The following is a 115,343-nucleotide window of genomic DNA, read 5'->3' on the forward strand; positions in this document are numbered from 1 at the left end:
GTGCAAGTGCCCGTCCCACCACGCTTCTTCCTTGAATACGTTGGAAGTGGCCGGATACGCACAATTGGCAATCGGATTGATGACAATGGCGCGCGGACATGCCAGGGCGATGGCTTCGTACATGCCCAGAATCATCCGGGAGTTGTCGGCTATCACGCGGGCCGCCTGCTCAGTTACGTAGTTCAGGCTTCCGACGTGAGCCGCGCAGTTGATGATAAAATTGGGGCGGTGCAACCGCAAAAAGTCGGTTACTGCTTCGGTATCGCCAAGGTCCAGCCCCAAGCTCAGGGAGCTTTCGACCGGATTGACGCCCATTTCCCGCAGCACCTCCGCCACGTTGCGGCCTACGAAGCCCGTGGCTCCAAACAAAACTACTTTCATCTTACCAGCCCTGCTTAATGGTGGTCACCACGTACTCCAGTTCCTCTTCGGTCAGGGCATCGTGGATAGGAATATGAATTTGCGTCGCATTGAAACGCAATTGATTCGTCAATTCTTCGCGCGTCCCCCCGAACAGTGAGTTATGGTCAATGCCGTCGTGCACCACCGAAGCCGTGATGCCCTTCGCTTTGAGCGCCCGAATGAACGCCAACCGGTTTTCTACGTGCATACCGAACAGCCAGTAAGCACTTTCGCGGTCGGCGGCGTCTTGCAACAACGTAATGCCGGGCACGTTGACGAGTTCCTGGCGGTAGCGTTTTGCCAAGGCGCGGCGGCGCGCCATTCGGTCGTGAAAACCCGTCAGGTTGGCCAAACCCAGTGCGGCGGAATAGTCGTTCAAATGGTACTTGAACCCCACGGCCGAGATGTCGTATTCCCGTTCGCCCAACTCCGACATGGGAGAATTGGCGCGGTCGATGCCAAACCACCGCCGCTTCAGGGCTTCCTGCGCCATGGCGGGGTCGAGACAGCAGATGGCGCCTCCATCACCAGTCGTGAGGTGCTTAATTGCCTGAAAAGAGAAGCAGGTAATGGGCGAAATGGCGCCAATTGCCCGGCCTTTGTAAGTAGCCCCGGGCGCGTGCGCAGCGTCTTCAATAACCAACAGGTTGTGCTTACGAGCAATTGCCTGGATTTCGTCCATGTCGCACGGATACCCGCCCCAATGCACCGCCATGATGGCCTTTGTGCGCTCGGTGATTCGCTTTTCGATATCGGCGGGGTCAATGTTGCCCGTTTCGTATTGAATGTCGGCAAACACGGGCGTAGCGCCTTGCTGCGACACCACCAGGGCCGACGCAACGAACGTTTGCGGCGATAGGATGACCTCATCGCCGGGCCCAATCCCTGCCAGTATCATTGCCAGGTGCAAGGCACTGGTGCCGCTGTTGAGCGCCGCCGGGTTCACCATGCCCAGTTCGGATGACAACCCGGCCTCAAATTCTTTGACCAGTTTGCCTTCGCTCAGAAAAGTAGTGGCAAGCACTTCGCTCACGCGCTGTTGAGCACTGGGGTGAATGTAGGTATTAAAAATGGGGACTTGCATTACGAGGTTCTGTTTTGATGTCCTAAGTAGCCGATGATGGTAATGTGTTGGCTCAGAGATTGGGAAAGAAATGTTCGATGCCGTAACGAAGTCCTTTCAAAAAGCCAAGCGTAATTAGCATCATTCCAACGGTGCGCATAGCAATGCGGAAAACGGGCAGACGCAAGAAATGCATCACTTGCATGTCAATCAAAAAGGTAACCAGCAAGCTGCTAAGACCAAATAAAAGCATTGCCAAATTGGCGTCGTGATAATAGATGCCGATAGACAACGCCAACGCCCTGGCTCCCAATAGTGCCCCGCTGGTAATAAGCCCGTGGTTCTGCTTCCCCAGCACGTTATATATCATGCTAGTGGCATGAGAAGTTAGCTGGAAAATATAGTAGTAGCCCAGATAACCCGTGAAGACCCCGGACATTTCCCACTTCGGACCGAAAATGTATTTAAATATCCAGTCACCGAAAATGGTGATGAATCCTAGTGGGAGCAGCCCTAAGTACAGCAGCTTGTTGTAAATATTAAGGGTGATATCCTTCAGACGCTCGGGCTCGGTGTTCTGCACTTCGGCAGCCTTCTGATAAAACACCGGAGCAATGCCCGCGCCTATCAGGGCCAGTGGGATATCCAGTAGCGCTGCAGCAAAAGAATAGGACCCTGCTATTGTGGCGCCAAAGCTGCTTGACAGCAGCAAAACGGGCAGTTGAATGGACAACGTGCGCACGTAGCCGGCTGGCAGCACGTACAACGGAAACTCGCGGTACTTGTAGGCCGCCCGCCAAATGCGGCGCCAGGAAAACGTGCGCCACAAAGCCCCCAACTCCTGTTGAAAGCCGCTGCGCAGCAAGCCCACAAACAAAGTCACTTTGCCGAACGCGTCGCCGAGAATAAGCCCCGCGCTATAGCCACCGGACAACCAGCCATAACCCAGCGTGAATCCCCGGCCCACCACCGACATGGTTACGTCGGCGGTAGAGCGGGTGCGAAAGGACTTGGTCCGGATATACCAGCTGCTCATTGTCAGGCCAAAGTTGTAGAGCAACATCAGCACGGGAATCAGGTATATCCACGCCCCCAGCGACTGCAAATCGAGCCAGCGCACCAAGTGGGCCCCTAGCAACCCCAGCGCCACGATTACCACCCCGAACATGCCCAGCGTCAGCACCACGTTGAGCTGCACTACGGCCAAGGCATCGCGCTTGGCACGCGGCAGCGGGATGGCGCTGGTGTAAGCCAACGTAGCCAACACATTCAGGTTGTTCACCACCGAGTTGAACACGGCAAATTGGCCGTAGGCAGCGGGTGAATAAATGCGCGATAGTATTGGCGTAACCAGGAAGCCAAGGGCCGTGACGATGGCCGACCCCGACATTGACACTAAGAAATTCTGCGCAAACGAGCCCGGCTGCCGTAAAGCCGTCAAGTTTTGTCGAAGCGCAGTGGTCAGACGTTGATACAAAATAGGGGCAAATTCATCCGAACCCGACGCGTAACTGGTCGGCGGCATTCAACTAAATAAAACAGGCAAGGCGCCTATTCGGTCTGGCAACCCAAGCGCTGGTACTGTGCTTTAAAGCAGCCGGTCCAGCGTGTCCACTCAGAATAAGTCGTGCGAGGGTCGTGGGCCGCTTCCAAGAAAGTGCGCAGGTAATCTTCGGGCAAGTCGCGAGGGAAGCCACGCATTGCGTCCAATTCGCCCCGCAGCCACGCTTGGTTGAGGTGGTAGCTAAAGCGAAAAACGTCGAAGTCGACGCCTGCGAACATGTTGGTGGCGGAAGTAATAAACGAGGTCTTCGTCACTTCCCGCTGGCTTTTGGCGAACCGGGGCCGGTGTTGCCGCTGCCATTGCACTGCCCGCCGCAGCTGCTGCGCCTCATCAATGGACACCTGCGAGTCTTCCCACAGGTGCAACCAGTACGACTTATCGAAGAAAGCCGAAGCCACCGAATACAACGCATAGAGCGGGAGTTGATATTCCAGGTCGGGCTTAAAAAATCGCAGCAGCCCAAGCCGGAACAAGACCGAGCGCACTCGCAACTCGTTGAGAAACACCAGCCGGGTAGCGAGTGGAATTTCGGGCACCAGTTCTTCGAGATTTTCAGCCAACGGCAGCCGCCTGCCCGGCACCAGACGCGGGTTTCCCAACCAACTCAACTTTATGGTAGCCAGCCGATGTTGCCGCATCTGTTGGGCCATAAAATCCAGGTCCAGTGGCTCTATGAGCCATATATCGTCTTCAAGCAGCAGAAAAATATCTGTGCACTCCTCAATTTGAGCCTTCCAGAAGGAAATGGGAATAATCCGCTCGTCGAATTGGCCTTCGCCCGCTACGTGCCGGTGCAGGGCTGCTGCCTTCTGCTCATAGCGGGGCGAATGCGCAATTTTGACGTGCGGAAATAATTCCTGAATCCGACGCAGGTACTGGGCCGGAGTACCATCGTCGAGAATCCGGACGGTATACGTCCCCGTTACGTAACGCTCAATGCTACGCAGGCATCGCTCCAGATAAAAAGGGCGATTGAATGATTTGACGACGATGTCCATGCCAAGCCAGTGCGCAGCCAGCTACTACTCGTGGTAGTTGTACACTTTGTGGCCGCCTTTTAGCAGATAGGCGTCCCGACGGAACAATTCCACGTCGGCATGCATCATATCCTTTACCAATGCCTGCAGGTCGTACTCGGGCACCCAACCCAGCTTGCTCTTCGATTTGGTGGGGTCGCCAATGAGGAGTTCGACTTCCGTAGGGCGGAAGTATTTGGGGTCCACTTCGACCACTACCTGCCCCTCGGCTACCGTGAAATCGGGATTGGCGCAATGCACTACCCGGGCTTTTTCTTCGGCTCCTTCGCCTTCAAAGGCCAGTTCAACGCCTACCTCGGCAAATGCCATCCGCACGAAGTCGCGCACGGTGGTGGTCACGCCGGTAGCGATGACGTAATCTTCGGGCTCATCCTGCTGCAAGATGCGCCACATGGCTTCCACGTAGTCCTTGGCGTGGCCCCAGTCGCGCTGGGCATCCAGATTACCAAGGTATATTTTCTGCTGCAGGCCCATTGCAATGCGGGCAGTGCCGCGCGTGATTTTGCGGGTCACAAACGTTTCGCCCCGCAACGGGCTCTCATGGTTGAATAAAATGCCGTTGCAGGCATACATGCCATAAGCCTCGCGGTAGTTCACCGTAATCCAGTAGGCGTAGAGCTTGGCCACTGCGTAAGGCGAACGCGGGTAGAAGGGCGTCGTTTCGGATTGCGGCACGGCCTGCACCAGCCCGTAGAGCTCCGATGTGCTGGCTTGGTAGATGCGGGTTTTCTGCGTAAGACCGAGCAGGCGCACGGCTTCCAGGATGCGCAAGGTGCCAATGCCGTCGGCGTTAGCTGTGTACTCGGGCGTGTCGAACGACACCTTCACGTGCGACATCGCGCCGAGGTTGTAAATCTCGTCGGGCTGCACCTCCTGGATGATGCGAATCAGGTTTGTCGAATCCGACAAGTCACCGTAATGCAGCTTGAAGCGCACGTTGGACTCGTGCGGGTCCTGATAGAGGTGGTCAATCCGGTCGGTGTTGAATAGCGACGAACGGCGTTTGATGCCGTGTACTTCGTAGCCCTTACTCAGCAGCAATTCAGCCAAGTAGGCACCGTCTTGGCCGGTGATACCGGTCACTAACGCTTTTTTCATAAACTAGGTGTTATTACTAAATCAAATCGAATTATGCGAGCTGCGCTGATTGCACAAAATCGGCGTATACGCCCCGAATGCCTTCGGGCAGTTCAATGCGGTAACGCCAGCCCACCTGGGCTAGCTTGCTCACATCCAACAGCTTGCGCGGAGTACCATCCGGGTAGCTGGTATTGAAACGGATGCTGCCGGCGTAGCCCACAACATCGCGCACCAAATCGGCTAGCTCACTGATACTCAAATCAGTTCCAGTGCCCACGTTCACCAAGCCGGGCTCGTTGTAGTTTTCCAGCAGCCAGTAGCAGGCATCGGCCAAGTCGTCGACGTGCAAAAACTCGCGGCGCGGCATGCCCGTGCCCCAGACTTCCACCTCGGGTGCCCCGGCCAGCTTGGCTTCGTGAAATTTGCGCAGCAGCGCCGGCAGGACGTGCGAGTTATCTAAGTCGTAGTTGTCGTGCGGCCCGTACAAATTGGTCGGCATAGCCGAGATGAAGTTGCACCCGTATTGGCTACGGTAGGCGTCGCAGAGCTTGATGCCGGTAATTTTAGCCACTGCATACGGCTCGTTGGTATTTTCCAGCTTGCCCGTGAGCAGCGCATCTTCCTGCAGGGGTTGCGGAGCCATTTTGGGGTAGATGCAGGACGACCCCAGGAACAACAGCTTTTTCACCCCCTGCACGTAGCTCTGGTGAATGACGTTGGCCTCAATCATAAGATTTTCATACAGAAAATCTGCCCGGTAAGTATTATTGGCCTTGATACCGCCAACCTTGGCGGCAGCCAACACTACATACGCAGGTTTCTCCTCGGCAAAAAATCGAGCCACGGCGGCTTGGTCGCGCAAGTCAAGCTCAGCGGATGTTCGCGTCACTAAATTGGTGTAGCCGGCCTGTTGCAGCCGGCGCACCATAGCCGAACCCACCATTCCACGGTGGCCTGCTATGTAAATCTTTGCATCTTTTTCCATCACAGTTCTTATCAGGTCTTGCCGATGTTCGTCCGAGCATCGCCGCCTAACCACGCTAGTTTGCTATAAACAGGTTATTTTTCAGTTTCTTTCCACCAGTCCAGTTCCACAGGAGTCGTAGTAGCTATGCTTCCGGCCGCAGGCTGCCGGAATATAGCATTCGGCAAAAGCTTTTTGATAATCGGATTTACACTGGCCCCCAGAATCATGCGTTGGGTGCGAGGGCTATAGCTTAACAGGCCGGGTAGCTTGCGGAAAGCAATGGGCCGGGCGGCGCTCATGTCGCGCTTGCCAGTCCAGTTGATTTCCCAGTAGGTGTAGAGGTTGCGGCGCTCGTCGTCGCTGAGCCGAAACTTCTGGCCGTAGCGGGGCTCCTGCTCGCACAGCTCCACCATTTTCACCAGATTCGGGTACCACTTATCGCTGGTGGTGGTGCGCTGGTCGGGGTGCAGTTGGTACACGGCCAGCATGTCGGAGATGTAGCGGCCGGGCGCCAGGTGGGCTACCCGATACCACTGGTCGATGTCGGCACACATGTCCACCTCGCGGCGCATACCGCCGGTTTCCTCAAAGAACTTGCGCTTGACGAAAGTGGCGTGCTGCGGCGGAATGGATTGAAACAGAATGGAACGCGGCGTAATGTCCCCAGTAGGGCTGCTGCTGCTCACGATGTTGCCTTGCAAGTCGATGGCGTATTCGCCACCCGAAATAAAGCTGGCTTTGGGGTAATGCTGAAACGCCGCCGCCATGGCCCGAAACGCGCCGGGCAGGTAGTAATCGTCGGAGCTCTGAATGGCCAGAATCTCGCCGGTGGCGCGGGCCACGCCCTTGGTCACGGCGTCGACGAAGCCTTTGTCGCGCGCCGACCACCAGATGAGGCGGTCGCCATACTTCTTCAGTACGTCGACGGTTTCATCGGTCGAGCCGCCGTCCGACACGATGATTTCCACCGCACCGGGGTAATCTTGCTTCAGGATGCTGAGCAGCGTACGGTCGATGAACCGGCCTTGGTTCCAGGACGGGATGACGATGGAAAGGGAAGGAAACTCCTGCATCGGGAAAGCTTACTTGGTCAACGCGGCCACGTCGGCCAGCCACAAATCCAATAGTTCGATTTCCTGGGCCGTCACAATGTTTTCCTTGGCCAGCTCGGCGTAGGCGCGGCGCAGGTTTTCGCTCACGGTGTTGGCCGGGTCGATGGCGCGCTTCACGGCCGCAATCACGCGGTTGGGGTGCAGGTAGCAGGGAATTTCCGACTCAAAATCCTTCACGTAATCGTGCGGGTTGCGCTCCTGCAGCACCGTGGCTTCGGTGAAGCCCAGGCGGTAGCCGTGTGCCCACATGATGGGCTGGGCCACCAGACCGCGCAGAATGTCGGTGAAGCGGAACGTAACGTAGGCCGGCAGGTAGAGCAGCGGGAAAAGCTCCTGGCGCACGGCCGTGTTCTGCGAGTTGAAGGGGCAGAGCGTACCTTCGGGCAGGACGATGGGGGCACGCTTGTCGAAGAAAATCTCGGTGTTGTCGACCAAGCGGTAGATGGCATCCACGTCCGGGTCGGAATCGGCCAAGCCCTGCCAGAAACCGATTTTAGCCGTTTCGGCCGTCAGGTCGGCCTCTTTCAGGTTGTGGTCGTCGTTCAAAATCAGGTCCAGCGGATAGCCGCGGGGCCAGATGTGGTGGCTGGTGAAGTTCTTGTAGATGTTCACGAAGCCTTTATCGGCCGGCGCGGTGTCAAACTGGCCTTCAAAGGCCGGAAATACCCAGCCATCATAGGGAATGTTGTCGTCATCGGTGTCCACAATGACCGTGGCACCGGCCTGAATGGCGTGCAGGTAGCCCAACATCTTGCGGCCGTAGTGGTTGAACGGCAGCTTTTCGCTCATGCGGAACCCTTGGGCTTCCTGAGCAGCCACCGACAGGTATTTCACGCCGTCGGCCTGCCAGTCGGCGGGCGATTTTTTGTCGCCGGCCACCACGAGCTGGTATTCGGGCATGGCCGCAATCTTGGTAACTGCTTTAGTAGGAGCGAAAATAGAGGTGATGACTACGTAGGTCTTTGACATAAAGTGGGGCAACAAAAAGAATCCTGGTGAGCCATCCCTGTTCCGGTTGGCCGAGGCAAAGGTACGTCAGCTTAGCGCGTGTAACACGCTATGGCTTTACAAAGCCATGCGGTCGAGCAGGGCAGCGAAGCTGGCCGCGTAAGCGGGGCGGGTGTGGTGGGCCGCCGCAAAGGCTTGCACCGCCGCCGAGCGTCGGGCCAACTCGGCTTCGGGCCAGGCCAGCATTGTTTGCACGTGCTCGCGCATGGCGGCAATGATGGCGTCGGGCTCCTGGCTGGCAATTTCAAAGCCCAAGTGGGCGGCCCGCACCGTGGCGGTCTGCGTCACAAGGGGGATGAGGCCGAAATGCAGCAGCTGGGCCACCGCCCCTCCCCCGCCCTCCGAAGCACTAGGATACACGGCGCCGATGCAGTTGTTGGCGATTTTGGCGAAGGCCGGCTTGGCCACGTCGACCCAGCCCAGGTAGTGCAGGTTGGGGTGCGCGTCGAGCAGCGGCTTGAGCCACTGCCAGAGGCGCGGCTCCCGTTCGATGCCGCCCGCGATGTAGAGGTGAGCTTCCGGCAGTTCGCGAAATGCTTCCACGGCCAGGTCCAGCCCTTTGAGCACCGCGCCGCCGCTGCCTAGCCACAGAAAGTTGGTGCGGGCGGCGGGCACGTTTTTGGGCACGTGCGCCGGCACCTCGGCCACGGAAATATCGAGCTGATGTCGCTCGGGGCGCGCGTTGTAGAGCAGGCCCTGGAAGGGCGTGCCCAGCAGGGTGATGTAATCGGCGTACTCATCGGAGAAGCTGATGCGGGTCTGGCGCTCGGGCCGCACCCAAATGCCGGTGCGGTCCCGAAACGCTTTGATGCGCATCATCTCGGCCAGGTTCTGAAAGGCCCAGTGGTTTTCGGTGCAGTAGAAAACTTTTTTGACCGGCAGTTCGGGGGGGCATTCGGCTAGTCGGTCGCTCTGCACAAAAGCGGCGGCGTAGCGCGGCCAGTCGATGGGCTCGGGGCAGAACACGTCATAGAAATCGACCACGTAGCCGCGCTCGTTCAGCTGGCGCACCATCTCGGCAATCTCCCAGTACATGGAATGCTCGTTGAGCATGGGCGCGCTTTCGAGCTTGCCGGCCACGTAGTATGGCATGGCGTGCATCACATAAACCACCAGCGCGCGGGGCGCCGCCGGCCCCAGCTTGCCCAGCCCAATGTCGCGGATGGACCCACCGCCGAGAGGCGCGAATAGCCGGTCGGCCGTTTGGCGCAACGCTTGGGCCAAGCGGAAACGAATGCCGCGAATTGTAGGCATGATGTGCTTCTGGGAACTGCGTAAATAATTTAATGACCGGCCGCCACGTTCGTGCCGCCTTTGCCCGTCACCCGCTTGAGGGTTCCGAAAGCGCTAGCCACCGCGGTAGCGGGCACGCCCAGGTGGGCAGCCAGCAGCAAGGCCAGACCGCGTGCGTGCCGGTGCTGCTGCCAGCTCCGGCGCAGCCACTTCACGCTGTCGGGGCTACCCAGCAGGTAGAGCTGCTCCGAGAACTCGCGCAGGTGGCGGGCGATGATGGCATCGCCTTCCGGACTCACGCCCACGTGCTTTTGCAGCAGGCGGAGGTTGGTTTCGATAATCTGGGCGCGGCGCTTGTGCAGGGCCGAAGCGCCGTGAATGCGGTAGTGACAGGTGACTTCGGGCTGGTACAGAAAATCAAACTCGCGGGATATGCGCAGCCACATGTCCCAGTCCTCATAGGCCAAATTTTCATCGAAGGGTCCCACTTGGTCGAAGCACTCGCGGCGGATGAGCACGGTCATGGCGCCCAGGAAATTGGTTTTCAGCATTTCCAACCACACATTACCCGAGAAAGGCGTAATTTGGCCCGTCTCATATACCGACGGAACGATGACCTTGCCAGCCGGGTCAATTTTGCTTACGTCGCTGTACACCAATCCCACTTTGGCAGAGGCAGCTTCAAGCAGCGCCACCTGAGCGGTGAGTTTCTCGGGCAGGAAAAGGTCATCGGAACCGATAATGGAGATGTATTTTCCTTTGGCAGCGTTCAGAAACCGGTTGAAGGTATGGCACACGCCTCGGTTGGGGTTGTTCACCAACAATTGCCCTTTCACTTCGGAATGGGTTTTAAGCCAATCCGCAATCAATTCGGCGGAGTCGTCTTTAGAACCGTCATCGACCACCACCAATTCCCAATGCGGATACGTCTGATTCCGAATGCTTTCCAGCGTTTCGACGATATAAGCCGCGTTGTTATACGAAGCGACGCCGATGCTGACCAATGGCCCAGTTCCTAGCGCGGAAGCAGCAGGGCTCATATGGCTGCCACGGTGTTCGCCACGGGCTCCAGGCCGGCGGGCGTTTCGTGGTACCGGGCGCCGGTTGCGGCTGCGTGCCAGTGGCCAGGCTGATTGGGCACTGGCAGCAACTTATCGCCTTGTTCATCAACCCAGCCGTGCTGGCGAGCGGGGTTGCCGTACACCAGCGCGTAGGCGGGCACGTCGCGGGTGACCACGGCGCCGATGCCCGTCAGGGCGTACCGGCCAATGGTGATGCCAGCGAGAATAGTGGAGTTGGCCCCCAGCGACGCACCGTGCTGCACCACCGTGGGCAGCAAAGCATATGCGGCGTTTTTACTGCGTGGACGTACGTCGTTGGTGAACACCACATTAGGCCCCACGAAAACATTGTTTTCCAGCACGATGCCGTCCCAGAGATACACGCCACACTTCAGGGTTACGTCGTTGCCGATGGTGACCTTGTTTTCGACAAAGCAATGGTCGCAGATGTTGCAGCCGGTGCCTATTGTGGCGCCCGGCAACACGTGCGCAAAGGCCCATACCCGAGTGCCGGCGCCAATGGCCGTACTTTCCACCAGGGCCTGGGGGTGGCAGTAATAAGGGCGGTCGGTGGGTGTGGAATCAGGCATTGGTCGTAGCAGCCAGCGCTTTAAAATGGTTGTATTCGCGGATGTAGTCGTCTTCGCTGTACTCCATCGAAGCCAAGCACATGAGCACCGCGTTGTGTGAAAACTTGATGGTGCGCCAGTACAGCTTGGGAATGTAGAGGCCGAGGTTGGGAGAATCGAGCACGAAGGTTTCGGACTTGCCGTCCAGCCCTTCGAGCACGAACTCAATCCGGCCGCTGGTGGCAAAAATTAACTGTTCTAAATCGTGGTGGGCATGGTGTCCCCGAATCACGGAATCGGGGGTGAAGTACGTCCAGTACACCCGTTGCACGATGAATGGCAAGGTGCTGTTTTCGCCCACCGTGATATACCCCAGGGCGGGAGAGCCTATTTTGGAAAACTCAATCAGACGAGGAACCGACATGGGAGGAGTATAGCGTAAAAAAGCAGTCAACAGCTAGCGGCCGAAGAACTCGCGCACGGCAGCGGCCACGGCTACTACGTGTTCCTCCGTCATGCCGGGCCACATGGGCAGGCTCAGGCTGGTCGCGGCCAGTTCTTCAGCTATGGGGTAGGTGCCGGCCGGAATGTTGAGGTGGGCGTAGGCCTGCTGGCGGTGCGGCGGCACGGGGTAGTGAATGAGGGTGCCGATGCCGGCCTCGGTGAGGTGGGTTTGCAGAGCGTCGCGCTGGTTGGTGCGCACCACGTAGAGATGGTAGACGTGGGTGGCCCCGTCGGCCACGGCCGGCAGCTGCAGCCCTTCGATGCCGGCGAGGTGCTGGTCGTAGAGGGCGGCCACGCCTTGGCGCTGGGCAGTCCAGCTGGGCAACTGCGGCAGTTTCACGCGCAGCACGGCAGCTTGCAGCTCGTCGAGGCGGGAGTTGTGGCCGATGACTTCGTTGTAGTACTTCTGCTGCGAGCCGTAGTTGCGCAGCGTGCGGATTTTGGTGCCCAGGGCTTCGTCGTTGGTGGTCACGGCGCCGGCGTCGCCAAGGGCGCCCAGGTTCTTGCCGGGGTAAAAGCTGGTGCCGTTCACCTGGCCGAAGCTGCCGGTGAGGCCGCCCTGCCAGGTAGCGCCCTGCGATTGGGCGTTGTCTTCGACCACCCACAGGCCGTGGCGCCGGGCCACTTCCTGGATGGGGCCCATCTCGCAGGCCTGGCCGTAGAGGTGCACCGGCATGATGCCCTTGGTGCGCGGTGTGATGGCGGCTTCGAGGCGGGCGGGGTCGAGGTTGTAGGTGCGCGGGTTGGGCTCGACGGGTACCGGCACGCCGCCAACGAATGAGATGGCCAGCCAAGTGGCGATGTAAGTATTGCTGGGCACGATGACTTCGTCGCCGGGCTGCACCCCCAGGGCCTCCAGCGCCAGGTGCAGCGCGTCGAGGCCGTTGGCTACGCCGATGGTGTGAGCCACCTTATTGAACGTGCTGTATTCAGATTCGAAAGCCTTTACCTGCTCGCCCAGCACGTACCACTGCCTGTCGTAGACGTCGGCCATGGCGGCCAGCATTTCGGAGCGGATGGGGTCGTGCTGCGGGGCAAAAGAGAGAAATGGAATGGTCATGAACGAGGCCGGAGAAGCAGAATTATGGACTGCAAAGATAGCAGGGTCCTACCCGACCCGGCATCAGCGGCGGCATCTTCTTGTGGCTGGGCTGCTTTCGGTAGCGCTAAATAGGGTTACTCGCGCTTTTCGCCCGTTCGATTCCATTTTACAGATTATCGATTCTGAGCCGCGTTATTCATTTTTGGCCTGCCTCAATTAGCTCAGCAGTATTGGGTTGTTGCATGGTCGGCGGGGCCGCTGGCTTCAGCACGTACAGCACTTCGCCCGAGGTAGCGTCATGGTAGCTCGTGCGCACCAGCGGGCGCAGCGAAAGTGGCAGCACGGCCCGGCGCGAGGCGCAAATGAACGCCAGTCCGGCTCGCCGCACCATTGCCACCGGCAGGCTGTCGGGCGGCACTGGGCGGCCTGCCAGGCGCTCGAACTGCCCCAGCCGGTAGAGCGTGGTGTTGCGCTGGGCTTGCCGCGCTTCAATGGCGCTGCGCGCAAAGCGCGGGTCGGTGTCCAGGCTGTCGGGCACCAGCGCCGACAGCGACAGCAGCTGGTAGTCGTTTTTAAAATTGGACACGTAGGTGCCCGCCGTGTAGGAATCAGCCCACAGCATATAAGCGTTTTCGTAGTCGGCATCGGCCAACAGGTACCCGCCGCGGTTGGGCAGGCTGCGCAGCACTGGCCCCACCTGCCGCAAAAACTGGTCGGAAAAGCGGCCGTTGCCGGCGCTGTCGGTGCGGGCGTTGAGCAGGGCCAACCCGGCCAGGCCGGCCAGGGCCAGCAGGGGCCGCGTGGCGCCGGGGCCCCGCACCGCACGGCCCAGCAGCACGGCCAGCACGGCCGCCGAGAGGGGCAGAATGGGGTTGGAAAAAAACTGAAACCCGTCGAGGTAGTGGTGGCCGATGGCGCGCATCAGGGCCGCACCCAGCACGGTGGCCGCGGCCCAGGCCAGCAGCGGCCGGTGGGCGGGGTCCAGGGCGTGGGGGCCTTGCCGGTAGCCCAGCGCCGCCACCAGCCCGGCGTAGCCCGCGTAGTAAAGCGCGTACGTGAGCAACGCGCCGATGGCAATGTTGAGCACCAGCCGCGCTTCGCTGAGCGGCGGCACGATGGTGGCCAGCGCCACGGCCCGCTCCGCCCCCGGAAACTGAAACGGCTCGGGGCGTAGCAGGTAAAACAGTCCCAGCAAGAGCCCCGCCCCCGCCGTGGGCAGCACTAGCGCCGCTGCCTCGCGCCACGACGCCCGCCCGGTGGCCCGCAGGTACAGCGCCAGGCCCACCGCCCCGATGCCGATGGCCGCCGCTGTGGAAATGAACGCCAGCGTCACGGTGGCCAGGGCCAGTCCGGTTGCCCGGTAGCGCTGGCGCAGCAGCAGCAGCACGCTCAGCAGCTCAAATAAGTAAATGGAGCCCAGCTTCGGGTTCAGCACCAGCGGCAGGTGCGCCAGCAGAGAGCCGTGAACCACCGCCGGAAACCGCGTCAGGTACGGCCAGCAGGTGCCCGTGACGGTGAGCGTGGCCAGCCCCAGCACCGCCGCCCACCCGGGCCGCAGCCCACCGTGCGCGTAAATGGCCGCAAAGCCCACCGCACTCACCGTGAGCAGCACGCTGGCCACGCTCACGAAGCAGACCCAGACGGAGGGCAGTCCCGTGACGCGCACGGCCAGGGCATTGAGCCACAAGCCGAAATAATGGTAGGGCTGCGCGGTTTGAAACTGCGGGTACAGCACCTCCAGCGAATTGGTTTCGATGCCCAAATGGTTGAGCGGCAGCGTGAGGCGGCTGTAGTACACGTAGTCGTGAAACGGCGTTTGCAGAAACGCCGCGCCCGGCTCGTACACCAGCAAAAACTGCCCGGCAAACACCAGCAGCCCCATGCCCAGCCCCCAGCCCAGGTACCGCCGCCAAGGAAAAGCGAACGTGGAAACCGGCCCCGGGCCCGCTGTTTCGCGCAGGGCGTGCAGCACGCCCAGCACCAGCAGCAGCACCGGCAGCAAGGTGGTGGCGCCACGCGTCTGGAGAATGGCGTAGCCGCCCGCCAGCAGGGCCAGCCCGCTAAGCAACCGCAGGAAAATGGCAAAAAAAGCTTCGTCGGCCGCCGGGCGCAGCCACCGCACGAGCACTGCGCCCAGGCCGTAGCTCAGCCCCAGGCCGCCCGCCGCCGCCGCCAGCAGCTGCACACTTATCAACATCATCTTTTCACTCTCTTAAGGGACGGTCCCGAACTGGGTTGGCGGCTACTCATACACGTCGCGCACCACGTAGAGGGGGCGCTGCCGGGCCGCGTCCAGCCCGCGCCACACGTATTCACCTATCACGCCCAGGGCTATCATCTGAAAAGCCGACACCACCAGCAGCACCACCATGAGGGTGGTCCAGCCCGCGGGCTCGTTGGGATGCAGAATTTTGAGGGCAATGACGTACATCCCGTAAACCAGCGCGACGAGGCCCAGCCCCAGGCCCAGCCCCGAAATGGCGCGGATGGGCACAAAGGAGAAGGCCATCAGCGAATCGATGAACAGCTTGATTTTCTTGGAAAGTGTCCAGCGCGAGGTGCCAATCTGGCGCCTGCGCCGCGTGTACGGGATGTTGACGTAGGCAAACCCCAGCCACACCATCAGGTAGAACACGTTGGAGTTGCGCTCGTGCAGCTTGAGCACTTCGGTGGCCACCTGCCGGTCGAAAAACACAAAATCGAAGCCGCCGTCGGGGATGTTGCGCAGCGCCAGGTTCTTCATCAGCCAATGAAACAGCTTGGCCAGGGTATACGAGAAGCCGGTTTCTTCGCGGTCCTGCCGGTTGCCGATGACCAGCTTAAACCCTTGCTGCCAGTGCCCATACATGCGGGCCATCAGCTCGGGCGGGTCCTGCAGGTCGGCTGTGATGACGGCCTGGCAGTCGCCGGTGGCGTGGGCCATGCCGGCCACAATGGCGTTGTAAGAGCCCACGTTGCCGGCCAGGTCCACCACCCGGATGCGGCCGGGAAACTGCTCCTGCACGCGGCGCAGGGCCCCCAGCGTATCGTCGCCGGACCCGTCGTTGACGAAAATGTACTCAAACGTTACCTCCGGAGGGAAATTTGCCTCGTTGGCCATCAACTCCCGCGTCGTCACCGGAATATTCTCCTCGTTGTAATAGCAGGGAATGATGACGGAAAGCTTGGGCATAAAACGGGCGGCAAGGGGCCGGGCGGGGCGAAAACAATTCGCCGGCGGCAGCGCATTAGCGCGCCAAAGTTAAGGGCTGTCGCACGCCAACGCATGGCTGGTGGCCCCGAGCCGGAAACCCAGCTTCTCGGCCGTCCGAAACACGGCGTGGTTGGTGGCCTGGGTGGTCATCAGCACGGCGCCGTGGCCGTGCTTCCGGGCCCGGCGCAGCGTTTCGGCCACCAGCTTGAGGTGCCAGCCCCGGTTGGCCGGCCCCACGGCCGTCAGCAGCACCCGCGACAGCCGCGTGCCCAGCGCCGCCGCGTCGGCGCTCAGGTCGCTGATGGCCAGGAAAGAATCCACGGGCAGGGCGGGCTCGTTGGGCACCAGCACGGTGGCGGCCAGGCCCGCGCTCACCGTGTTTTCGGCGTAACGGGCCAGGTAGGCGTCGGCCCGGGCCGGCCCAAACCACGGGTCGGCATGAAACCGGTCGTAGGGGTTGCGGGCCGCCGCGGCAATCCGGCCAATGTGGGCGGCCTCCGCCGACGCCGCGGCCCGCACGGCGGAGGCCGGAAAGTCAAAATCGGCCAAATGGTCGCGGTAAAACGTGAGCCGGGTTTCCACCAGCCGCCACCCGGCCGCCGTGAGCGCCTGCAGCAGTTGCCCGTCTTCGGCCGGCACCAGGCCAAACGCATAGAAAGCGCCGTGCTGCTCCGCCAGGTGCGCGCGCAGGGCCACGGCGGCCCGCGTTAGCTCCTCAGGCGTCATGGCGGCCCCAAACAGGCCCGTGAACAGGCGCACCATCGGGGTGCCAAAGTGGGCAGAATCCCACGGCAGTTGCTGCCACAGCCAATGCACCGGGCCGCCCGCCGTGGGCGGGGCGTACGTTTCTTCGCCCTGGCGCGAGCCCCAGCGCGCGGCGGCCCCGGTGCCGAAAAGCTCCTGCTGCCGCTCCAGGGGCAGCTGCCGCAAAAAGTAATAAGGCGAATAAAACCCCAGCGCTGCTGCCCGCGCCGCCACCAGGCCGGCTACGCTTTGCGGCTCCATTGCTGCCGGAAAGTGTCGTAGTCGCGAATGTAGTCGTCCTCGCTGTAGGGCTGCGACGCCAGCGCCAGCTGCACCGCCGAGTGCGAATACTGAATAGTGTGCCACGCACAGGGCGGAATGTAGAGCCCCACGCAGGGGGTTTCAAGGCGGTAAATCTGGATGTCGCCGTCGGCCAGCTCCGTGGTGACGATGAGGCGGCCCGCCGCCGCAATCAGCACCTGCTCGGTGCGTTGGTGGGCGTGCCGGCCCCGCACAATGCTTTCCGGGGTGTAGTACGTCCAGAACACCCGCTGCACGGCAAAGGGCAAAGAACTGGCCATGTTTTCGCCCACCGAAATGTAGCCGATATCGGGCGCGCCCAGCTTCGGAAATTCAATAAGATGCGGCGCAGGATAATCAGCCATGCAAGCAAAAGTCGGGGATGAAAGGCCAAAAAAGCAATTGGCACGGCCGGTTTCGAAAACCAGTCGTGCCAATTGCTTTTTTGAGGCTGCGCGTCAATTACTTGACGTGCTCCTTGAAATACTCCAACGTGCGGCGCAGGCCTTCGGCGCGGTCTACCTTGGGCTCCCAGCCCAGGATTTCCTTGGCCTTGGTGATGTCCGGACGGCGCTTCATCGGGTCGTTCTCGGGCAGGGCCTGGTAGGTCGGCTTGAACTCGACACCGGTGAGGCGGGCAATTTCTTCGCCAAACTCCTTGATGGTGATTTCCGAGGGGTTGCCGATGTTCACGGGCAAGTGGTAGTCGCTGAGCAGCAGGCGGTAAATGCCTTCCACCAGGTCGTCCACGTAGCAGAACGAGCGGGTTTGCGAGCCGTCGCCGAACACAGTCAGGTTCTCGCCGCGCAGGGCCTGCGAGAGGAACGCCGGCAACACGCGGCCGTCGTCCAAGCGCATGCGCGGGCCGTAGGTATTGAAGATGCGGATGATGCGGGTTTCCAGGCCGTGGTGGTTGTGGTAGGCCATGGTGATGGCCTCCTGGAAACGCTTGGCTTCGTCGTAGCAGCCGCGGGGCCCCACGGGGTTCACGTTGCCGAAATACTCTTCCACCTGGGGGTGAATTTCCGGGTCGCCGTATACTTCGGAGGTGCTGGCAATCAGCATGCGGGCGCCTTTCACGCGGGCCAGGCCCAGCAGGTTGTGCGTGCCGAGCGAGCCCACTTTCAGGGTTTGAATCGGAATCTTGAGGTAGTCGATGGGCGAGGCCGGCGAGGCGAAGTGCAGGATGTAGTCCAGCTTGCCGGGCACGAACACGAACTTGCTCACGTCGGCCTGGTGGAACTCGAAGTCGGGCCGGCCAAACAGGTGCTCAATGTTCTGGAGCGAACCCGTAATCAGGTTGTCCATGGCCACCACGTGGTAGCCCTCTTTCAGGAACCGGTCGCACAGGTGGGAGCCCAGAAAACCAGCTCCGCCGGTAATCAGGACGCGTTTTTTTTCTTCTGACATATATGTTTTGTCATCCTGAGCGCAGCGAAGGACCTTATCACCTCCGCGACGCTCCAATAAAAAAGTAATCCTGAATGAATGCAGCCGTGATAAGGTCCTTCGCTGCGCTCAGGATGACAGACGTTAATCCAATTACGCCTTTACCGGCTCCTGGTGGTCGGTGCGCACGCCGATGCAGTGGTAGGCGAAGCCGAGGGCTTTTAGCTCGCTGGCTTCGTAGATGTTGCGGCCATCGAAAATGACTTTCTGCTTCATCAGGCGGGCCACCACGTCGAAGTTGGGCGAGCGGAAATCGGGCCATTCGGTCACCACCAGCAGGGCGTCGGCGTCGATGAGGGCCGCAAATTCGTCCTTGGCGTAGGTAATGCTGTCGCCAATCATGTGCTGCGCCTCGGGCATGGCCACGGGGTCGTAGGCCGTCACGGTGCAGCCGGCAGCCAGCAGCTTCTCGATGATAACCAGCGAGGGAGCCTCGCGCATGTCATCGGTTTTGGGCTTGAAGGACAGGCCCCACAGGGCAATTTTCAGGCCTTTGAGGTTGCCGCCGAAGTGGCGGCTTACTTTGTTGAAGAGCACCGATTTCTGGTCCTCGTTCACGCTTTCCACGGCCTTGAGCACCTGCATCTTGTAGCCGTTTTCCTCGGCCGTTTTGATGAGGGCTTTCACGTCTTTGGGGAAGCAGGAGCCGCCGTAGCCGATGCCGGGGTAAATGAACTTGGTGCCAATGCGGGCGTCGGAGCCGATGCCTTGGCGCACTTTGTTCACGTCGGCGCCCATGATTTCGCACAGGTTGGCCACGTCGTTCATGAAGCTGATTTTGGTGGCCAGCATCGAGTTGGCGGCGTATTTCGTCATCTCCGCCGACGGAATGTCCATGAAGATGATGGGGTGGCCGTTCAGCAGGAAGGGCTTGTAGAGGCGGCGCATCACCTCCTCGGCGCGCTCCGACGACACGCCCACCACAATGCGGTCGGGCTTGAGGAAGTCGTCGATGGCGGCGCCTTCTTTCAGGAACTCAGGGTTGGAAGCCACGTCGAACTCAATGGTTTCGCCGCGCTTTTCGAGGGCTTTTTCGATTTCGGCGCGCACTTTGGCGGCCGTGCCCACGGGCACCGTGCTCTTGGTCACGATGACGCCGTAGCTGTTCATGTTCTCGCCGATGCTGCGGGCCACGGCCAGCACGTACTTCAGGTCGGCCGAGCCGTCTTCGCCGGGAGGCGTGCCCACGGCGATGAAGGCCACGTCGCAATCCTTGATGGCTTCGCCGATGTTGGTAGAAAAATGCAAGCGCCCTTTTTCCACGTTGCGGCTGACCATTTCTTCGAGGCCCGGCTCGTAAATCGGCAAGATGCCTTGGTGCAGGTTATCGATTTTTTTCTGGTCGATGTCGATGCACGTTACGTCGATGCCCACTTCGGCAAAGCACGTGCCCGTCACCAGGCCCACGTAACCCGTGCCTACAATTGCGATTTTCATAAAGAATGTATTGGGAAGTATTTGATTTTAGCCACGCAAAGGTAAGGCCGCGGGCAAGTGGTTTGCTGCATCAAATGGCAATCAGCTGGCCATGTACTGCTTCCACCACGTTTGAAACACGATGAGGCCCCAGATGCGGGCGTGCACGTCGCCGGGGTTGCGCGAGAACAGCTGCACTTTCAGCGCCCGGATGGCGTCCACGTCGAACACGCCCTGCGCTTCAATGAACTCGTCGCGCAGCAGGTCGTTTTCGATGAGGCCGCGCAGCTCGCCGCGCATCCACTTCAGCAGCGGCACCTCGAAGCCGTGCTTGGGCCGGTCGTAAAGCTCGGCGGGCAGCTCGGAGCGGAAGGCGTCCTGCACGATTTTTTTCTTCATGGTGGCGTCTACCTTGCTGCTCACGGGCAGCGAGAAGGCGAAGTTGACCACCTTGTAGTCCAGGAACGGGGTGCGCACTTCCAGCGAGTTGGCCATGCTCATCAGGTCCACTTTCGTGAGCATGTCGTAGGGCAGCACCAACTGCATGTCGGTGAGCAGCACCTCGTTGAGGTCGCCGTCTGCGTGCAGGTTTTCCAAGATGTCCTTGCGGCGCTTGGTGGCGGCTTTTTTGCCCACCTTGCGGCGGCTGGCGGCACTGAGCAGGTTGCGGGCGTCGTCGGGCGAGGCAAAGCTGGCCCAGTCCCAGTACCGGTCTTTCACGCCGGCCGTCATGCCGCGCGCAAAGCGCTGGAGCTGGCGGACGCGGTTGCCCAGGAAGCTGTTGCGCGACTTGGGCAGGGCGTCCCACACGAAGCCGAGGGCCGTCACGGCTTCGGCCTTGGCGCCGCCCTGGCGCACCTTGAACTCGCCCATGTGCTTGTTGTAGCCCCCGAACATTTCGTCGGCGCCGTCGCCGCTCAGGGCCACGGTCACCTTCTGGCGGGTGCGCTGGCTGAGGATGTACACGGCCAGGGCCGAGGAGTCGGCGAAGGGCTCATCCAGATACGAGAGCATGTCGTGGATGTGCTCGTAGAGGTCGTCGTTGGTGAGCGAGAACACCGTGTGGTTGGTGTTGTGGCGGGCCGCGACGAGGTTGGCGTACTTGGTTTCGTCGAAGAAGGGCTCGTCTTTGAAGCCGATGCTGAACGTGCTCAGGTGCGGGGTGTGGCGGGCGGCCAGCGCGGCGATGACGGAGGAGTCGATGCCGCCGCTCAGGAAGCAGCCCAGGGGCACGTCGGCCACGAGGCGGCGCTGCACGGCGCCGTCCATCAGCTCGACCAGCTTCTTTTGCTGCTGCTCGTAGCTGAGCTTGTTTTTGGCGACCTTTTTGGGGTCGTAGGGAATTTTATACCAGGCTTTGCCCACCACTTTCCCATCCTTTATATACAGGTAGTGGCCGGGCAGCAGCTTCTTTACGCCCTTGAAAATGCTGGCCGGGCCGGGTATGTAGTTGAGCTGCAGGTACTGGCTCAGGGCCACGTAGTCGAGCTTGCGGGGCACGCCCAGCGCCATCATCGATTTCATTTCGGAGGCGAAAAACAGCTTGTCCTCGTCGCGGTAAATCAGCAGCGGCTTCACACCGAACCGGTCGCGGGCGATGAACAGGGAGTTTTCCTCTTTGTCGAAAATGGCCAGGCCGAAAAAGCCGTTGAGCTTCTTGATGAAGCTGCGGCCTTCGGTGATGTAAAGCTGAAGAATGACTTCCGTATCGGTCTGCGAGTGAAACACGCAGCCGCGCTTGATGAGCTTTTCGCGCAGCTCGCGGAAGTTGAAAATCTCGCCGTTGAACACGATGGTGTAGCGGTTGGCGGCGTCGGTCATCGGCTGGTTGCCGTCGGCCGAGAGGTCGAGGATGGCCAGGCGCCGAAAGCCCAGTCCGCACTGGTCGTACACAAAATGCCCCTCCGAATCGGGGCCGCGGCGAATGATGGCGTCGGTGGACGCCTGCAGGTTGGCCAACGACTGGCGACCCGTTTCGGTAAAGGCAAATACTCCGGTTATTCCGCACATAGTAGCGCGCAAAAGTACGACCCGGCAACCTAAAGGCGAACGCCGGGGTATTGTCTGAACCACGGATTCGGGCGGATTCTTCGGATTACCCGGATTTTGTGGACGGCGCCACCCTTCGGCAGCGGCGTGAAACCCCGCTTCTGGCCTTTTCCAAGCCGTTTTGCCCTTGCGGGTCATCTTCTTTTCACTTTTCTATTCGCTTTCCCATGAACCTTGACGAACAATTTCAAGCCGCGGCCCAACGAGTAAACAACCTGCCCGGCGACCAGGCCGCCGCGCACATGACCGAACTGTACGGCCTCTACAAGCAGGCCACCGAGGGCGACGTGAACATGCAGCCCGGCGAAGTAGACGCCAACGCCGCCGACCAGGCCAACGGCCCCGCCGGCCTCTCGCAGGCCCAGTGGGACTCGTGGAACCAGTTCAAGGGCGTGCCCGAGGAGGAAGCCAAGCGCCGCTACGTGGCCCGCGCCACGGAAATAGCCGGACTCGGCGCGGACTCGCCCACCAACGCAGTACCGACGGACGGCGCGACCGGCGCGCCCGTCGGGCGGCCCGAAGCCGACACCGAAAACACCACCATTTCGCGCCAGCCCGACCACGGCCCCGGCCAAAGCACGCAAGGCGGGCTGCGGGGCGACATCACCGGCGGCGCGCCGTATGGCGGCGAGGACAAGCTGAAAGGCGAGCAGGAGTAGCCTTCGGGGCGCTGCCTTGTATCTATAAATTGGGTAGGGTGCGGGGCTGGCTCCCGTCCGTCGTTGAAAAGCTTGCTAATGGCTCCTTCAACGACGGGCGGGGCTGGCCCTGCACCCTACCCGTTTTTACGCATATTATTGCTGTTCGGAGCAGCTTTGCTCCCCTCCTCTTCTACCTTGCTTTTGCCCGTATGAACCGCCGCCTTTTCCTGAATCAAAGCAGCCGCGTGGCCCTCACGGCGGCCCTGCTGCCCGCCGTGGCCTGCCAGTCGGCCACCGATAAAAAGATGACCGCCGAAGCCGCCGAAACGGCCGGCCCGCCTGCCGAAACGGAGCCCTTTGCCCTGCACGAAGCCACCGTGGCCGACTTGCAGGACCGCATGGCCAAAGGCACCGAAACCGCCCGCAGCCTGACGGAAAAATACCTGGCCCGCATCAAGGCCCTGAACGAGGCCGGGCCCATGCTGCGCGCCGTTATCGAAACCAACCCCGACGCCTTGGGCATTGCCGACGGGCTGGACCGGGAGCGCAAGGCCGGCAAGCTGCGCGGGCCGCTGCACGGCATTCCGGTGCTCATTAAGGACAACATTGACAGCGGCGACCAGATGATGACCACGGCCGGCGCCTCGGCGCTCATCGGGCATAAGGCCAGGCAGGATGCTTTTATCGTGCAGAAGCTGCGGGCGGCCGGCGCGGTGCTGCTGGGCAAAACCAACCTGAGCGAATGGGCCAATTTTCGCTCCTCGCACTCCATCAGCGGCTGGAGCAGCCGCGGGCAGCAGAGCCGCAACCCCTACGCGCTGGACCGCAGCACCAGCGGCAGCAGCTCCGGCTCGGGGGCGGCGGTGGCGGCTAATTTGTGCGCCCTGGCCATTGGTACCGAAACGGACGGCTCGGTGGTGTCGCCGTCGTCGTGCAACGGCGTGGTGGGGCTCAAGCCCACGGTGGGCTTGCTGAGCCGCGGCGGCATCATCCCGATTTCGAGCACGCAGGACACGGCCGGCCCCATGGCCCGCACCGTGCGCGACGCCGCCCTGCTGCTGGCCGCCCTGCAAGGCCCCGACCCGACGGACCCGGCCCGGCTGCCCATCCCGGCCGCCACGCCCAGCGATTATACCACATTTCTCAAGGCCGACGCCCTCCGGGGCCAGCGCCTGGGCGTGGAAAAAGCCCACCTCAACGGCCCGCCCGCCGTGGCCAAGCTCCTGAAAGAAGCCGTGGCCGCGTTGCAAGCCCAGGGCGCCACGGTGGTTGAAATCGAGCTCAACAAGCTGGCCAACCCGCTGGGTGAGGCCGAATTCGACGTGCTGCTCTACGAGTTCAAGGAAGGCGTGAACCGGTACCTGGCCAGCGCCAATGCCCCCGTGAAAACCCTGGCCGACGTCATCGCCTACAACCGCGCCCACGCCGCCGAGGCCATGCCCCTCTTCGGCCAGGAAACCCTCATTCGGGCCGAAGCCACCGACGGGCTGGGCACCGCTACCTATAAAGCCGCCGTGCAGAAAACCGTGACGGGCGCCCGTCAGGCCATTGATGGGTTGCTGAAAGCGAACCAGCTCACGGCCATCGTGGGCGTCACCACGGGCCCGGCCTGGTGCATCGACTGGGTGAACGGCGACTACTCCACGGGCGTCGATTTTTCCTCGCCGGCCGCCATGGCCGGCTACCCGCACCTCACAGTGCCCATGGGGCAGGTGCGCGGGCTGCCCGTGGGGCTGTCGTTTGTGGGCTCGGCGTACCAGGAAGGGCTTTTGCTGGGGCTGGGCTACGCCTTTGAGCAGGCCACCCGGCACCGCGCGGCGCCGAAGTTTCTGCCCACGGTAAAGTGAGGAACCCCAAACCGCGGGGCGGCATCTTTGGCGCCAAACCTTAGCTTCCAAACCGCGGGAAGCAGGTTTTAAGGCCAAAGATGTCACCCCGCGGTTTGGATGGCTGGATTTGGCGTTAAAGATGCCGTCCCGCGGTTTGGATGGCTGGATTTGGCGTTAAAGAGGCCATCCCGCGGTTTGGAAGCCGAGTTTTGGTCTTAAAGATGGCTTCCCGCAGTTTGGAAGGCGAGTTTTGGCGTTAAAGATGCCGCCCCGCGGTTTAAAAGGCGACTTTGGGTGTCAAACCTTGCCTTCCCGGCGTTTAGATGGACCGCTGGCTAGAAAATCTTGCCCGGGTTCAGGATGCCGTGCGGGTCAAATACCTGCTTGATGCCGCGCATGAGGTTTAGGTTGGCCTCTTGCAGGGCAATGCCGATGTAGCCTTTCTGCACCAGCCCGATGCCGTGCTCGCCCGAGATGGTGCCGCCCAGCTGCACGCAGAGTTCGAAAATTTCAGTGATGGGCTGGCGCAGGCCCACGTTCCACATCTCGTCGGAGAGCTCGCCGCGGATGATGTTGACGTGCAGGTTGCCGTCGCCGGCGTGGCCGTAGCACACGCTCCTGAACCCGTAGCGGGCCCCTATTTCCTTCACTCCTTTCAGCAAGGTGGGCAATGCGGCGCGGGGCACCACGGTGTCTTCCTCCTTATACACGGAGTTGTAGCGCACCGAATTGCCGATGTTGCGCCGAATCTTCCAGAGCTCGTCTTTCTGCGTGGCGTTGTCGGCCAGCAGGATTTCGCCCACGTCGTAGCGTTCCAGCACGCCATACACCTGCTCGGCTTCCTTGTAAAGCTGGTCCAAATCCTGCCCGTCCAGCTCAATCAGCAGGTGGGCTTTGATGTCTTCGGGCAGCGTGAGCGGGATTTTCAAATAATCAGAAGACCAGGCAATGGCCTCGCGCTCCATAAATTCCATGCCCGAGGGAATGATGCCAGCCCGAAACACGGCCGAAACGGCGTCGGCCGCTTCTTCCTCTTTGCGGAAGGGCACCAGCATGAGGATGTTGTGCTGCGGGAAGGGCAGCAGCCGGAACACCACTTTAGTGATGATGCCCAGCGTGCCCTCGGAGCCCACCAGGAGCTGGGTGAGGTTGTAGCCGGTAGAATTTTTGAGGGTGTTGGCGGCCGTCCAGATGACGTCGCCAGTGGGCAGCACCACTTGCAGGTTCAGCACGTAGTCTTTGGTGGTGCCGTATTTCACGGCCTTGGGGCCGCCGCTGCTGTGGGCCAGGTTGCCGCCGAGCGAGCAGCTGCCCTTGCTGGCCGGGTCGGGCGGGTAGAACAGCCCCACCTCCCGCACCGCGTTCTGAAACGCCTCGTTTATCACGCCGGGCTCCACGGTGGCCTGCAGGTTGCGCTCGTCAATTTCCAGGATTTTATTGAGCCGCTCGGTGCTCAGCACCACGCCGTGGTGAATGGGCAGGGCCCCGCCGCTCAGGCCGGTGCCGGCCCCGCGGGGCGTCACCGGCAGGCGGTTTTCGTGGCACAGGCGCATAATCTGGCCGATTTCCTCGGCCGAGCCGGGGCGCAGCACCACGTCGGGCGCAAAGTGGAAGTCTTCGGTGTGGTCGCGGCCGTAGTCGGCGTAGGCATCGGCGGTGGCGGCGGCTTCGGCGCGCTGGGCCGTGAGCACGTGCGCGGGCCCGACGATGGCCTCAAAGGCGACCAATAATTCGGGGGTAAGGGCGTTGAAGGGCATGGATGGGGAAGCTGAACAAACCGCACAAACTATCTTTGCGGCCAATGGGGAGGGTAACAACGAAGATACTACCGCTGCTGCTGCTGGCTTTGCTGGCCCTGGCCGGCTGCCACCGCAAGCTCAACTACCGCGACGGCCAGTACCGCTCGGCCCGCGAGATGGTCCGGCTGAAAAAAGGCGGGCGCGGGGCCCCCGCCCGGCCCGGCAGCAAAGTGAAAGTGGTGGGCGCCACGCCCAGCGGCGGCAAAAACAAGGTAGTGGTGAAGCGCCCGGCCCGCGTGGGCAGCGCCACCGGCACGCTGGCCTCGGTCATCGAAGCGGCCCGCTCCTACCAGGGCACGCCCTACCTCTACGGCGGCACCACGCGCCTGGGCCTCGACTGCTCGGGGCTGCTGCAATTGTCCTTCGGGGCGGCGGGCGTGAGCATCCCGCGCTCGTCCAACGAGCAGGCCGTGTGGGGCGAGCCCATCAAAAGCACCGACCTGCAGCCCGGCGACCTGGTTTTCTTCGGGGCCTCGCCCGGCAGCCGCACCATCACCCACGTCGGGCTGGTGACCGTGGCCGACGAAGAAGGCGTCGATTTCATCCACGCCTCCACCTCGCTGGGCGTGGTGGAAAATAGCCTGGAGTCCGATTACTACCTGAGCCGGTTTATTCGGGCCGTGCGGCCTCATTTGTAATATTCCGCCGCTACCTTTGTGGTGGTAATGGTCGACTATGTCCGGTTGGCTTAATGGTAAAACTGCGGTAATATTAGCTCTTTCGCAGTAACACTACCTTTGTATTGCAATTTATCCTCACCAGAATTTCACTACTCCCACTGTTTCACCAACTCTTTTTTGTATGAATAATTCAGGTTTACGCCATTTATTCCTCGTGGCGCTGATGCTGCTCACGGCCCACCTAGGCTGGAGCCAGGGCGCCACCACCGCGGCCATGAGCGGGGTGGTTTCCGACAAGGACGGCACGGGCCTGCCCGGCGCCACGGTGATTGCCGTGCACACCCCCACCAACACGCAGTACGTGGCCCCCACCAACGCCGACGGCCGCTTCAACATCCAGGGCATGCGCGTGGGTGGTCCCTACACGGTGAAAATTACCTTCGTGGGCTACCAAGACGTGACCCGCAACGACATTTTCCTGGCCCTGGGCCAGAACCTGCGCCTCGACGTGCCCCTGAGCACCTCTACTACTGAGCTGACGGAAGTGACCGTGAGCGGCCGCCGCGACCCGGTCATCAACGCCGGCCGCACCGGGGCCGAAACCAACATCAGCCGCGAGCAAATCAGCCAGCTGCCCACCCTGAGCCGCAACCTCAACGACTTCACCCGCCTCACCCCGCAGGCCGCGGGCGGCGGCAGCTCCTCGTTCGGCGGCGCCAACAACCGCTACAACAACATCACCATCGACGGCGCCGTGAACAACGACGTGTTCGGCCTGGCCGGTTCGGGCACGCCCGGCGGCCAAGCCAACACCAACCCCATTGCCCTCGACGCCATCGACCAGATTCAGGTGGTGCTGGCCCCCTACGACGTGACCCTCGGCAACTTCACGGGCGCCGGCGTGAACGCCATCACCCGCTCGGGCACCAACGACATTTCGGCTTCCATCTACGGCTTCGGCCGCAACCAGAACACGATTGGCAAAAGCGTGACCGAACCCCGCGTAAAAGCCGACAAGTTTTCGAACTACACGACCGGCTTCCGCGTGGGCGGCGCCGTGGTGAAAGACAAGGTATTTTTCTTCCTGAACGGCGAAATTGCCCGCGTGAACACGCCGCTGGGCTTCCTGCCCGGCGCCAGCGAGTCACGCGTGACCACCGCCGACCTGGACCGCATCCGCAACGCCTCGCTCAACGCCGTGTACACCACGGGCCCCCGCGCCGGCCAGCTCATCTACGGCGGCTACGACCCGGGCTCCTACGGCGACATCACGGCCCGCACCGAGAGCAACAAGATTTTTGCCCGCCTGGACTTCAACTTGTCGGAAAACAACACCCTGACGCTGCGCCACAACTTCGTGAAGGCGTTTGACGACAACATCACCCGCGCGGCCAACAACGTGCGCTTCAGCAACAACGCCTACAAGTTCAGCAACATCACCAACAGCACGGTGGCCGAACTGAACTCGCGCTTCTCGGGCGGCTTCTCCAACAAGCTCATCCTGACTTACACCGCCATCCGCGACTCGCGCGACGTGCTCGGCCAGCCCGGCCCGGCCTACCAAATCAGCGACAACGGCAACACCTACTCGCTGGGCCAGGAGCGCAGCTCGGTGGCCAACCAGCTCGACCAGGACATCGTGGAGGTAACCGACAACCTGACCAAGGCTTTCGGCAAGCACACCATCACCGTGGGCACGCACAACGAAGGCTTCAAGTTCCGCAACCTGTTCCTGAACAACGGCGCGGGCTATTACCTGTTCGGCGCCACGCCGGCTATTACCGCCGTGCCCGCCACTGCCACCACCAACGCGGTGGCCGCCGTGCCGGCCTACACCGGCATCCAGAACTTCGAATTGGGCCGCTCGACCCGCATTCAGGCCTCCTACCCCACCGCCGACAACGGCGAAGCCAAGTTCAAAGCCGCTCAGCTCGGCTTCTACGTGCAGGACGAATACACGCCCATCGAAAGCCTGCGCATCACCTACGGCCTGCGCCTCGACGTGCCCCTGTTCATTGACAAGCCCGGCGACAACACGGCCTTCAACACCTCGGTGGCGGCCAACCGCCCCGGCTTCAGCACCGACTACAAAACCACCAACACCCCCAACGGCCAGCTGCTGTGGTCGCCCCGCCTGGGCTTCAACTGGGACGTGAACAACGACGCCAAAGTGCAGCTGCGCGGCGGCACGGGCATCTTCTCGGGCCGCGTGCCCTTCGTGTGGATTTCCAACTCCTACACCAACAGCGGCGTGATTCAGGGCTCAGTGGACCAGACCGGTACGGCCGCCATTCCCTTCACTCCGGCGGCCAACGGCAACCCGGCCGTGCTGGGCACGGTGTCGTCGCCGGTGTTGCCCACCATCTACCTGTCGCCGAGCGACATCGCCAGCAAGTACAGCTCGGTGCAGACCAGCCAGATTAACCTGGTGCGCAACGACTTCAAGCTGCCGCAGGTGTGGCGCTCGAACCTAGCCGTAGACTTCCGCCTGCCCGGTGACATCGTGGCCACGCTGGAAGGCATCTACTCCAAGACCATCAACGACATCTACTACCAGGACATCAACCTGACGGCTCCCGTAGGCCGCCTGGCCGGCCCCGACCAGCGCCCGGTATACGGCGCCAGCACTGCCGACCGCCGCATCGACGCCCGCTACACCAACGTGTACCTGCTGGCCAACACCAGCAAGGGCTACCGCTACAACGGAACCTTCCAGCTGCAGAAGCGCTTCGTGAACGGCCTGAACACGACCGCCGCCTACACCTACGGCGAGTCGAAAGAAGTGAACAGCGGCTCGAGCAGCACGGCCTCGTCGAACTTTGGCTTTAACCAGATTCAGTACGACCCCAACAACCCCGAGCTGGGCTACTCGCGCAACGACCAGCGCCACCGCGTCATCGCCAGCGCCGGCTACACCTTCAAGTACGGCAACGACGCCTACGCCACCAGCATCACCATGTTCTACGAAGGCCGCTCGGGCCAGCCGCTGACCTACATCTACGGCCAGAACACGGACGTGAACCGCGACGGCAACACCGGCAACGACCTGCTCTACATCCCGACCAACGTGTACGACGAAAGCCAAATCAAGCTGGCTCCCGGCTCGGGCGATACCCGCACCAAGGAACAGATTCAGCAGCAGCTGGATGCCTTCATCGAAAACGACCCCTACCTGCGCACGCACCGCGGCCAGGTGGCCGAGCGCTTCGCCGCTCGTTTGCCCTGGACGCACCAGATTGACCTGCGCGTGGCCCAAGACTTCAACTTCCTGGCCGGTGGCAAGAAAAACACCATCCAGGTGACGTTTGACATCCAGAACCTGGGCAACCTGCTCAACAACGACTGGGGCCGTCAGTACACCGTGGCCAACAACGCCACCGAACTGCTCCAGGTGGTGGGCACCTCGGCCCCCGGCGTGCAGCCGACCTTCACCTTCCCGGCTTCGTTTGCCACCACCAACCGTCCCTACGACTTCGCGCCGTTCTTCTCGCGGTGGCAGGGCCAGTTGGGCGTGCGCTACAGCTTCAACTAGTAGCCAGCCGGACTAAAAATTGCCAGAAATGGGCAGAGAATGATTCCCTGCCCATTTTTTTTGGCCTGATTCCGCGGCACTTGCGAATAATGTTGGCGCTGGCTCTTGCCCATTCCAAAACGTCCCGTACTTTTGTCGAACCAAAACGCAATAGGCGCGGCGGTAAGGCACAAATTTGGGGGATTAGCTCAGCTGGCTAGAGCGCTTGCATGGCATGCAAGAGGTCATCGGTTCGACTCCGATATTCTCCACCAAAAATGTGAAGTGAATGAAAAAGGCCCGACCAAGTGATTGGTCGGGCCTTTTTCATTATGGCCGGTGTTGGGCTGGCCAGAAAGCATACCCCGAAGCTGCGCATCGGCCTAGCGGAGCAATTCGAGCTCACCCAAGCCGAAGCGCAGCTTTGGGGTGCGCACTACACGAACAACCCTTCCACCGACAGGTACCGCTCGCCGGTGTCGTAGCAGAAGGTGAGCACGCGGCTGCCCTGGGGCATGTCGGGCAGCTTTTTGGCGATGGCTGCCAGCGACGCGCCCGACGACACGCCCACGAACAAGCCTTCCTCGCGCGCCGCGCGCCGCGTCATCTCGTACGCTTCCTGCTGCGAAACCTGAATGGCCCCGTCGAGCACGTTCACGTGCAGGTTCTCCGGAATGAAGCCCGCGCCGATGCCCTGAATGGGGTGCGGCCCGGGCGCCCCGCCGCTGATGACGGGCGAGGCTTCGGGCTCCACGGCAAAGGTTTTCATGCCAGGGAAGTGGGGCTTGAGCACTTCGGTCACGGCCGAGATGTGGCCGCCGGTGCCCACGCCCGTGATGTGAAAGTCGAAGCCTTCGGGGGCGTCGCGCAGGATTTCCTGGGCCGTGGTTTCGGCGTGGATTTTTGGGTTGGCGGGGTTCGAGAACTGCATGGGCAGCCAGGCGCCGGGCGTGCTGGCCACAATTTCCTGGGCTTTTTCGATGGCGCCCTTCATGCCCTTCTCGCGGGGTGTGAGTTCCAGGTTGGCGCCGTAGGCGGCCATGAGGCGGCGGCGCTCGATGCTCATGCTCTCGGGCATCACCAGCGTGAGCTTGTAGCCTTTCACGGCGGCCACCAGGGCCAGGCCCACGCCGGTGTTGCCGGAGGTGGGCTCCACAATCAGGCTGTCTTTGGTGAGCAGGCCGTCGCGTTCGGCTTGCTCAATCATGCTCAGGGCAATGCGGTCCTTGATGGAGCCGCCAGGGTTGGCGCGCTCCAGCTTCACCCACACTTCCACGTCGGGGCGAACCTGGGCGAACAGGCGGTTGAGGCGCACCAGCGGCGTGTTGCCGATGGTTTCGAGAATGGTATTGGCTTTCATATGATAGGGTCTTGGGGTCTTAGGGTCTTGGGAACTTAGAAAAACGCCTGTCATCCTGAGCGCAGCGAAGGACCTTCCCACCGAGGAACGGCTTGCAGTAGTTACTTGCGCTGGCGTGAGAAGGTCCTTCGCTGCGCTCAGGATGACAGGCAGTTATGCATTATATCGAAAAAACCAGCTCCGCGGCGGGGTCTACGGAGCGCGAAATGTTGATGTGGGCGCGGTGGTACACGCGCGAGTGCGAGGGTACGCTCTCGGTCAGCCACACGTTGCCGCCGATGACGCTGTGCGCGCCCACCACCGTGCTGCCGCCCAGGATGGTGGCCCCGGCGTAAATCACCACGTGGTCTTCGATGGTGGGGTGGCGCTTCTGGCCCTGCAGGCCTTTGGTCACGCTCATGGCGCCCAGGGTCACGCCCTGGTATATCTGCACGTTGGCCCCAATAACGGCCGTTTCGCCGATGACGAGGCCCGTGCCGTGGTCGATGCAGAACGCCGGGCCGATGTGCGCGCCGGGGTGAATGTCGACGCCGGTGCACTGGTGGGCGTGCTCGCTGAGCAGGCGCGGCAGGCGCGGCAGCCCGCGCTGGTGCAGCGCGTGCGCAATGCGGTAGAGGGCCGTGGCGTAAAAACCCGGGTAAGAGCCAATGATTTCGGCCAGGCCCTGGGCGGCGGGGTCGCTGGCCAGGATGGCGGTGGCGTCGCGCAGCAGGGCCGCGCGCAACGCCGGCAGTTGGGCCGTAAACTCGTCGGCCAGGGCGGCGGCGGGGGCGGGCAGGCTGGGCACTTTGGCCAGCAACACAGCCAACTCGGAGCGGAAATGGTAGAGCTCGGCGGCCACCACGTCGGCGTTGGGCAGGGGCCGCTCGGCCCGGTACGGGAACAGCAAGCCCAGCAGGCCATCGGCGAGGGCACAAAAGGCCTTGCCGGGCAGCGCATCGGGCACGGAAGCGTGGGCCAGGGCCAGCTCGGCAGCGAAAGATTCGGGAAGCACGGGAACAGAAAAAGGTGAGGACAAAGCCGGGCAAACTAACCGCCCGGCCCAACGAAGGTTTTGGCGCGGCGCAGCAACAGCGCAGCCGGTTCGGCCGTTAGCCCCTAGCCGCCGGCCGTGCGCCGCCGGCCAAAAGATACTCCTCCCCTTTCTTAATCCAACACCTTATGGCTGACACCACCATCATCAAAGTCGATTCGGAATATTCGCCCAAGGGCGCTGACGGCGAAAAATACCTGGCCTCGGGCAAGCAAGTGGCCATGCGCATGTGGGAAAACGAGCAGCCCGGCAAGCCCAAAGAGGCCGTGGCGCGCCCCTACGAAACGGTGGGCTACGTGCTCAGCGGCCGCGCCGAATTCCACCTGGCCGGCCAGATGGTGCTGCTCGAGCCCGGCAACTCGTGGGTGGTGCCCAAAGACGCCGAGCACACCTACAAGATTCTGGAAAGCTTCACGGCCGTGGAAGCCACTTCGCCGCCGGCCCAGGTGCACGGCCGCGAGGAGAAGTAGACGCAGCTAGAAAGCAGAACGTCATGTCGAGCTTGTCGAGACATCTCGCGTGCAGTAGTAACTGATTACCACTGCACGCGAGATGTCTCGACAAGCTCGACATGACGTTTCGGTGTTTTCGACCTACTGCTCACGGCGTGTTTTTGGGCACCAGCGGCCCCAGCACCCAGTCGTATACCATTTTTACCAGCGAGGCTTCTTGGAAGGGCTTGGTGAGGTAGTCGTTCATGCCGGCGGCGAGGCATTTGGCGCGCTCGCCCTCCACGGCATTGGCGGTGAGGGCGATGATGGGCACGGTGAGGCCCAGCTCCTGCCGGGCGATGGCCGTGGCCTCGTAGCCGTTCATGACGGGCATTTGCACGTCCATCAGAATCAGGTCGTAGGCGTGCTCGCGCAGCAGGTCGACGGCCACCTGGCCGTTGCCGGCTTCGGTCACGGTCAGCTCGGCGTTGACGAGAAAGATGCTGGCCAGCATGCGGTTGAACACGTTGTCTTCGACCAATAGCACGCGCTTGCCCCGCAGGTCGTGCTGCAGGCCGCTCACGTCGGCGCCCTCCTTTTGGGGCACGTCGTGCTCGGTGCCCACCGGCAGGTGCAGGGTGAAGCGGCTGGTGGTGCCGTGGTTTTTCTGGCTTTCGATGTGCAGTTCGCCGCCCAGCAGCTCCACCAGCTTCTTGCTGATGCCCAGGCCCAGGCCGGTGCCCCCAAATTTGCGCGTCACCGACGAATCTTCCTGGCTGAAATCGTCGAACACCCGGGCCAGGTACTCGGCCTCGATGCCGATGCCGGTGTCCTGCACCGTGAATTCGACCACGGCCTCGCCCGCGGGCGTGGTGCCCAGCAGCGCGCACGAGAGGCGCACCGTGCCCCGCTCGGTGAACTTAACGGAGTTGCCGGCCAGGTTGAGGAGCACCTGGGTGATGCGGTAGGGGTCGCCGAGCAGCACGGCGGGCACGGCGGGGTCGCAGGTGGTCACGAAGCTCAGGCCTTTTTCCTCGGCTTTGTACAGCAGGGTTTTTTCGACCTGGGCGCACATCCCGCACACGCTGAACCCGATTTTTTCGACGGCCATGCGACCGGCTTCGATTTTTGACAGGTCCAGGATGTCGTTGATGATGACCAGCAGGTTCTCGGCCGAGGCCGTGATGGCGTGCAAATAGCTGGCCTGCGGGGCACTGAGTTCGGTTTTGGCCAGCAGCTGGCTCATGCCCAGGATGGCGTTCATGGGCGTGCGGATTTCGTGGCTCATGTTGGCCAGGAAGTCCTGCTTGGCGCGGGTGCTGATTTCGGCCAGCGCCTTGGCTTCGCGCAGGCTGGCTTCGAGGCGCTTCTGGGGCGTCACGTCGAGGTAAATGCCGATGGAGCCGACCAGCTGCTGGTCGTCGTCGTAGAGCGGGGCACCGCTCACCAGCAGCCATTTCACGTCGCCGCCCTTGGTGGTCACGGCAATTTCGTAGGAGTCGGCCACGCCGCGCTGGCGCGCTTCGAGCTTGCTTTCCACCAGCTCCAAATCGTCGCCGGTGAGCAGCAGCGGCGAGAGCTTGTGGCCGTGCAGCTCGTCGGTGCAAAAGCCGGTCATGTCGCAAAAGCTCTGGTTGGCGTAGAGCAGGTGGTCGTCCAAATCGGCCTCTACCAGGCCCAACGACATGTTTTCGATGATGCCGCGGTACTTTTCCTCGCGGCGCTTGAGGTCTTCCTCGGCGCGGGTGCGGGCCGTCACGTCCTCATACTTCCAGAGGTGGCCGATGTAGCGGTTCTGGTCGAAAATCGGGGCGAAGTCGCGCTGCAGAATGCGGCCGTCGCGCAGGCTCAGCACGTCGCCCACCACGGGCTGGCGGCGGCGCAGCAAGGCCGTGATGCGGGCCACGTACTGATTGGGGTAGTGCAGCGAGCCCCGCGAGCCTTCGGCCAGCCAGGCGCCGTCCTTGCCCACGAGTTGCTCCGGGGTGATGGGCACGTCCAGCAAGCGGCAAAACGCGTCGTTGGTGAGCACAATGCGCCGGCTTTCGTCTTCCAGCACCACGCCTTCGTGGAAGTTGGCGATGACGGTGGTGAGGCGGCGGTTTGCCGTGTCGAGGGCTTCTTTGGCCTGCTTAAGCTCGGAAATGTCGGTGTGGGTGCCGGTGAGGATGAGCGGCCGGCCGTCGGGCGCGCGCTTGGTGACCAGCCCCCGGCTCAGCACCCACTTGTAGGTGCCGTCTTTGCAGAGTACCCGAAATTCGGCCGTCATCACCGGCGAATCGCCCCGCAGGTAGGTGGCAATGCTGCGCAAGGCTTCTTCCAGGTCTTCGGCGTGTACGCGCGAGTGCCAGCTGCTGTAGTGGTTCGGAAACTCGTCTTCGGCGTAGCCCAGCATGGCCCGGTAGTCGGCCGAAAAGAAGGCAGTGTTATTGTCCAGGTCGAGCTCCCAGGTGCCATCGCCGAAGCCTTCCACGGCCAAACGCCAGCGCAGCTCGCTTTCGCGCAGGGCCGTTTGGGCCTGTTTCAGAGGCGTGATGTCTTGCAAAATGCCGCTGTAGGTGATGCCGTCGGCGTCGGCGGCGGTTACCACGGAGCTGCCGCGAAACCAGCGCACCGGCTGGCCTGGCACCACCAGCCGCCCTTCGTAAAACCACGGCATTTTGGTGCGGTTGGAGCGGGCCGTGGCTTCGCGCAAGGCGGCCAGGTCGTCGGGATGCACAAAATCCATTACCCGGCCGGCCTCCGAAGGCGAAATGCCGAATAGCTCGTACAGCTTGGGGCTGGCGTACAGGGGCCGGCTGGTTCCGCTGGCGCTTTCGTGCCACTCGTAGAGCACGCCGGGCACGTTTTCGGCCAGCGCTTGGAAGCGGTGCTCGCTCTCGGCCAGAGTCGACTGGGCGTTTTTCCACTCCGTGATGTCTTCCAGCAGGCCGGCCATCACCACTTCCCCGCGCTCGTTGTGAATGGGCTGCACCTTCACGCGAATCCAGCAGTTCGCGGCATCGGCGCGGGGGTTTTGCACGTCGTATTGAAACGGCACCTGGGCCCGCAGGCTGTCCTCGATGTACTGCCGGACGTTCTCATCGTTGAGGCCTGGCCGCAAAAAACTGCTGGGGTACTTGCCCAGCACGTCGTGCGTTTCCAGGCCGCAGAGCGTGGTGAAACCTTTGTTGACCCACGCCACGCGGCCGTCGGTACCGGTGAGCAGCACGGCGGTGTAAAGCTCCTGCATCAGTTGCAGCAGGTGCGCCTGCTGGGGCAAAACCGGGGCCACGGGTTGCGCCTGCGCCAGCGCCCGCCGCAGGGCGGCGTTTTCGGCTTGCTGCTGCGCCAGCGCATGTTCTAGCTCGGCTCGGGTCATGGCCAATGGCTTTGCTCGTTGCCGCTCGGCAGGGCAGGTGCCGCGGTGCCTGCTTGCACAGGGCCGGGTGCTGCTGCGCGCCAGGGCAAGGTTGCGCTTAAATAAAGTCCTACGCAGAATTAAAGTAACGAGATGCTCCGCCACCGCGGTGCTCGGTTTTGCCTCCTCGGGCCGGGGCCTACTCGGGCAGCGTGCGCACGTAGCTGTGCTGCACCGGCACCGGGCTGCCCACGCCCTGCCGGGCCAGGTCGCGCTGCAGCTGCTCGATGAGCCGGCCCTGGGCGCCGCCGTTGTGGCCGGCGGCGGTGTAGGCCCGGAAAGCCACGGTCATGCCGCCAGGCTTGAGGCCCGTGACGACCACCTGCGGCGCGGGCGCGGCCAGCACCTGCTCGTCGGCCTGCATCAGCGGAATGGCCCAGCCGCGCAGGTCGTCGAGGTTGGTGGCGTTGTCGACTTCGGCCACAATCTCCACCAGGGCCTTGTTCTGGGCCGTTTTGTTCACGATGACGTTGTTGGAAGTGGCGCCGTTGGGCAGGATGATGGTGTCGCCCTGCGAGGTGACAAGGATGGTGTTGAAAATCTGAATTTCCTTCACCTCGCCCGACTTGCCCTGCGACTCAATGGTGTCGCCCACCACGTAGGGCTTGAAAATGAGAATCAGCACGCCGCCCGCAAAGTTGGCCAGCGTGCCCTGCAGGGCCAGCCCCACCGCCAGGCCCGCCGCCCCCAGCACCGCCACAAACGACGTGGTTTCGAAGCCCACCATGCCCGCTACCGTGATGAGCAGCATCACCTTGAGTACGATGTTGACCAGGCTGCGCAGAAACGAGCTGAGCGACACGTCGAGCCGCGAGGTGGCCGTGCCAATCAGCCGGCTCACCCGCCCAATAATCCACCAGCCCACCACCAGCGCCACCCCAGCCATGAGCACGCGGGGCAGATAGAGGATAACTAAGGTTTGAAGCTGCTGGGCGTAGGTAGCGACTTGGTTCATGGCGGGGAGAGGAGGAAAGAAGTAGCGGAAATGGCCGAAACGCTAGCTGCTAGTCGTGCGCCTGGTGGGCGTCGATTTCGCGGATAATCTGGCGGGTGTGCTGCAGCACCCGGTGGTAGCGCGCCACGATGCCTTCGACGGCAGGCTGCTTGTTCAGGTAGTTGTACATCTGGTCGGCCTGCATCACCTCGATGAAATTGTCTTCGGAACGGTGCAGGTGCTCGTCGAGGTACCGAGTGATGGTGCCCATTTTGTAGGCGCTGAACTCCTGCGTCTGGTGCACCAGGCCGGGCACCTGCTCCTGGTAATAGTCCAGAATGTCGCTTAGCAGCTCGTCGTTTTCGATGATGCCCAGCTTGCCGGCCGACTTAAACCCCTCGAACCGCGACGAGTTGGGCAGCAGGGTGGTGGCGTTGCCCAGTACCCACTGGTAGCGGTGCATGCTGTCCACGTTGTTGGTGCGGGCGTTCAGGGTCCGGAAATACCGGTAGCCCTGCAGCACCTGCGTGTAGGTCAGCGAGTCGTTGCGCAGCTCGGCCAGGTCGCTGGTGAGGTCGGCGCGCAGGCCGGTGAGGAACTGGCGCTCCTCGGCCCGCTCCACCGAGTGCTCGTGCCAGGCGTGCAGCTGGATGGAGAGCGTAATGGCAAACACGATGATGCCGATTTCGAGCAGGATTTCGGGCAGCCGGTGCCGCCAGCCTTTCGGCGCCGCGTGGTTTTCTTCGATGCCCAAGGCCTTTTTTCCGTGTTTGGTAACAAGGTCGACTTCAATCATGGCAATTGCTGCTTCTGGGGCGCCCTTTGCCGCGCCCGCGGGCGCTGTCCACCCGCCGTAAAAGTAAAAGCCAATTGGGTTGGCGCCGCGCCTATTTCACCGTCACCAGCTCCACGCCCAGAATCCGGTCGCCGATGTCGAGCTTGTGCACCACGTCCATGCCGCCCACCACCTGGGCGAAAATGGGGTATCGCCCGTCCAGGTGCGGCGTGGGCGTGTGGGTGATGAAAAACTGGCAGCTCTCGGTGTCTTTGCCGGCCGAGGCCAGGCCCAAGCTGCCTTCTTGGTAGCGCAGGTCGCCGAATTCGGAGCGCAGGTTGTAGGGAGCACTGCCGTTGCCGTCGCCGCGCGGGTCGCCGCCCTGGGCCACAAAATTGGGCACCACGCGGTGGAAATACAGGCTATCATAAAAGTGCTGGCCAATGAGCGTGACAAAGCTGGCCACCGCGCCGGGCGCTTCGTTGGGCTTCAATTCAAGCAAAATGATGCCCTTGCTGGTGCGCAGCCGCACCTGCTGGCCCAGCGGCACGCCCTGCAACACCACCCAATCTATGGGGTGCTGCTGGGCCGTGGCAATGGGCGATGGCGTCGGTTTGGCCTTCTTTTCCAGCTTGTCCAACGCCTGCTGCAAGCTCTGCCAAGCCTCAATTTCGCGCGGCAATTGCAGCTTGGCCTGGGCTTGGCGCAGCGCCGTGAGGTCGGCCGCCTGGGGTTCGGGGTAGAGCTTGGCATCGGCCAGGGCTTCGGCGGCCACGCCGAGCTGGGCCACGTCGCCGCCGGCCAGGGCCTGGCGCATGGCGGCGGCAAAATCGGCCTGCTTGGCCGCCGGGAAATCGACGTTGCGGCGCATGGCCAGCAAAGCCGTCAGCGCATAGCCCGCCACCACGGGCGACTGGCCGGCCGCAAACGCTTCGGTCCGCACGAAATCGAACGCGGCGGGGTCTTCGCCCAATGCTTGCAGCAGGAATCCCTTCTCGTACACCGTAGGCGCCGTCGGGTAGCGTTTCTCAATAGTCTCAACCAAGCTGGGACGGGCCGCCGGGCTGGCGTGATGCACGGCAGCTTGCAGCAAGGCCGCCCGCACCCGTGGCGAAGCCTGCTTGTTGCCATCGGCCAGCGCCGCCAACGCGGCGCCCGACTCGCCTTTGGCGTGGGCCAGCAGCCACTCGGCGGCCGTGAGGGCCACAGCCGGCTGGTCGTTGGCTAACACGTAAAACAAGGCTTTGCGGCTGGCGGCGTAATCCTCCTGACCAAACGGCAAGGCGCGAATGGCGCTCAGCCGCACGCGGTAGTCACGGTCTTTGGTGGCAAGCCGCGCCAGCGTGGTGGCGGGGCGGGGCGCGGTTGAATGGCCATCGTAGAAGGTTACTTCGCCTGTCTTGGCTGCTTCTGCTGACTTGGCCGGGTTGTTCGCTATTTTGCCCAACGCAGAGGCCGCAGCCGCACGCACGGCATACGACCGGTCTTTTTGAGCCACCCGCACCAGCGTGGTTTCCGCCAGCCGTTTCAAATCAGCATCGAGCCCGCGGGTGCGGGACAGGCCCACGGCGGCCTGCACCCGCGCCCGGACCGGCAGCTTGGGCGAATTGAGCAGTAGCACCGTGCGCCGGATGGTTTCCGGCGAAACCAGCCCGCGTAGCGCGGCGCGGCTCAGGCCCAAAGCCAAGGCGGCGTTGCGGGCGGTGTCGTTCAGGGTTTCCACGCGCCAGAGCTCGGGCAGGTTGCGGCGCGTGACGGTGCGGCCCAGCGCCTCGTGCACGTAGCGGCGCACCTGGTCGTCGTTTTCTTTCAGGACGCGCACGCGCAGGCTGTCCACGGCCGTGCTATCGCCGATTTGCCCCAGGGCATAGGCGGCGGCGCGTCGCACATCGGGGGCTGCATCGCGCAGCAGTGGCAGCAGGCCGGGCACGGCGGCCGGCGCCTGCACCGAGGCGAAGGCCAGTGCAGCCTCGCGGCGGTAGGTGGGGTTGGCGTTGCTCAGGAAAGGCAGCAGCGCAGCGGTGTTGCGCTCGTCCTGCGCCGCGCCGATTTGCCGGATGGTGGCGTCGTGGTACTTATTGGCGAGGCCGGTGCTGGGCCGGGGCGTGCGGGCGCAGGCAGCCGCCAGCAACAGCAGCGGCCAGAAGCGAAGGGAACGGTGGGGCATGGGATAAATGTAGCAGGGAGAGCTTTGCTCTTAGTTAAGAGTTAAAAGTTAGGAGTTAAGAGTTGATTCAACAGATACGGCTGTTCCAACTCTTAACTCCTAATTTTCAACTCTTAACTCACACCTATTCCCCGCCCCACGAGGCCTCTTGCGGTGCGGGCTCGGCCGGCAGGTGGCGGCTGCCGATTTCCTTCAGCTCCTCATCGAGCCGGGCAAACAGCACCTCGTTTCCCTCCTGCTGGTAGCCGGACAGGGCTTTTTCAAAATTGGCTAGGCCGTAGAGGAAGGCCCGCATGTTGTCGGCCGTGATGGCCTCGAAGTGGCGGCCATAGCCCATTTTCTCCACTTCGGCCGCGTTCAGCCACTGCTCAAACTGCGCCGGAATGGGAATGGCGCAAATGGGCTTGTGCAGAAACACGGCCTCCGAAATCAATGAAAAGCCGCCGTTGGTGACGATGGCGCGGGCGCTGGCCAGGTCGGCAATGAAGCCGGCTTCGGAGAAAGCGCAGAGCTGCACGTTGCCGTGGCTTTCCTGCTTGTTAAAGCCGTAGAGGCGGAATTCCTGGTCGGGCAGCTGCTGGAGCAGCGCCACCAGGTTTTGCTGCGTAGTGGCCGACTGGTACACCAGCACGTGCTGGCCCTGGCTGGGCTGGGCGGCCAGGATTTCGGGCCGGATGATGGGCGGCACCAGCGTGGTGCGCTCCTTTTGCAGGGGCAGGTCGAAGAAGGTGGTGACGAAGTAGTGGCGGCTGTGCGGCAGCTTGGCCCGCACGATGCTTTTGGCCAGGCTGTAGTTGCCGCGCTCGGCTTTGGGCACCGCCACGTTCAGCTTGGCCCGGCTGATAATCTGCATGTTGTCGATGCTGACCACGGGCAACCGGTGCAGCTTGGCGAAAAGGTAGGTGAAGGACTCGAAATCCGACACCACCACCTCGGGCTCAAAATCGCAGAGCAGCTCGCGGTACTTGGCGAAGTTGATGCGCAGGTCCTCGGGCGCGGTGCGCAGCGTGAGGGCCGCCGTGCGCAGCTTGCTCACCGCCAGGCCATTGTAGGCCAGGTGAAAGCCCCGGATTTCGTGCACCCGCCCCGGGAAGGCGGCGGCCAGCATTTTGTAGGCGCGGCTGCTGCTCACCACGCACACCTGGTGCCCGCGGGCCAGCAGGTGGCCGATGACGACTTTGCTGCGGGTGGCGTGGCCCAGGCCCTCGCCGGGCACTCCGTATAAGATGTTCATTAGTTGAATTTATAGAAAATTGTCTGTCATTGCGAGGCCGCAGGCCGTGGCAATCCGTCCTGTCAACTCCAGACACTTCCATGAAACGAAAAGCCCCGGCAATGCACAATGCCGAGGCTTATTACAATATTAGGTGAGTCGCTGAGAACAGGACGGATTGCCACGGCCTGCGGCCTCGCAATGACAGGTTTTACTTCACCACCAGCTTCTCGTTGCGGCTGCCTTCGTTCGATTCCAGTTTCACGAAATAGATGCCGGCGGCCACGCCGTCGAGCGGCAGCGGGAGCTGCTGCGGGCCGGCAGGAAAGGCCTTTTCGCGCGCCAGCGTGCGCACCACGCGGCCGGTGGCATCGAGCAGCGTCACGCTGACGGGGCCCGGCTTGCCCAGTTGAAAGCTGACGGCGGCGCTGCCGCTGCTGGGGTTCGGGAACACGGCCATTTGCACGGTGCCGGGGGTGGTGGCCACGCCGGGCAGGGTGCTGAGCACAATGTTTTCGTCGCCGGCCTGGTAGGGCAAAAGCTCGAAGTAGGTGAGCAGCATTTCGGCGGTGGTGCTTTCGCCCCACTGCACGTTTTGCGGCGGGTTGTTGGGGTTGCGCGGGTTGTTAGCGGTGTTGTCGTAGGTGGCCTCGGCCATCAGGCGCGAGCCGAAAGGGATGCGCTGCAAGCCGGTGAAGCGGTAGGTGCCCTGCCAGCGGAAGTCCCAGTCGTTGATTTTCACCAGCCGGATGGTGTCGCCATTCGGCTTCACGGCCCACACTTTCCAGCTTTTGCTGAGCAAATGGGCGTGGGGCGACACGCTGAGCACGGTGGCCTCAGCGGGCACCACGAGCTGGGCGCGGAAGGTTTTGGTTTGGTTGGCCGGAATCACGAACGGCCCGTTGGTGAGGACCTGGGGCGAGATGGCCGGCAGCGTCTGGACGAAGCGGGTGACGGGCTGGCGGGCAAAAAAGATGTTGACCACCGACGAGTCGGTTTGCGTCACGAAGTTGGGGCCGTAGTGAATCTGGAGCAGCAGCGAGGCGCGGCGGTATAGCTTTTTGCCCATGCCCGTGGGGTAAAAGCGGGCCTGCATGCCCGGCACCCAGGCCCCAAACACCTCCTCCAGCGGGCTGAAGCCGAAGCCGCCGAAGCGGGTGTAGCCGTAGCCGGGGTCGGCTGCGTCGAGGGCCTGGGCCTGCTGGGTGGTGTCCATGCCGATGATGACGTGGTGCACGATGCGCTTGTTGCCGGCCCGGAATTCGATGGCGGCAATGTCGCGGTCGGCGGGCAGGTTCACGGGCAGCACAAAAATGCGGTACATGTCCTGGCCGTTGCCCTGGTGGGTGAAGGCCTGGCGCATGGGCACCACCAAATCGGGCGTGCCCAGCTGCGAGCCGCTGGGGAACGTGGGCGTCGGCGGCGTCTGGGCCGGGTTGCCCTGCGGCATGCCATTATCGACCCAATCCCGGATTTGCTGGATTTCGGTGGTGCTGAGCGTGTTTTCGTCGAGGTAGTGGCGGTAGTTGGCGTCGGGCTTCCACGGCGGCATGTACTTGGTGCCCGTCACGTATTTAATGGTGGTGCCGTGGCTGGCCACCTCGGTGTAGTTGGTGAGCGGAAACGGCGCCACTTCGCCCGTGCGGTGGCAGGGCGTGCAGTGCTGGTACACCAGCGGCGCAATGTGCTGGCTGAAGGTGACCTGGGCGCCGGTTTGGGCCTGGGCGCGGGGGGCGGCCAGCAAAGCGGCCAGCAGGAAACTGAGGGAGAAGAATTGTTTCATGTTATTCACGAATCGTAGGCGGTCATGTTATCAGCCCGTCATGTCGAGCGAAGCCGAGACATCTCGCGTGCTTCAACTAATTAGTTTATCGAGCGAGATGTCTCGGCTTCGCTCGACATGACGGGCTTTCTTGCATCAACTTCAAATTTACTCAATAAAACAACCCACCGGCTCGGTGCGCGGCACGGCCACGGGCCGGCCCGCCACCACATCGGCCAGGGCATCGGCTAGCTCGTGGTGGCGCGTGGTGGGGCGGTGCTGGCCCAGGCCGGCGTAGGCGTCGTTGAGCCGGCCGCGGTAGAGGGCGGTGCGGCCGTCGGGCCCCAGCACCACCACTTCGGGCGTCACGCGGGCCTGCAGCTGTTTGGTGAGCCGGTGGCCGGGGTCGGCTTGCAGTGGGAAAGGCACTTGGTAGGTTTTGGCAAAGGCGGCCAGGGCGGCCGGCGTGGCATCGGCGGCCGGAAATACGCCCACGAACCGCACGCCTTGGGCCGCGTATTGCCCGTGCAGCTCGCGCAGCGGCAGCGTTGCCGCCTGGCTGATGGGGCAGGTATCGGCCAGAAAAACGTAGACCGTGGCCTGCGGCGCCGGCCCCGAAACCAACAACGTTAAATAACTGAGCAGTAAGTACAGCAGCGGCATACGCGAAGATACAACGGCCCGCGTTGGGCCCGAGGTGCTGAACAGACACGCCCGGCCGGCGCCGGGTTCCGGCGTTTTCGGCTTGATTTTCGTTTTTACCCCGTTTTTGCTAACTACGACTTCTATGAAAATCTCCTCTTCCCTCTTCGCTTTCGGGCGCCCGGCCGGCTTAGTGGCCGCCGCGGCCCTGTTGCTGGCCACGTCCTGCACCGCGCCGCGCGCCATTGTAGCCACCGGCAAAGTCACGCCGCAGGGCGAGTTCCGGGTGGGCTACAACCAGGGTTTCAACGTGGCCACGGCCTCGCTCAGCAAGGTGGGCAGCGCCGTGAAAGAAGCTGCCGCCCAGGCCCTGACCCAGCAAAAAGTGGACTACACCGACGCCACCACCGAGCTGCAGGCCGCCGCCCTGGCCTACGTGCTGGACCCCGTGCAGCCCACCGCCGACCTGAATTTCCGCTACGGCATCGTGCCGCGCCTCGACGCCGGCTATAAATACGCCTTCGGTTCGCACGTTTTCGATGCGCAGTACCAGTTGCTGGGCCCCACCGGCACGCCCGAAGACCCCGGCGCCGGCGCCGCCACGGGCACCACCTACGCCAGCCTGGGCCTGCAGTTTGCCACCCAGCGCGCCAAGCTGCCGGGCCTGTCGTTTCTGTCGGACATCAACTCGCTGCTGAACTTCCGGGCCACGCGCAACGACCTGCTCATCCCGCTCACGTTCAGCAACTCGTTTGGGCAGGAAGAAGAGTTTGGCGCCATCAGCTACGGCGTGGTGTACGCCCACAGCTGGGTGAGCTACGGCTTCGCGCCCACCAAAATTTTCAACGGCTCGGCGCAGGTGCCCGAGCTGCCGCTGCAGAAACGCGACTTTTCCTCGTTCGGCGGCTTCGCCAACCTCAAGCTGGGTTACCGCTACTTCTACGTCATCCCCGCCGTGTCGCTGTTCTACCAGAATTATGGCGACTATGCCCTGCTGAATGGCAAAAGCACTTCCCTGAGCGGCCTGACGGTGGTGCCCTCGCTCGGCGTCCAGCTGCGCCTGCCCAACCTGTTCAAGTAGCGGATTGGTGGGGTAGTGGCTTGGTGGCATGGTGCGGTGGCCTACGCAAGTGGCAGCCAGTCGCGTTATTTGTTGCCCACTTGCGGAAACCTTTCCCTGAAATCCGCAAATCCACCACTCCGCCAACCCACCCATCCGCTCTATGGAAGCTCCCAACCCCGAATTCATGCGCGAAGCCATTCGCCTGTCCATCGAAAAAATGCAGGCCGGGCACGGCGGCCCCTTCGGCGCGGTGGTGGTGAAGGACGGAAAAATCATTGCCCGCGGCTTCAACCAGGTCACCACTACCCACGACCCCACCTGCCACGCCGAGGTCGATGCCATCCGCAAAGCCTGTAAGGAGCTCGGCACCTTTCAGCTCGACGGCTGCGACCTCTACACCAGCTGCGAGCCCTGCCCCATGTGCCTGGGCGCCATCTACTGGGCCCGCCCCGCCCGCGTGTTCTTCGGCAACACCAAGGCCGACGCCGCCGCCATCGGCTTCGACGACCAGTTCATTTACGAAGAGCTGGACCGCCCCATGGATGCCCGCCGCCTGCCCATGACGCAGCTGCTGCGCGAGGAAGCCCTGGCCGGTTTTCAGGCCTGGGAACGGAAGGAGGGCAAAACGGAGTATTAGGAAAATGGAAGGAAGCCTGTCATCCTGAGCGCAGCGAAGGACCTTATCATGTTACAACAGTTTGCAGTAGTTAACGCAGGCGTCATAAGGTCCTTCGCTGCGCTCAGGATGACAGACGTATTCAATATCAACCAGATGATAGATTTTTACCTCAACGACCAGCCCATTCGCACCGACGAGCCGCAGGCCAGCGCCCTGCTCGATTTCGTGCGCTACCACGAGCACCTGAAGGGCACCAAAATCGGCTGCCGCGAGGGCGACTGCGGCGCCTGCACCGTGCTGGTGGGCGAGCTGGCCCCCGACGGCCAGACCGTGAATTACCAAAGCATGACCAGCTGCCTCACGCCGCTGGGCAACGTGCAGGGCAAGCACGTGGTGACGGTGGAAGGCATCAACCAAGCCAGCGGGCAGCTCACGCCCGTGCAGCAGGCCATCGTGGACGAAGGCGGCTCGCAGTGCGGCTTCTGCACGGTGGGCTTTGTGATGTCGCTCACCGGCCACAGCCTGGGCGACAAGCCGGCCACCGAAAAAAGCACCGTCGCCGCCATCGACGGCAACATTTGCCGCTGCACGGGCTACAAGTCGCTGGAGCGCGCCGCGGCCAAGCTCACGGCTGAGTTGGAGCAGCGACCCGCGGAAAACGCCCTGGCCTGGCTCAGTGAGAAGCAGTACGTGCCCGGCTACTTCGCCGGAATCCCGGCCAGGCTCGGCAAGCTGCGCCCCGCCGAAACCAACGCCACCGAAGCTTCATCAGCGGCAACAGCAGCTTCCGCCACGGCTCATGCCAACGGCGGCGCGGTTTCGACCTCGCCCAGCGGCCACGCCCAAAGCCAGAACGGCCATAGTCACTCGCCCAGTCACGCCTTCGCTCACCCGCTCCTCGGCGGCGGCACCGATTTGCTGGTGCAGCGCCTTGAGGAGTTGCGGGAGCAGCCCGTGCGCCTGATATTTGACCAGGCCGGCCGGCGCGGCATCCGGCAGGAAGCGGCGGGCCGCGTGGTGCTGGGCGCCGCCACCACGGCCAGCCATTTGCTGGAATCGGACCTCATGCGCGGCCTGATTCCGCAGTTGCCGCAGTACCTGAAACTGGTATCGAGCACGCCCATCCGCAACATGGGCACGGTGGCCGGCAACTTCATCAACGGCTCCCCGATTGGCGATTTAACCATTATGTTCCTGGCGCTCGGGGCCTACATCACCCTGGCCGACCCGGCCGGCACCACGCGCGAACTGGCGTTGCCCGACCTCTACCTCGGCTACAAGAAGCTGGCGAAAGCGCCCGAGGAGCAAGTCACCGAAATCAGCTTCCCCGCTCCCCTGTCTGGCGATTTCTTCCATTTTGAGAAGGTTTCCAAACGCACTCACCTGGACATTGCCAGCGTGAATTCGGCGGTCTGGCTGCGGGTGAACGACGGTATTATCACCGGCGCCCGGGTATCGGCCGGCGGCGTGGGGCCAGTGCCGCTGTACCTGGCGCGTACCAGTGCATTTCTGGAAGGCCGCGAACTATCAGGCGAAACGCTGGCAGCGGCCAATGAGGTGATGCAATCGGAAATCAGCCCGATTTCGGACGTGCGCGGCACCAGCGACTACAAGCGGCTGTTGATGCGGCAGTTGCTGTGGGCGCATTTCCTGAAGTTTGCGCCGGAGCTGGAATTTGTCAATTAACAGTTGGTCATCAACTTTTACGGCAGATTTTTTAATGTCCAACAAGCAGCATTTTTTCGATATTTTCAAGGAAATAGAGCATTCTTCTTTATTTCTGACCGATAGAGCCGACCAGCTTAAGGAGGAAATACAGGCAAACTGTATTCAGCTTTCTGTTCCCGCTGGGCTACAAATTGAATCCGACGAACTCATTGATTTTTTAAAAAGGGTTAGGTCCAACCGGCAGGCACAACTACAAAACAGCGACCTTAAAACCGACCTTATTTATTACCTCTGGCACGATGAGCAAGCTGGGCAGCTTCGCTTCAACTTTATAAATTCCTCGCATCTGAAATTGCCTTTCGGTGCTGCAGTTTCTTTGGTTGGAAATGAAGCCGAAATTGTTGACCATTTTCTAATTTCAAATTATTCACAAGGAGTTGCTTGGGAAGATTTCAATGCTATTTCCGAAGCAGTTGAAGAATTGACGGTAACTTTTACGCTTAAGGTTTACCAGGAAATCATTTTCCAATCTGCCACCCATCATCCTCAGCCACTTCGTTAGTCGCTGCAGCGAGCACCCAATCCATGAATCATCTCGACCCCAACCGCCACGTGCGCGGCGAATCGCAGTACCTCGACGACGTGCCCGTGCAGCAGGGCACGCTGTTCGCGGCCGTATTTGAAAGCCCGCTGGCCCACGGCGTGCTCAAAAGTCTGGATTTGAGCGCCGCGCTGGCCGCGCCGGGCGTGGTGCGCATCCTCACGGCCGACGACATTCCGGGCGACAACCAAATCGGCGGCATCGTGCCCGACGAGCCGCTGCTGGCCGAGGGGCACGTGCACTTCCGGGGGCAACCAGTGGCGCTGGTGCTGGCCCGCCACGAGCACCAGGCCCACGCCGCGCTCAAGCTGATTAAAGCCGAGATTGAGCCGCTGCCCATCATCACCGACCCGCGCGTGGCCGCGGCGCAGGGCGAGTTCATTGTGCCGCCGCGCACCTTCAAAATCGGGGATTCTCAAGCCGCCTGGGCGAGCTGTGCCCACGTGTTTGAGGGCGTGGCCGAGAGCGGCGGGCAGGAGCATTTGTACATCGAAACGCAGGGCGCCTACGCTTTCCCGACCGAGATGGGCGGCGTGCGCATCATCTCCTCCACGCAGGGCCCCACGGCCGTGCAGCGCCACACGGCGCACGTGCTGGGCCTGGGCATGCACCAGGTAGAAGTGGACGTGACGCGCCTGGGCGGCGGTTTTGGCGGCAAGGAAGACCAGGCCACGCCCTGGGGCGCCCTGGCCGCGCTGGGCGCCTACTGCGCCAAGAAGCCAGTGAAGCTGGTGCTCGACCGCATGGCCGACATGCGCATGACCGGCAAGCGCCACCCCTACTCGTCGGACTTCAAAATCGGCTTCGACGCGGACCTGAAAATCGTGGCTTACGAGGTAGAATTCTACCAAAACGCCGGCGCCGCCGCCGACCTTTCGCCGGCCGTGATGGAGCGCACGCTCTTCCACGCCACCAACGCCTATTTCGTGCCCAACGTGACGGCCACCGCCTACAGCTGCCGCACCAATTTGCCCCCGAACACCGCTTTCCGGGGCTTTGGCGGGCCGCAGGGCATGTTCGTGATTGAGTCGGCCCTGGCCAAAGCGGCCGAAGAGCTTGGGGTGCCCACCTGCGAGTTGCAGCGCCGCAACCTGCTGCGCGAAGGCGACCTGTTCTCCTACCGCCAGCCGGCCGAAATGTGCCACGCCGAACAGGCCTGGGACACGGCCGCCAAAGAATTCGATTTGGCGGGCATCCGGGCCGAAGTTGAGCGGTTCAACCAAACGAACAAGCTGCAGAAAAAGGGCTTTGCGGTGATGCCCATCTGCTTCGGCATCAGCTTCACCAAAACGCCCATGAACCAGACGCGGGCGCTGGTGCACATCTACTCCGACGGCTCAGTGGGCATCAGCACGGGCGCGGTGGAAATGGGCCAGGGCGTGAACACCAAAATTGCCCAGGTGGCGGCCCGCACGCTGGGCATTTCGATTAATCGCATCAAAATCGAAACCACCAACACCACCCGCGTGGCCAACACCTCCCCCAGCGCCGCCAGCGCCACCGCCGACCTCAACGGCAAGGCCACCGAAATGGCCTGCGCCGCCCTGCGCGAGCGCCTGCTGCGCCACGCCGAAGTGGAATACACGCTCAATTACGAAGGCATCGAAATCCGCAACGAAGAGGTGCTGGCCGCCGGCATGCCCACCGAAACCACCTGGGACAAGCTGGTGTCGTCGGCCTTCTGGAAGCGCGTGGCCCTCACCGAAAACGCCCACTACGCCACGCCCGACCTGCATTTCGACCCCGCCACCAACACGGGCCACCCCTTCGCCTACCACGTCTACGGCACGGCCCTGACCACCGTCACCGTCGACTGCCTGCGCGGCACCTACACCGTGGACGCCCTGCGCATTGCCCACGACTTCGGCCAGAGCTTCAACGAAGTCATCGACCGTGGCCAGATTGAGGGCGGCGCGGTGCAGGGCATCGGCTGGATGACCATGGAGGAAGTGGCCTACAACGACGAAGGCCGCCTGCTCAGCAACTCGCTCAACAGCTACAAAATCCCCGACATCTACGCCGCGCCCAAGGTGCTCGACGTGCACTTCCTCGACACGCCGGGCCACCCCAAGGCCATCCTGCGCTCCAAAGCCGTGGGCGAGCCGCCGCTGATGTACGGCATCGGCACCTACTTCGCCCTGCGCGACGCGGTGCGGGCTTTCCAGCCGCACACGGCCCTCCCCTTCTCGGCCCCGATGACGCCGGAAAAGACGCTGGTGAGCTTGTATCCGGAGTTCTCGGCAACTAATTCTACTTTCAATTTGTCCAAAGTGTTATTTCGATAATGCAAAAAATTAAGTTGTTTACAGCCAAACAATTACTAAAATAATTGGTTTGACATGAAAATAAAATTAGCAATATTCAGAAATAACTGACGTATTTACCGCCGGAATCAGGCTTGCTGTTCCTTCAGCTATCTACCCGGCACCCATGCGCTTACACCTCTACCTGGAATCCCCTGAGCGGGTTCCTTTCGATTACCTGCCCACGCTGGTGGGCGCCTTCAATCGCTGGGCCGGCCACGACGCCCGCCGGCACGACGGCCTTTCCCTCTATTCCCTGGCCTGGCTGCGCGGCGGGCAGGCCGGGCGCGGCGGCATTCATTTCCGGGAAGGCGCCAGTTGGTTTATCTCGGCCCCAGACTCCGACCTGATTCACCAGCTCGTGAGCGGCGTGGTGCGCGAGCCCGACCTCGGCCTGGGCCTGCGGGTGCGCGACGTGCGGATGCAGCGCGCCCCCGAATTCACGGCCGGCGAGCAGCCTTTCCGCGTGGCCAGCCCGGTCTTTATCAAGCACCTCCCGCCCGGGGCCCAGCTCGGCGCCCCCGCCGACCACCTCCTCCCCGGTCACCCCCTGGCCGACGAGCTGCTCACCGCCACCCTGCGGCGCAAGCTCCGCCAGGCCGGCCTCGACGACACCGCCGCCGCCGTGCGCTTCGACCCCGCCCACCTCGCCACCGCCAAAACCAAGCTGTTCCGCTACAAGCAGGTGCAGTGCCGCGGCAGCATCTGCCCGGTGCTGGTGAGCGGGAGCGCCGAGCAGATTCAGTTCGCTTGGGAAGTGGGCGTGGGTGATTCTACGGGGATTGGCTGCGGGGCGCTGGTGTAGGTTTTCTGTATTCTTTACTGAGTTTATATAATGCTTTACGTAGTAGAGTACACCGGCCCATTTGGTTACCTCAAGCCTTGGACGGCCGTTCGAGACGGGGAAACATATTCCCAGCAGTTTCTCACGCCTTCCGTTATTGAGGGAATGCGGCAGAAGCTGGAGGTTTCGCAGATTCTGCGGCACAAGCTTGCTTATGCCGGGCTGAGCATGCAGCAGGAGCAAACGCACCCGCGCGGCTGGATACACGAGAAGAAAAAGCAGCAACTGACGCGCCCCCGCGCCATTCTGGTGCGGGGGGTAATGCTGTCCCCGACGCTGCATCTGGCTTTTGCCAGCGCGGATGACGCCAAGCTGGCGGCAACCCAGCACCTGTGCCTGTGCCGCAACGAAGATATTTTGTTGCCTGCTGAGCCACAGATGATAAGCGAAGCAGCGTTTGCGGCACTGCCGGGCTTCGAATTGCGCTTTACCGAGGGGCCGAGTGATGGCGCTTTTTTGGTGGGTTACAACCGCTTTGCGGACGGCGCGGCCATGTACGGCCGATTGGAGATTACCGGCAACCCCACCGCCAAACCCGTGCTGGAACGATGAAAACAACCCGCCCGATTCTCGCCAAGAGCGCCCAGCGCGGCAATTCCCCGCTCACGTTGCTCAACCACACGCAGCAGGTAAAAGCAGCAGCAGAAGCCATTGCGGCTCAGTTGGGCTACGACGTGCGGCTAGCGGGGCTGGGCGCGGCCTTGCACGATTTGGGCAAGGCGCACCCCCATTTTCAGGCCAAGATTTACGGTGAAGAACTGCCCTTGCACGAGCAGTTTCCGCACCGGCACGAGCTGTCGTCGCTGGGGTTTCTGCCGCTGTTCGACCGGGCCGACTGGCCGGCGCTGGTCGACATGGTGGTGGCGCACCATAAATCCATCAGGCAGGACGCGCGGGAGCGGGGCATCCTGGATTTGCAACGGCAGGGCGGCCCGTGGATAGCCAACCACTTGCTGAACTGGGAAGACTGGTCGGGCGACGGGCTGGCCGTGCTGGCCGCTTTGCAAGTACCCGTAACGCTGCGAAAGGTGACGCTGCAAGAGGCAGAAGCCGCCCTGCGCTATGCCGTGGAGCACTGCCGGGCGCAGCTGCGCAGCCCCGAGTGGTCGGCCTGGCGCGGCGTGCTGATGGCGGCCGACCATTTTGCTTCGGCTTTGCAGCACGACACGGACAAGCAGTTGGCGGGGTTGTTTGACAAGCCAAATCTGGCGTTTTTTCAAAACCGCGCCGGCGATGCGCTCTACCCGCTTTCGCAGACGAGCGCCGCCGATGAGCGGCCCCACACACTGGTGGTGGCTCCGACGGGCGCGGGCAAAACGGACTACCTGTTTCGGCGCTGCCGGGGGCGGGTGTTTTACACGTTGCCGTTTCAAGCTTCCATCAACGCCATGTTTGAGCGCGTGCGCCAGGCCGACACGGGCGGCCACGTGCGGCTGCGCCACGCCATGTCGAAACTGGTAGAGGGCCGCACGGGGCGCGATGTGGCCGAGAAGCTCTTGCAGGACAAAGTGGGCGCGTCGGTCAAAATCCTGACGCCGCACCAGCTGGCGGCCGTGGCTTTCGGGCTACCCGGCTACGAGGCGGTGCTGCTCGACGTGCGCGGCTGCGATGTCATTCTGGATGAGATTCATACTTATTCCGATAAGGCGCAGGCCATGGTGCTGGCCATTGTGGACGTGCTGGTGCTGGCCAACTGCCGGCTGCACGTGGGTACGGCCACCATGCCCACGGCTCTCTACGACGAGGTGCGCCGCCGGCTGGGCGGCCCCGAGGCCGTGTATGAAGTGCGCCTGTCCGACGAGGTGCTGGACGAGTTCAACCGCCACGAGGTGCACAAAATAGCCCGCGACCAGAAGCGCCCCGAAGCGTTGGCGACGACAGTAGACGCGCTGCTGCGCCAAGCCTTTACAGACAACGAAAAGGTTCTGATTATCTGCAACACCGTTGTGGGGGCGCAGGCCGAGTTTGAGCGGTTAACGCAGTCTTTTCCGGCCGTGAAAGCTATGCTGTTGCACAGCCGGTTTCGGCGCCTGGACCGGGCGGATTTAGAGAAAAAGCTGACCGCAGAATTTGACGGGCAGCCGGGCCCTTGCTTCGTGGTATCGACGCAGGTGGTGGAAGTGAGCCTGGATATCAGCTTCGACCGGATGATAACCGAGGCCGCCCCGCTCGATGCGCTGGTGCAGCGGTTTGGCCGGGTAAACCGGCGGCGCAGCCCGGAAACCATTGGCCAGCTAAAGCCCGTCCACGTCATCGAGCCGGACCGGAAAACGCTGCCTTACAACCGCGAAGTAGTGCTGCGCAGCTACGCCCAGCTGCCCGACGCGGCTCTGCTGCCGGAGCGCGACCTGCAACGCTGCCTCGATGCCGTGTACCCCGACTTGGCGCTGGCCAACATCAACACGCACCTGATATGGGACAACGGCGAGCTGATAGAAGGCGCGCTGACCAACCGCTGCCGCTCGGTGCTGGTGGAGGCGCTGGAAATCGAAACGGCAGCCTGCATTCTGGCCGACGACCGCGCTGAATATGTAGCCGAAAAGACGTTCTGGGAGCGCCGCATCGAGTTGGAAATCCCCATCAGTTGGCGCACGATTCAATTCAATAAGAACCGACAGCATTACGAGCGGCTGGACTTTGGCGCGGCCCCGTTTGTGGTGCCGCAACCGTTGGCCGACTACCGCCGGCTGGGCCTGCAGTTGCTGGAGCCCGATTCCTTTCTCTAACCTCACCTGATATGTACACCAGCTACATCGGCCGCCGCTTTCTGACGCTGTGGAACGCGCGCACCGGCCGCGACTTGGCGGCCCGGCAGTTTTTTGACGAGGAAATCTTTCCTCTGTTCTATAATTCTAGCAAATACCTGCAATGGGTACCCAGTTCACCATTTGCGCAGGATTTGAATAAAGATGAGAAAGCCCGCGTAGCACTTGGAGCAAACCCCTACGAAATAAAACTCAGTAAGCTACACGAGAAAATCAATGGCACTCTTGGTCCCGATGCCAGCTTCGTCATCGGCTTTCCAGCAGCTGGAGTAGAGGGCACCACTTCGGGGCAAGTGTCAGGGGTAGGGCCGAAAGTGGATGTAGACGACATCTATTGCTCCTGGATTGGCGGGGCGCTGGGCGTAGGTGTGAGCGGCGGCCTCACCCTTCTCATTGACCAGGACGAGGTGCTATGGACGCTCTACGAAGGCTGGGCCCGGTACCGCACCATGCTCAGCCAGCGTGACGGCCTGAAAGGCAACCAGATTGATACCTGGAACGGCCGCTGGCTCACGCACGCCTTCGACCCGGATTTCAATCCACGCCAGCCGCTGGCAGGCTTCAATTTTGACAAGGTCCTGGACACCAAAGACGGCAGCAGCGCCCTGCGCACGCAAGCCTGGGTGAAGGTGCTTTTCGCGTTGGCCACTGCTTATAAGCAGCGCATTACGGCCTACGTGTACAGCCTGGCTCAAACCAACCGCACCATCGGCTTCGTGCCGCTGGAGTTGGGCGCGGTCGAGGATATGCACCAGCTTTCGCAGCAGCTTTTCCAATTGTCGCCCGACATCCGCGACTGGCAGAAGGTGACGAGCCTCTACGAAACGCACCTGGGCTTTGCGCGCGCCTGCCAGTTGGGCAGCATCGGCCTGGCGGCCATTGAGCCGGCGAAGCTCCAGGATTATTTGCCCGGCAATGACAAGAAAATCAATCTCAACACCGACGCCGACCGCTTTCAATTTGACATTTATCAACTCTGGATTCTCGCCATGCTCAACAACCAGGAACTCTACAACGCCGCCGACCGACTGGCGGCCACGCTCCACGATTTTGCCCGCCGCGACGACCACCGCGACAGCGGCCGGGGAAAGAAAAACCTGGACCGCCAGGTAGAACAGGTGTTTGAGAAAAAAAGCCGGCCAGCTTTCATCGAACGGCTGGCCGATATGCTGGCCGAGGCCGGCAGTAACGCCGCCGCTTTTCGGGATGCCTTTGACGAAGCCGTGCGGCAAGTGATGCTGATGCCGGTCGACAACTTCCCGTTGTTCATCATTCTGGTGCGCTTCCGCTACATCGCCCGGCAGAGCGACGCCTCTATTGCTCCGGCTTCATCCACGCAACAACCCACTCTTTTCAACGCATAGCATGAAATCTCCTTACATCTATTTGCGGGGCCTGCGCCACGCCGAGCACACCGTTTTCTCGGTTCAGGACGGCCAGAAATACTACCGCGACCCGCAGTTTGGCACCAACCAGGCGTATTCGAGCGGGCAGCAGGTGAAGCGCAGCATCATGGATGCGCTGACCACCGGCCTGAACGTGCCGCCCGCGCCCATCACCTTCAACTGGCAGGTGAAAAAGGGCAAGAAGGCCGAAGAGGTGCAGTTTGAGCAGAAGGAGCCGTGGTCGCCCTGCGACCCCACGCACGTCGACCAGCTGCTGGGCGGCTACATGCGGGCCGAAACCGGCGAGTTTACCATCAAGCGCCGCTCGCCGCTGTCGATTTCAGCCATGCGCCCGCTGCATCCGCTGCTGGGCGGCTTGGAGCAACAACGGGAAAACCTGACGTTTGACCGCACGTCGCATCCCTCGCACCACCCCGTGCGGGTGCGCGATGAGAGCGGCAAAGAACTGTCCAAAGACGAGGTAGACGCTTTGCTGCTCAGCACCAAGCGCAACCTGCCCAACCGCATCTGGATACCCGACCACAGCCGCGCCTCCGGCCTGTTTGTGTACGACGTGGCCGTGGATTTACGGACGCTATTTTGCGTATCCGTCAACACCCTGGAGCCGGAATTGCATCCGAGCAAAGTCGCTGACCTAAAAGTCCAGGGCTGGACCGAAAGCCGCAACGCATTTGGTCCGTGTCTGCTGGCCCCGCGTGAGCAGCGGGAAAAGTACATGCCGGCCCTGGCGCACGCCTTGGTCAACTGGCGCATTACCAGCAACCAGGCCCGCACCTTTAGCCTGATGGAGACGCTGGCCGTGGCCATCAGCGACAATGCGAACCACTTGGCGGGCGCCATTCGCGGGCAGCTGCGCGAAGACACCGAGCGCCCCACGGCCAAGCCCGTGCTGGACGAAACCGCCGGGGCAAAGCTTTACACGGCATTGTCGGCCGGCGGATACATTGCCGGGGCTTATGGGGCGGCCGACGCCCTCGACCAAGCCGAGCAGGAAGTGCTGACCCGCTTGCGGGCCTTCGACTACGAAAACCAGGACGTGCCCGCTTAGCCAAGGCCTCAAAACGGGCTGTTTCCTGGCGAAGCAGCCCGTTTTGCTTTGGTGCCCTCTCCCATTCGCCATGCGCATCACCGGCAAGCACGTCAATTACTACCACATCTGCCGCCGCAAGCTGTGGCTGTTTCACAGCGGCATCAGCTTCCAGCAGACGCACGAGAACGTGGCCGATGGCACGCTGCTGCACGAAACGGCCTACCCGCAACGGGCCAAGCGCTACCGCGAGATTCAGATTGAGGGCATCAAGATTGATTTTTATGACCCGCACGACCGGGTGGTGCACGAAATCAAGCGCAGCAACAAGATGGAGCAGGCCAGCATTGCCCAGCTGCAATACTACCTGCTGGTGCTGGAGCGCCACGGCGTGGAAAACCCCACCGGCCTGCTGGAATACCCCAAGATTCGCCGCACCGAAACCGTGGTGCTCACCGAGGCCGACCGCGCCGCCATCGCGCAGTGGGAAGCGGCCATCGAGCAACTGGTGGAGCAGCCCACCTGCCCGCCCACCATCAACAAGCCCTTCTGCAAAAATTGCAGCTACTACGACTTCTGCTACGTGAGTGAAGCCGGCGTGGAGCTGGACTTGCCCCCGCTTTCCCGCGACCACCTGTAACCTCGGCCTTCGCGATGAAGAAAACCTACTACCTCTTCAACCCCGGCCGCCTGAGCCGCGACAACAACACCCTCAAATACACCGCTTACACCGAGGACGGCGGCGAAGGCCAGACCCGCTTCCTGCCCGTGGAAGACGTGGCCGACTTCTACGTTTTCGGCTCGCTCGACGCCAACAGCGCCCTGTACAATTTCCTGGGCAAGAAGGGCATCTCGGTGCATTTCTTCGATTATTACGAGCACTACACCGGCTCCTTTCTGGCCAAGGAGTACCTGCTGGCCGGTAAGCTGCAGGTAGCCCAGACCAGTCATTACACCTCCGGCAAAAAGCGGCAGGCCCTGGCCCGCAAGTTCGTGGAAGGCTCGGCCTTCAACTTGCTCAAAAACCTGCGCTACTACCAGAGCCGAGGCCGCGAGGTAGCCGCCGAAATCGCGCAGATTGAGCTTTATGTGGCCGCGCTGCCCCACGCCACCAGCATCCAGGAGCTGATGGGCTACGAGGGCAACATCCGCCAGACCTACTACCGCTGCTTCGAGCGGCTGGTGAGCGTGCCGGGCTTCACCTTCGGCCAGCGCAGCACCCAGCCGCCCCAAAACGAGCTCAATGCCCTGCTGAGCTTCGGCAACATGCTGTGCTACGCCGCCTGCCTGTCGCAGATTTACCACACCCAGCTCAACCCCACCATCAGCTTCCTGCACGAGCCCGGCCACCGCCGCTTCTCTCTGGCCCTCGACCTGGCCGAAATCTTTAAGCCGCTGCTCGTGGACCGCACCATCTTCCGCGTCCTCAACAAGAAGGAAATTCAGCCCCAGCACTTCGTGCGCGAACTCGACGGCTGCCTGCTCAAGGAATCGGGCCGCAAAATCTTCGTCGAAGTCTTCGCCCAGCGCCTCAAAGAAACCTTCCGTCACCGCCGCCTCGACCGCATCATCACCTACCAGCACCTCATCAAGCTCGAATGCTACAAGCTAACCAAGCATCTGATGGGCATCGAAGAATATCAACCCTTTAAGTCCTGGTGGTAAGCGTATGTACGTTCTGCTGGTATATGACATCCGCGAAAAGCGCGTGGGCAAGATGCTGAAGCTTTGCCGGCGCTACCTGAACTGGATTCAAAACTCCGTGTTTGAAGGTGAAATTTCCGAGGTGAAACTGAAGGAACTGCTGCTGAAGGCAGAGTCGTTTTTGGATTTGAATGAGGACAGCGTCCTCGTTTTCAAAAGCCGCAGCCAGCAATGGCTGGAAAAGGAAGTTCTCGGCCAGGAACGCAGCCGATTAGGCGATTTTTTATAAGCCCAACTAGTCGTCGCCCGCTGCTTTGCTGGAAAACCGTTTGGCCCTACCAGGGTTACGCTTAAGTTAAACCACTCATTACCTGAGTCGTCGCTCCCCTACCCTTTTCCCGCTACCGCTGACCGACGACTTTTCTACTCTTTTTTGGGCCCTGCGACCTGTGTTTTTAAAGCGCTAAGGGCTATTTTTGTCCGTATAGGCATCGGACTTCAATCGGACTGTGTGGAATTGAAATGGGTAGCTCAAGTGGATAGAGCCCTGTCCCCGAAGAAACTTCAATCGGACTGTGTGGAATTGAAATACTCGTAGCCGATGTGGAAGGCCCCCTTCGAGCCTTACTTCAATCGGACTGTGTGGAATTGAAATAGGGCCGCCCAGTGGCTGGAACGACTCGGCGCGTCCACTTCAATCGGACTGTGTGGAATTGAAATCGTTCACCGACCGCACCCTGGCGAACCGCGCCGAGAACTTCAATCGGACTGTGTGGAATTGAAATTGGGTAACGGCAAAAGGAAAGGTCCAGGACCTGGACACTTCAATCGGACTGTGTGGAATTGAAATGGGTCATGAAGCGGACTTCTTTGTGCAAGTCGGGGCACTTCAATCGGACTGTGTGGAATTGAAATGCTTCCAGGCGCGGGCCTCCGTTGACCCGCACCGCCACTTCAATCGGACTGTGTGGAATTGAAATAACTGAATTCGCTGCCGAAATGAAGGCTATTTTTAGACTTCAATCGGACTGTGTGGAATTGAAATTGTCGACCTACCTGGGCAACTCGGCAAACTTCAAACACTTCAATCGGACTGTGTGGAATTGAAATTTGTAAGTCAGGGCAAAGTTGGCGGGCGTCTGCAAGGCGAAACTTCAATCGGACTGTGTGGAATTGAAATGCTACCTACGGGCTTAAAAAACGACCCGTATTTTCACTTCAATCGGACTGTGTGGAATTGAAATGACAGTAAAAGCCTTAGTCGCCGCGGGCGCGCTCTTACTTCAATCGGACTGTGTGGAATTGAAATACGGCGTAGGGTTTTCGGCATTCCTGAACGGCGGGCACTTCAATCGGACTGTGTGGAATTGAAATAGCGCCAGGCAGATGCGCGAAAACAGCCCGACCGACTTCAATCGGACTGTGTGGAATTGAAATACCGTAAAGTATCACTATTACGACCAGGGCGTCAGCACTTCAATCGGACTGTGTGGAATTGAAATGCGGAACGGGCTTGCTCCTGTTCGTACTTCGTCGTCACTTCAATCGGACTGTGTGGAATTGAAATAGGGCTTCGGCCTTCATTTCGCGCAGGTCCGACTGACTTCAATCGGACTGTGTGGAATTGAAATAGGTATAGTCGGTTTGCATATCGGCGAAGCCCAGCGACTTCAATCGGACTGTGTGGAATTGAAATGTTTACCTGGGCGGCCTGAAATTCACGGCGGACGTCACTTCAATCGGACTGTGTGGAATTGAAATAGGGCCTGGCAACCCTGGACGCGGCTATCGCTCAGAACTTCAATCGGACTGTGTGGAATTGAAATTGCTGACCAAAGCGGGCCTGAACCCCAACGACGACGACTTCAATCGGACTGTGTGGAATTGAAATGAGAAGAAGCCCCAGCACCACGCGCCGCTCGGATGACTTCAATCGGACTGTGTGGAATTGAAATGGTATCCACGTCGCCACGCCGTTGTTCCAAAACCACAACTTCAATCGGACTGTGTGGAATTGAAATGACGACAAAACCGGGAAAATGGACGACTTGCTGGGGACTTCAATCGGACTGTGTGGAATTGAAATAGCGAAGAAACCGCCTAACCCCCACGACCCATGTCCACTTCAATCGGACTGTGTGGAATTGAAATGGCATTGCCGCCCTGCAACAGCAGCAGAACGCCGCCACTTCAATCGGACTGTGTGGAATTGAAATGCGTGAAGCGCAGATATTTCGCTCTGTGCTGGCAATGACTTCAATCGGACTGTGTGGAATTGAAATGCTGCCCGCCGCCCCCACTCCCCAAGAAGCCCCCGCACTTCAATCGGACTGTGTGGAATTGAAATACGGCATGGCGTCCTTCCAGCAGGCAGGCGGCTAGCACTTCAATCGGACTGTGTGGAATTGAAATTGATTACGGACATGCCCTACCTCACCACTAACCTGACTTCAATCGGACTGTGTGGAATTGAAATATCAGCATTGAGCGCACCGACGCAGCTACGGCGGTGACTTCAATCGGACTGTGTGGAATTGAAATGTCAGCTTTCGGCAGAATCCTGAACTTGACCTTGAACTTCAATCGGACTGTGTGGAATTGAAATAACGGCATCTTCCACCGCTACCACGACGAAGCCGAGACTTCAATCGGACTGTGTGGAATTGAAATCATCCTACTGCGCCCGGTGCCGGGAGGGCCGGATGGACTTCAATCGGACTGTGTGGAATTGAAATTTCGGGGGCTTCGTATTTGGTGCCGGTGCGGGTGTGACTTCAATCGGACTGTGTGGAATTGAAATTCGAAACCGAAGAAAAGCTAGCCGATTTCAGCATCTAACTTCAATCGGACTGTGTGGAATTGAAATTGGCTGATGAAATACCTGAGCAACCCGCCCAGCGGCAAGCCCAACTTCAATCGGACTGTGTGGAATTGAAATATCAATCCAAAGAACGGACCGACCGTTATGCTGGCCACTTCAATCGGACTGTGTGGAATTGAAATGGAGCTTCGCGGCGGCCGTTTGGATGCTGTCGCCGGCACTTCAATCGGACTGTGTGGAATTGAAATCACCACCCTGGACCTGAAGCTGCTCACCGACGAGCTACTTCAATCGGACTGTGTGGAATTGAAATTGAAAAAGACTGTCAGAAAACAGGCCAAAGAGCTGGAACTTCAATCGGACTGTGTGGAATTGAAATGATGAGAGAAGGCAGAAAGTACACGAACAGGCAGAAACTTCAATCGGACTGTGTGGAATTGAAATCGGTGGAGGTGGTGCCGCCGTTGCGCCGGGGGGGCAACTTCAATCGGACTGTGTGGAATTGAAATTAGGTCCAGGGTAACGGTGACACGGCCGCCGTTCGGACTTCAATCGGACTGTGTGGAATTGAAATGAGGTGGTTCCGCTTCCGAAGCATCGGATTCGGCGCACTTCAATCGGACTGTGTGGAATTGAAATAGCAACTGGGTGTTCTTTTTTGGGTCGGGCTGGGCAACTTCAATCGGACTGTGTGGAATTGAAATTGAACACCGGTGGCGGGGCCGCGGCCACCGGTGCCGGACTTCAATCGGACTGTGTGGAATTGAAATGACGCCACCGCTTCGCTCTCGCCGGACGCCGCCACCCGCACTTCAATCGGACTGTGTGGAATTGAAATCGGGACGGCCACGCGATAACAAAGCCAAAAAACGGGACTTCAATCGGACTGTGTGGAATTGAAATAAAGTTGCCCGCGCGCGGGGCTGGCCTGGCTATGCACTTCAATCGGACTGTGTGGAATTGAAATGGACAGGCCCAATTCCCGGGAGATGCGCTTCATCTGACTTCAATCGGACTGTGTGGAATTGAAATTAAGGAACACCGGCCTCGTTGTGTTGAGAGAGGTAAACTTCAATCGGACTGTGTGGAATTGAAATTTAGGTCCAGGGTGGAGCCGGCGGCGCGGGCGGTTTACTTCAATCGGACTGTGTGGAATTGAAATGGGAGGCGGGCCGGTACGTGCTGCGCTACACTGACACTTCAATCGGACTGTGTGGAATTGAAATGCCGCTGCCCTGGTAGCTGCTCCTACGGTAGCCGCACTTCAATCGGACTGTGTGGAATTGAAATGCGTGAGCGGGGTGTAGGTGCCTTCCGGCGGGTTGACTTCAATCGGACTGTGTGGAATTGAAATTTGCTGACCTTGAAGCGGTAGCGCGTGCCCGTCACAACTTCAATCGGACTGTGTGGAATTGAAATTATCGGCTCAAACCCATCTGCGTGCCCAAACCCACACTTCAATCGGACTGTGTGGAATTGAAATATTGGCAAAGCCGCGACTTTGACGACCCATTCACCCCACTTCAATCGGACTGTGTGGAATTGAAATGCCCTAGCTGTTGGGCAAAAAGGCCAGTAAGGCGGCCACTTCAATCGGACTGTGTGGAATTGAAATACGAAGTGCGCCGGCTGGCCGATGCCAACCGCGAGCACTTCAATCGGACTGTGTGGAATTGAAATAAGCCTACGCAGCCCTGCGCCAGATGCCGGCACCGGACTTCAATCGGACTGTGTGGAATTGAAATTTTCTTGGCCGCTAGTTCTTTTTGCCGGTTGCGCAGGACTTCAATCGGACTGTGTGGAATTGAAATTTGAGTGAGGAAAAACCTTGCGCGATGGAGACGTCGGACTTCAATCGGACTGTGTGGAATTGAAATATGAGGCGCCGCGCGTGAAAGTGCCGTTCGGCCCACACTTCAATCGGACTGTGTGGAATTGAAATTGTGGAAGGCGCTGGGCATCGGCCCGGTCCGTCAAACTTCAATCGGACTGTGTGGAATTGAAATTCGACGGTGAACGACTTGTGGCCGCGGGCAGCCAGCAACTTCAATCGGACTGTGTGGAATTGAAATTGAAGGCGCCCACCAACAAGCCAGCCGCCGCGATGACTTCAATCGGACTGTGTGGAATTGAAATATAACAAGGACTTGGATGCCCTGCTGGAAAAGCAGGACTTCAATCGGACTGTGTGGAATTGAAATATCTACGGGCAAGCTGAAATTGCCTATAAGCGCATGACTTCAATCGGACTGTGTGGAATTGAAATACGGAAAAGGCCAAGCCTGAGAAGGCCGACGCCCAGACTTCAATCGGACTGTGTGGAATTGAAATTTCATTTATCGCCGCCGCCCGCAACTTCTGCACTCCACTTCAATCGGACTGTGTGGAATTGAAATTGGTGTTGGGCTGGCAGGTAAAGCAGGGGTGCGTGAACTTCAATCGGACTGTGTGGAATTGAAATAAATGCGCCAGAAACCGCTCCGCCGCCTCAAGCACTTCAATCGGACTGTGTGGAATTGAAATCCTTTGGCGCCGGCCAGAGCGCGGGCTTCGGCTTTGGACTTCAATCGGACTGTGTGGAATTGAAATCCGGGAGCTCGTCCGGCAACTGCCGCGGCGCGGTTACTTCAATCGGACTGTGTGGAATTGAAATTGATGGTGGGGGTGGCGGGCGTTGCCGGCGGTTGTGGACTTCAATCGGACTGTGTGGAATTGAAATGAGAAACGCGTGTCCTGTGTTGCGCAGGCCGCTGTACTTCAATCGGACTGTGTGGAATTGAAATTAGCCGTTGCCGGTTGGGTCCATTTGGGCCCGGAATACTTCAATCGGACTGTGTGGAATTGAAATAACACTTAACCGCCCACTAACCCCGGGCCTCGCCCCACTTCAATCGGACTGTGTGGAATTGAAATGATAGAATTGAAAGGCGGGCAATTTCATTGAAATAGGACTTCAATCGGACTGTGTGGAATTGAAATTGCTCGACGACGTGTACCAGGCCGCGCGCGATAGGGACTTCAATCGGACTGTGTGGAATTGAAATTCGACTATCGCGGGGGCTGGCACGTCGGACGCACGGACTTCAATCGGACTGTGTGGAATTGAAATGGGGGTGTAGTGCAAGTGCCGGCGGGTGACGCCTTCACTTCAATCGGACTGTGTGGAATTGAAATAACTCGCGGTGGGCGGGGCCGCCTCGCGGTCGTTGCGGACTTCAATCGGACTGTGTGGAATTGAAATATGGTATGTAAGCAGCGAGCGCGGCCGCGTACACCCACTTCAATCGGACTGTGTGGAATTGAAATTGAACGCGGCGTTTAAGGCCGGCAAGATTACGGCCGAACTTCAATCGGACTGTGTAGAATTGAAATGATTGTGGAGGAATTGATGGAAACCCGCACCCAGACACTTCAATCGGACTGTGTGGAATTGAAATAAAGTTGCCCGCGCGCGGGCCTGGCCTCGCTATGCCACTTCAATCGGACTGTGTGGAATTGAAATAGTTAAAAGCGCAGCTCTCGCAAGAACGCTTCAACGACTTCAATCGGACTGTGTGGAATTGAAATTGCGGTTGGCTTTAGCCTGTACGTGGAACAGTACGAACTTCAATCGGACTGTGTGGAATTGAAATATCCTACAATGCCGGCGCCGCTCCTTCAGCAGCCGCACTTCAATCGGACTGTGTGGAATTGAAATATCTACGGGCAAGCTGAAATTGCCTATAAGCGCATGACTTCAATCGGACTGTGTGGAATTGAAATATCGTACTGCGCCCGGTGCCGGGAGGGCCGGATGGGACTTCAATCGGACTGTGTGGAATTGAAATAAAGGGGCCGTTTCCAAGGTCACGGCCGACGTGCGCGACTTCAATCGGACTGTGTGGAATTGAAATACCACGACTCAAACAACCGTCACCGGCGACAACTACACTTCAATCGGACTGTGTGGAATTGAAATGACATGTCCAACGGATACAAGAGCCCACAGACATAGCACTTCAATCGGACTGTGTGGAATTGAAATTATTGTCTGATTAAGCATAACAATTAGCTTTTGCACACAAAACTTCAACTGCCTCCAACAGCATTGTTGAGCGCAACGATATCTTCCGTTGTTGTCGGTTACCTCCTCCAAAAGAAATTCTAAAACTACTTCGGCTTAGTTGGGCTGGCAGCGGGGACTTTTTTAGGCACCTGCCCCAGGGCCGCGCCGCTTTTTGCTTCGTACACGACTTGGCCGCCCACCATGGTCAGCTCGCTCACGGTGCCGGGCAGGGCGGGCAGCGGCGCTGTGAAAATGTCCTGCGACAGCACCGCCAAATCGGCCAGCTTGCCGGGCGCGAGCGTGCCTTTTTCCTGCTCCTGAAACTCGGCATAGGCCGAGCCGGCCGTGTAGGCGCGCACGGCCTGCTCGCGCGTCAGGGCCTCTTTGGGGTCGGCCAGGGTCACGGCAAGCAGGATGTTCAGGTAAGGATTGGACGGGCCGTCGGAGCCGAGCGCGAAGGGCACGCCGCTTTCCAGCAGCGAGCGGAATGAGCCGTGCAACTCCGGCGGCGCACCGTGCTGCTTGTCCAGGGCCGCGTTGGTGAAGTGCGACGGGTTTTGCACCACCACAATGCCCAGCGCCCGGGCCCGGGGCTGCAAATCGGCGGTCAGGCCGTCGCCGTGCTCGAAACGCACGCGCTTGCGGCGCCAGGTGGCGTCGTCGCCCAGCTGGCTCATGAGGCGGAGCACCAGGCTGGCCGTGCTGTCGCCGGAAATGTGCAGCATCAGCGGCTCCGGGCCGGCGAGGGCGGTGCGCAGCAGCTGGCGCACCGTGTCGACGGGAAAATTCAACTTGCCGTACCAGCCCGGCTGGCCGGGATAGGGCCGGCGCATGAGGGCGCCGCCTTCCAGCGGCGTGGCGTCGAGGATGTACTTCACGCCGTCGACGCGGGCGAGCGGCGCGGGGTGGCGCTCCACGCCGGCCCATTCGCGGCGATTGATGCCCCATTTGGAAGTCATCGGAAACGGGATGATGCGCAGCCGCAGGGGCAGTTGGGCGGCTTTCACCACCCGCAGGGTCTGGTCGGGCGGCAGGGCGTCGGCCATGTTCTGCGCGCTGGTGATGCCGAAGCGCAGGGCTTCGGCGCCGTAGGCTTTCAGGGGGCGCACCCAGGCCGAATCGGCGATTTTGCCGCTAAAGGCGCGGCGCGGGGCCCAGTCGCCGTACTCGCTCAGCAGGCCGTTGAGCTGGCCCACGTCGGGCAGCCGGCCGTAGGTGCCGCCCAGCGGGGCCACGTCGGAATCTTCAATTTCGAGCAGGCGCAGGGCGGCCGTGTTCACGATGCTGCCGTGGCCCCAGGGCGTGCGCAGCAGCACGGGGTGCCGGGGCGCCACCAGGTCGAGGTCGGCGCGGCGCAACTGCGGGTCCACCAACGCATCGCGCCCGATTTCGCCTATCAGCCACGTGCCGGCCGGCTCCCGGCCGGCCAGGGCGGCCACGGTGTCCAGCACCTGGGCGGTGCGGGGGCCGGGTATCATGTCGGCCTGGGGAAAGTCGAAAAAATGCCCCGGCAGGTGGCCCGGCGGCAGGTGCGTGTGGGCGTCGTTGAAGCCGGGCACCACGGTGCGGCCGCGCAGGTCGATGCGGCGCGTGGCGGGCCCGGCCAATCGGGTTATCTGGGCCGTAGTGCCCACGGCTACAACCCGTTCGCCGCGCACGGCCAAGGCCTGGGCGTAGGGCTGGGTAAGTTCGGCCGTGAATATTTTGCCGCCGGTGAGGATGATATCCGGCGGGGCGCTGCTTTGCGCCCGGACCGAACCGGCCAGCCCGACGATGGCGGCAGCTGCTAACAAAACCCTCATAGCAAACTTCTAAAGAAAAACCTTTTATACTTTGTTGGGCAGCAAAACCGTGCTTAGCCCAACGAAATATAAAAGGTTTTTCTTAGATAATTATAAAATTCTATGCTTTTATAAGGAAGTCAAACCTACACGGTCTGTTTGCGGCGGCCTTCCAGAATGCGGTAGAACGAGCGGGTGTTGATTTCGTCGCGCGTGAGGCCGGTGGCTTCGATTTCTTCTTCGGAGATGGCGCCGCAGTTCAGCGCTTTCAGGAAGAAGTTGAGCAGGCCCTGACCGGTGGCGGCGTCGTCGAAAATGTCGCCGGTGAGGGTGGAAATGGCGGCGCGCTCCACGAAGGTTTTCAGGCGGTGCACGGCGTCGTCGTAGCTGCTCAGGAAGAAGTTGTAGGTGGCGGCGTAGCGCATAGGCAGTTGCGCGGGGTTCAAATCCCAGCCCTGGTACAGGCCGTTGATGAGCGAGTGGGTGGTGTGGTGGTAGGCCTGGCGCCAGGCGTTGTGCACCGATTCCTGGTTTTCGCGCAGCTGGGCGTAGCTCAGGTTGTCGCCGCGGTGCGGGCCAATGGGCATCACGTTGGTGGCGCCGTCGGAGAGGAAAATGCCGGTACCGCCGAGCGCCACTTTGGTCATGTGGTGGGCGAAATCGCACACGGGGTGCGCCATGGTCTGGTACTTGGCCGTGATGCCGCAGCTGGCGGTGTAGTCGTAGGTGCCAAAGTGCGCGGCCACGCAGCGCCCCTCGCTGGCCCGGATGATGCGCATGAGCGGGTTGCGGCCCTCCTCGTCTATCACAATCTGGGTGGCTTCCACCATGGTTTCCATCCGCAGGGTGCCGGGGGCCAGGTGGTTGGCCTGCTCCAACAGCTCAAACAGGCGCACCATCGTCGCCATCTGCTCCGGAATGGTCACTTTGGGCAGCATCACCACAAAATTGTCGGGCAGCTTGCCGCCGGTTTCGGCCAACAGCGTGGTCAGGAAAATATCGAGCGTGCGCACGCCGCGGGCCTTCAAATCTTCGGTGAAGGGCTTGATGCGGATGCCGATAAACGGCGAGAGCGTGCCCTGCTGCATTCCTTTGGCTACTTCATGGGCGGCGCGCACGGCGGTTTCGTCCTCCTCGGCATCGGGCCGGTTGCCGAAGCCGTCTTCAAAGTCCACGCGGAAATCCTCCACGGCTTCGCGTTGGAGCTTCTGCACAATTTTGTTGTAGACGGAGTAGGCCAGCCAGGCCGGCTCCTGCTTGCGCTCCTGGGGCGTCATGGCGTCGAGGCGGGCGGTGAGGTCGGCGATGTCGCGCGCCAGCGTGGGCAGGTGCTCGTGGTTTTTGAGTTGTAGCACGCGGGCCAGCTCCACGAAGTTGGGCGCGTAGGTCTGCAGGTTGTTGAGGGCGATGTCGCCCATGCGCTTGCAGGTGTCGGCTTTGAAGAGGTTGGCACCGCCGTACACGGTGTGCACGGGCTGGCGGTCGGGCTTGTCGCCGGGGTACACCTGCTGGAAATGGCGGTTGGCCACGCCCAGCTCGTCGAGCAGGGCAGTTTTGGCGGAATCTGGTAAGCTGAGTTTCATGGTGGGAATTTAATTGCGATGTAGAGACGCAATACTTTGCGTCTCGTCGTTGGACGTTCAGTCGGTATGCAGACGGCGCTGACGCTAAGACGCAAAATATTGCATCTCTACCTCATTCACGAACCTCTGTAAGTAGCATATCCAAAGGGATTCAGCAGCAGCGGCACGTGGTAATGCTCAGTGGTAGCCACCTCAAAAATGATTTCCACAAACGGATAAAAATTTGCCGTGCCGTCCTGCGTGAAATATTCCTGCGTGAAAAATTTCATTTTGTAAACGCCGAATTCCATTTGCGTTTCCTTAAGTAATAAATCCGCAATTCGGCCGTCGGAATTCGTCACGCCGCGGGCTATTTCTCGCCAATTATCACCCACTTGCTGCAGCAGCGCAATGGTGACATTTGCGGCCGGCTTGCCCTTGGTGGTGTCGAGAATGTGCGTGGTTATCTGGCTCATGCGGCTAATAGTTTTTCGAGGCGAATGCGGGTGATTTTATCCTGCTCATCCGCAGCAACTTTTATTTCATCTTCGGACTTATTCGGCATTCGTGCTTGCAGCAAGGCCAGCATCTCCTCCGCCGTTTTCCCCGTGGCGCAGACGATGAAGATGTAGCCGAATTTGCGCTCGTATTCCGTATTGCCCGCCGCCAAAGCTTCTAAAGTAGCCTGGGAAGCTTGTTTTACGGATGCTTGTTCGCCTTCGGCCCAGATGCTGGTGCTGGCAAATTTCTCGCGTAGCGCGGCCACGTCGCCGCCGATTTTGGGGTGGTGCGTGAAGGCTTCGCGCCAGTCGGCTTCGGTCAGCTTGTTCCACTGAGCAGTGGCCTGATGCATTAGCGTTTCGGCATTGGCTACCGGGAATTGCGCCACCATATTTTCGACCCAGGCCGTGGCGCCACAGCATTTCTGCAGGGCTTCGGCAAGGATGGGCTTGGGAAGGTTGTTGAGTTCAGAGAGGGTCATCTGGAAATTGTATCGAACGTTATGTCGAGCGCAGCCGAGACATCTCGCTCGCGTCGTTGCAATAGCGTTGAATTACTACCACACGCGAGATGTCTCGGCTGCGCTCGACATGACGTTCTAGGTTTTTTGCAGCCTTGCGCTACACCACCGTCGGAAACCGGTTCACGTTCTTGTAATAAATGTACACCGACGGTTCCTGGCCCATGGCCGTGGCCCACTGCTGGCAATACGGCGCCATCCAGATGGAATCGCCTTTTTTCACCGGGTACCAGCACTGGTCGAGCATGTAAATGGCCTGGCCTTCGAGGTACATCAGGCCGTGCTCCATGATGTGGGTTTCCACCATCGGCAGGTTGCCGCCGAGGCCGTAGGTGAAGATGTTCACGGCCATGTCGAAGCCCGGCTCGTTCGGCAGCAGTTCCTGAATGCGCAGGGCCTCGTCGTTCATGTAAACCGGCGCCTTGCTGTAGTCCCGCTCGCCGAAAAACACGCCCGGCGTGGCGTGGCCGGCCAGCGGCTCATACACCTTGTGGAAGGTGAGCAGCTGCGTACCGGCTTCCGGCTGGCTGAACTCATAGCCCTGGCCCACCGGGATGTACACGTACTGGCCCACTTTCAGCGTGCGGGTTTCGCCGCCCACGGCTGCCTGCACCTGGCCCTGCACCACGTAGAAGAAAATTTGCGAGGCCTGCGTCTCCCCCACCAGCCGGCCGGCGTCGGTGAGAGTGATGAGCGTTTGGCAGAGGCGGGCGCCCATCTGCTCGTTGATGATGACGTTGACGGTGCAGCCGGTCCAGCCGGGTACGTTGCTGTTGATGTAGCCGTCGGGAGCGATGATGGCGTGGTTGCGCTTCACGACCGAGCGGGTCAGGGCAGACATTTCCATGGTTAGCGGGTGGGATTTTGGGTGTGGAGGAGATGAATAAACCGGTCGGCCACGGCCACGGCCGCTGCCAAATCGCTCAGCTCCACGTTCTCCAACGGGTTGTGGCTGATGCCCTTGTAACAGCGGACAAACATCATCGTAGCCGGCGCTACGAAGGAGATGGGCACGGCGTCGTGACCGGCACCGCTCACCAGCGGGATGGTTTCGTAGCCCGATTCGGCAATGGCTTGGGCCAGCAGTTCGTTCAGCGGCTGGCTGCACGCCACGGGCGCCGTGTACTGAACCAGCTGCCAGTCCAGGGTCACGTTGCGGTGGCCCGCCACGGCCTCGGCGTGGCTGCGCAGGTAGTCGTAGGCTTGGGCGAGCGGCTGCTCGTCGGGGCTGCGCAGGTCGAGGCTGCACGTTACTTCGCCGGGGATGACGTTGCTGGCCGCGTGGCTCACGGCCAGCTTGCCCACCGTGGCCACCAGCCCGCGGCCGTGCACCTGGGCAAACTGCTCGGCCGTGAGCACAAACTCGGCGGCGGCGCACAGCGCGTCCTGGCGCATGGCCATGGGCACGGTGCCGGCGTGGCCGGCCATGCCCCGAAAAGTCAGCTCCACGCGCTGCTGGCCGGCAATGGCCGTCACCAGCGCCACCGGCACGTTGCGCTCCCAGAGCACCGGGCCCTGCTCGATGTGCATTTCGAAATAGCCCAGCCAGTCGGCGGCCGGAATGGCATCCGCGGCAATCTGCGCGGCGTCGGCGCCCATGGTTTCCAGGGCCTGGGCCAGGGTCACGCCGGCGGCGTCGGGCCGCGCGAGCAGGGCCTGGTCGAAGGAGCCGGCCACCACTTTGCTGCCCAGATACGTGGTGTGAAAGCGCACGCCTTCCTCGTCGCTGAAGGCAATGAGCTCGAAGTGAAACGGCAGTTCGGCCTTCTGTACCAGCAGGTTTTCCAGCAAATCCAGCCCCATGAGCACGCCCAGCGGGCCGTCGAACTTGCCGGCGTTCACCACCGTGTCGATGTGCGAGGCCAGCACGAAGGTTTTGGCGGCGGGGTTGGCGGACTGCAGCCGGGCGCGCAGGTTGCCGATGCCGTCGGTGCGGGTGGGCAGGCCGGCGGCTGCCAGCCAGCGTTGCACCAGCGCGCGGCCAGCCAGAAAGGCGGGCGTGCCAAAGGTGCGCGTCACGCCGTCGGCGTCCTCGCTGATGGCCGCGAGCTGCTGAATGCGCTGCATGATGCGCTCGGCGCGCGCTAGGTACTCTTGCTGCATCCAGCTACCGGGTTAAAAGTTGGCCTTGGCCGAGGCGGGTGAAATCCGGGCGCTGGTAAACCTGTTCGCCGCCCAGAAACGTTAATTCCACCACGCCCGCCAATTCCTGGCAAATGTAAGGCGACACTTTGTGTTTGTGCTGAATCAGGCTTTCGGTGACTTCAAAGGTCTTTTCGGGGTCCAGCACCAGCAAATCGGCGTCGAAGCCCACGGCGATTTGGCCCTTGCGCTGGCTTTGGCCGGCCAGCTTGGCGGGGTTTTCACTCAGCCAGCGCACCAGGTCAGGCAGGGTGGCGCCGCGGCGGCGCGCGGCCGTCCAAAGCACCGGCAGGGCCAGCTGCAGCGAGGCAATGCCGCCCCAGGCCGTGGTGAAGTCGCCGCTGGCCAGCTGCTTGAGGTCGGGCGGCGCGGGCGAGTGGTCGGTGGCCACAAAGTCGATGATGCCGGCCTGCAAAGCGGCCCAGAGCTGGTCGTTGTTGGCCTTTTCGCGGATGGGCGGCGCGCACTTGAACTGCGTCTGGCCGTCGGCAATGTCCTCGGCGTTGAAGTAGAGGTAGTGCTGGCCGGTTTCCACGGTCAGGGGCAGGCCTTTGGCTTTGGCGGCGGCGATGGGCGCGATGGAATTGGCCGACGACAGATGCACGATGTGCACCCAACAATTGAATTCCTCGCACAGCCGAATCATCAGGGCCACAGCCTCATCTTCCCACGCTTTGGGCCGCGAAGCCAGGTAGTTGACATACGAGCGGTGGTCATTCTGCTTCCAGGCGTCGCTGTCTTCGGATAATTCGCAGTGCACCAGCAGCGGCAAGTTGTGGCGGGCCAGCACGGGCATCACCCGCCGCAAGTCTTCCTCCGTCGCGTTCGGAAAATCATCAATCCCCGAGTGCGTTAAGAAAGCCTTGAAGCCCAGCACGCCGGCCGCAATCAGCGGCTCTATTTCGGCCGCGTTGCCGGGCACCACGCCGCCCCAGAAGCCCACGTTGCAGTGCAGCTGGCCCCGGGTGGCGGCGCGCTTGATTTCCAGATTGGTTACCGAGGTGGTGACGGGCGCCGAGTTCAGCGGCATGTCGACCAGCGTGGTGAGGCCGCCGGCCAGGGCGGCGCGGGTGGCCGTGTCGAAGCCTTCCCAGTCGGTGCGGCCGGGCTCGTTGATGTGCACGTGCGGGTCAATCACGCCGGGCAGCACGGCGTGGTTGCCCACGTCGAGGAGGCGAGCACCGGCCACGTCGGCATCGGGCGGCAGCAGGGCGCTGATGCGGCCGTTTTCGAGGAGAAGGGTGGCGGCGCGCACGCCGTCGGGCGCCACAACGCGCTGGCTGCGCAAGGCAAGAGTTGACATGGGTAGGGAATTTGGCGCTAAATTGGGGGCTTTTTCCCGGTTTAATTAATTGGCAGGCTGAAAATCAGAACTTCGGTTCTGTCCCGCTGAACGGTCATGCCGACCGCAGCGAAGCATCTTGCCCGCCGCAAGTAATTTCCTCTCTGCAACGAAGCGGTAAAGATGCTTCGCTGCGCTCGGCATGACGGCCACGGCTCACTCCCGACTACGCCCCTTCCTGCTTCCCACCCGCTTTCCCACATGCTCCAATACGTTACCCTCCTTGCCCTGATACTGGCGTTTCTGCTGCTGCTGGGCGTCATTTTCGCCTTGCAGCGCGTGGCCAAAACGCGGCCCAACGGTGGCGTGGTGGGCGAGAGCGGCTTCACGCTCGAAGGCTATTCCTACACGCTGATTCTGCTGGCCGTCATCGCGGCGGTGGGCATTGGCTACGTGCTGGCGCGCGACTCGCCCTGGTCGGGCCACATCATGGAATGGCTCAACATCGTGGTGCGCCTCATGCACATCACCTTCGGCATTGCCTGGATTGGGGCCTCGTTCTACTTCGTGTTCCTCGAAAACGCCCTCAACCGCACCGACAACGTGCGCGAGGAGCTGGCCGGCAACCTCTGGGCCGTGCACGGCGGCGGCTTTTACTACCTGGAGAAGTATAAAACGGCGCCGAAGCAGATTCCCAAAAGCCTGCACTGGTTTAAGTACGAGGCGTATTTCACCTGGCTTTCGGGGTTCAGCCTGCTGTTCGTGGTGTATTATTTCAACGCTAGCTCTATGCTGATTGACCCGCGCGTGCTGGATATTTCGCCGCTGGCGGGCGTGGGCATCGGGGTGGGCTCGTTCGTGGCGGCTTGGCTGGTGTATGACGGGCTGTGCCGCACCGAGTTTGTGCGCAGCCCCTGGTTTAAGGTGGTGGGCTTCATTATCGCTACGGGCTTTGCGTTTTTCTACGCGCAGGTGTTCAGCGCCCGGGCGGCCTATATCCACTTCGGGGCCATGCTGGGCACGCTGATGGTGGGCAACGTTTTCTTCACCATCATCCCGGCCCAAAAGGCCATGGTGAAGGCCGCCACCGAAGGCACGCCGCTGGACCCCACGCTGGGCAAAAACGCGCTGGCCCGCTCGCTGCACAACAACTACTTCACCTTGCCGGTGCTGTTTGTGATGGTCAGCAACCACTTCCCCAGCACCTTCGGGCACTCCTATCCGTGGGCCATTCTGGCGGCCATCACGCTGGGCACGGCCGGCGTGAAGCACTGGCTGAACCTGCGCGAAAAGCACCAGACCGACACGGCCGTGTGGGTGCTGCCCGCCGCCGTGGGCGTGCTGCTGGCCGTGGTGTTCGTGACCGCGCCGCCGGCCCAGTCGGGCGGCAGCGCCACGGCGGGCGCCGCCAACGCCTGCGCCCAGGAAATTCCCATGAGCCAGGTGAATATGATTGTGCAGAAGCGCTGCATTCAGTGCCACTCCTCCCACCCCACCGACGACGTGTTTAAGTCGCCACCGAATGGCGTGGTATATGACACACCCGAAGACATCATTCGTCTGAGAGATAAAATCATGCAGCGCGTGGTGGTGACCAAAACGATGCCGCAGAACAACAAAACCCAGATTACCCAGGAGGAGCGCGACCTCATTGCCTGCTGGATTAATCAGGGCGCTAAAAATAAGTAGAACATGGCAGCCACGCCCCGCGACCTGCCCGTTTGGGCCCTGGCGGCGGCCAGCCTGCGGGCCGGCACGCCCGTGGCGCTGCTGTGCGTGGTGCGCAGCGAAGGCAGCAGCCCCGGCCGCCAGGGCTTCAAAATGGCCGTAACGCCGGAGGTGGTGGCCGGCTCCATCGGCGGGGGCATCATGGAGCACAAGTGGGTGGAACTGGCCCGCCAGCGCCTGCACGGCCCCGAGGCCACGCCTCTGCTGCGACCCCAGATTCATCGGCGCGAGGCCCCGGCCGACCGCTCCGGCATGATGTGCTCGGGCGAGCAGGACGTGCTGCTGTGGCCCCTGGCGGCGGCTGACTTGGCGGCGGTAGAAGCCATTGCCAACCGCCTGCAAGGCGGCGCGGGCGGCTTTTTAAGCTTGAGCCCGACGCGGGGCCTGCAAATTCTTCCGGCGGAAACACCGGCAGCTGAATCAGCGAAGGAAACGGCAGAAGCGCCGTTTTACGAATACCAGCCGGGCCCCGAATGGCAGTACCGCGAGCGGCTGGGCTTCCGCGACCAGCTCACCATTGTGGGCGGCGGCCACGTCAGCCTGGCACTTTCGCGCGTGTTGGCCACGCTCGATTTTGAGCTGACCGTGCTCGACGACCGCACCGACTTGCCCACGCTGGATGCCAACAACGCGGCCCATCAGCGCCGCGTTGTTGATTACGAGCAGGTGGCCGCCGAAATCCCCGGCGGCGCGCACCGCTACGTGGTGGTGATGACCGTGGGCTACCGCACCGACGCCGTGGTGCTGCGCCAGTTGCTGGGCCGCCCCTTCCGCTACCTCGGTGTGATGGGCAGCGTGGCCAAGGTGGCCGAGCTGCGGCGCGGGCTGCGGGAAGAAGGCTTTTCGGCCGCAGAAATTGCGCGCCTGCGCGGCCCCATCGGCCTGCCCATTCACAGCCAGACGCCGGAGGAAATTGCCATCAGCATCGCGGCGGAGTTGGTTCGGGTGCGGCGGGAGGCAGCGCTGGGCGAAGAATGAGGCACTGTCATTGCGAGCACAGCGAAGCAATCCGTCCTGTGAAAACCAGATACGTCCTTTTACCACAAAGCTCCGGTACCACTACAGTGCCGGGGCTTCTATTTGAGCTTTATCACAACTTAGAGCTTGTCGCTGAACCAGGACGGATTGCTTCGCTACGCTCGCAATGACAATCCCTCCGGCCGCATCAAGCGTCTTTACCGTTCCGTGTCGCTGTCGGCAGAGGGGGTGTTACCCTTGGCAAATTCTTCGGTGAAAACGCGGTAACGGTCCAGAATGGAGCGCACGGAACGTTTGAGCACGATTTCGCCCATGGGGCCTTCGGGCACGGTCACGCCGGAAGCGTAGCCGTTCCAGACGGCGCGGTTGGTTTTCACGTCGATGAGGGTGACGAGCAGGGTGCCTTCGGCCAGCAGCAGGCGCACGGGCTGGTAGCCCTGGCGCTCTTCCTTGGGGGTGTCGTCGTTTTCCTCGATGTTGCGCTTAATCCACTGGCTGAGGTCTTCCTGCTGGAAGCCGTGGAAGTTCATGTCGCCCTCGTACACCCGGAAATTCACCAGCATGTCGGGGCGGCGGCGGGCCAGCTTGTAGCCCTGGGCCATGAAGCGTTGCTGAATGGCCTCGCGCAGCGACTGGCCCAGGCGGCTGCTGTCGGAGGTGAGACCGGTGCCGGTCACGAAATCGTAGGTGCGGTAGTGACGGAAGTTGCCCCGGTAGCTGTAGTCGGAATCAACCCGGGCTTCGCGGGTGGTCATGCAGCCCGCCAGGGCCAGCACGGTTAGCAGCAGTAGCGTAATCGTAGGTTTCATGCGTGGAATGGGAATCTGGTTAGGGATTACCAATGTACGAAACCTAAGGCACTTAGCGTTCGGGGTGGGGCTACAAAATTGTGAACTTTGTAATTTAAAGGCTCTATTCTCGGCCCTAGCGCTAGCCGGCAGCTTGAAACGTAATTAATTCGGCACAGCGCCCGCGGCAAGCCCGCAGGTCCTCGGGGACGGTCATGCAGAGCGTAGCGAAGCATCTTTACCTCAATAGTAAATCTGATTGCTGGTGGCGGTAAAGATGCTTCGCTGCGCTCTGCATGACGTTCAATGAGGCATAGCCGGGCCCGCCCCTACCGGTACCCAGCCGCCTGCAGCTGAAACAGCTCGGCGTAGCGCCCGCCGCGGGCCAGCAGCTCCTCGTGGCTGCCGATTTCCACGAATTGGCCGTTTTCGATGACGAGGATGCGGTCGGCCATGCGGACGGTGCTGAAGCGGTGGCTGATGAGGACGGCGGTTTTGCCCTGGGTGAGCTCCTTGAAGCGCTGGAAGACTTCGTACTCGGCGCGGGCGTCGAGGGCGGCGGTAGGCTCGTCGAGGATGAGGAGCTGGGCGTCGCGCATGTAGGCGCGGCCGAGGGCGATTTTCTGCCACTCGCCGCCGCTCAGGTCCACGCCGCCGTTGAAGCGGCGGCCAATCATCTGGTCGTAGCCGTGGGGGAGCTTGGCGATGACGGTGTCGGCGAGGCTTTGCTGGGCGGCGGTTTCGATGCGGGGTTGGTTGTGGCGCTCGTCGATGCGGCCGACGGCGAGGTTCTGGCCGGCGGGGAGCTGGAAGCGCACAAAATCCTGGAAGATGACGCCGATTTCCTGGCGCAGCTCGGCGGGGTCGTATTCGCGCAGGTCGTGGCCGTCGAGCAGGATGCGGCCTTCGGTGGGGTCGTAGAGGCGGGCCAGGAGCTTGACGAGGGTGGTTTTGCCGGCACCGTTTTCGCCCACGAGGGCCAGCTTTTCGCCCGACTTTAGAGTAAAGCTCAGGTTGCGAATGGCCCATTTTGTACCATTCTTGTACTGGAAACCGACGTTTTCAAACTGAAAACCCTGCTGAATGGGCCGGGGGAAAGGAATGGGCCGCTCGCCGTAGAGCGGCTGAGTGACGATGCGCGGCCGCAGCGCAAAGAAGTCGAAGAAATCCTGGAGATACAAGGCGCCGTCGGCCACGGAGCTGAAGCGGCTGAGGATGCCTTCGAGCAGGGCGCGCAGGCGGGCGAAGGAGCCGGCCAGGAAGGTGAGCTGGCCGAGCGAGATGCTGCCGGCCACGGTGCGGGCGATGATGTAGACGTAGGCGCCGTAGTAGCCGGCGGCGCCGATGGCGGCGAAGAGCGTGCCCCAGCCGGCGCGGCGCAGCACGAGGGATTTGTTTTGGCGGTAGAAGTCGTCGGAGAGGGTGCGGAAGCGGCCGATGAGGAAATCGGAGAGGCCGAAAATCTTGACTTCCTTGGCGGTTTCGTCGGAGGCGCCGGTTTGGCGGAGGTAATCGAGCTCGCGGCGCTCGGGCGTCCAGGAGTGCGAGAGGGAGTAGCTGCGCTCGTTGAAGTGCGACTCGCCGAGGAAGGCGGGCACCACGGCCAGCAGCAGCAGCCCCAGCAGCCAGGGCTGGAAGGCGACGAGGCCGCCGGCGAGGAGCACGAGGGTGATGACATCCTGGCCCTGGCTGAGCACTTGGCTCATGAGCACGGTGCGGGAGAGGGTTTGGCGGCGGGCGCGCTCGAGCTTGTCGTAGAAGGTGCTGTCTTCGAACTGGTCGAGGTCGAGGCGGGCGGCGTGCTCCATGAGGCGGATGGAGGACTGGTTGGCGAAGAGGTCGCCGAGCAGCGAATCGAGCAGGGCCACGCCGCGGCCCAGGGCATCGGCGAGCAGCACGAGGCCGAACTCGAGGCCCACGAGGGTGAGCACGGGCGTGAGCTGGCGGGCGGCGGCGGGCAGCTTGGTGAGGGCCACCACGTCGTCGATAATCAGGCGGCCGACGTAGAGCGTGGCCAGCGGCAGAAACGCGCGCAGCAGGCGCAGCACGAGGTTGGCGGAGGCCAGCGCGGGGCTGGTGGCCCAGATGAGTTTCAGGAAGGCGGGCAGGTGGCGCAGGGCCGATACCCGCTCGCGCACGCTCACGGCGGGCTTTTCGGGGCCGCGCCCGGCGTTGGGGTTCTTGGCGGAGATGGATTTCAGGAAGTCAAACATTGCCGGGGCGTGGGCAAGGTTGGGGCCGGGTTTGGGGGGCGGCCGTTTTGGCAGGGGGCGTGGGGTGGATTATTAGGGTATCTTGATGGCCGCTTGGTTTTGAGGCCCTGCTAGTAGTTTACCCAAAGGAGGGTATTTTTGATTTACCACTGCTATGGACACTAACACCAACATACAAGTCTTCTGCCTCAATCTGCGCGCGCCGAAGGACTGTCGGAAATACCTTTCCAAGACCCTGCGCTCCCCTGCCGGTGAGCCCCTGTTTGATGTCGAAGCCGCGCAACGACTCTTGTTAAAGAAATTTCCTCTTCAGCAGCATTGGCAACCGGCCACTTATTCTATCAGCCCAGAAGAACAAGCGAACCTAGAGGCATCGCCGCAGCAGATGAACTTACTGCTGCCTTTTCAAGCGAACCTTCCGTATGAGGTGTTGATGGAAGACGCGACGGCCCTGCTGTTCCAGGCCGATTCACGCTTAAAAATGCTGACCTTGGAATTGAAAAAAGACGAGTGGTTGCGAAACCTCTACCTTTTTCTACTGGAGAATGCCGCCTTGCCCTGCTTCTTGCGGGTCGCAAAAGCCTACTTTACCAGTAGAGCAGAGCCCCTCCCTTCCTTATCCAGTGACTTTGTAACAGTGACGAGAAGTTTACTCTAACGTTAGGCTTTTGAAAGGTGAAGACGCTCAAATTACTCCCTGAGAAAAGGCTCCCCGCAACCGCACGTCTGCGAGGCGTCCTCACTCATCCAACAAAGTAGCTTAAGAAGCCCCAGCCCCGCCAGCGGCTGGGGCTGCTGGCGGGGCCGGCCGGCGGGACTCAGTGCCTTGCTGGCGACCTTCGCCAGCCGCTGTATCTTTGTTTGAGCCCCGCAAAACCCTTCAACCGCACTTCGCTATGGCCCCCATCACCTCCCTTTCGCAGCTCGACCCCAACGGCGTGTATACCTACGCCGATTACCTGACGTGGCGGTTTGATGAGTTTGTGGAGCTGATAAAGGGCAAGGTGCGGCGGCCGATGTCGGCCCCGGTGCCCATGCACCAGCAGGTTTCCGTCAACCTGACCACGGAAATCCGGCAGTTTCTGAAACGCAAGCCCTGCCGGGTGTACGCCGCGCCGTTCGACGTGCGCCTCACACGCAGCACGGGCAGCGACGATGCCCAGATTCAGACCGTGGTGCAGCCGGATATTTGCGTGGTCTGCGACCTGACGAAGATTGATAAGCGCGGCTGCGTGGGGGCCCCGGACTGGATTATCGAAATCGTGTCGCCCGGCAACCTCAAACACGACACCAAAACCAAGTTCGACCTCTACGAGGAAAACGGGGTGCGCGAGTACTGGGTGGTGTTCCCTGGGGAGCAGACGGTGCTGGCCTACGTGCTGGACGCGCACGGCCGCTACGAGGTGGCCGGCGAGTACGCCGCCCCCGGCCCCATGCCCGTCACGGTGCTGCCCGGGCTGGCCGTGGAATGGAGCGAAGTGTTCGACGCGGCGGGGTAAAGACTTCGGCCAGCTGGCAAAGTTGGAGCCGAGGCAATTGGCTAAACTCAACCAAGTAAATACTATTGCCCGGCAGCCCCAGCCACACCAGCGGCTGGGGCTTCTGCATGTCACAGCCCACCGGAAGCCACGGCCGGGCCGTGCTACGAGTGGTACGGCTCACGCCCGCTCCGCTACCAGCCGGTACAGGTCTTGGGCATTTTCAAACGCGGCGCCCATGGTGTTGTTGAAGTAGGCATACACGTCTTTGCCCTCCTGGAGGTAGTCGTGTATCTGCTCGGCCGTGTCGTGCAGAAAGTCGCGCTCGTAGGATTCGCGGTAGTTGCCTTTAGGGCCGTGGAAGCGCATATACACAAAGTCAGCCCCCTCGTTGAGTTGGGCATTTCGGGCGGGGCCTTTGTCGTGCAGCACGAGGCTGGCGCCGTGGTCGTCCAGCATGTCAAACGCATCATCGGTATACCAGCTGGGGTGGCGAAACTCCACCGCTTTGCGCCACTCGTGGGCGGAGTCTGCCGCCACAAGTGCAATTAAGAGGGTATTGACCGCCTTTAGCTGACGAATGGTGTTGCTGGGCGGAAACTGAATGAGCAGGCAGCCCTTTTTGGGGCCCAATTCCCGGGCGGCATCCAGAAAGCGGGCAAGGCCGGAGAGGTCCTCGGCCAGCGTCTTGGTGTGCGTGATATCGCGCCACAGCTTGATGGTAAAGTCAAACGCCGGGCCGGTTTCCGCGGCCCAGGCCGCAAATGTTTTGGGCTGAGGGATGCGGTAGAAGGTGCTGTTAATCTCCACCGAGTTGAACAGCGTGGCATAGTAGGTGAGGCGGCTCGTGGCCTGGTAGGCCTCCGGAAAGGTGGCCTTGGGGCCGGGCACGACGATGCCGCTGGTGCCAGTGCGCAGGGTGCCAAGGTGGGCCGGCATGGGAAAGGGTTATGCGGGAGTTTCGGGGTATAACGGGCCACGCGGCTTCGGCGTTTTACCCCGGCGCCTCTTCGCTGGGTTCCAATATACCGCCTGCTGCCGCGGCCGGGGCAGGCGTTTGGTCCGGTTAAAGCGCTGCCGGCAAATAGGGCCACGTGAAATAGAGCAGCGCCCCTTGCAGCAGCGTTAGCGCCAGCGTAACGCTCCAGAAAGCGGCTTTGCGGTTTTTGTGGTGCAGCAGCAAAATGGCGGCCCACGCGCCAGGGGCAGCGCCGGGTAGCGTAGCGAGGTGCAGCGTTTTTTCGGCAATGCGCCGCTGGCCCCGTTGGGCTTTGCGCTTGTCCAGGGCGAAGAGCAGGAAACACAGCAGGTTGAAGGCTAACAGGCAGCTAAGGAGGGGTGTCATAGGACGGCGGGCCTTGCGGCTTAACTAGGCGGGGTTTCGGCCGGGGTGGTCGAGGCCCAGGTCTGAGTTGGTGGGGTGGGTTTGTTACCAAAAGGAGCATTCAGGCAAACCTGAACTCTCGCAATCGGCGGCAAGCGGTCTGGCCCGCACCGGTTGGCCATTCATGCACGGCAAGCGCTACCTGGGCGCCGGCCGTTGCACCGTTGCGGGCACCTCGGCCACACCAATGAGCAGCACTTCGGGGCGCAGTTGTTGGTCAATCAACTGCTGGTCGCTCACCAGGGTGGGGTCGGTGGCCAGTTCGGGCCGCGGGATAGCGGCCAAATCCTGCAGCCAGCGCGCCCGTTGCGGCGCCAGTTCCTCGACCAGGGCGGCCAGAAAGCGGGCGTGCTTCGCCGCGAGCGGGGCCAGCCGGGCCATTGCCTGCCGGTGTTCGGCGCCGAGTTGGGCCAAGGCTTGACGGCCGCTGTCCGTCAAGGGCACCGGGCGGCCGGCGGGCACGGCGTCCTGTAAGGGGGCCGCCCGGCGGCGAATGTCCCGCATCTGGGCCTGGACCGAGTCCACCAATTCGCGGTCCTGGGCCGAGAGCACGGCCGCCACTTGCTGGCGCAGCCGCTGGAAGGCGGGCGCCACGTGGGCCCGGTGATAGGCCGCCCGCCGGGCCTGGGCGGAGGAGGGCGCCGGCGCAGCGGGTGCCGTGGGCAGGACGGGGGGCGTGAACGTGGACGCCCGGCGGTGGGGAGCCGACGCGCGCGGTGTTTGGGCCCCGGCGTGCCCCGTGGTGAGCAGGGCCGCGAAGCCCAGGCCCAGGCAGTTGAGGGAGAGAAAAAACGGGCGACGGTTCACGACAGAGCGAAGGCAGGGCGGCCAGGCCCTTCTGGATAGGTGAGGAATGACGGGAAGACACGGGCGACCGAATGTACTGGATGTTCAGCCAAAGGGCGGTTTTCTGAAAGGCAAAGCCGTTCAAAGCACTTACCAACGAAGGCCCCCGCTGGGGCATTTGCGATGCGATGCCGATGGGGTCATCATTCATTCAGCGGAGTATCTTTCAGCCGCCCCGGCCCCACCAGCGGCTGGGGCGGCTGGCTGTCACGGCCCGGCGGAAACCTGGGCCGCGGCGGCGTCCATATTTCCGGCCCATGAGCCGCCCGCCCGGCCACCGAAAAGCCCCGACTCGGCTTGAGTCGGGGCTTTTTAGTTTCCATCCTGGCACCAGTCGGGGGCTACGGCTGGCGCACCCCGCGGCAGCCGTAGCCTTTGGCATTAGCCCGGGTGGTGGGGTAGTTGGGGTCTTGCAACGCCGAAGTAATGGCGGCCGTGTAGTCTTCCACGAAGCTCCCGCCCTTCATGCCAATGCCGACGGTGTAGTCTTTGAGCACTTCGCCGGCAGCGTTGGCCGTGTTTTCGGTGTTTTTCACCCCCGGCCAGCTGTTCTGGTTGGCGCGGCCTTCGGTGACGGACAAGATGCCGTCGCCCACGTTGCCTTTGAAGCTGCGGCCGGCGGCGTTGGCGGTGGTCACGCAGGGCTCCCAGAGGTTGCCGCTCAGGTCCATTACGCCGTAGTAGCTGCCGCCGGAGAGCTTGCGGTCGGAAGTGGCATCGGCGGCGTAGCCGCTGCGCAGCGGCGCGTCGATGGTGCCGTCGGAGGTGTTGATGTAGTTGGTAGAGAGTGAAGTGCGGACCTGTTTTTCGGCGCTGGTGTTGGCGTTGGCAAGGCCGCCGGTGGGCGGGATGATGTAGGTGCCGGTGGCAAAGCGCGGGTACGGCTGGGGCTCGGGCCCGTTGGCGGCTTTCTCGTACTCCAGCTCGGTCATCGGGCGCAGGCAGGCCCAGTCCAGGAACGCGGCGGCGTCGCTCCAGAGCAGGGAGCCGCAGGCCGTCCATTCGCCGTCGGCGGCTTCGTTGTAGGTGCCGTTGTTGTTGGCATCGGCGCCCACGTAGCCGGTGGTCATGCTGCTGCTGCGCACTTCCAGGTTGTTGCGCACGCCGGTGAGGAAGAGCTTGGTGCCCGCGGTGGCGTGGTTGGCCGTGGTGAGGTCGGAGCGCTCGGGCAGGAAGTCGGAGTTGTTGTAGCTGATGGAGTTCAGAAAATCGCGGTAGCCGGCCTGCGACAGTTCGTACTTCATCATATAGTAAGCGTTGTAGCCAGTGGGAAAGCTGGAATTGATAGTGCCGGTGCCGCGGGGGTCCCAGAGCTGGCCCGCGCCGTTGCCCATGGTGGGCGGGAAGGCGCTGGTGATTTGCAGAGGCGCCAGGCTGCTGCCGTCACCGTAGTTATCGGCCCCGACTACGTTGTTGTAGCCGGCCCAGAAGGGCCCCTGCGGAATATAAACCATTTCCAGGGCAAACACTTTCACGTCAAAAGAGCCCGCCTTCTGGTCGACGCCGATGCTGAGGGCCGTGCCGTCGTTGTCGACCGTGCGCAGGCGGTAGTACACGTAGGCGCTGCCCGCGGGCAGCAGCTGGGCCACGTTGGCGTCGGGGTATTCGTAGCTGCGGGGGCTGCTGCTGTGGCCGGCCGCGGCAATGCGCTGAATCTTGGCGAAGGTGCGGCTGTCGAAGCTGCGTTCCAGTTCGAAGTGCAAGGCGTTGGTTTCGGTGGCGGTTTTCCAAAACAGCAGGGCGGCGCGCTGCTGCCAGCGCCCGCCGAATTCGGTGAGCGTGACGGGCAGCGGCGTGGTGGGCTCGCCTTTCCGGGCCATGGCCCAGCCGTCGTCGTCGCCGCCCAGGAAGATGTTGCGGCCGAAGGGCCGGTTGCTGGCCTGGCCCACGTGGGTGCCGTCGTCGATGCCGCCTTTGAACTGGGCCCTGGCGGCCAGCGGGGCCAGGAGCATCAGGCAGCCGGCCACCGTTATTCTGAGCATACTGAATGAAATCATAGCCCGGGGAGACGTTTAGGAAAGAAGCCAATTGCAAGATGCCGCCAATGCACAACCTATTTCGTTTCAATAGCTTGCGTCGCAACACTCGCTCGGCTAGCCCCGGCTCCACTGGAAGTCCCGAGGCTACAGCCCGCATAACCAAAGTTAAAGACGAATATTTAACTTTCACTATTTATTACTAAAAAGGCACGTGCCGGGCAAGCAGCCCGGGGGGCTGGGCCCGGAGGAGCCTCTTCAATGGCCGGCACACGGTGCCTTAAGTTGCCGGGCAGTTTCTCCTGCATCGGCCGGGGCCCTGGTGCTGAAAAGCCCCGGCTGCGGGCGCAGTCGGGGCTTTTCGGGCGGGTTGGCAGGGTTGCGGGGGCGCTCCGGTTAGCGGTTGCGGGTCCACTTCACGTTCAGGATTTTGAATTCCTGGTTGGTTTTCGCGTCGAGGCGGTAGATTTCCAGCAGCTCGGTGTTCTCGTCGACGAAGGTGTAGACTTCCTTCATGTCGGTATACTGGCCCGCGCCGTTGCGCTGCTGGTAGCGCATGGTCGTCGATTTGGTGGCCGGGTCGTAGGGGCCTTCCATGGCCACGCCGTTGCCGCCGTCCTGAATCATGGCGCGGGTGAATATCTTCTTTTTGGCGTCGTAGCCCGTCACCCGCACCCCGCGGATTTGCTGGCCGTTGATGTTGTACACGACTTCGGAGAGCTGAAAGAGGTCGCCCATCACCATGCGGTTGGTGAGCGACGACGTGCTGGTGAGGGGCGAGGCGGTGGGCGAAAACGTCATGGTGGCCTGCCCCGTCCAGGTACCGCTGGCCCGCGCCAGCAGCTGGTGAAACTCGTCGGCGGCGGGGGCGGGCGCCTTGGCCGCCGGGGCCGCCACCGGGGGGCTGGGCAGCGCGGCCAGCGTTTGGGCCAGGCCCGCGTGAGAAATTGCCCAGCTGCTGAGCACGGCGAGAAGAATCGTTTTCATGGAGCGAAGCTAAAACTGGTGGAACAGTGGAAAAGAAGAAAACGTGGCCGCGGCACAAGCCGCACCCACCGCCCCAAATATAAGCCTCCTGCTATATCCAGTCATGACTTTCCGGGGCCTGACGTTTTCATTGCGCCGCCCAGAGGCAGCGAAAACACCGCGCTAAAAAAAGTGACGTTTTGGGAACGAAAAATATATTTTCCGCAACCCCGGCCGTGAGCGGCATCTTGGTATAGTTATGACAATAGGGCCGGCAACCCGCCTCCCAAGGCACTTCTTTCCACGCTTTTTTCCCGCTTTTATGCCATGTGCCCTCCCCTCTCGTGCTGCCACCAGCGGCTAACCCAGCCGCTGCCCACGCAAGTTTATTATTTGGTGCGCCTGCTGCTCACCCACAACTGCGACGAGCTGCTGGCCGACCAGCAGGAGCCCGTGCAACAGCGCCTGGAGCAACTCTGGGACCGGGTGCAGCACTCGGTGCAGTGCCGCTGCCGGGTGTCGCTGGCCCGGGCCATTGAGCTCACCGAATGCCTCGTGGCGTGCCTGCTGCGCGAAGACTGCTGCCGCCGCTCGCTGCGCCGGGCCGTGTCGTTGCGCGAGGCGCTGGGGCCGGTGCTGGATTAGGAACAACTAGTACGGGTCATTATTGAGCCACGCTTACTTACGCATTCCGGCCCCGGCGGCCGGCGGGGGCGCGAGCTGTAGCGGCGGGGCAGCAGCGCCTATTTATCTTTCGGGATTGAATGGGCGCCTTGTCCACCGCCTCCACTTTTTCTGCCTCCCGCCTTGCGCCCGCCCGCCGACCCTGCCCGCATCAACGTCCAGTCTTCCATCGACGTGAACTACTGGTGCCAAACCCTGAACTGCACCGAAACCCGGCTGCGCAACGCCGTGCTGGCCGTGGGCCCGCTCGTGGCCGATGTGCGGGCCTACCTCAACCGCTGAGAAAACCCGGGCACCGGCTGCCGGCGCGAGGCCATCATCGACCCTCTTCCCTTCTTTCTATGTTTCGACGGTTTACTTCTACGCTGGTATTCGCGGGTGGCCTGTTGCTGTGCGCCCCGGTGGTCCGCGCCCAGCACTCGCTCGCCATTGGCCCGCGCCTGGGGCTGAACCTGGCCACCTACCACTACCCGGAAAAGACGCCGGTAGGCACGCCGGGCTACCGCGCGGGCCTGGAGGCGGGGGTGGCCGGCGCCTGGGGCCGGGGCCACTTCGCGGTGCAGGCGGCCGCGCTTTATTCCCAAAAAGGCTTTGCGCAGCACTACACCGTCGAACTCCGCACGGCCCCAAATCTTCCGGGCATTCCCGCCGAGGTGGAAACCAGCAACCGGCTCGATTACCTGACCGTGCCCTTGTCCGTGGCCTTCACCCAAGGCAATGATGGCCAGGGGGCGCAGGTGTTTGCCGGGCCTTACGTGGGCCTGCTGCTGGGCGGGCGCTACGAAACCAAAGCCGTGCCCCAGAGTGGGGCCCCGACTTCCGACAGCGGCTCCATTACGCCCACCGGCAACGAGGTCCCTGACCTGGACCGCGGCTACACCCGGCGCTTCGATGCCGGGCTGCAGGCGGGCGTGGGCTACCGCTACCGCGCCTGGATGCTCCAGCTGGCCTACAGCGTGGGCCTGCGCAACCTGTCGCCCAGCTACCACTACAACGGCGTTCCCGTCAGCACGCCGGCCTATTACAACCGGGCCTTTCAAGGCTCCCTCACCTACTTGTTTGGCCCGGCGCAATAGCCTGGTTCAAGCATCAGCGCCGGGCTAGGCGGGAGTGGCTTCTGGGCCAGCCGGCTGCTCATCTTCCCCTCCTACCCACCCGATGGAGCCCGACAAAGAAGAATTCCCCGGAGAGCACCGCCTGGTAAGAAGAGTCTTGATAGCCGTGGCTATTCTGCTGCCCGGCCTGATATTTTTTCGGATGTTCGGGCTTTTTGGAGCCTTCATTTTGGCAGAATTTATTCTCAGCCATGCCGTGGCGCTGGGCGCCGGCATTTTGGGTCTGGTTCTGCTCTATGTGCTTGTCCGAAATGCGCTAGACAAAAGAAAGGGGTAAGCATATAGACGTGAAAGCCGGCCTCAAAAAAGCAAGCCGGAAAATGCAGCGATGCTACCGCAGGTTGGCAGCGCCAGCCATTCCCCCCGACCTTTGCGGCTTCTTATGGCCGCTTCCTCTTCCCGCACCTACACGCTCGGCTTCTGGCTGATGTGTTTGTCGTCCTTCCTGTTTTTTGCCAGCTTCAACCTGCTGCTGCCCGAGCTGCCCGAGCACCTCTCGCGGCTGGGCGGGGCCGAGTACAAGGGCTTCATCATTTCGCTGTTTACGCTCACGGCGGCCATTTCACGGCCGTTTTCGGGCAAGCTGGCCGACACCGTGGGGCGCATCCCCGTGATGGTGTTTGGCTCGCTGGTGTGCTTTGTGTGCGGGTTTTTCTACCCCTGGGCCCTCACCGTGTCGGGGTTTCTCACGCTGCGGCTGCTGCACGGGTTTAGCACCGGCTTTAAGCCCACGGGCACGGCCGCCTACGTGGCCGACATCGTGCCCGTGGCCCGGCGCGGCGAGGCCATGGGCCTGCTGGGCGTGACTGGCGCGCTGGGCATGGCCTTCGGGCCGGCCTTCGGCTCGTGGGTGGCCACGCACCACTCGCTCAACGCCATGTTTTACTGCTCCAGCGGGGCGGCCCTGCTCTCGGTGCTGGTGCAGGGCACCCTGACGGAAACCCTGCCGCAGGCCCAACGGCGGCGCTTCAGCCCGGCCTTGCTGAAGTTGAACTGGCGCACCGAAGTGCTGGAGCCGCGCGTGCTGGCCCCGGCGCTGGTCACGGCGCTGTGTTTGTTTCCCTACGGCGCGGTGCTGACGGTGATACCCGACCAAAGCCGGCTGCTGGGGCTGGTGGGCTCCACCAAGGGGCTGTTCTACATCTGCTACACGGCCGCCTCGCTGGCGGTGCGGCTGGTGGCGGGCAAGTCGTCGGACACTTACGGTCGGGTGCCGGTGCTGCGCTGGTCGGCGGGCCTGCTGGCGGCGGGGCTGGGGCTGCTGGTGTGGTCGCCGTCGGTGCCCGTGTTTCTGGCCGGGGCGGTGGTGTTTGGGCTGGGCACGGGCCTGAACTCGCCCACGCTCTACGCCTGGACCATCGACCTGAGCCACCCCGAGCACCGCGGCCGGGGCGTGGCCACCATGTACATCGCCCTCGAAATCGGCATCGGGCTGGGCGCGCTGCTGGCGGGCTGGATATTTGCCAACCAGCCCGGCCGCCTGCCCTACGTGCACGGCCTGAGCCTGCTGTGCGTGCTGGCGGCCGTGGCTTACCTGCTGCGCATCCAGGACACCGGGCCGGTGGCGACGCCGGGCTACTCGGAACCCAGCCCCGAGCCATCGCCCGAAGAAGTAGTGTAAGGGGCGGAAAAAGAAAGATGAACAGCCGATGAAAACCCGATAGATTCAACTATTTTTAGGTTTTCAAATACTGTTTACTCCTTTCCTTTTTATTGATGCCGGCTTCTGTACTGCGGCGCTGCCTGCGGGCCCTAATGCCCCTGCTGCTGGGCGGCTGGCTGCTGGCCGGCGCGGTCCAGGCCCAGCCCGAACCCATCAAGTTCGGCCAAATCGACCAGAAAGACCTCACGGCCGAGCCCTTTGCGCAGGACAGCGCGGCCGCGGCCGTGGTGCTCTGCGACTTCGGCAGCACCAGCGTGCCCAACGGCGGCGAGCTGCGCTTCGACCGGGTGACGCGCATCAAGATTCTGAAGCCGGCGGGGCTGGAATGGGCCAACGTAGCCGTGCTGCTCCACCACGACCGCCCCGGCTACGCCGAGCGCCTGACCAACCTGCAGGGCTTCACTTACAACCTGGTGAATGGCCAGGCCGAACAAAGCGCGCTGGCCCCGGCCACCAGCCTGTTGCTGAAGAAAAACGAGCAGTGTTCGCTGCAGAAATTTGCCCTGCCCAACGTGCGGGTGGGCTCCGTCATCGAGTTTCGCTACACGCTCTATTCCAACTACCTGTCCGGCTTCCGGGGCTGGGAATTTCAGCACAGCGTGCCCGTGCGCTGGAGCGAGTACTGGGCCAGCATTCCGCACCAGTTCAACTACAAGATGCGGCTGCAAACCAAGCAGCCCCTGGCCGTGGACGAGCCGGCCAGCCCCACGGCGCTGCTGACGACCTACCGCTGGGCCATGCGCGACGTGCCCGCCCTGCGCCCGGAGCCCTTCATGACCACCGCGGCCGACTACGTGGACAAGATTTCGTTCGAGCTGGCCAACTATGGCAGCCAGGACATCAGCCGCTCCTGGGAAAAGATTGACCAGTTCCTGCTGCACGAGTGGGAGCTGGGCCAGCAGCTCGACCACTTCAACTTTCTGAAGGCGGACCTGGCCCAACTGCCCGCGCCCACCCCCGACAATGCCCTGCTGCGCCTGGCCGCCGTGCGGGCCCTGGTGCTGAAGGCCGTGCGCTGCACCGGCGAGTTCAGCATGCACACCCGGGTGCCGCTGCGCAAAATTTACCTGGAAACGCACCAGGGCAACACAGCCGAGGTCAATTTCCTGCTCATCGCGGCCTTGCGCGGCGCCGGCTTCGCGGCCAGCCCCGTGCTGCTGAGCACCCGCGCCCACGGCCGGGTGCGGGCCACCATGCCCGAAACCAGCCAGTTCAACTACGTGGCGGCGCACGTGGCGCTGGCCGACGGCCAGGAGCTGGTGCTCGACGCCACCGACCCGCTGCTGCCCTACGACATGCTGCCCGAGCGCTGCCTCAACCAGCAGGGCCGGGTGGTGGGCAGCTCGGCCGGCACGTCCCGCTGGGTTGAGCTCAAGCCCCGCTACCGCCGCACGCACCTGCAGCAGGTGCAGCTGTGCCTGGCCCCCGACGGCGCCCTGAGCGGGCAGGTGCACGAGGAGTTTGGCGGCTACGCCGGCGCCGAATACCGCGACAACCTGCAGCACGACGGCGACAAGAAATTTGCGGCCAGCGTGGGCCAAGCCCTGCCCGGCTGGTCCGTGTCGGCCTTTGCCGTGGCCAACCGCGACAGCGTGCTGAAGCCCTTGGTGCTGGACTACGCCGTAGCGCAGCCCACTCCCGCGCCCGAAGGCGTCCCGGTCGGCACGTTCTACCTGGCGCCGCTGCACTATTTCGGCCCCGAGCGCAACCCCTTCCGCGCCGAAACCCGGCAGTTTCCGGTTGATTTTGGCTACCTGCGCGAAGAAACCATCACCGTGAGCCTGACGCTGCCCGCGGGCTACGCGCTGGCCGAAACGCCCAAATCGAAAGCCCTCGACCTGCCCGACAACGGCGGCCGCTTTGCGTGCAGCACCACGGCCAACGGCACGGCTGTGCAGCTCACCAGCCGGCTGCTCCTGCGCAAGCCCATTTACACCGCCGCCGAGTATGCCGGCCTGCGCGAGCTGTTTCGCCAGATGCTGGAGAAGCAGGCCGAGCGACTGGTTATCAGGAAAGTGGGGTGAGTGCCCCGGCCCCGGGCTTCCATTTTTCTTTTGCTTCTACACTAAACTCCGGCTCTTATTCGATTTAAGCTTTACATGATTATTTCCCTGTTTTTCGGGCGCGGGCGCTGGCTGGCGGCCGCATTCTGCCTGCTGCTGAGCTGGCCGGCCCTGGCCCAGCCCGAACCCATTAAGTTTGGCCAGGTCGACAAGAAAGACCTCACGGCCGAGCCCTTCGCGCAGGACAGCGCCGCCGCGGCCGTGGTGCTCTGCGATTTCGGCCGTTCGCGCATGGAAGGCAAAGGCGCCGGCCTGCAAGTGGTGTTTGAGCGGGTGACGCGCGTCAAAATCCTCCGAAAAGCTGGCTTTGACTACGCCACCGTGGAAATCCCGCTTTACCACCGCGACGACGACCAGGAAAAAGTGTCGGGCTTGCGCGGCTTCACCTACAACCTGGTGAACGGCGTGGTGGAAAAAACCAAGCTCGAAGCCAGCGGCGCGTTTATCGAAAAGCGCACCCCGACCACCAACATCCAGAAGTTCACGCTGCCCAACGTGCGCGAAGGCGCCGTGATTGAGTACGCCTACACGCTGCGCTCGGACTTCCTGTTCAACTTCCAGGACTGGACGTTTCAGCAGGACATTCCCGTGCGCTGGAGCGAGTACCGCGTCAGCCTGCCGGTGTTTTACAAGTACAAGATTATTTACCAGGGCAGCCGGCCCTTCGACGTGAACGAGTCTCACGCCGGCACCGTGGGACTCGTCCTCGACGACCGCATCCCGGCCGGCGCGGGCCTTTCGGCGGGTACCTCCACGGGCACATTGGGCATCACGGCTCCCACCGAAGAGCACCAGTGGGTGCTGAAAAATGTGCCCGCCTTTCGCGAGGAGCCCTACATGACCACGGCCCGCGATTACCTGGCGCGCCTCGACTTTGAGCTCACCGCCGAGCAGTGGTCGGCCACCGACTTCCGCGACCTGACCGGCACCTGGGGCAAAATCAACAGCACCCTGCTGGCCGACGAGGACTTTGGCGGGCGCCTGGGCCGCTCGGGCCCGCTGAAGGAACCGGCGCAGGCCCTGGCCGTGCTGCACCCCACCGTAACGGCCCGCGCCGCTGCCGTGCGCCAGCTGGTGATGGCCGCCGTGCGCTACGACGGCAAGGACCACTGCTTTGCCCAAGAACCGCTACGCAAAGCCTACGACGCCCACCGCGGCAGTTCGGCCGACGTGAACCTGTTGCTCATCGCCGCCCTACGCGACGCCGGTATCGACGCCCAGCCCCTGATACTGAGCACCCGCGACCACGGCCACGTCAACAAGGAGTTTCCGCTGCTGGACCGGTTCAACTACGTGGTGGCGCTGGTGGCGCTGGCTGGCGGCCAGGACCTGCTGGTGGACGCCACCGAGCCGCTGCTGCCCTGCGGCGTGCTGCCCGAGCGCTGCCTCAACCGCGTGGCCCGGCTGGTGACAAAACAGGAGGCCGACGGCCGCTGGGTCGACCTCACGCCGGCCCAGCGCCAGGTGCGCTTCCAGCAGGTGGCCCTGACCCTGGACGCCCAGGGCGGCCTCAGCGGCAAGGTGCACGACGAGCGCGGCGGCTACGCGGCCGCCCACGCCCGGGCCGAGCTGGCCGACCAGGGCGAGAAGAAATACCTGGCCGGGCTGCTGCGGCGCCACGAAGGCTGGGCCGTGCCCAAGCTGACCGTGGGCGCCGCCGAAACCGTGGACAAGCCCTTGAGCCTGGACTACGAGTTTACGCAGCCGGCCGGCGACAACGCCGCGGCCGGCACCCTCTACCTGAGCCCGCTGAGCGAGTTCGGCGCCGGCCAGAACCCGTTTCGGCACGAAGACCGGGCTTTTGCCGTCGACTTCGGCATGATGCAGGAAGAAACCCTGCTGGTGACCCTGACGCTGCCCGCCGGCTACGAACTGGCCAGCGTGCCCAAGCCCGCCGTGGTGGACCTGCCCGACAACGGCGGCCGCTTCCTCTACAACGTGGCCAGCACCGCCCCCGGCGTGGTGCAGCTCACCAGCCGCCTCACCCTGCGCAAGCCCGTGTACGCGGCCGAAGAATACGCCAGCCTGCGCGAGCTCTACGGCCAGCTGCTGGCGCACCAGGGCGAGAAGCTCGTCATCCAGAAAAAAGCCGGCGGCTAGGTCGTGTGGGCCGGCTTTTGGTCCTTAATTCCAAGTGTTTTCCTCGTATCTTTTGGCAATTTAACCGTCCGTATTTTAATTCATTTCCTGCATGAAACATTCTCTACTGCTAACTGCGGCGGTAGGCGTTGCCTTGTTCGGCGCCGTAGCGGCGCAGGCCCAGACGGCACCTATCAAATTTGGCAAGCCCGACCCGGCCGATTTCCTCGCCGCTTCTTTTGTGAAGGACAGCGCCGCCACGGCCGTGGTGCTCTGCGACTTTGGCACCACCAGCTTCGTGTACACCAACAACGACTTCCAACTGGTGTCGGAGCGGGTGACGCGTATCAAAATCCTGAAAAAGGCCGGCTTCGACGCGGCCACGGTGGAAGTACCGCTCTATCACCACGACTCGCGCACCGAGAAAATATCGGGCCTGCGCGGCACCACCTACAACATGGTGAGCAACAAGCTGGTGCCCAGCAAGCTCGACGCGGCCAACGCCTTCACGGAGGAGCGCACGCCCAACGTGCGCATCCGGAAGTTTACCCTGCCTGATGTGCGCGAGGGCTCCGTGATTGAGTACAGCTACTCGGTGACGTCGGACTTCTTTTTCAACTTTCAGGACTGGACGTTTCAGCGCGAAATCCCGGTGCGCTGGAGCGAGTTTCGGGCGGCGATACCGGAGTATTTTCACTATAAGATGCTGATGCAGGGCTACCACGCCCTGGCCGTGCAAACCCAAACCGAGGGCTCGGCCCAGTTCACCACGCAAACCGGCGGCAGCTTTTCGGGCAACGGTCCCACCCGCGAAGGCCCCAGCTCCAGCGTGACGACGAGCCGCCTCACCAGCTACCGCTGGGCCATGAAGGACGTGCCGGCTTTCCGCGACGAGCCGTACATGACCACGTCGGAAGACTACGTGGACCGCATCAATTTTCAGCTGGCCGGCCTGCAGTTCCCGGGCCAGGGCTACCAGAACGTGGCCGGCACCTGGAACAAGATTGACATGGAGCTGCTGGCCGATGAAAACTTCGGCCAGCAGCTCGACCGCGGCAACTTCCTGAAGGACCAGATGAAAGCGCTGGCCTTGCTGCACCCCGACCTGAGCGCCCGCGCCGCTGCCGTGCGCCAGGTGGTGATGGGCGCCGTGCGTTACGACGGCACCAACCGCTATTCCACTTCGGGCTCGCTGCGCAAGGCCTTCGATGCCCACCTGGGCAGCTCGGCCGACGTAAACCTGCTGCTCATTGCCGCCCTGCGCGACGCCGGCCTTGAGGCCCACCCCGTGCTGCTGAGCACCCGCAGCCACGGCCGCGTGAACGAGGCACAGCCCCTGCTGGACCGGTTCAACTACGTGGTGGCGCTGGTGCCGCTGGCCGGCAGCCAAGACCTGCTGGTGGACGCCACCGACCCCTTGCTGCCCTGCGGCGTGCTGCCCGAACGCTGCCTCAACCAAAGCGGCCGCCTGATTATGCCCAAAGCGGGCGAGGGCCGCTGGGTGAACCTGGCCCCCAGCCAACGCTACGTGCACTACCAGCAGGTGGCCCTGACCCTGGACACCCAGGGCGGCCTCAGCGGCAAAGTGCACGAGGAACACGCCGGCTACGCCGGGGCGCAGGCCCGCAAAGAGCTGGTGAGCCTGGGCGAGAAAAAGTACCTGACCGAGCTGGCCCGCCCCCACAGCGGCTGGACGGTGCCCAAATTTGCCGTGGCCGAGCGCGAAAACGTGAGCAAGCCCCTGGCCCTGGACTACGAGTTTACCCAGCCGGCCGACGACAACAGCACGCCCGGCACCCTGTACCTGAGCCCCTTGCGCGAGTTCAACAGCGACCAGAACCCCTTCCGGCACGACGACCGGCTGTTTCCGGTGGACTTTGGCGCGCCCCGCGACGAAACCCAGACCATCACCCTGACGCTGCCCGCCGGCTACGAAGTGGCCGAGCTGCCCAAGCCCGCCGTGGTGGACCTGCCCGACAACGGCGGCCGCTTCCTCTACAACGTGGCCAGCACCGCCCCCGGCGTGGTGCAGCTCACCAGCCGCCTCACCCTGCGCAAGCCCGTGTACGCGGCCGAAGAATACGCACAGCTGCGCGAGTTCTACCGCCTCATGCTGGAAAAGCAGGGCGAGAAGCTCGTCATCAAAAAGAAAGTTTAACGGCCCATTACGTCCTTTTTTCGGCCTTTTCCTTGCTCTCTGTGAAAGCATTACTCTCCCTGTTGGCGGCGCTGCCGCTGAGCGGCTTTTTGCTGCGCCCGGCCGCGCCGGCGCCCAAGTACGCGGTGGCCGACATTCCGGCCGCGCTGCGCGAAGGCGCCCACGCCGTGCTGCGCGCCGACAACGAGGTGGTGACCGTGAAAAGCGCCGGCCGCCTGGTGCACACCGTGCACCGCGTCATCACGGTGCTCGACGCGGCCGGCGACGACTTTGGCCGCCACACGGTGAGCTACGACGCCCTCAACTCGCTGGCTTACCTGCGCGGCGCCGTGTACGACGAAAACGGCCGCCTGCTGCACCAGCTGCGGCCGGCCGAAATCCACGACCAGGGGGTGGGCGACGCCGGCGGCAGCTTCATGACCGACGTGCGCGTGCGCTACGCCGACCTGCGCCAGCCCCAGGTGCCCTACACGGTGGAGTTCGACTACGAAGTGGTGTCGGACAACGCCCTGTTTTACCCCGGCTGGCAGCCCCAGGAAGAAGAAGGCCTGGCCGTGCAAGACGCCACGTTTAAGGTGACCACGCCCACCGAGCTGCCCCTGCGCTACCAGGAGCGGCAGTGGCCCAAAGGCGCCGCCGTGGCGCACACCGCCGACGGCGGCCGCGAAACCTACGAGTGGCAGCTGAGCGCGCTGCCGGCGGTGGAAGAAGAAACGGCCGCCCCGCCCCTGGCCTACACCACGCCGGCCGTGGTGCTGGCCCCCGGCGACTTTGAGGTGCAGGGCCACAAGGGCACGGCGGCGTCGTGGAAAGGCCTGGGGCAGTGGAGCTACGCCCTGAACGCCGGCCGCGACCAGCTGCCGCCCGCCACCGTGGCCAAGGTGCAGGCTTTGGTGAAAGACGCCCCCGACGCCCGCACCAAAGCGCAGCGCATCTACGAAATGCTGCAGGGCAGCACGCGCTACATTTCGGTGCAGCTGGGCCTGGGCGGCTGGCAAACCTTCCCGGCCAGCTCGGTGGCCAGCAACGGCTACGGCGACTGCAAAGCCCTGAGCAACTACACCATGGCCCTGCTGGCCGCCGCCGGCGTGCCCGCCTACGTGGCCCTGGTGGGCGCCGGCGACGACCGGCCCGACCTGCGCGCCGACTTCCCCAGCTCGCAGTTCAACCACGCCATTGTGTGCGTGCCGATGGCCCCGGCCGGCCGCCCCGACACGCTGTGGCTGGAGTGCACCAGCCAGACCGAGGCCTTCGGCTACATGGGCAGCTTCACGGGCAACCGCCACGCGCTGCTCGTGACGCCCGAGGGCGGCAAGCTGGTGGCCACGCCCCGCTACGGCGCCGCCGAAAACCGCCAGACCCGCCGCATCGACCTGACCCTGGACGCGGTGGGCGGCGCCACGGCCACGGCCCGCACCCTGCGCACTGGCCAGGAACAGGACCTGTACGCCCAGCTGCTGCACCAGCTCGGGCCCGTGGAGCAGCGCAAATACGTGACCGACCGCCTCAAGCTGCCTACCTTCACCCTCACCAAGTTCACCCTGGCCGCCGCACCCGCCAAGGCCGCGCCCGCCATCGTGGAAACGCTGGGGCTGGCCCTGCCGGGCTTTGCCATGCCCAGCGGCAAGCGCGTGTTCGTCAACGCCAACCTGCTGAGCCGCCTGCCCGCGCTGCCGGCCCAGGTGGGCGAGCGCCACACCCCCGTGTGGCTTTCCGACGCCTACCTGCACGCCGACACCGTGCGCCTGCACCTGCCCGCCGGCTTCCGGCCCGAAACCCTGCCCGCCCCGGTGCAGCTCAGCACGGCCTACGGCAGCTACTCCAGCCAGTACCAGAACCTACCCGACGGCAGCGTGCAGTACATCCGCCGCCTGGAGCTGAAACGCGGGCAGCTGCCGGCTTCGGCTTACACCGGCTACCTCGATTTCCGTCGCAAAATCAGCGTAGCGGATAAAGCGCAGGTGGTTTTGCTGAAAACGGAGAGTTAAAATAAGGGTATTGGGTATTGGGTATTGGGTATTGGGTATTGGGTATTGGGTATTGGGTATTGGGTATAATAATTTCTGTGCAACATGCATCAACCAATAGAAGAATTGGTGGTCTTTGCCCGCTTTGAGGAAGCGACAGGCCGCATTTGGAACATGGTGCAGAAGTGGCGGCCATTAGCGCAGGACACGATTGGCAAACAAGTCATTCGCTCTGCCGACAGCGTTGGGGCCAATTTAGTGGAAGGAGATGGCCGGTATAGCAAAGCCGACGCCCTACACTTTTTTATCATTGCGCGTGGGTCTGCCCGAGAAACCTGCCTATGGGTGAAACGCGCTCAGAAGCGGCACCTGCTATCTGAGCAGGAAGCCAATGAGCTTCTTCAATTATTAGCCGATGGCATGCGGATGCTCAATAACCTGATAACCTACCGCCGTACTACCTCCCTAAAACCCAACGCCTAAAACCGAAGACCTAACCCCTAAAACTTCACCCGCAGCTGGGCCTTCACCTCGTTGCGCAGCGAGCCCTGGATGCTTTCCAGGCCGCTGCCGATGACGTTCTGGTGGCGGTAGCGGGTTTCAGCGTAGCGCAGCCACAAGGTCATGGCGCGGTTGAGGCGGATTTCGGCGATGCCGTACATGCGCGTGCCCTGGCCGTAGAGCGCGGGCACCGACACGGCCAGCAGCACGTCCTGCTCATACACGTACTGGCGGGTGTCATAGTCGTCGGCGTCGAAGAGCGAGTAGCGGGCCGTGAGCTTGAGGTAGCGGTTGAGCTGGTAGCTCGCGTCCTGGGCCAGGGCGTAGCCGCTGCGCCAAGCCAGGTTGGTGTCGTCGCGCAGGCGCGAGGTTTGCAGGCGGGTGCGCAGGCTCAGCGCCGTGCTGATGTCGGTGTTGTAGTACACCAGCAGGCTTTGGCGCAGCTGCTCGCCGGGCAGCGGCAGCACGCGGCTCGGGTCCAGGTTGAGGAGGTCGGCGGTGGCCAGGTCGCGGGGCTTGAGGCGCTGGCGGGCCTGCACGTAGAGCAGGCTGGTTTTGGTGGGCGAGTAGGCCACGCGCACCAGGGCGTCGTGGCCGTCGGTGGGGGCGCTGGCCCGGTAGCGCAGCCACGGGAAGCGGTACTGGTCGTAGTAGGCCGAGATTTCCCACTGGGCAATGGGCCGCACTTTCAGGCCGATGTAGACGCCGGTTTCGTTGATGTTGCGGGTGTTTTCGCTGAAGGCGTTGCCGTAGAGGGTGTGAAAATTCGGGTCGTAGTGCCGCACCAGCAGGGCCGCGTCCACGCTGGAGCCGAGGCTGGCCAGCAGGCCGTTCACGGTGCCCAGGCCGCCGCCGGTGCTGCGCGCCGTTTCGCCAAACAGCAGGAAGTTGCGGTACACGTAGCTGTAGTTGACGCTCAGGGCCAGGTTTTCCTTGCCGCTGAACTCGAAGCGGTTGTACACTTCGGGGCGCTTGAGGATGGCCGTGCCGTAGTGCGTGAACACGCCCGTGGCCCCGATGGCCAGGTTGCCGTTGCGGCTGGTGTAGCCCACGTTGCCGCCGCCCACGGTTTCCTGCAGCTGGTGCCGGTTGGCCAGTTCCGAAGCCGTGCGGTGGAAGCCCGTGTAGAGCAGCCCCGAGGTAAACTCGTCGTACTGCGCCAGCGAATCGAGGCTCTGCTGCAGGTTGGCGTCCACGTTCTTGTGCGACACAAACGCCGTGGCCTGCACCGTGGGCGCCACCTGCACGGTGGCCGCCCCGCCCCGGAAAAACGTGTTTTCGAGCAGCGACGAGTACGCCCGCACGCCCAGCGACGAGCGCCGCAGCGTGGTAATCGTCTCGGCACCCTTGCCCACGCCTAGCCCCGACGACAGCAGCAACCCCTGCCCGAACTGCAGCTGGTAGTCGCCCAGCGCCAGGGTTTTCAGCCGGCCGCGTTCCTGAATCACGAAGTGCGCCGACACGTAATCGGCCCCAAACTGCCCGTTCTTCGGGTTCCACACCAGCTGCTCGCCGGCGTCCTTTTCCATCGAAAAGCCCAGGCTGAAGTCCTTGGTGTGGCTCACGCGGTAGCGAATGAGCATCTTATCGGGCGAGCCGAGGTAGCGCGTCGTTTCCTTGCCCTGGTAGAGCGTGGGCGGGGTGTAGCCCTGGCGCTGCTGCAGCACCCGCTCGTAGCGCAGGTAGAGGGCGTTGTTGTCTTCCTTGGCGATGCGCTGCCACAGCGTGCCGCGGCTGGAATTGGCGTTGCTGCTGAGCACGCTCACGAAGGGCAGGATGCGGCCGATGGTGCGCAGGTCGTAGCCCTCAATGCTTTGCAGCTCATACACGCTTATCAAGTCACCATTCACCTCGCGGTGGCGCAGCAGCGTGGTTATCTGGTTTTCGTTGAGCAGCAGCAGGCCGCGCAGGTCTTCGCGGGTGGCCGTGTTGAGGTTGATGGGCGTCTGGTAGTATTGCAGCAGCGTTTCGTAGAGGTCCTCGTACGGCACCTCGTCCGACTGAATTTCGGCAAACAGCTCCTGCGTGAGCCGGTCCAAATCGGGCGGGCGGCGCACGTAATCCTGCGCGTGCGCGGAGTGCGCCAGCAGCAAGGCGCTGCCAACCACCAGGCCGGCCAGCCCGTTTCGCATTTTTCCCGAAGCGGTGAAGCGTAGATGTTTTCTCATTGCCTTCCGCCCCACGATTTGCTCACGCTCAGGTGCTGGCTGAAACCCAGCGCCTGCTGAAATGCCGCCGCGTAGTCAATCTGAAACGCCCCGGCCGCCACGCCGATGCCCGCGCTGGCCTGCTCGGTGAGGGTGGCCAGGCCCAGGCGGGCCGCCAGCACCGGCACCGGCCGGTACTCCAGGCCGGCCTTGAAATTGGCGTCGCGCTCCACGTCTTTCTCGGTTTCCACCAGCAGCGTCACCTGGGCGTTGGGGCGGTAGGCCAGGCCGGCTTTGAGCACGGTGGGCACCCGCTCGTCCTGGTAGCTGGCCAGCTTGGTTTGGCTGAGGTTATAGAGCGAAGCCCCGAACGTGAGGCGGTTGGGCAGAATCTCAATCTGGCCGCCCAGCGTGCCCAGCGCCACCCGCCGGCTGCCCAGCCCCTCGATGCTCACCTGCAGCATGTCGACGCGGGCGCCCAGGCTGATTTGGCCGAAGCGGTAGCCGTAGCCCACGCCCGCGCGGGTTTCGTTGTAGAGCGTGCCGCCGAAGCGCTGCGCCTCAAACGCCACCACGCCGTGCCGGGCCCAGGTGCGCGCGGCCGGGGCCACCACCTGGGGCGCGGCCGTGCCGTCGGCGGGCGGGGCGGCGCTGGGCTGCCGGCCTAGCGGCAGGGCCACCGTGAGCGCGCCCACGTTCAGGGCCGCGCTGAAATAGCGGTTTTCGGCGTAAAAGCCCACCGTGGGCTGCTGGATTTCGCTGATGCCGGCCACGTTGTTGCCCATGCTCCACACCTCGCCCGACAGGGCCACCGAGGCGTTGCTGAGGCCGGCCGCGCGGGCCCCGCGCACGCCGGGCCCGTTGCCCTGCGCCGCCGCGGAGTGCCCGGCCAAAGACAGCGAAAAGAACCCAATAATTGAAAGATAACGGGGTAAACAGTGTTGCATGACGGGAAGGTAGCACCTTGCCGCCAATTGGCGGGGCTAGCTTTCGAAATTATTTTCGGCCCCTAACCGGTTATGCAATCCGGCGCCCTGCCGAACTTGCCGCCTTATGCCCCGCCCCTTCTCTGCCGCGCCGCGCCGCGAAACGCTTCTTTACCGCAACCACCCCCTCCACTACACCCTGGTTTTTCGCTCCCGGCGCACCATAGGCTTCGCCGTGCGGCCCGACGGCAGCGTGCACATCAGCGCGCCCGCCGGTACTTCGCCCGAGTGGGTGGCCCAGCAGGTGCTCAAAAAAGCCGACTGGATTCTCAAGCACCAGGAGGCGTTTGCCAGCCGCCCGGCGCCCGTGCCCAGCCGCCGCTACGAGGCCGGCAGCTCGCATTTTTACCAGGGCCGGCCCTACGCCTTGCGCTTCGCGGAAGCAGCCAAGCCCCGCATCACGCTGCAAGCCGACGAGCTGCTTATCGCCGCGCCTGCCCCGCTAACCGCCGCCCAAACCGAAGCCTTGCTGCACGCCTGGTACGCCCGCCAGGCCGGGCCGCTCTTCGCCGAGTCGCTGGCCCGGGTATGGCCGCGCTTTGCCGAGTTCAACCTCACCCGCCCCACCCTTGCGGTGCGCCAGATGCGCACGCGCTGGGGCAGCTGCACGCCGCGCACGGCCCGCATTCGCCTCTCGCCGGAGCTGGTGCGGGCCCGCCCCGAGTGCCTCGACTACGTGCTGCTGCACGAGTGCTGCCACCTGCTGGTGGGCGACCATTCCAAGGCCTTCTACGACCTGCAAACCCGCCTGCTGCCCGACTGGGAGCACTGGAAAGCCGAGCTGAATGCGCTACCGAAGTAGGGCGACTGACTAATTCAGGTAATCAGCAAGCGGCTTGTCTGCGGCATCGCGCCAGGCCTGCTTGCCATTCACCGAATACCCGCAGACGACTTCGGCAGCTTGCTTGATGCTTCCGAATAAATAGTCCTGCTGAAATTCCAACCGGTCGACGTGCCGCACCAGAATCTGCTGTTGCAACAGCCTTTTGCGCAGTGCGGCGCTGGCCAAGCCTATGCTTCCACGGTCTTCCGGCATGGCCGTAGAGCCGGCCCGCACCCGCAGCTGCCGGGTGGCGGGGTCCCAGTCGGCCGTGGCCCGGATGCCCAGCCGGTTCAGCACCAGCACAAATTCTACCGAAGCCGCCGCGGCCCGCAGCGCCGGGGCCGCAGCCGCAGCCGGCGGAACCTGATTTGGCGAGGAGGCCAGTTTGGCTACGGCAACCGGTTTGGCTGTTGTCTTCGCTGGCCCGCCCGCCGGCAATTCGGGGCCCGCGCCAGTTCCGGGCATCATCGTACCACCCATCAAAAACGCCTGCGCCTCGGCCGGGGTGATGGTTAGAACTTTGGCGGCCAGCAGCTGCACCATGGCCTGAGGCAACGACGGAAACGGCGGCAGCGACACCAGCTTCTGGGCATCGGGCAGCACGTCCTGCATGGCCCGCTCCTTCTTGCCCAGCATCAAATACGCTTCGGCCTTGTGGCGGGCCGTGTGGTTCAGGATGTTGTCGCGGTGCAGGAACGTTTCCAGATAGCCCGCTACCTCTTCCAGCCCGTCCTGCTGCACATCGAACTTGCAAAACAGCTTGTCCTTGAACTCGCCGCTGGTGAAGGAGAAGTAGAACCGCCAGTGCCGCCCGTCGGTGATGACTGTGAACAGGGCGGTGTGGTCGCGGTTGTAGTCGCGCAGCTGCTTTTCCACCGCTGCCAAATCAGCGGCGAAAGCCCCCACGGCTTTGCATTCGATGAAAACGGCCGTGCCTTCAAAATCGTGGGTGAACAAGGCCACGTCCACGCGGGTGTTGTCCTCCTTTTTGGTGGCTTTGAATTCGGTGTAGACTTCCGTGGGGTTCCAGATGTCCCAGCCCAGCGCCTGCACCACCCGCGCCACCAGCGACAGCCGCACGTGCTCCTCGTTGTGGTATTCCTTGTTGGCCAGGCGCTGGCGGATGTCGGCTAGTAGTTCGTGCATTATGCGGTAGTTCGGCGGTTATTTCCGGGTAAAGAAAACGCACCGCTGCGCTTTTGCACCATGCCGGTGGCGGCGGGCTGCCTGTTGCGCCCGGGCGGCCCCGTTCCCGCCCGTACCTTTGCCTCATGCTGTCCCGGCTTTTCCGCGCGCTTTTCCTGGGTTTGGTATGGTTTTACCGCCACTTCATTTCGCCGCTCACGCCCGCGAGCTGCCGCTACACGCCCACCTGCTCGGCCTACGCGGCCGAGGCCATCACGAAGTACGGGCCCTGGCGGGGCGGGCGCCTGGCCCTGCGGCGCATTGCCAGCTGCCACCCCTGGGGCGGCTACGGCTACGACCCCGTACCCTAGCCCCGGGCCTGCGTATAGGAGGAGTTCACCGTTTGAATTCCATTTGATGCGTTTTGCTTCCCTCCTGCTGGCCCCGCTGGCCCTTCTGCTTACCGCTTCGTGCTCACAGGCCCAATCTGAAAAAGCTGGCAAAACCAAAGCCGAAACCGGTCTGCCCAAAGGCGGCGACCGCCGCAAAGACAAAAACGCGGCCTCCGAAGTCCCCGGCCTGCGCAAAATTGGCTCGCTGAAAGGCGTGGTGCCCGAAAGCTCGGGGCTGGCCCCGGCCCCCACCGCCGGCAATTACTACAGCTTCGGCGACGACGGCAACCGCCCCATTCTCTACGAAATCACGGGGACCGGCGAGCTGGTGCGCCGCCTCGACGTGCCCGCCGACAACAACGACTGGGAAAGCCTGAGCCGCGACGGCCAGGGCAACTACTACATCGGCAACTGCGGCAACAACGAGAGCACGCGCCGCGACCTGAGCATCTACAAGTTCCGGCCCGACGCGCCGGCGCAGGCGGGCACCATTGCCTTCCGCTACCCCGACCAGAACGAGTTTCCGCCCAAGAAAAAGCAACGCAACTTCGACTGCGAAGCCAGCCTCTGGCACGACGGCCAGGTGTGGCTTTTCACCAAAGACCGGGGCCAGTCCAGCACCAGCAACGTCTACACCGTGCCCGACCAGCCCGGCGACTACACGGCCAAAAAGGTCACCTCCCTGGCCATCCCCGGCCAGGTGACCGACGCCGCCCTGCGCGCCGACGGCCGCCGGCTGGTGCTGCTGGCCCGCGGCGAGCTGTTTATTCTCGACGGCAACTCCTGGGCCGACATCCTCAAGGCCCCGCCCCGCCAGGTGGCCCTCACCGGCGCCGGCCAAACCGAAGGCGCCGTGTTCAAAGACGACAACACTTTGCTCATCAGCACCGAGCAAGGCGGGCTGTTTGAGTTTACGTTGCCGTAGGCGCGTCCATTTTTAGAAAGCAAAAGCGGGGGCGCAAGGTTGCTATTGAATCAAACCTTGCGCCCCCGCTTTTGCTTTGAATGCCCTTGTGCGAAGCAAAGCCGGGCCGTTTTACGGGCGTGACGAAGCAGCGCTGGCGTCGGGCAGCGGCTGCGGGTCGCCTTCCTTGCCCAGGTCGCGCGGGGCGTAGCCGTAGGGGTTCTTCGGGTCTTTGCCGGCCCGCCACAGCACCCAGATGCCAATGAGGATGAGCGGAATGCTGAGCTTCTGTCCCTGGTTCAGCAAATTGCCGTTTTCGAAGGCCACCTGGTTTTCTTTCAGAAATTCGCCCAAAAACCGCTGGATAAACAGCAGCACCACAAACAGGCCGAACAGTTGCCCACGCGGCGTGCGGTCCTTGGTGCGGTTCCACATGGAGTAGAGCAGCACGAGTAGAAAAATGCAGAACAGCGCCTCGTAAATCTGGGTGGGGTGGCGCGGCACGGCGGTGCCCGCAATGAGGTGCTCGGTGTCGCGCGGGAAAATGAACGCCCACGGCACGTCCGTGGGCCGGCCCACGATTTCCGAGTTCATCAAGTTGCCGGTCCGAATGCAGGCGCCGCCCAGCGCCACCACAATCACAATGCGGTCGAGCACCCACAGGTAATCGAACTTATTTTTGCGCGCAAACAGCCAGCAGGCCAGCAAGATGCCGATGGTAGCGCCGTGACTGGCCAGCCCGCCGTGCCATACCTTGAACAGCTCCAAAAACCCCTGCTCCTTGAGAATTTCGGGCTCATAAAACAAGACGTGCCCCAGCCGCGCGCCCACGATGGTGCCAATCAGCATGTAAATCGTAATCACGTCAACCCATTGCGGCGATACCCGCTCGGAGCGGTAGATGTGCGTGAGAATGAACGTGCCCAGCACAAAGGGCAGCATGAAAAACAGCCCGTACCAGCGCAGCACTATCGGGCCCAGCTCGTGGCCAAACACGGTCCAGGGCCCGAAGGAATGAATGATGGGGTCGACGTTCCAGGTGATGGCGGCGAGAAAAGGCAGCATGCGTGGCAAGAATGAAAGATGGGTTCAAAGGTACTCCGCCGGTCGGGCTCGCAGTCCTGCGAACGCCGCCGGGCTTTTAGCAAGGCAGTGGGGGCAAGCCCGGCCGGCAGCCGTTGGGCCGGAAAATGTGCGCCCGGGGGTTAGCGCGGCGGCGGGTAGTCGGAAGCCGCTCCGCGCGCAGTGACGGCGGCGTCCGGACGCAGCCCCGAGCCATCGCCGCTCAGGCTCAGCACCAGCGCCGCCAGCAGGGCCGCATAGGCGGGCCGGCGCAGCCAGGCGAGCAGCGTTGGCCGGGCCGCCGGGGCCGTGAGACGGGCATGCACCCGGCCGTAGAAAAAGGGTCGGGGCCGGGCCTTGGGCTGGCTGCGCAGCTGGCGCAGCAAGTCGTCCCAGGCCTCGTCGGCCTCGGAGCGAACCGTGGAATCAGACATGGCGAAAGTGGGGTTGCAGGTGTTTGCGAAGGGTTTTGCGGGCGCGGAACAGCAGTGATTCCACAGCGGGCACGGTCGTGTTGAGCACGGCCGCAATTTCCTCGTAGCGCAGCTCCTGCTCGTGGCGCAGCGTGAAGGCGACCTGCTGCGGCTCGGGCAGCCGGGCAATGTGGTGCAGCAACAGCCCCAGCTGCTGCTGGCCTTCGAGCAGCGCCAGGGGGTGGGCGTGGTGGGGCACTTCGTGCAGCACGTCGTTGCCAAAACCCAGCAAGCTGGTGAAGTAGGCAAAACGCTTTTTGGCCCGGGCCCGCCTAAGGTTTTTCAAGGCCCGCGACGTGGCCAAGCGGTACAGCCAGGTGCTCAAAGCCGCCTCGCCCCGAAAACGGCCAATGGTCTGGTACACCTCCACGAATACTTCCTGGGCCACGTCCTCGGCTTCCTCCGGGGAGCGCAGCAGCGAAAGCGTCAGCCGGTAGATGCGGTCCTGGTACCGCTCCACCAACGTCCGAAAGGCGGCCTCGTTTCCCAGCTGCAGCTGCGCCACCAGCTCAGCCTCGACTTCGGCAGCTGGGTCAGGGGCCAAAGTCGGCGGGTCATCGGCCAGCAGCAGCGGAAGAGCGTAAGCCACAAAAAGAAGTTGAGAGGTCCGTAAAAGTCGTCCCGGCGTCGGATTAACCGGGCTACAGCACCTTAGGCCCCAGTTGCCCAACAAACTTGCGCGCAGCTTCCGATTTTTTATTTTTCAAGGCCACACCGTCCCAAAACGCGGGCTTACAGTCCGGCCAGCTCTTCGGCAAAACCGCCGCTGAGGATGGGGAAGCGCAGCCAGGAGCGCGGGTCCACGTTGTAGTCGTCGAGGTGGAAGCTGGGGGCGTAGCGCTCACGTTTCCATTGGTTGCGGCTCCAGAGGTTGTAGAAGCGGCGCACGTAGGTTTTTAGTTGCTCTTCGTCGAAGCCCGTGCCCTCGCCTTCCAGCATGGCCAGCACCTGCCGGGGGCTGAGCCGGTCGTAGAACGCCAGCCGCTCGATGCGGTTGAGCAGGGCGTAGGGCATGAGGTCGCGCTCGTCGGTCTGCTTTTCTTCCAGCGGGCGCAGCTCGGCGGTGGGCTGCAGGGCGTTCACGTGGCGCAGGGCCGTGTAGCCCAGCTCGGTTTCGGCCCAGCGCAGCCATTTTTTCACGAAGTCCTTGTCGACGCCCGCAATGGGCGAGATGCTGCCGGCCGTGTCGCCGTCCATGGTGCAGTAGCCCACGCTGGCTTCGGAGCGGTTGGACGTGGTGATGAGCAGGCAGTTCTGCACGTTGGCCAGCAGCCAGATGGCCGGGGCCCGCACCCGCGCCTGAATGTTTTGCAGGGCCAGGTCGTCGGTTTGCCACGTCAGTTCCCGGCCCAGCGCGCCCTGGATTTTGCCCACGTAGCCGGTCACCTCGTCGTCAATTGTCCAGCTGTGGAAGCGCGCCCCCAGGCTGTCGGCCAACTCTTTCGCGGAATTGAAGGTATCGTCGGAGGAATTGACGGTGCCCTGGTAGGCGCAGGTCAGCAGCTGTTGCACCAGCTGCTGGTTGTCGTTGAGGGCAGTTGCTGGCGCTGGGGTTTCCACCACCTGCGCCGCTTTGCCGCCGGCTCCTTCCTGCTTCACGGTTTCGGTCGCGGCCGGGAAGCAGCCGCTGCGTCGCTTGAACTCCTCCAGCCCCAGTTCTTCCACGCCCAGCCGCACCATTTCGGCCACGCCCACGGCGCAGAAGCAGGAGTCGGCCCCGCCGCTCAAACTCAGCACAAAGCCGCGGCTGCGCGCCTTACGCAGGTAGTCGAACAAGGCCAGGCTCATGGCCTGGTTGAGCTCTTTATACTCATCGGGCGTGGGCAGGGGCACAATTTCTTCGGCCGCCGGCACGTCTTCGGCAAAGTTCACGTCCACCCATTCCAAATCCACTTCCTTGAAGCTTAGCAACTGATTGCGCTTCAGCAGGTGGCCCTTGCGCGCCACCAGAATTTCGCCGTCGAAGATGATGCGGCCGGCCTCGTTGCCCAGCAGGTTGGCGTACAGATACGTGCAGTTGAACGTGCGCGAGGCCTTCATCACCAGCTGGTAGCGCACGTCGGTTTTGCTCATCGCAAAGTGGCTGGCCGAAGGGTTCACTATCAAATCGACCTTGCCCATGAGCCGGCAGGCGGGCCGCACGTTGTCGGGCCGCCAGGCGTCCTCACAAATTTCAAAGCCAAAACGCACGCCCTCGTGCTCAAACGTGAGGTCGCCCAGCGGCCAGGTTTCGCCGTCGCAGCTCACGGTTGTTTGCTCACCGGCCAGCCAGGGCACGAAGAAGCGCGTCTCATAGTGCACCCCGTCGTTGGCCAGAAACTGCTTGGCCGCCAAGCCCAGAATCTGGCCATCGCGCAGCACCGCGGCCGTGTTGTACGTGCGGTGGTTGAGGCGCACCGGCAGGCCCACCACCACGCAAATGCCCTCGGTCCAGGGGCGCACCTGCTGCAGGTGCGTCAGCGCCGCCTCGGGCATCCAGTCGCTCAAAAACAGGTCTTCGCAGGCGTAGCCGGTCAGGCACAGCTCGGGCAGGCACAGCAGCTGCACGCCGCTTTCTTTCGCCAGCTCAATGGCCGTTTTGATGTTGCGAAGGTTGTTTTCCCAGTCAATGGGAATCTGGTTGAGGGCGGCTCCGGCAATGCGCATGGGTTCGGCGTGAAGTGGACACAAATCAACTCCTTTTTGCGCTATTGGGTTACCAACGGCTCACCTCCGGCCACCCAAAACGGCGCCAGCTACAGCGCGCTTTTCCGGCCTTTGCTGTCTATCAGGTGCATACTGCCGTTTTCCATCCCCAAAGCTTCCAACGGTTCGCCAGCATCCGTGCGCTGCTGGTGGGGCGAATCAATGGCTACAATTTTCCCGTGGTACAGCATGCGGGGGCGTTCCACGGGCGTATGGCCCACCACCATGGCGGTGGCCGCATACGCGGTTAGCACCGTGGCAACCTGGGCTTCCGTGGGCTCCTCCAGCACCAGGCCCCGGTACCAATCCGGGCTTTCGGGATGCTGCGTCACCTGCTTTTCCAGCGGCGTTAGCTGGCTCAGCGGCGTGTCGAGGCTTTTGCGGGCCAGTTCGTTGAGGCGCTCCAGGGGCAGGGCCCGCGCGGCCAGGCCCGGGCTGATGCCGCCGTGCACAAACAAGGTCGGGCCAATGCGTTCCACTACATTTTTGGTACGCAGCCATTGGCCCAGCAGCGCGTTACGGTCGTACCAGTTCTGATAGGGCACTTTCAGCGTGTCGGCGCTCACCCGGTATTTGCGCCGTAGGTAGCGCAAGTGGCCGGTCAGGTTCATGCGCTCGTGGTTGCCCATGATGAAATGCACCCGGCCACCCGCCCGCTCTGCTTCCTGTTCCAGCTTATACAGCAGCCAAAGGCACTCCGTCACGTTCAGGCCCCGGTCAAAAAAATCACCCACCAGCACCAAGTGCCCCCGGCCAAACTGCCACGCCAGCCGCTCGTTCACCACCCCTGCGCCCCGCAGCAGTTGTTGCAAGCCCTTGAAGTTGCCTTCAATGTCCGAAATCGCCACCAGCTTCTCTGCCACGGGGTACACCGCGTCCGGCACAGCGCCCACGCTGTGCAACGGCACCCGAAACTCCTGCTTCGTTTCGGCCACGAAGCAGGTCAGCGTGTCCGCGGGCCGCAGCGTGTCAACTACCACCAGCAGGTTCCCGTGGACGGGCGCGATGCGCTTGCTTACCAGTGAGCCGTGGTGATAAAAAACCACTGGCCCATCGGCCGCAAAGCCGGACTTATCTTTCTTCGCGTTCGGTCCTTTAATGGACCACCCAGGCGCTAAATACAGCTTGTCGATAATCCCGCAGGCAATAAGCCCAACCCCACCCGCCACATACGCCACCACCACTAGCAAAGCGCCCAGTAATGGTTTTTTAAAATTCAACGTCCCCCGCATCTGCTTTAAGCAAGTAATTGCACAGTGTATTATTACACTAATACAGCTGCAAATATACTCTTACCAGTGACCCTCGCAACTCCGTTTCCAACAAAAACGCCTTGCCGTTTAAACGCCCAGCTCCGTCAGCGCGCGCTCGGCGGCCAGCTGCTCCGCCTGCTTTTTGCTCAGGCCCATGCCGGTGGCAATGACTTCCTCATCCAGCACCACGTTGGCCGTGAATTCCATCATGCCGCCGGGCCGGGCTTCGCCGGTGATGTCGTAGCGCACGGTTTTGCCCTGGCGCTGCGCCCATTCCACCAGCTTGCTCTTGAAATTAGCCGTGGTGGTGGTGAGCGTGTGCACGTCCACGAAGCCTTTCACCAGACGGGTCAAAATGAATTTTCTGGCTGCTTTGTAGCCCAAATCGAGGTACACTGCCCCCACCAGGGCCTCCAGGGCGTTGCCATTCACGGAGCGCGAGCGGGCGGCGCGGCCCTGTGCGGCGTCCAACTGCACCAGCTTGTCAAGGCCCAGCTTGAGGGCAATGTTGTTCAGGCTCTCGCGGTTCACGATGCGGGAGCGCACCTCCGTGAGGAAGCCCTCCTGCTCGTAGGGGTACTTTTTGAACAGGTACTCGGCCACCACCGTGCCCAGCACGGCATCGCCAAGAAACTCCAGTCGCTCGTTGGTTTGGTGGCGCCCGATGGCCGGCTGCTGCCGCACCGCCGAGGAGTGCGTAAACGCCAGCCGGTACAGTTGGGCATTCTTAGGCGTCTGCCCCGTGACGGTCGCCACAGCCTGCCGGAAAGACTTATCGGAAGCAAAAAAGCGGGAAACGAAGCCGAGCAAGGGAAAGGAATTTAGATTTCGGCAGAAAAGAAGCAGCAAAAAAGCCCGTCATGCAGAGCGCAGCGAAGCATCTTTACCGCAATAGTAAAATGAATTACTTGCGCGGTAAAGATGCTTCGCTGCGCTCTGCATGACGGGCTGTGTATCTATCGACGTGAAATACGCCTACAACTTGCGGAAAATCACCGACGTGTTGTGCCCGCCAAACCCGAAGGTGTTGCTCATGGCCACGCGCACGTCGCGCGCCTGCGCCGTATTCGGCGTGAAGTTCAGCGCCTGATTAATTTCCGGGTCGGGCGTGTGCAGGTTGATGGTGGGCGGCACCATGCCGTGCTGCATGGCCAGCAGGCAAGCCACCGCTTCCACGCCACCAGCGCCGCCCAGCAAGTGGCCGGTCATGCTCTTGGTGGAGGAAATGTTCAGCTTTTCGGCGTGCTCGCCAAACACCTGCTCAATGGCTTTGATTTCGGCGCCGTCGCCCAGCGGCGTGCTCGTGCCGTGGGTGTTGATGTAGTCCACCTCCGCGGCCGAAATGCCGGCGTCGCGCAGGGCGTTTTGCATCACCAGCACCACGCCGCTGCCCGTAGGGTCGGGCGCCGTGATGTGGTAGGCGTCCGACGACATGCCGCCACCGATGAGTTCGGCGTACATCTTGGCGCCGCGGGCCTTGGCGTGCTCGTACTCTTCGAGCACCAGCGCGCCGGCGCCTTCGCCCAGCACGAAGCCGTCGCGGTCCTTGTCGTAGGGCCGCGAGGCCGAAGCCGGGTCGTCGTTCCGCTCGCTCATGGCCTTGAGGGCATTGAAGCCGCCCACACCCGATTCGGTGATGGCCGCTTCGGAGCCGCCGGTAATCATCACGTCGGCCAGGCCGAGGCGGATGTTATTGAAGGCCGCGATGATGGAGTCGTTCGACGAGGCGCAGGCCGACGTGGTCACGAAATTCGGGCCCCGGAAGCCGTTTTTGATGCTGATGTTGCCCGACGCGGAGTCGGCAATCATGCGCGGGATGAAGAAGGGCGAGTAGCGCGGCGTGCCGTCGCCCCGCTCAAACTGGAAGCATTCTTCCTGTAAGGACTTCAGGCCACCGATGCCGGAGCCCCAAATCACGCCCACGCGGTCCTTGTTCACGCCGCTTTCCAGCAGGCCCGAGTCGGCAATGGCCTCATCGGAAGCCACCACGCCGAACTGCGTGAACAAGTCCATTTTGCGGCCCTCTTTGCGGTCAAAGAAGTCGTCGGGTTGATAGCCCTTCACCTCGCAGGCAAAGCGGGTTTTGAACTTGGCAGGGGCGAAGCGGGTGATGGTGGCCGCGCCGCTGGTGCCCGTGCGCAGGCCTTCCCAGTAAGCGGGGGCGGTGTTGCCCAGGGGCGTGATGGCCCCGAGGCCGGTAACGACAACCCGTCGGATGGACGTCATAAGCAAGCGCCACTGGCGCGAATGATGAAGCGGGATAAAGCAGCAAAACCGGCCGGCGGCTAGCCGGCCGGTATGCGCAGAACAGGGGTGTCACGCCAGGCGAAACGAGGAACCGGGGTAAAGGCTACAACTCAAATTGCTCGTGTTGCTTCGGCGAAAACGGAATACTACTTGGCGTGCTCTTCGAGGTAGCTAATGGCTTGGCCCACGGTGCCGATGTTCTCGGCCTGGTCGTCGGGGATGCTCACGTTGAACTCCTTTTCGAACTCCATGATGAGCTCAACGGTATCCAGCGAGTCAGCACCCAGGTCGTTGGTGAAGCTTGCTTCGGGGGTAACCTCGGAGGCTTCAACGCCCAGTTTATCAATAATAATGGCCTTTACTTTTTCTGCGATTTCAGACATTTCCGTGGGGGTTTAAGGAAAACTACGGCACAAAGTAACGAGAGATTTCCCAATGAACCCACGGCCGCGCTTTTCATTTGGGGGTACAACATTATGGCCGCGCGGCTCGCAAGCGCCCCCCACAGGCCGTAGCTTTGCCCTGCCCGCCCGCGGGTGCCCTTTTTGCGGCCCTTATGAAGACCTTCACCCTCGACGTTGACTACGAGTGCGACTTTGCCCTGTTTGGGCTCGTGAGCAGCACCCGCGACTACACCCTGGCCTGGACGCTGAACCGGGCCCTGCGCCTGCGCCTGGTGAAGCAACCCGAGCTGCTGCTGAACCTGCTCAGCCGCGGCCGGCTGGTGTTCACGCACTACCTGCACGCCACCGAGGCCCTCACGTTCCGGCTGCTGCGCAACCGCTCGGTGGCGCCGTCTACGCTCAAAAAGCCTTTTTTGGCGCCCGACATCAAGGAGTACGACTACCTGCTGGCCGTGACCAACGGCACCGGCGCCCTCGCCGACGAGCAGCTCATGGAGCAACTGGCGGCCCTGGACGCGGTGCAGTATGTGTGTCAGTTTGACCCGAATACGCTTAAGTACAAGGAGAACCTGATACTGTGAGCCAGTACGCGTAAGCCAATAGCGCATTCGTCGACCATAGCTCCCGGCATCGTGCGGAGAACTAGCCCCATTTTGCAACCATAATGACTTCTTAACGGCAATTGCCCCGTAAGCAATAGGCATTTCGATTTAATTAAACGACTTTTGCTCTACAGAGGCCTTTAGAAAACCGGGGCTCGCATTTTTCAACGCCTACCAATTTCCCTAAATTACCGTAGGCAACTTGTCCCCTCCTTCTTCAGGTGGGGAGTTTTTTTGTACTGACACTTCCGCACCTCGCATGGATAACCCTCCCATTTTCAATAAGACCAAAATTGTGGCCACTGTGGGCCCCGCTTCTAATACCTACGAGCGCCTGGGCATTCTCATTCGCGAGGGCGTGGACGTGTTTCGGCTCAACTTTTCGCATGGCTCCTATGAGGACCACCTCAGCGTTATCAATACCGTGCGCCGCCTGAACAAGGACATGCGCACTTCTGTGGGCTTGCTGCAGGACCTGCAGGGCCCGAAGATTCGCTTGGGCGAAGTGGAAGGCGGCGGCGTTGAAATCAAGGCCGGTGATAAGCTGAAGCTGGTGTGCGGCGAAAAGGAAATCAGCACGGCCACGCGGCTGAGCACCATTTACATGGGCTTGGCGCGCGACGTGAAGGCCGGCGACATGATTCTCATTGACGATGGCAAGATTGAGCTGAAGGTGCTGGCCACCGACCGCGAGACCGAGGTGGACGTGGAAGTGGTGTATGGCGGCCTGGTGAAGCCCCGCAAAGGCATCAACCTGCCCGACTCGGAAGTATCGGCCCCGAGCATGACCGAGAAGGACATCGAGGACCTGCAGTTTGGCCTCGCGCACGACGTGGACTGGGTGGCGCTGAGCTTCGCCCGTAAGGCCGACGACATTCGTTTCATCAAAAAAATCATCGCCGACGCCGGCAAAACTACCCGCGTGGTGGCCAAAATTGAAACGCCCGACGGCCTGCGCAACATCGACGAAATCATTGCCATCACCGACGCCGTGATGGTGGCCCGCGGCGACCTCGGCGTGGAGGTGAAGATGGAGGAGGTGCCCATGGCCCAGAAAATGATTATTGCCAAGTGCAATGCGGCCGGCAAGCCCGTCATCGTGGCCACGCAGATGATGGAATCGATGATTACGGCGCCCCGCCCCACCCGCGCCGAAACCAGCGACGTGGCCAACGCCGTGCTCGACGGCGCCGACGCCGTGATGCTCTCGGCCGAAACCGCCGTGGGCGCCTACCCGGCCGAAGTCATCCGCTCGATGGTGGGCACCATCCTGAGCGTGGAAAGCCGCAGCCCGCAGCTCTTTCACAAGTGGTGGCCCATCGACCCGAACGGCCCCAACTTCATGGCCGACAGCGTGTTGTCGGCATCGTGCCACCTGGCCAAGAACACGGGCTCGAAAGCCATTACCGGCATGACGCACCACGGCTACACGGCCTTTCAGCTGGCCAAGTACCGTCCCAAAGCCAACATCTTCATCTTCACCGATAACCGCAACCTGCTCACGGCCCTGAGCCTGGTGTGGGGCGTGCGCAGCTTTTATTACGACCGCCTCATCAGCACCGACAGCACCATTCAGGACCTCCGCTACGTCCTCACCACCACCGGCCACCTCGCCACCGGCGACGTGTTCATCAACACCGGCTCGATGCCCATTCAGGAGCGGGGCAAAGCCAACATGGTGAAAGTGAGCGTGGCGTAAACCCGCCTCTTCAAGCAATAAAAAAGGGCCCGCTGCACGTGCAGCGGGCCCTTTTTTATTGCTTGAAGAGGCGCTTATTCGTGGACAAGCTTCCAGGTTCCCGAAGCTTCCGCACCGCTCAAGTGCAGCAGGTAGAGGCCGGCGGGCTGCCCGGCCAGCGGCACGGCCACGGCGGTTTGGCCGGCCGGCACGGGCGCGCTCCACACGGTGCGGCCCAGCGCATCGGTCAGGCGCAACGTATGGCCGGCGCGGGCGGGCTGGGCCAGCGTGAGCGTGGCGCTTTCGGTAGCCGGGTTGGGGTGCAGCGCGGCAACAGCGGCACCTTGGGCAGCGCGGGTGGGCAGCAGGTTGACAAAAGCCAACGGGCTGCCACAGGTGGTCGTCGTTCCGTTGCGCGTGCGGCGATAGTAAGCCAAATAGGTTTCTCCCCTTAAATCGACGCCAAGGCCGAGCGAGGCAGAAAAATACGTCTGGGCAAAAAGGTCGACAATGGGGCCAAATACTCCATTTCCATTTTGAGGACCAACACTAAAAAGTTGCTCGTAAGCCAGCAGTTGATTTCCACCGCAGCCGCTCCCTCCCGGCTGAAGCTGAACAATGCCTCGGCTCATGCTAACCGAGCCTGCGCCGCTTAGCCTGTATTCTCCCGTCAACATGGGCAAGTCAGGAAATTGGTTGGACCGGCCGGTTGTCAGGGAGAAAGCCCAGCGCCCGGTGCCAATGGAGGAGTAGGTAACGCCCGCGGGCGTGCCGCAACCGGGCGCCCCCGAGTTTTCATTTCGACTTTGCACCATATAGGTGTAGACAAGCGAATCATTCGTTTGCCTTCGGGTCAAAATTCGGCTCAATGACCGGGACCATGAGCAAGGCACCTGCATGACGATGCTTCCGTCGAAACGGTAGCCAAGCTCGTCGCCCGGTTGCAAATCAACCAAGCGCAACGGGCTATACAGGGTTTGGCTGAGCGGAGCGGGCAGTTGCGTGGCGACCCACTGCTGCGGGGTGCCGCTGAGCGCCAGCCACTGCGGGCCTTCCAACAGGCCAAAACGCCGGCTCAGGCGCACCACCGGCCCCGTGCTGAACGTGATGGTGGCCACCGTATCCAACTGCCCATTCACCGTTTGCAAACCCCGACTGGTGAGGGTGGCGTTGAGGCCAAGCGAGGCATTGGCTACCCAGGAACTGGCTACGGCCGCTCTTGGACGCAGGCGCAGGGCCGTTCCGACTTGGGCTGTGCCTTCGGTTACGGTTTCCAGCGTGTACTCCCACGAGCCCGGCTGCCACAGCAACCGCTGGCCAAATAAATTATTCCGGCTTTTGCGAAAGCGAGAGGCATTCGAGTTGCCTGGAGTATGGCCAGAAACATCGCGCATTACCCGATTAAAAGCCCACACCGAATCGCCCGAAGCCGTCACGTAAGCAGAATCGAGCCGCAGGGTGTAAACGCCCA

General features: G+C 62.2%; 93 protein-coding genes, 1 tRNA gene and 1 CRISPR repeat array (2 of these 95 only partly in view). Of the genes, 38 read left to right on the forward strand and 56 right to left on the reverse strand.

Annotated elements, in window-relative coordinates; all coding sequences use genetic code 11:
• The 20 genes from I2H31_RS13675 to asnB form a co-directional block, all read right to left on the reverse strand.
• A protein-coding gene (locus I2H31_RS13675; RefSeq protein ID WP_196293600.1) for an NAD-dependent epimerase/dehydratase family protein crosses the window boundary here: on the reverse strand, positions 1-381 show its start. The gene continues 552 nt to the left of window position 1, outside the view; 381 of the gene's 933 nt are visible here — the first part of the coding sequence; it begins with the start codon at positions 379-381; its stop codon lies off the left edge, out of view.
• 1 nt (position 382) lies between these two features.
• Complete coding sequence (locus I2H31_RS13680) at positions 383-1,486, reverse strand: DegT/DnrJ/EryC1/StrS family aminotransferase (RefSeq protein WP_196293601.1); 1,104 nt, start codon at positions 1,484-1,486, stop codon at positions 383-385.
• A 52-nt stretch (positions 1,487-1,538) separates the two neighbouring features.
• Positions 1,539-2,990 carry an oligosaccharide flippase family protein gene (locus I2H31_RS13685; protein WP_196293602.1) on the reverse strand — a complete coding sequence of 484 codons (1,452 nt, stop codon included), beginning with the start codon at positions 2,988-2,990 and terminating at the stop codon, positions 1,539-1,541.
• Positions 2,991-3,016: 26 nt separating this feature from the next.
• Positions 3,017-4,027 carry a glycosyltransferase family protein gene (locus I2H31_RS13690; RefSeq protein ID WP_196293603.1) on the reverse strand — a complete coding sequence of 337 codons (1,011 nt, stop codon included), beginning with the start codon at positions 4,025-4,027 and terminating at the stop codon, positions 3,017-3,019.
• Positions 4,028-4,051: 24 nt separating this feature from the next.
• Positions 4,052-5,164 (reverse strand): GDP-mannose 4,6-dehydratase, encoded by a 1,113-nt coding sequence (gene gmd / locus I2H31_RS13695; RefSeq protein WP_196293604.1) that lies wholly within the window; start codon positions 5,162-5,164, stop codon positions 4,052-4,054.
• A gap of 31 nt (positions 5,165-5,195) precedes the next feature.
• The gene (fcl, locus tag I2H31_RS13700; RefSeq protein WP_196293605.1) at positions 5,196-6,131 is read right to left on the reverse strand and encodes a GDP-L-fucose synthase; all 936 of its coding nucleotides are present in this window, start codon (positions 6,129-6,131) and stop codon (positions 5,196-5,198) included.
• Between the two features lie 74 nt (positions 6,132-6,205).
• Positions 6,206-7,186 (reverse strand): glycosyltransferase family 2 protein, encoded by a 981-nt coding sequence (locus I2H31_RS13705; RefSeq protein ID WP_196293606.1) that lies wholly within the window; start codon positions 7,184-7,186, stop codon positions 6,206-6,208.
• A gap of 9 nt (positions 7,187-7,195) precedes the next feature.
• Positions 7,196-8,194, reverse strand: coding sequence for an STELLO glycosyltransferase family protein (locus I2H31_RS13710; RefSeq protein WP_196293607.1), 999 nt, complete (start codon positions 8,192-8,194; stop codon positions 7,196-7,198).
• Between the two features lie 96 nt (positions 8,195-8,290).
• Complete coding sequence (locus I2H31_RS13715) at positions 8,291-9,487, reverse strand: glycosyltransferase (RefSeq protein WP_196293608.1); 1,197 nt, start codon at positions 9,485-9,487, stop codon at positions 8,291-8,293.
• A gap of 29 nt (positions 9,488-9,516) precedes the next feature.
• Entirely contained in the window at positions 9,517-10,506 is a 990-nt protein-coding gene (locus tag I2H31_RS13720) for a glycosyltransferase (protein ID WP_196293609.1), read from the reverse strand.
• A complete protein-coding gene (locus tag I2H31_RS13725) occupies positions 10,503-11,117 on the reverse strand; it encodes an acyltransferase (RefSeq protein WP_196293610.1) in 615 nt (204 codons plus the stop codon). The genes I2H31_RS13720 and I2H31_RS13725 overlap by 4 nt, the downstream gene beginning before the upstream one ends.
• Positions 11,110-11,520 carry a sugar 3,4-ketoisomerase gene (locus tag I2H31_RS13730; RefSeq protein WP_196293611.1) on the reverse strand — a complete coding sequence of 137 codons (411 nt, stop codon included), beginning with the start codon at positions 11,518-11,520 and terminating at the stop codon, positions 11,110-11,112. Before I2H31_RS13730 ends, I2H31_RS13725 begins: the two co-directional genes overlap by 8 nt.
• A 33-nt stretch (positions 11,521-11,553) precedes the next feature.
• Positions 11,554-12,660, reverse strand: coding sequence for a DegT/DnrJ/EryC1/StrS family aminotransferase (locus I2H31_RS13735; RefSeq protein WP_196293612.1), 1,107 nt, complete (start codon positions 12,658-12,660; stop codon positions 11,554-11,556).
• 178 nt (positions 12,661-12,838) lie between these two features.
• Positions 12,839-14,842 carry a hypothetical protein gene (locus I2H31_RS13740; protein WP_196293613.1) on the reverse strand — a complete coding sequence of 668 codons (2,004 nt, stop codon included), beginning with the start codon at positions 14,840-14,842 and terminating at the stop codon, positions 12,839-12,841.
• A gap of 42 nt (positions 14,843-14,884) precedes the next feature.
• Complete coding sequence (locus tag I2H31_RS13745; RefSeq protein ID WP_196293614.1) at positions 14,885-15,814, reverse strand: glycosyltransferase family 2 protein; 930 nt, start codon at positions 15,812-15,814, stop codon at positions 14,885-14,887.
• A 69-nt stretch (positions 15,815-15,883) separates the two neighbouring features.
• On the reverse strand, positions 15,884-16,840 hold the full coding sequence (locus I2H31_RS13750; RefSeq protein WP_196293615.1) for a GNAT family protein: 957 nt from the start codon (positions 16,838-16,840) through the stop codon (positions 15,884-15,886).
• On the reverse strand, positions 16,822-17,244 hold the full coding sequence (locus I2H31_RS13755) for a sugar 3,4-ketoisomerase (protein WP_196293616.1): 423 nt from the start codon (positions 17,242-17,244) through the stop codon (positions 16,822-16,824). Before I2H31_RS13755 ends, I2H31_RS13750 begins: the two co-directional genes overlap by 19 nt.
• 97 nt (positions 17,245-17,341) lie before the next feature.
• A complete protein-coding gene (locus I2H31_RS13760) occupies positions 17,342-18,289 on the reverse strand; it encodes a UDP-glucuronic acid decarboxylase family protein (protein WP_196293617.1) in 948 nt (315 codons plus the stop codon).
• Positions 18,290-18,421: 132 nt separating this feature from the next.
• Positions 18,422-19,765, reverse strand: coding sequence for a UDP-glucose dehydrogenase family protein (locus tag I2H31_RS13765; RefSeq protein ID WP_196293618.1), 1,344 nt, complete (start codon positions 19,763-19,765; stop codon positions 18,422-18,424).
• 81 nt (positions 19,766-19,846) lie between these two features.
• Positions 19,847-21,754 (reverse strand): asparagine synthase (glutamine-hydrolyzing), encoded by a 1,908-nt coding sequence (gene asnB, locus I2H31_RS13770; RefSeq protein WP_196293619.1) that lies wholly within the window; start codon positions 21,752-21,754, stop codon positions 19,847-19,849.
• A gap of 206 nt (positions 21,755-21,960) precedes the next feature.
• On the opposite strand from asnB, the gene I2H31_RS13775 reads away from it, so the two are divergent.
• Both I2H31_RS13775 and I2H31_RS13780 read left to right on the forward strand, forming a co-directional pair.
• A complete protein-coding gene (locus I2H31_RS13775) occupies positions 21,961-22,452 on the forward strand; it encodes an acyl-CoA-binding protein (RefSeq protein WP_196293620.1) in 492 nt (163 codons plus the stop codon).
• A gap of 191 nt (positions 22,453-22,643) precedes the next feature.
• Positions 22,644-24,281 (forward strand): amidase, encoded by a 1,638-nt coding sequence (locus tag I2H31_RS13780; RefSeq protein ID WP_196293621.1) that lies wholly within the window; start codon positions 22,644-22,646, stop codon positions 24,279-24,281.
• 317 nt (positions 24,282-24,598) lie between these two features.
• Here the strand turns inward: I2H31_RS13780 and I2H31_RS13785 are convergent, their stop codons facing one another.
• Complete coding sequence (locus I2H31_RS13785) at positions 24,599-26,020, reverse strand: FAD-binding oxidoreductase (RefSeq protein ID WP_196293622.1); 1,422 nt, start codon at positions 26,018-26,020, stop codon at positions 24,599-24,601.
• Positions 26,021-26,064: 44 nt separating this feature from the next.
• Between I2H31_RS13785 and I2H31_RS13790 the strand changes: the two genes are divergently transcribed.
• From I2H31_RS13790 to I2H31_RS13800, 3 genes are all read left to right on the forward strand, one after another.
• On the forward strand, positions 26,065-26,700 hold the full coding sequence (locus I2H31_RS13790) for a C40 family peptidase (RefSeq protein WP_196293623.1): 636 nt from the start codon (positions 26,065-26,067) through the stop codon (positions 26,698-26,700).
• Between the two features lie 163 nt (positions 26,701-26,863).
• Positions 26,864-30,214 carry a TonB-dependent receptor gene (locus tag I2H31_RS13795; protein ID WP_196293624.1) on the forward strand — a complete coding sequence of 1,117 codons (3,351 nt, stop codon included), beginning with the start codon at positions 26,864-26,866 and terminating at the stop codon, positions 30,212-30,214.
• Between the two features lie 177 nt (positions 30,215-30,391).
• Positions 30,392-30,468: transfer RNA gene (locus tag I2H31_RS13800), tRNA-Ala, on the forward strand.
• Positions 30,469-30,629: 161 nt separating this feature from the next.
• Here I2H31_RS13800 and cysK read toward each other — a convergent pair.
• Together cysK and I2H31_RS13810 are read right to left on the reverse strand one after the other, a co-directional pair.
• Positions 30,630-31,553 (reverse strand): cysteine synthase A, encoded by a 924-nt coding sequence (cysK, locus tag I2H31_RS13805; protein ID WP_196293625.1) that lies wholly within the window; start codon positions 31,551-31,553, stop codon positions 30,630-30,632.
• 160 nt (positions 31,554-31,713) lie between these two features.
• Complete coding sequence (locus I2H31_RS13810; protein ID WP_196293626.1) at positions 31,714-32,547, reverse strand: serine O-acetyltransferase; 834 nt, start codon at positions 32,545-32,547, stop codon at positions 31,714-31,716.
• 167 nt (positions 32,548-32,714) lie between these two features.
• On the opposite strand from I2H31_RS13810, the gene I2H31_RS13815 reads away from it, so the two are divergent.
• Positions 32,715-33,056, forward strand: a complete 342-nt coding sequence (locus I2H31_RS13815) for a cupin domain-containing protein (protein WP_196293627.1) — start codon at positions 32,715-32,717, stop codon at positions 33,054-33,056.
• Between the two features lie 130 nt (positions 33,057-33,186).
• Here I2H31_RS13815 and I2H31_RS13820 read toward each other — a convergent pair whose 3' ends face one another.
• The 7 genes from I2H31_RS13820 to I2H31_RS13850 all read right to left on the reverse strand — a co-directional run bounded on the left by I2H31_RS13820 (position 33,187) and on the right by I2H31_RS13850 (position 43,931).
• On the reverse strand, positions 33,187-36,378 hold the full coding sequence (locus I2H31_RS13820; protein WP_196293628.1) for a PAS domain-containing hybrid sensor histidine kinase/response regulator: 3,192 nt from the start codon (positions 36,376-36,378) through the stop codon (positions 33,187-33,189).
• Between the two features lie 178 nt (positions 36,379-36,556).
• Complete coding sequence (locus I2H31_RS13825; RefSeq protein WP_196293629.1) at positions 36,557-37,372, reverse strand: mechanosensitive ion channel family protein; 816 nt, start codon at positions 37,370-37,372, stop codon at positions 36,557-36,559.
• Between the two features lie 49 nt (positions 37,373-37,421).
• Positions 37,422-38,147: a hypothetical protein gene (locus I2H31_RS13830; RefSeq protein ID WP_196293630.1), complete on the reverse strand. Its 726-nt coding sequence runs from the start codon at positions 38,145-38,147 to the stop codon at positions 37,422-37,424.
• Positions 38,148-38,238: 91 nt separating this feature from the next.
• Positions 38,239-40,293, reverse strand: a complete 2,055-nt coding sequence (locus I2H31_RS13835) for a peptidylprolyl isomerase (RefSeq protein WP_196293631.1) — start codon at positions 40,291-40,293, stop codon at positions 38,239-38,241.
• 124 nt (positions 40,294-40,417) lie between these two features.
• The gene (locus I2H31_RS13840; protein ID WP_196293632.1) at positions 40,418-41,527 is read right to left on the reverse strand and encodes a glycosyltransferase family protein; all 1,110 of its coding nucleotides are present in this window, start codon (positions 41,525-41,527) and stop codon (positions 40,418-40,420) included.
• 190 nt (positions 41,528-41,717) lie between these two features.
• Positions 41,718-43,289: a T9SS type A sorting domain-containing protein gene (locus tag I2H31_RS13845; RefSeq protein ID WP_196293633.1), complete on the reverse strand. Its 1,572-nt coding sequence runs from the start codon at positions 43,287-43,289 to the stop codon at positions 41,718-41,720.
• A gap of 147 nt (positions 43,290-43,436) precedes the next feature.
• A complete protein-coding gene (locus I2H31_RS13850; RefSeq protein ID WP_196293634.1) occupies positions 43,437-43,931 on the reverse strand; it encodes a redoxin domain-containing protein in 495 nt (164 codons plus the stop codon).
• 124 nt (positions 43,932-44,055) lie between these two features.
• Here I2H31_RS13850 and I2H31_RS13855 point away from each other — a divergent pair, with 124 nt between their 5' ends.
• The 13 genes from I2H31_RS13855 to cas2 all read left to right on the forward strand — a co-directional run bounded on the left by I2H31_RS13855 (position 44,056) and on the right by cas2 (position 58,139).
• Positions 44,056-44,991 carry a hypothetical protein gene (locus tag I2H31_RS13855; protein ID WP_196293635.1) on the forward strand — a complete coding sequence of 312 codons (936 nt, stop codon included), beginning with the start codon at positions 44,056-44,058 and terminating at the stop codon, positions 44,989-44,991.
• Positions 44,992-45,133: 142 nt separating this feature from the next.
• Positions 45,134-45,610 carry a nucleoside deaminase gene (locus I2H31_RS13860; protein ID WP_196293636.1) on the forward strand — a complete coding sequence of 159 codons (477 nt, stop codon included), beginning with the start codon at positions 45,134-45,136 and terminating at the stop codon, positions 45,608-45,610.
• Between the two features lie 108 nt (positions 45,611-45,718).
• Positions 45,719-47,278, forward strand: coding sequence for an FAD binding domain-containing protein (locus I2H31_RS13865; protein WP_230687772.1), 1,560 nt, complete (start codon positions 45,719-45,721; stop codon positions 47,276-47,278).
• Between the two features lie 34 nt (positions 47,279-47,312).
• Positions 47,313-47,822, forward strand: coding sequence for a hypothetical protein (locus I2H31_RS13870; protein WP_196293637.1), 510 nt, complete (start codon positions 47,313-47,315; stop codon positions 47,820-47,822).
• 23 nt (positions 47,823-47,845) lie between these two features.
• Positions 47,846-50,146, forward strand: a complete 2,301-nt coding sequence (locus I2H31_RS13875) for a xanthine dehydrogenase molybdopterin binding subunit (RefSeq protein ID WP_196293638.1) — start codon at positions 47,846-47,848, stop codon at positions 50,144-50,146.
• Between the two features lie 145 nt (positions 50,147-50,291).
• Positions 50,292-50,969 carry a CRISPR-associated endoribonuclease Cas6 gene (locus I2H31_RS13880; protein ID WP_196293639.1) on the forward strand — a complete coding sequence of 226 codons (678 nt, stop codon included), beginning with the start codon at positions 50,292-50,294 and terminating at the stop codon, positions 50,967-50,969.
• 30 nt (positions 50,970-50,999) lie between these two features.
• Positions 51,000-51,560, forward strand: coding sequence for a hypothetical protein (locus I2H31_RS13885; RefSeq protein WP_230687774.1), 561 nt, complete (start codon positions 51,000-51,002; stop codon positions 51,558-51,560).
• Positions 51,557-53,734, forward strand: a complete 2,178-nt coding sequence (cas3, locus tag I2H31_RS13890; RefSeq protein WP_196293640.1) for a CRISPR-associated helicase Cas3' — start codon at positions 51,557-51,559, stop codon at positions 53,732-53,734. The genes I2H31_RS13885 and cas3 overlap by 4 nt, the downstream gene beginning before the upstream one ends.
• 11 nt (positions 53,735-53,745) lie before the next feature.
• Positions 53,746-55,137, forward strand: coding sequence for a hypothetical protein (locus tag I2H31_RS13895; RefSeq protein ID WP_196293641.1), 1,392 nt, complete (start codon positions 53,746-53,748; stop codon positions 55,135-55,137).
• A gap of 1 nt (position 55,138) precedes the next feature.
• Positions 55,139-56,227 carry a CRISPR-associated protein Cas7 gene (locus I2H31_RS13900; protein WP_196293642.1) on the forward strand — a complete coding sequence of 363 codons (1,089 nt, stop codon included), beginning with the start codon at positions 55,139-55,141 and terminating at the stop codon, positions 56,225-56,227.
• A gap of 70 nt (positions 56,228-56,297) precedes the next feature.
• Entirely contained in the window at positions 56,298-56,846 is a 549-nt protein-coding gene (cas4, locus tag I2H31_RS13905; RefSeq protein ID WP_196293643.1) for a CRISPR-associated protein Cas4, read from the forward strand.
• Between the two features lie 14 nt (positions 56,847-56,860).
• Positions 56,861-57,871 carry a type I-B CRISPR-associated endonuclease Cas1b gene (cas1b, locus tag I2H31_RS13910; protein WP_196293644.1) on the forward strand — a complete coding sequence of 337 codons (1,011 nt, stop codon included), beginning with the start codon at positions 56,861-56,863 and terminating at the stop codon, positions 57,869-57,871.
• A gap of 4 nt (positions 57,872-57,875) precedes the next feature.
• Complete coding sequence (gene cas2 / locus I2H31_RS13915) at positions 57,876-58,139, forward strand: CRISPR-associated endonuclease Cas2 (RefSeq protein WP_196293645.1); 264 nt, start codon at positions 57,876-57,878, stop codon at positions 58,137-58,139.
• Between the two features lie 206 nt (positions 58,140-58,345).
• Positions 58,346-64,695: a CRISPR direct-repeat array (repeat unit 29 nt; unit sequence ACTTCAATCGGACTGTGTGGAATTGAAAT).
• Between the two features lie 125 nt (positions 64,696-64,820).
• Here the strand turns inward: cas2 and I2H31_RS13920 are convergent.
• The 7 genes from I2H31_RS13920 to allB all read right to left on the reverse strand — a co-directional run bounded on the left by I2H31_RS13920 (position 64,821) and on the right by allB (position 72,525).
• Positions 64,821-66,518, reverse strand: coding sequence for an amidohydrolase (locus I2H31_RS13920; protein ID WP_196293646.1), 1,698 nt, complete (start codon positions 66,516-66,518; stop codon positions 64,821-64,823).
• Positions 66,519-66,643: 125 nt separating this feature from the next.
• A complete protein-coding gene (locus I2H31_RS13925) occupies positions 66,644-68,080 on the reverse strand; it encodes a DUF6986 family protein (RefSeq protein WP_196293647.1) in 1,437 nt (478 codons plus the stop codon).
• A gap of 116 nt (positions 68,081-68,196) precedes the next feature.
• On the reverse strand, positions 68,197-68,535 hold the full coding sequence (gene uraH, locus I2H31_RS13930) for a hydroxyisourate hydrolase (protein WP_196293648.1): 339 nt from the start codon (positions 68,533-68,535) through the stop codon (positions 68,197-68,199).
• Entirely contained in the window at positions 68,532-69,041 is a 510-nt protein-coding gene (uraD, locus tag I2H31_RS13935) for a 2-oxo-4-hydroxy-4-carboxy-5-ureidoimidazoline decarboxylase (RefSeq protein ID WP_196293649.1), read from the reverse strand. The genes uraH and uraD overlap by 4 nt, the downstream gene beginning before the upstream one ends.
• 139 nt (positions 69,042-69,180) lie before the next feature.
• Positions 69,181-69,927 (reverse strand): (S)-ureidoglycine aminohydrolase, encoded by a 747-nt coding sequence (gene allE, locus I2H31_RS13940; protein WP_196293650.1) that lies wholly within the window; start codon positions 69,925-69,927, stop codon positions 69,181-69,183.
• 2 nt (positions 69,928-69,929) lie between these two features.
• On the reverse strand, positions 69,930-71,183 hold the full coding sequence (locus tag I2H31_RS13945; protein WP_196293651.1) for an allantoate amidohydrolase: 1,254 nt from the start codon (positions 71,181-71,183) through the stop codon (positions 69,930-69,932).
• A gap of 4 nt (positions 71,184-71,187) precedes the next feature.
• A complete protein-coding gene (gene allB / locus I2H31_RS13950) occupies positions 71,188-72,525 on the reverse strand; it encodes an allantoinase AllB (protein ID WP_196293652.1) in 1,338 nt (445 codons plus the stop codon).
• 240 nt (positions 72,526-72,765) lie between these two features.
• Here allB and I2H31_RS13955 point away from each other — a divergent pair, with 240 nt between their 5' ends.
• Both I2H31_RS13955 and I2H31_RS13960 read left to right on the forward strand, forming a co-directional pair.
• Positions 72,766-74,193, forward strand: coding sequence for a urate hydroxylase PuuD (locus tag I2H31_RS13955; protein WP_230687776.1), 1,428 nt, complete (start codon positions 72,766-72,768; stop codon positions 74,191-74,193).
• Positions 74,194-74,196: 3 nt separating this feature from the next.
• Positions 74,197-75,210, forward strand: coding sequence for an XdhC family protein (locus I2H31_RS13960; protein WP_196293653.1), 1,014 nt, complete (start codon positions 74,197-74,199; stop codon positions 75,208-75,210).
• A gap of 197 nt (positions 75,211-75,407) precedes the next feature.
• On the opposite strand, the gene I2H31_RS13965 is transcribed toward I2H31_RS13960, so the two are convergent.
• Both I2H31_RS13965 and I2H31_RS13970 read right to left on the reverse strand, forming a co-directional pair.
• Positions 75,408-76,019 (reverse strand): DUF4136 domain-containing protein, encoded by a 612-nt coding sequence (locus I2H31_RS13965; RefSeq protein WP_196293654.1) that lies wholly within the window; start codon positions 76,017-76,019, stop codon positions 75,408-75,410.
• Positions 76,020-76,327: 308 nt separating this feature from the next.
• Positions 76,328-78,211: an ABC transporter ATP-binding protein gene (locus I2H31_RS13970; RefSeq protein ID WP_196293655.1), complete on the reverse strand. Its 1,884-nt coding sequence runs from the start codon at positions 78,209-78,211 to the stop codon at positions 76,328-76,330.
• A 154-nt stretch (positions 78,212-78,365) separates the two neighbouring features.
• On the opposite strand from I2H31_RS13970, the gene I2H31_RS13975 reads away from it, so the two are divergent.
• A complete protein-coding gene (locus tag I2H31_RS13975; RefSeq protein WP_196293656.1) occupies positions 78,366-78,869 on the forward strand; it encodes a hypothetical protein in 504 nt (167 codons plus the stop codon).
• Between the two features lie 238 nt (positions 78,870-79,107).
• Entirely contained in the window at positions 79,108-79,710 is a 603-nt protein-coding gene (locus I2H31_RS13980) for a Uma2 family endonuclease (protein WP_196293657.1), read from the forward strand.
• Between the two features lie 159 nt (positions 79,711-79,869).
• Here the strand turns inward: I2H31_RS13980 and I2H31_RS13985 are convergent, their stop codons facing one another.
• The 5 genes from I2H31_RS13985 to I2H31_RS14005 form a co-directional block, all read right to left on the reverse strand.
• Positions 79,870-80,628 carry a DUF72 domain-containing protein gene (locus I2H31_RS13985; protein ID WP_196293658.1) on the reverse strand — a complete coding sequence of 253 codons (759 nt, stop codon included), beginning with the start codon at positions 80,626-80,628 and terminating at the stop codon, positions 79,870-79,872.
• A gap of 127 nt (positions 80,629-80,755) precedes the next feature.
• Positions 80,756-81,034 (reverse strand): DUF1294 domain-containing protein, encoded by a 279-nt coding sequence (locus I2H31_RS13990; RefSeq protein WP_196293659.1) that lies wholly within the window; start codon positions 81,032-81,034, stop codon positions 80,756-80,758.
• 177 nt (positions 81,035-81,211) lie between these two features.
• Positions 81,212-81,880, reverse strand: coding sequence for a hypothetical protein (locus I2H31_RS13995; protein WP_196293660.1), 669 nt, complete (start codon positions 81,878-81,880; stop codon positions 81,212-81,214).
• A 380-nt stretch (positions 81,881-82,260) separates the two neighbouring features.
• Positions 82,261-83,901, reverse strand: coding sequence for an SUMF1/EgtB/PvdO family nonheme iron enzyme (locus tag I2H31_RS14000; protein WP_196293661.1), 1,641 nt, complete (start codon positions 83,899-83,901; stop codon positions 82,261-82,263).
• A gap of 390 nt (positions 83,902-84,291) precedes the next feature.
• Entirely contained in the window at positions 84,292-84,882 is a 591-nt protein-coding gene (locus tag I2H31_RS14005) for a DUF1579 family protein (RefSeq protein ID WP_196293662.1), read from the reverse strand.
• Positions 84,883-85,188: 306 nt separating this feature from the next.
• On the opposite strand from I2H31_RS14005, the gene I2H31_RS14010 reads away from it, so the two are divergent.
• From I2H31_RS14010 to I2H31_RS14055, 10 genes are all read left to right on the forward strand, one after another.
• The gene (locus tag I2H31_RS14010) at positions 85,189-85,506 is read left to right on the forward strand and encodes a hypothetical protein (RefSeq protein WP_196293663.1); all 318 of its coding nucleotides are present in this window, start codon (positions 85,189-85,191) and stop codon (positions 85,504-85,506) included.
• A gap of 162 nt (positions 85,507-85,668) precedes the next feature.
• Positions 85,669-85,827, forward strand: coding sequence for a DUF3606 domain-containing protein (locus tag I2H31_RS14015; RefSeq protein WP_230687778.1), 159 nt, complete (start codon positions 85,669-85,671; stop codon positions 85,825-85,827).
• A gap of 59 nt (positions 85,828-85,886) precedes the next feature.
• Complete coding sequence (locus I2H31_RS14020; protein WP_196293664.1) at positions 85,887-86,621, forward strand: porin family protein; 735 nt, start codon at positions 85,887-85,889, stop codon at positions 86,619-86,621.
• 82 nt (positions 86,622-86,703) lie between these two features.
• Positions 86,704-86,937 (forward strand): hypothetical protein, encoded by a 234-nt coding sequence (locus I2H31_RS14025; protein ID WP_196293665.1) that lies wholly within the window; start codon positions 86,704-86,706, stop codon positions 86,935-86,937.
• Positions 86,938-87,042: 105 nt separating this feature from the next.
• Positions 87,043-88,281, forward strand: coding sequence for an MFS transporter (locus tag I2H31_RS14030; protein ID WP_196293666.1), 1,239 nt, complete (start codon positions 87,043-87,045; stop codon positions 88,279-88,281).
• A 95-nt stretch (positions 88,282-88,376) separates the two neighbouring features.
• The gene (locus I2H31_RS14035) at positions 88,377-90,347 is read left to right on the forward strand and encodes a DUF3857 domain-containing protein (RefSeq protein ID WP_196293667.1); all 1,971 of its coding nucleotides are present in this window, start codon (positions 88,377-88,379) and stop codon (positions 90,345-90,347) included.
• 75 nt (positions 90,348-90,422) lie between these two features.
• Positions 90,423-92,486, forward strand: a complete 2,064-nt coding sequence (locus tag I2H31_RS14040) for a DUF3857 domain-containing protein (protein WP_196293668.1) — start codon at positions 90,423-90,425, stop codon at positions 92,484-92,486.
• Positions 92,487-92,577: 91 nt separating this feature from the next.
• Positions 92,578-94,623: a DUF3857 domain-containing protein gene (locus I2H31_RS14045; RefSeq protein WP_196293669.1), complete on the forward strand. Its 2,046-nt coding sequence runs from the start codon at positions 92,578-92,580 to the stop codon at positions 94,621-94,623.
• A gap of 41 nt (positions 94,624-94,664) precedes the next feature.
• Positions 94,665-96,611 (forward strand): DUF3857 domain-containing transglutaminase family protein, encoded by a 1,947-nt coding sequence (locus I2H31_RS14050; protein WP_196293670.1) that lies wholly within the window; start codon positions 94,665-94,667, stop codon positions 96,609-96,611.
• A gap of 84 nt (positions 96,612-96,695) precedes the next feature.
• On the forward strand, positions 96,696-97,073 hold the full coding sequence (locus tag I2H31_RS14055) for a four helix bundle protein (protein WP_196293671.1): 378 nt from the start codon (positions 96,696-96,698) through the stop codon (positions 97,071-97,073).
• A 17-nt stretch (positions 97,074-97,090) separates the two neighbouring features.
• Here the strand turns inward: I2H31_RS14055 and I2H31_RS14060 are convergent, their stop codons facing one another.
• A complete protein-coding gene (locus tag I2H31_RS14060) occupies positions 97,091-99,223 on the reverse strand; it encodes a ComEA family DNA-binding protein (protein ID WP_196293672.1) in 2,133 nt (710 codons plus the stop codon).
• 32 nt (positions 99,224-99,255) lie between these two features.
• Positions 99,256-100,131, reverse strand: a complete 876-nt coding sequence (locus tag I2H31_RS14065) for a PorV/PorQ family protein (RefSeq protein WP_196293673.1) — start codon at positions 100,129-100,131, stop codon at positions 99,256-99,258.
• A 160-nt stretch (positions 100,132-100,291) separates the two neighbouring features.
• Between I2H31_RS14065 and I2H31_RS14070 the strand changes: the two genes are divergently transcribed.
• On the forward strand, positions 100,292-101,026 hold the full coding sequence (locus I2H31_RS14070; RefSeq protein ID WP_196293674.1) for a M48 family metallopeptidase: 735 nt from the start codon (positions 100,292-100,294) through the stop codon (positions 101,024-101,026).
• Positions 101,027-101,035: 9 nt separating this feature from the next.
• Here the strand turns inward: I2H31_RS14070 and I2H31_RS14075 are convergent, their stop codons facing one another.
• A complete protein-coding gene (locus I2H31_RS14075) occupies positions 101,036-102,193 on the reverse strand; it encodes a DUF4357 domain-containing protein (RefSeq protein ID WP_196293675.1) in 1,158 nt (385 codons plus the stop codon).
• Positions 102,194-102,318: 125 nt separating this feature from the next.
• On the opposite strand from I2H31_RS14075, the gene yidD reads away from it, so the two are divergent.
• Both yidD and I2H31_RS14085 read left to right on the forward strand, forming a co-directional pair.
• On the forward strand, positions 102,319-102,543 hold the full coding sequence (yidD, locus tag I2H31_RS14080) for a membrane protein insertion efficiency factor YidD (protein ID WP_196293676.1): 225 nt from the start codon (positions 102,319-102,321) through the stop codon (positions 102,541-102,543).
• Positions 102,544-102,589: 46 nt separating this feature from the next.
• The gene (locus tag I2H31_RS14085) at positions 102,590-103,489 is read left to right on the forward strand and encodes a hypothetical protein (RefSeq protein WP_196293677.1); all 900 of its coding nucleotides are present in this window, start codon (positions 102,590-102,592) and stop codon (positions 103,487-103,489) included.
• Between the two features lie 111 nt (positions 103,490-103,600).
• Here the strand turns inward: I2H31_RS14085 and lgt are convergent, their stop codons facing one another.
• The 8 genes from lgt to I2H31_RS14125 form a co-directional block, all read right to left on the reverse strand.
• The gene (gene lgt, locus I2H31_RS14090) at positions 103,601-104,533 is read right to left on the reverse strand and encodes a prolipoprotein diacylglyceryl transferase (protein ID WP_196293678.1); all 933 of its coding nucleotides are present in this window, start codon (positions 104,531-104,533) and stop codon (positions 103,601-103,603) included.
• 140 nt (positions 104,534-104,673) lie between these two features.
• Positions 104,674-104,964, reverse strand: coding sequence for a hypothetical protein (locus I2H31_RS14095; RefSeq protein WP_196293679.1), 291 nt, complete (start codon positions 104,962-104,964; stop codon positions 104,674-104,676).
• Positions 104,957-105,592 carry an RNA polymerase sigma factor gene (locus tag I2H31_RS14100; RefSeq protein WP_317192229.1) on the reverse strand — a complete coding sequence of 212 codons (636 nt, stop codon included), beginning with the start codon at positions 105,590-105,592 and terminating at the stop codon, positions 104,957-104,959. The genes I2H31_RS14095 and I2H31_RS14100 overlap by 8 nt, the downstream gene beginning before the upstream one ends.
• Positions 105,593-105,735: 143 nt before the next feature.
• Positions 105,736-107,649, reverse strand: a complete 1,914-nt coding sequence (nadE, locus tag I2H31_RS14105) for an NAD(+) synthase (RefSeq protein ID WP_196293680.1) — start codon at positions 107,647-107,649, stop codon at positions 105,736-105,738.
• A gap of 89 nt (positions 107,650-107,738) precedes the next feature.
• Positions 107,739-108,734 (reverse strand): metallophosphoesterase, encoded by a 996-nt coding sequence (locus I2H31_RS14110; protein WP_196293681.1) that lies wholly within the window; start codon positions 108,732-108,734, stop codon positions 107,739-107,741.
• Positions 108,735-109,028: 294 nt separating this feature from the next.
• Positions 109,029-109,751, reverse strand: coding sequence for a ribonuclease III (rnc, locus tag I2H31_RS14115; protein ID WP_196293682.1), 723 nt, complete (start codon positions 109,749-109,751; stop codon positions 109,029-109,031).
• Positions 109,752-109,916: 165 nt separating this feature from the next.
• Positions 109,917-111,167, reverse strand: coding sequence for a beta-ketoacyl-ACP synthase II (gene fabF / locus I2H31_RS14120; protein ID WP_196293683.1), 1,251 nt, complete (start codon positions 111,165-111,167; stop codon positions 109,917-109,919).
• Between the two features lie 167 nt (positions 111,168-111,334).
• Positions 111,335-111,571 carry an acyl carrier protein gene (locus I2H31_RS14125; protein ID WP_019948606.1) on the reverse strand — a complete coding sequence of 79 codons (237 nt, stop codon included), beginning with the start codon at positions 111,569-111,571 and terminating at the stop codon, positions 111,335-111,337.
• Between the two features lie 173 nt (positions 111,572-111,744).
• Between I2H31_RS14125 and I2H31_RS14130 the strand changes: the two genes are divergently transcribed.
• A complete protein-coding gene (locus I2H31_RS14130) occupies positions 111,745-112,173 on the forward strand; it encodes an IPExxxVDY family protein (RefSeq protein ID WP_196293684.1) in 429 nt (142 codons plus the stop codon).
• 280 nt (positions 112,174-112,453) lie between these two features.
• Entirely contained in the window at positions 112,454-113,893 is a 1,440-nt protein-coding gene (gene pyk / locus I2H31_RS14135; RefSeq protein ID WP_196293685.1) for a pyruvate kinase, read from the forward strand.
• Between the two features lie 74 nt (positions 113,894-113,967).
• Here the strand turns inward: pyk and I2H31_RS14140 are convergent, their stop codons facing one another.
• Positions 113,968-115,343, reverse strand: the 3' portion of a protein-coding gene (locus I2H31_RS14140; RefSeq protein ID WP_196293686.1) for a T9SS type A sorting domain-containing protein. It continues 160 nt past the right edge of the window; 1,376 of the gene's 1,536 nt are visible here — the last part of the coding sequence; its start codon lies beyond the right edge, outside the window; its stop codon occupies positions 113,968-113,970.

The organism is Hymenobacter ruricola, from assembly GCF_015694525.1.
Lineage (GTDB): Bacteria > Bacteroidota > Bacteroidia > Cytophagales > Hymenobacteraceae > Hymenobacter > Hymenobacter ruricola.

Excerpts from the sequence above, each read along its gene's own strand:
- I2H31_RS14000 (WP_196293661.1), bottom strand. The coding sequence starts at position 83,901 with ATGCTCAGAATAACGGTGGCCGGCTGCCTGATGCTCCTGGCCCCGCTG.
- pyk (WP_196293685.1), top strand. The coding sequence starts at position 112,454 with ATGGATAACCCTCCCATTTTCAATAAGACCAAAATTGTGGCCACTGTG.
- I2H31_RS13955 (WP_230687776.1), top strand. The coding sequence starts at position 72,766 with ATGCTCCAATACGTTACCCTCCTTGCCCTGATACTGGCGTTTCTGCTG.
- I2H31_RS13885 (WP_230687774.1), top strand. The coding sequence starts at position 51,000 with ATGCTTTACGTAGTAGAGTACACCGGCCCATTTGGTTACCTCAAGCCT.
- I2H31_RS14125 (WP_019948606.1), bottom strand. The coding sequence starts at position 111,571 with ATGTCTGAAATCGCAGAAAAAGTAAAGGCCATTATTATTGATAAACTG.
- nadE (WP_196293680.1), bottom strand. The coding sequence starts at position 107,649 with ATGCGCATTGCCGGAGCCGCCCTCAACCAGATTCCCATTGACTGGGAA.
- I2H31_RS13690 (WP_196293603.1), bottom strand. The coding sequence starts at position 4,027 with ATGGACATCGTCGTCAAATCATTCAATCGCCCTTTTTATCTGGAGCGA.
- I2H31_RS13745 (WP_196293614.1), bottom strand. The coding sequence starts at position 15,814 with ATGCCCAAGCTTTCCGTCATCATTCCCTGCTATTACAACGAGGAGAAT.
- I2H31_RS13825 (WP_196293629.1), bottom strand. The coding sequence starts at position 37,372 with ATGAACCAAGTCGCTACCTACGCCCAGCAGCTTCAAACCTTAGTTATC.
- I2H31_RS13945 (WP_196293651.1), bottom strand. The coding sequence starts at position 71,183 with ATGCAGCAAGAGTACCTAGCGCGCGCCGAGCGCATCATGCAGCGCATT.
- uraD (WP_196293649.1), bottom strand. The coding sequence starts at position 69,041 with ATGACCCTCTCTGAACTCAACAACCTTCCCAAGCCCATCCTTGCCGAA.
- I2H31_RS13705 (WP_196293606.1), bottom strand. The coding sequence starts at position 7,186 with ATGCAGGAGTTTCCTTCCCTTTCCATCGTCATCCCGTCCTGGAACCAA.
- I2H31_RS13725 (WP_196293610.1), bottom strand. The coding sequence starts at position 11,117 with ATGCCTGATTCCACACCCACCGACCGCCCTTATTACTGCCACCCCCAG.
- allE (WP_196293650.1), bottom strand. The coding sequence starts at position 69,927 with ATGGAAATGTCTGCCCTGACCCGCTCGGTCGTGAAGCGCAACCACGCC.
- yidD (WP_196293676.1), top strand. The coding sequence starts at position 102,319 with ATGCTGTCCCGGCTTTTCCGCGCGCTTTTCCTGGGTTTGGTATGGTTT.
- I2H31_RS14005 (WP_196293662.1), bottom strand. The coding sequence starts at position 84,882 with ATGAAAACGATTCTTCTCGCCGTGCTCAGCAGCTGGGCAATTTCTCAC.
- I2H31_RS14025 (WP_196293665.1), top strand. The coding sequence starts at position 86,704 with ATGGAGCCCGACAAAGAAGAATTCCCCGGAGAGCACCGCCTGGTAAGA.
- I2H31_RS14070 (WP_196293674.1), top strand. The coding sequence starts at position 100,292 with ATGCCCCGCCCCTTCTCTGCCGCGCCGCGCCGCGAAACGCTTCTTTAC.
- I2H31_RS13860 (WP_196293636.1), top strand. The coding sequence starts at position 45,134 with ATGGAAGCTCCCAACCCCGAATTCATGCGCGAAGCCATTCGCCTGTCC.
- I2H31_RS13990 (WP_196293659.1), bottom strand. The coding sequence starts at position 81,034 with ATGACACCCCTCCTTAGCTGCCTGTTAGCCTTCAACCTGCTGTGTTTC.
- allB (WP_196293652.1), bottom strand. The coding sequence starts at position 72,525 with ATGTCAACTCTTGCCTTGCGCAGCCAGCGCGTTGTGGCGCCCGACGGC.
- I2H31_RS13855 (WP_196293635.1), top strand. The coding sequence starts at position 44,056 with ATGAAAATCTCCTCTTCCCTCTTCGCTTTCGGGCGCCCGGCCGGCTTA.
- I2H31_RS13895 (WP_196293641.1), top strand. The coding sequence starts at position 53,746 with ATGTACACCAGCTACATCGGCCGCCGCTTTCTGACGCTGTGGAACGCG.
- I2H31_RS13820 (WP_196293628.1), bottom strand. The coding sequence starts at position 36,378 with ATGACCCGAGCCGAGCTAGAACATGCGCTGGCGCAGCAGCAAGCCGAA.
- I2H31_RS13790 (WP_196293623.1), top strand. The coding sequence starts at position 26,065 with ATGGGGAGGGTAACAACGAAGATACTACCGCTGCTGCTGCTGGCTTTG.
- I2H31_RS13870 (WP_196293637.1), top strand. The coding sequence starts at position 47,313 with ATGTCCAACAAGCAGCATTTTTTCGATATTTTCAAGGAAATAGAGCAT.
- I2H31_RS13925 (WP_196293647.1), bottom strand. The coding sequence starts at position 68,080 with ATGAAACTCAGCTTACCAGATTCCGCCAAAACTGCCCTGCTCGACGAG.
- I2H31_RS14020 (WP_196293664.1), top strand. The coding sequence starts at position 85,887 with ATGTTTCGACGGTTTACTTCTACGCTGGTATTCGCGGGTGGCCTGTTG.
- I2H31_RS13970 (WP_196293655.1), bottom strand. The coding sequence starts at position 78,211 with ATGTTTGACTTCCTGAAATCCATCTCCGCCAAGAACCCCAACGCCGGG.
- I2H31_RS14030 (WP_196293666.1), top strand. The coding sequence starts at position 87,043 with ATGGCCGCTTCCTCTTCCCGCACCTACACGCTCGGCTTCTGGCTGATG.
- I2H31_RS13780 (WP_196293621.1), top strand. The coding sequence starts at position 22,644 with ATGAACCGCCGCCTTTTCCTGAATCAAAGCAGCCGCGTGGCCCTCACG.
- I2H31_RS13785 (WP_196293622.1), bottom strand. The coding sequence starts at position 26,020 with ATGCCCTTCAACGCCCTTACCCCCGAATTATTGGTCGCCTTTGAGGCC.
- I2H31_RS13830 (WP_196293630.1), bottom strand. The coding sequence starts at position 38,147 with ATGATTGAAGTCGACCTTGTTACCAAACACGGAAAAAAGGCCTTGGGC.
- I2H31_RS13980 (WP_196293657.1), top strand. The coding sequence starts at position 79,108 with ATGGCCCCCATCACCTCCCTTTCGCAGCTCGACCCCAACGGCGTGTAT.
- I2H31_RS13755 (WP_196293616.1), bottom strand. The coding sequence starts at position 17,244 with ATGGCTGATTATCCTGCGCCGCATCTTATTGAATTTCCGAAGCTGGGC.
- I2H31_RS13835 (WP_196293631.1), bottom strand. The coding sequence starts at position 40,293 with ATGCCCCACCGTTCCCTTCGCTTCTGGCCGCTGCTGTTGCTGGCGGCT.
- I2H31_RS13880 (WP_196293639.1), top strand. The coding sequence starts at position 50,292 with ATGCGCTTACACCTCTACCTGGAATCCCCTGAGCGGGTTCCTTTCGAT.
- I2H31_RS13715 (WP_196293608.1), bottom strand. The coding sequence starts at position 9,487 with ATGCCTACAATTCGCGGCATTCGTTTCCGCTTGGCCCAAGCGTTGCGC.
- I2H31_RS13865 (WP_230687772.1), top strand. The coding sequence starts at position 45,719 with ATGACAGACGTATTCAATATCAACCAGATGATAGATTTTTACCTCAAC.
- I2H31_RS14075 (WP_196293675.1), bottom strand. The coding sequence starts at position 102,193 with ATGCACGAACTACTAGCCGACATCCGCCAGCGCCTGGCCAACAAGGAA.
- I2H31_RS13960 (WP_196293653.1), top strand. The coding sequence starts at position 74,197 with ATGGCAGCCACGCCCCGCGACCTGCCCGTTTGGGCCCTGGCGGCGGCC.
- I2H31_RS13710 (WP_196293607.1), bottom strand. The coding sequence starts at position 8,194 with ATGTCAAAGACCTACGTAGTCATCACCTCTATTTTCGCTCCTACTAAA.
- lgt (WP_196293678.1), bottom strand. The coding sequence starts at position 104,533 with ATGCTGCCTTTTCTCGCCGCCATCACCTGGAACGTCGACCCCATCATT.
- cas2 (WP_196293645.1), top strand. The coding sequence starts at position 57,876 with ATGTACGTTCTGCTGGTATATGACATCCGCGAAAAGCGCGTGGGCAAG.
- I2H31_RS13875 (WP_196293638.1), top strand. The coding sequence starts at position 47,846 with ATGAATCATCTCGACCCCAACCGCCACGTGCGCGGCGAATCGCAGTAC.
- asnB (WP_196293619.1), bottom strand. The coding sequence starts at position 21,754 with ATGTGCGGAATAACCGGAGTATTTGCCTTTACCGAAACGGGTCGCCAG.
- I2H31_RS13985 (WP_196293658.1), bottom strand. The coding sequence starts at position 80,628 with ATGCCGGCCCACCTTGGCACCCTGCGCACTGGCACCAGCGGCATCGTC.
- I2H31_RS13775 (WP_196293620.1), top strand. The coding sequence starts at position 21,961 with ATGAACCTTGACGAACAATTTCAAGCCGCGGCCCAACGAGTAAACAAC.
- I2H31_RS13900 (WP_196293642.1), top strand. The coding sequence starts at position 55,139 with ATGAAATCTCCTTACATCTATTTGCGGGGCCTGCGCCACGCCGAGCAC.
- I2H31_RS13765 (WP_196293618.1), bottom strand. The coding sequence starts at position 19,765 with ATGAAAATCGCAATTGTAGGCACGGGTTACGTGGGCCTGGTGACGGGC.
- I2H31_RS14055 (WP_196293671.1), top strand. The coding sequence starts at position 96,696 with ATGCATCAACCAATAGAAGAATTGGTGGTCTTTGCCCGCTTTGAGGAA.
- uraH (WP_196293648.1), bottom strand. The coding sequence starts at position 68,535 with ATGAGCCAGATAACCACGCACATTCTCGACACCACCAAGGGCAAGCCG.
- I2H31_RS13685 (WP_196293602.1), bottom strand. The coding sequence starts at position 2,990 with ATGCCGCCGACCAGTTACGCGTCGGGTTCGGATGAATTTGCCCCTATT.
- fcl (WP_196293605.1), bottom strand. The coding sequence starts at position 6,131 with ATGGAAAAAGATGCAAAGATTTACATAGCAGGCCACCGTGGAATGGTG.
- I2H31_RS13680 (WP_196293601.1), bottom strand. The coding sequence starts at position 1,486 with ATGCAAGTCCCCATTTTTAATACCTACATTCACCCCAGTGCTCAACAG.
- I2H31_RS14060 (WP_196293672.1), bottom strand. The coding sequence starts at position 99,223 with ATGCGAAACGGGCTGGCCGGCCTGGTGGTTGGCAGCGCCTTGCTGCTG.
- I2H31_RS13850 (WP_196293634.1), bottom strand. The coding sequence starts at position 43,931 with ATGCCGCTGCTGTACTTACTGCTCAGTTATTTAACGTTGTTGGTTTCG.
- I2H31_RS13975 (WP_196293656.1), top strand. The coding sequence starts at position 78,366 with ATGGACACTAACACCAACATACAAGTCTTCTGCCTCAATCTGCGCGCG.
- I2H31_RS13920 (WP_196293646.1), bottom strand. The coding sequence starts at position 66,518 with ATGAGGGTTTTGTTAGCAGCTGCCGCCATCGTCGGGCTGGCCGGTTCG.
- I2H31_RS13815 (WP_196293627.1), top strand. The coding sequence starts at position 32,715 with ATGGCTGACACCACCATCATCAAAGTCGATTCGGAATATTCGCCCAAG.
- I2H31_RS13845 (WP_196293633.1), bottom strand. The coding sequence starts at position 43,289 with ATGAAACAATTCTTCTCCCTCAGTTTCCTGCTGGCCGCTTTGCTGGCC.
- I2H31_RS13750 (WP_196293615.1), bottom strand. The coding sequence starts at position 16,840 with ATGGAGCCGCAAAGCGTAGCCGGCCTGGTGGCGGCGCGGGCAGCAGCG.
- cysK (WP_196293625.1), bottom strand. The coding sequence starts at position 31,553 with ATGAAAGCCAATACCATTCTCGAAACCATCGGCAACACGCCGCTGGTG.
- I2H31_RS14085 (WP_196293677.1), top strand. The coding sequence starts at position 102,590 with ATGCGTTTTGCTTCCCTCCTGCTGGCCCCGCTGGCCCTTCTGCTTACC.
- I2H31_RS13965 (WP_196293654.1), bottom strand. The coding sequence starts at position 76,019 with ATGAAACCTACGATTACGCTACTGCTGCTAACCGTGCTGGCCCTGGCG.
- cas1b (WP_196293644.1), top strand. The coding sequence starts at position 56,861 with ATGAAGAAAACCTACTACCTCTTCAACCCCGGCCGCCTGAGCCGCGAC.
- cas4 (WP_196293643.1), top strand. The coding sequence starts at position 56,298 with ATGCGCATCACCGGCAAGCACGTCAATTACTACCACATCTGCCGCCGC.
- I2H31_RS14040 (WP_196293668.1), top strand. The coding sequence starts at position 90,423 with ATGATTATTTCCCTGTTTTTCGGGCGCGGGCGCTGGCTGGCGGCCGCA.
- fabF (WP_196293683.1), bottom strand. The coding sequence starts at position 111,167 with ATGACGTCCATCCGACGGGTTGTCGTTACCGGCCTCGGGGCCATCACG.
- I2H31_RS13840 (WP_196293632.1), bottom strand. The coding sequence starts at position 41,527 with ATGAACATCTTATACGGAGTGCCCGGCGAGGGCCTGGGCCACGCCACC.
- I2H31_RS14035 (WP_196293667.1), top strand. The coding sequence starts at position 88,377 with ATGCCGGCTTCTGTACTGCGGCGCTGCCTGCGGGCCCTAATGCCCCTG.
- I2H31_RS13720 (WP_196293609.1), bottom strand. The coding sequence starts at position 10,506 with ATGAGCCCTGCTGCTTCCGCGCTAGGAACTGGGCCATTGGTCAGCATC.
- I2H31_RS14010 (WP_196293663.1), top strand. The coding sequence starts at position 85,189 with ATGTGCCCTCCCCTCTCGTGCTGCCACCAGCGGCTAACCCAGCCGCTG.
- I2H31_RS14095 (WP_196293679.1), bottom strand. The coding sequence starts at position 104,964 with ATGTCTGATTCCACGGTTCGCTCCGAGGCCGACGAGGCCTGGGACGAC.
- I2H31_RS13795 (WP_196293624.1), top strand. The coding sequence starts at position 26,864 with ATGAATAATTCAGGTTTACGCCATTTATTCCTCGTGGCGCTGATGCTG.
- cas3 (WP_196293640.1), top strand. The coding sequence starts at position 51,557 with ATGAAAACAACCCGCCCGATTCTCGCCAAGAGCGCCCAGCGCGGCAAT.
- I2H31_RS13730 (WP_196293611.1), bottom strand. The coding sequence starts at position 11,520 with ATGTCGGTTCCTCGTCTGATTGAGTTTTCCAAAATAGGCTCTCCCGCC.
- I2H31_RS14045 (WP_196293669.1), top strand. The coding sequence starts at position 92,578 with ATGAAACATTCTCTACTGCTAACTGCGGCGGTAGGCGTTGCCTTGTTC.
- I2H31_RS13760 (WP_196293617.1), bottom strand. The coding sequence starts at position 18,289 with ATGTCAGAAGAAAAAAAACGCGTCCTGATTACCGGCGGAGCTGGTTTT.
- I2H31_RS13735 (WP_196293612.1), bottom strand. The coding sequence starts at position 12,660 with ATGACCATTCCATTTCTCTCTTTTGCCCCGCAGCACGACCCCATCCGC.
- I2H31_RS14130 (WP_196293684.1), top strand. The coding sequence starts at position 111,745 with ATGAAGACCTTCACCCTCGACGTTGACTACGAGTGCGACTTTGCCCTG.
- gmd (WP_196293604.1), bottom strand. The coding sequence starts at position 5,164 with ATGAAAAAAGCGTTAGTGACCGGTATCACCGGCCAAGACGGTGCCTAC.
- I2H31_RS13740 (WP_196293613.1), bottom strand. The coding sequence starts at position 14,842 with ATGATGTTGATAAGTGTGCAGCTGCTGGCGGCGGCGGCGGGCGGCCTG.